Annotated in this window: 102 protein-coding genes and 1 pseudogene (1 of these 103 running past the window's edge); 53 read left to right on the top strand and 50 right to left on the bottom strand. The window is 63.4% G+C overall.

Annotated elements, in window-relative coordinates; translation table 11 throughout:
• On the top strand, window positions 1-322 hold the 3' portion of the coding sequence (locus ACO1XS_RS14130; protein WP_331570599.1) for a GlxA family transcriptional regulator. 755 nt of this gene lie to the left of the window's left edge; only the last 322 of its 1,077 coding nucleotides appear in the window; its start codon lies beyond the left edge, outside the window; its stop codon occupies window positions 320-322.
• Between the two features lie 98 nt (window positions 323-420).
• Here ACO1XS_RS14130 and ACO1XS_RS14125 read toward each other — a convergent pair whose 3' ends face one another.
• The 4 genes from ACO1XS_RS14125 to ACO1XS_RS14110 form a co-directional block, all read right to left on the bottom strand.
• The gene (locus ACO1XS_RS14125; protein ID WP_414720267.1) at window positions 421-1,353 is read right to left on the bottom strand and encodes a choline ABC transporter substrate-binding protein; all 933 of its coding nucleotides are present in this window, start codon (window positions 1,351-1,353) and stop codon (window positions 421-423) included.
• Window positions 1,354-1,482: 129 nt separating this feature from the next.
• Window positions 1,483-2,469, bottom strand: a complete 987-nt coding sequence (locus ACO1XS_RS14120; protein ID WP_331570597.1) for a GlxA family transcriptional regulator — start codon at window positions 2,467-2,469, stop codon at window positions 1,483-1,485.
• 12 nt (window positions 2,470-2,481) lie between these two features.
• Window positions 2,482-3,384 carry a choline ABC transporter permease subunit gene (choW, locus tag ACO1XS_RS14115; RefSeq protein ID WP_331570595.1) on the bottom strand — a complete coding sequence of 301 codons (903 nt, stop codon included), beginning with the start codon at window positions 3,382-3,384 and terminating at the stop codon, window positions 2,482-2,484.
• Window positions 3,377-4,546: a quaternary amine ABC transporter ATP-binding protein gene (locus tag ACO1XS_RS14110; protein ID WP_414720266.1), complete on the bottom strand. Its 1,170-nt coding sequence runs from the start codon at window positions 4,544-4,546 to the stop codon at window positions 3,377-3,379. The genes choW and ACO1XS_RS14110 overlap by 8 nt, the downstream gene beginning before the upstream one ends.
• Before the next feature lie 256 nt (window positions 4,547-4,802).
• On the opposite strand from ACO1XS_RS14110, the gene ACO1XS_RS14105 reads away from it, so the two are divergent.
• From ACO1XS_RS14105 to ACO1XS_RS14095, 3 genes are all read left to right on the top strand, one after another.
• Window positions 4,803-5,591, top strand: a complete 789-nt coding sequence (locus tag ACO1XS_RS14105) for a CDP-diacylglycerol diphosphatase (protein ID WP_331570593.1) — start codon at window positions 4,803-4,805, stop codon at window positions 5,589-5,591.
• A gap of 192 nt (window positions 5,592-5,783) precedes the next feature.
• The gene (locus ACO1XS_RS14100; protein ID WP_331570591.1) at window positions 5,784-6,929 is read left to right on the top strand and encodes a porin; all 1,146 of its coding nucleotides are present in this window, start codon (window positions 5,784-5,786) and stop codon (window positions 6,927-6,929) included.
• A gap of 160 nt (window positions 6,930-7,089) precedes the next feature.
• On the top strand, window positions 7,090-8,979 hold the full coding sequence (locus ACO1XS_RS14095; protein WP_486390956.1) for a methyl-accepting chemotaxis protein: 1,890 nt from the start codon (window positions 7,090-7,092) through the stop codon (window positions 8,977-8,979).
• 9 nt (window positions 8,980-8,988) lie between these two features.
• On the opposite strand, the gene ACO1XS_RS14090 is transcribed toward ACO1XS_RS14095, so the two are convergent.
• Window positions 8,989-9,963 carry a cysteine synthase A gene (locus ACO1XS_RS14090; protein ID WP_486390955.1) on the bottom strand — a complete coding sequence of 325 codons (975 nt, stop codon included), beginning with the start codon at window positions 9,961-9,963 and terminating at the stop codon, window positions 8,989-8,991.
• A gap of 141 nt (window positions 9,964-10,104) precedes the next feature.
• Between ACO1XS_RS14090 and ACO1XS_RS14085 the strand changes: the two genes are divergently transcribed.
• The 8 genes from ACO1XS_RS14085 to ACO1XS_RS14050 all read left to right on the top strand — a co-directional run bounded on the left by ACO1XS_RS14085 (window position 10,105) and on the right by ACO1XS_RS14050 (window position 17,043).
• Window positions 10,105-10,584: a response regulator transcription factor gene (locus ACO1XS_RS14085; RefSeq protein ID WP_486390954.1), complete on the top strand. Its 480-nt coding sequence runs from the start codon at window positions 10,105-10,107 to the stop codon at window positions 10,582-10,584.
• Window positions 10,581-10,808 carry a response regulator transcription factor gene (locus ACO1XS_RS14080; RefSeq protein ID WP_331570585.1) on the top strand — a complete coding sequence of 76 codons (228 nt, stop codon included), beginning with the start codon at window positions 10,581-10,583 and terminating at the stop codon, window positions 10,806-10,808. Before ACO1XS_RS14085 ends, ACO1XS_RS14080 begins: the two co-directional genes overlap by 4 nt.
• Before the next feature lie 196 nt (window positions 10,809-11,004).
• Window positions 11,005-11,919, top strand: a complete 915-nt coding sequence (locus tag ACO1XS_RS14075; protein ID WP_486390953.1) for a hypothetical protein — start codon at window positions 11,005-11,007, stop codon at window positions 11,917-11,919.
• A gap of 147 nt (window positions 11,920-12,066) precedes the next feature.
• Window positions 12,067-13,764 carry a S8 family serine peptidase gene (locus ACO1XS_RS14070; protein ID WP_486390952.1) on the top strand — a complete coding sequence of 566 codons (1,698 nt, stop codon included), beginning with the start codon at window positions 12,067-12,069 and terminating at the stop codon, window positions 13,762-13,764.
• A 90-nt stretch (window positions 13,765-13,854) separates the two neighbouring features.
• Entirely contained in the window at window positions 13,855-14,535 is a 681-nt protein-coding gene (locus ACO1XS_RS14065; protein ID WP_486390951.1) for a ribonuclease T2 family protein, read from the top strand.
• Between the two features lie 53 nt (window positions 14,536-14,588).
• Window positions 14,589-15,698 carry a hypothetical protein gene (locus ACO1XS_RS14060; protein WP_331570577.1) on the top strand — a complete coding sequence of 370 codons (1,110 nt, stop codon included), beginning with the start codon at window positions 14,589-14,591 and terminating at the stop codon, window positions 15,696-15,698.
• 3 nt (window positions 15,699-15,701) lie between these two features.
• Complete coding sequence (locus tag ACO1XS_RS14055) at window positions 15,702-16,514, top strand: bestrophin-like domain (RefSeq protein ID WP_331570575.1); 813 nt, start codon at window positions 15,702-15,704, stop codon at window positions 16,512-16,514.
• Window positions 16,501-17,043, top strand: a complete 543-nt coding sequence (locus ACO1XS_RS14050) for a glycoside hydrolase family 19 protein (RefSeq protein ID WP_486390950.1) — start codon at window positions 16,501-16,503, stop codon at window positions 17,041-17,043. Before ACO1XS_RS14055 ends, ACO1XS_RS14050 begins: the two co-directional genes overlap by 14 nt.
• A gap of 102 nt (window positions 17,044-17,145) precedes the next feature.
• Here the strand turns inward: ACO1XS_RS14050 and ACO1XS_RS14045 are convergent, their stop codons facing one another.
• Genes ACO1XS_RS14045 through ACO1XS_RS14030 form a run of 4 tightly spaced genes read right to left on the bottom strand, consistent with a single transcriptional unit; the run spans window position 17,146 to window position 22,878 of the window.
• The gene (locus ACO1XS_RS14045; protein WP_486390949.1) at window positions 17,146-19,155 is read right to left on the bottom strand and encodes an acetyl/propionyl/methylcrotonyl-CoA carboxylase subunit alpha; all 2,010 of its coding nucleotides are present in this window, start codon (window positions 19,153-19,155) and stop codon (window positions 17,146-17,148) included.
• 56 nt (window positions 19,156-19,211) lie between these two features.
• Window positions 19,212-19,997 carry an enoyl-CoA hydratase/isomerase family protein gene (locus ACO1XS_RS14040; RefSeq protein WP_331570569.1) on the bottom strand — a complete coding sequence of 262 codons (786 nt, stop codon included), beginning with the start codon at window positions 19,995-19,997 and terminating at the stop codon, window positions 19,212-19,214.
• A gap of 51 nt (window positions 19,998-20,048) precedes the next feature.
• On the bottom strand, window positions 20,049-21,656 hold the full coding sequence (locus ACO1XS_RS14035; RefSeq protein ID WP_486390948.1) for a carboxyl transferase domain-containing protein: 1,608 nt from the start codon (window positions 21,654-21,656) through the stop codon (window positions 20,049-20,051).
• Window positions 21,657-21,696: 40 nt separating this feature from the next.
• The gene (locus ACO1XS_RS14030) at window positions 21,697-22,878 is read right to left on the bottom strand and encodes an isovaleryl-CoA dehydrogenase (RefSeq protein WP_331570565.1); all 1,182 of its coding nucleotides are present in this window, start codon (window positions 22,876-22,878) and stop codon (window positions 21,697-21,699) included.
• A gap of 358 nt (window positions 22,879-23,236) precedes the next feature.
• Between ACO1XS_RS14030 and ACO1XS_RS14025 the strand changes: the two genes are divergently transcribed.
• A complete protein-coding gene (locus ACO1XS_RS14025; protein ID WP_486390947.1) occupies window positions 23,237-24,019 on the top strand; it encodes a TetR/AcrR family transcriptional regulator in 783 nt (260 codons plus the stop codon).
• 87 nt (window positions 24,020-24,106) lie between these two features.
• A complete protein-coding gene (locus tag ACO1XS_RS14020) occupies window positions 24,107-25,129 on the top strand; it encodes a DUF2891 domain-containing protein (protein ID WP_331570561.1) in 1,023 nt (340 codons plus the stop codon).
• Window positions 25,130-25,141: 12 nt separating this feature from the next.
• On the opposite strand, the gene ACO1XS_RS14015 is transcribed toward ACO1XS_RS14020, so the two are convergent.
• Both ACO1XS_RS14015 and ACO1XS_RS14010 read right to left on the bottom strand, forming a co-directional pair.
• Window positions 25,142-26,431 (bottom strand): type II toxin-antitoxin system HipA family toxin, encoded by a 1,290-nt coding sequence (locus tag ACO1XS_RS14015; RefSeq protein WP_486390946.1) that lies wholly within the window; start codon window positions 26,429-26,431, stop codon window positions 25,142-25,144.
• On the bottom strand, window positions 26,428-26,790 hold the full coding sequence (locus ACO1XS_RS14010) for a helix-turn-helix domain-containing protein (protein ID WP_331574179.1): 363 nt from the start codon (window positions 26,788-26,790) through the stop codon (window positions 26,428-26,430). Before ACO1XS_RS14010 ends, ACO1XS_RS14015 begins: the two co-directional genes overlap by 4 nt.
• 314 nt (window positions 26,791-27,104) lie before the next feature.
• On the opposite strand from ACO1XS_RS14010, the gene ACO1XS_RS14005 reads away from it, so the two are divergent.
• Window positions 27,105-27,296, top strand: a complete 192-nt coding sequence (locus tag ACO1XS_RS14005) for a hypothetical protein (protein WP_331574142.1) — start codon at window positions 27,105-27,107, stop codon at window positions 27,294-27,296.
• Between the two features lie 93 nt (window positions 27,297-27,389).
• On the opposite strand, the gene ACO1XS_RS14000 is transcribed toward ACO1XS_RS14005, so the two are convergent.
• The 12 genes from ACO1XS_RS14000 to mreB all read right to left on the bottom strand — a co-directional run bounded on the left by ACO1XS_RS14000 (window position 27,390) and on the right by mreB (window position 39,960).
• Window positions 27,390-28,022: a TetR/AcrR family transcriptional regulator gene (locus tag ACO1XS_RS14000; protein ID WP_486390945.1), complete on the bottom strand. Its 633-nt coding sequence runs from the start codon at window positions 28,020-28,022 to the stop codon at window positions 27,390-27,392.
• Window positions 28,023-28,097: 75 nt separating this feature from the next.
• Window positions 28,098-28,676, bottom strand: a complete 579-nt coding sequence (locus ACO1XS_RS13995; protein WP_486391004.1) for a carboxymuconolactone decarboxylase family protein — start codon at window positions 28,674-28,676, stop codon at window positions 28,098-28,100.
• On the bottom strand, window positions 28,667-30,028 hold the full coding sequence (locus tag ACO1XS_RS13990; RefSeq protein ID WP_486390944.1) for an aspartate aminotransferase family protein: 1,362 nt from the start codon (window positions 30,026-30,028) through the stop codon (window positions 28,667-28,669). Before ACO1XS_RS13990 ends, ACO1XS_RS13995 begins: the two co-directional genes overlap by 10 nt.
• A gap of 15 nt (window positions 30,029-30,043) precedes the next feature.
• The gene (locus ACO1XS_RS13985; RefSeq protein ID WP_486391003.1) at window positions 30,044-31,087 is read right to left on the bottom strand and encodes a C45 family autoproteolytic acyltransferase/hydrolase; all 1,044 of its coding nucleotides are present in this window, start codon (window positions 31,085-31,087) and stop codon (window positions 30,044-30,046) included.
• Window positions 31,088-31,117: 30 nt separating this feature from the next.
• Complete coding sequence (gene glnQ, locus ACO1XS_RS13980) at window positions 31,118-31,846, bottom strand: glutamine ABC transporter ATP-binding protein GlnQ (RefSeq protein WP_486390943.1); 729 nt, start codon at window positions 31,844-31,846, stop codon at window positions 31,118-31,120.
• Window positions 31,843-32,499, bottom strand: coding sequence for a glutamine ABC transporter permease GlnP (gene glnP / locus ACO1XS_RS13975; RefSeq protein WP_331574145.1), 657 nt, complete (start codon window positions 32,497-32,499; stop codon window positions 31,843-31,845). The genes glnQ and glnP overlap by 4 nt, the downstream gene beginning before the upstream one ends.
• 115 nt (window positions 32,500-32,614) lie before the next feature.
• Window positions 32,615-33,370: a glutamine ABC transporter substrate-binding protein GlnH gene (gene glnH, locus ACO1XS_RS13970; protein WP_331574132.1), complete on the bottom strand. Its 756-nt coding sequence runs from the start codon at window positions 33,368-33,370 to the stop codon at window positions 32,615-32,617.
• A gap of 322 nt (window positions 33,371-33,692) precedes the next feature.
• Entirely contained in the window at window positions 33,693-34,553 is an 861-nt protein-coding gene (locus ACO1XS_RS13965; RefSeq protein ID WP_331574130.1) for a MurR/RpiR family transcriptional regulator, read from the bottom strand.
• A gap of 74 nt (window positions 34,554-34,627) precedes the next feature.
• A complete protein-coding gene (locus ACO1XS_RS13960; RefSeq protein ID WP_486390942.1) occupies window positions 34,628-36,919 on the bottom strand; it encodes an amylo-alpha-1,6-glucosidase in 2,292 nt (763 codons plus the stop codon).
• A 115-nt stretch (window positions 36,920-37,034) separates the two neighbouring features.
• A complete protein-coding gene (locus ACO1XS_RS13955; RefSeq protein WP_440563364.1) occupies window positions 37,035-37,871 on the bottom strand; it encodes an alpha/beta fold hydrolase in 837 nt (278 codons plus the stop codon).
• Between the two features lie 35 nt (window positions 37,872-37,906).
• Complete coding sequence (locus ACO1XS_RS13950; RefSeq protein ID WP_486390941.1) at window positions 37,907-38,776, bottom strand: MOSC domain-containing protein; 870 nt, start codon at window positions 38,774-38,776, stop codon at window positions 37,907-37,909.
• 137 nt (window positions 38,777-38,913) lie between these two features.
• On the bottom strand, window positions 38,914-39,960 hold the full coding sequence (mreB, locus tag ACO1XS_RS13945; protein WP_414720347.1) for a rod shape-determining protein: 1,047 nt from the start codon (window positions 39,958-39,960) through the stop codon (window positions 38,914-38,916).
• 276 nt (window positions 39,961-40,236) lie between these two features.
• Here mreB and ACO1XS_RS13940 point away from each other — a divergent pair, with 276 nt between their 5' ends.
• The gene (locus tag ACO1XS_RS13940; protein WP_486390940.1) at window positions 40,237-41,817 is read left to right on the top strand and encodes an ABC1 kinase family protein; all 1,581 of its coding nucleotides are present in this window, start codon (window positions 40,237-40,239) and stop codon (window positions 41,815-41,817) included.
• Window positions 41,818-41,839: 22 nt separating this feature from the next.
• Here the strand turns inward: ACO1XS_RS13940 and ACO1XS_RS13935 are convergent, their stop codons facing one another.
• Together ACO1XS_RS13935 and ACO1XS_RS13930 are read right to left on the bottom strand one after the other, a co-directional pair.
• Window positions 41,840-43,513 carry a S10 family peptidase gene (locus ACO1XS_RS13935; protein WP_331574120.1) on the bottom strand — a complete coding sequence of 558 codons (1,674 nt, stop codon included), beginning with the start codon at window positions 43,511-43,513 and terminating at the stop codon, window positions 41,840-41,842.
• A gap of 160 nt (window positions 43,514-43,673) precedes the next feature.
• Window positions 43,674-45,284 (bottom strand): S53 family peptidase, encoded by a 1,611-nt coding sequence (locus ACO1XS_RS13930; RefSeq protein WP_486390939.1) that lies wholly within the window; start codon window positions 45,282-45,284, stop codon window positions 43,674-43,676.
• A 297-nt stretch (window positions 45,285-45,581) separates the two neighbouring features.
• Between ACO1XS_RS13930 and ACO1XS_RS13925 the strand changes: the two genes are divergently transcribed.
• The 6 genes from ACO1XS_RS13925 to ACO1XS_RS13900 all read left to right on the top strand — a co-directional run bounded on the left by ACO1XS_RS13925 (window position 45,582) and on the right by ACO1XS_RS13900 (window position 50,833).
• The gene (locus ACO1XS_RS13925; protein WP_331570729.1) at window positions 45,582-46,097 is read left to right on the top strand and encodes a DUF1993 domain-containing protein; all 516 of its coding nucleotides are present in this window, start codon (window positions 45,582-45,584) and stop codon (window positions 46,095-46,097) included.
• Window positions 46,098-46,222: 125 nt separating this feature from the next.
• Complete coding sequence (locus ACO1XS_RS13920) at window positions 46,223-46,525, top strand: ArsR/SmtB family transcription factor (protein ID WP_331570731.1); 303 nt, start codon at window positions 46,223-46,225, stop codon at window positions 46,523-46,525.
• A gap of 117 nt (window positions 46,526-46,642) precedes the next feature.
• Entirely contained in the window at window positions 46,643-47,701 is a 1,059-nt protein-coding gene (locus ACO1XS_RS13915) for an alkene reductase (protein WP_486390938.1), read from the top strand.
• Window positions 47,702-47,914: 213 nt separating this feature from the next.
• Window positions 47,915-48,673: an SDR family oxidoreductase gene (locus tag ACO1XS_RS13910; protein ID WP_486390937.1), complete on the top strand. Its 759-nt coding sequence runs from the start codon at window positions 47,915-47,917 to the stop codon at window positions 48,671-48,673.
• Window positions 48,674-48,762: 89 nt separating this feature from the next.
• Window positions 48,763-49,077, top strand: a complete 315-nt coding sequence (locus ACO1XS_RS13905) for a high-potential iron-sulfur protein (RefSeq protein ID WP_486390936.1) — start codon at window positions 48,763-48,765, stop codon at window positions 49,075-49,077.
• Between the two features lie 7 nt (window positions 49,078-49,084).
• Entirely contained in the window at window positions 49,085-50,833 is a 1,749-nt protein-coding gene (locus ACO1XS_RS13900; protein ID WP_486390935.1) for a tetratricopeptide repeat protein, read from the top strand.
• Between the two features lie 31 nt (window positions 50,834-50,864).
• On the opposite strand, the gene dapA is transcribed toward ACO1XS_RS13900, so the two are convergent.
• A complete protein-coding gene (gene dapA, locus ACO1XS_RS13895) occupies window positions 50,865-51,719 on the bottom strand; it encodes a 4-hydroxy-tetrahydrodipicolinate synthase (RefSeq protein ID WP_486390934.1) in 855 nt (284 codons plus the stop codon).
• Window positions 51,720-52,063: 344 nt separating this feature from the next.
• Between dapA and ACO1XS_RS13890 the strand changes: the two genes are divergently transcribed.
• Window positions 52,064-53,356 carry an aspartate carbamoyltransferase gene (locus ACO1XS_RS13890; RefSeq protein WP_440560975.1) on the top strand — a complete coding sequence of 431 codons (1,293 nt, stop codon included), beginning with the start codon at window positions 52,064-52,066 and terminating at the stop codon, window positions 53,354-53,356.
• A 38-nt stretch (window positions 53,357-53,394) separates the two neighbouring features.
• Here the strand turns inward: ACO1XS_RS13890 and ACO1XS_RS13885 are convergent, their stop codons facing one another.
• The gene (locus ACO1XS_RS13885; protein WP_486390933.1) at window positions 53,395-54,213 is read right to left on the bottom strand and encodes a hypothetical protein; all 819 of its coding nucleotides are present in this window, start codon (window positions 54,211-54,213) and stop codon (window positions 53,395-53,397) included.
• Between the two features lie 414 nt (window positions 54,214-54,627).
• Between ACO1XS_RS13885 and ACO1XS_RS13880 the strand changes: the two genes are divergently transcribed.
• The 4 genes from ACO1XS_RS13880 (at window position 54,628) to ACO1XS_RS13865 (ending at window position 59,377) form a co-directional block, all read left to right on the top strand.
• Window positions 54,628-55,332 (top strand): 2Fe-2S iron-sulfur cluster-binding protein, encoded by a 705-nt coding sequence (locus ACO1XS_RS13880; RefSeq protein ID WP_486390932.1) that lies wholly within the window; start codon window positions 54,628-54,630, stop codon window positions 55,330-55,332.
• Window positions 55,333-55,354: 22 nt separating this feature from the next.
• A complete protein-coding gene (locus ACO1XS_RS13875; protein ID WP_486390931.1) occupies window positions 55,355-56,374 on the top strand; it encodes an FAD binding domain-containing protein in 1,020 nt (339 codons plus the stop codon).
• On the top strand, window positions 56,371-58,593 hold the full coding sequence (locus tag ACO1XS_RS13870; protein ID WP_486390930.1) for a xanthine dehydrogenase family protein molybdopterin-binding subunit: 2,223 nt from the start codon (window positions 56,371-56,373) through the stop codon (window positions 58,591-58,593). Before ACO1XS_RS13875 ends, ACO1XS_RS13870 begins: the two co-directional genes overlap by 4 nt.
• A gap of 196 nt (window positions 58,594-58,789) precedes the next feature.
• Window positions 58,790-59,377: a nucleotidyltransferase family protein gene (locus ACO1XS_RS13865; protein ID WP_486390929.1), complete on the top strand. Its 588-nt coding sequence runs from the start codon at window positions 58,790-58,792 to the stop codon at window positions 59,375-59,377.
• A gap of 32 nt (window positions 59,378-59,409) precedes the next feature.
• On the opposite strand, the gene ACO1XS_RS13860 is transcribed toward ACO1XS_RS13865, so the two are convergent.
• Window positions 59,410-60,429, bottom strand: a complete 1,020-nt coding sequence (locus ACO1XS_RS13860) for a zinc-dependent alcohol dehydrogenase family protein (RefSeq protein WP_486390928.1) — start codon at window positions 60,427-60,429, stop codon at window positions 59,410-59,412.
• Window positions 60,430-60,554: 125 nt separating this feature from the next.
• Here ACO1XS_RS13860 and ACO1XS_RS13855 point away from each other — a divergent pair, with 125 nt between their 5' ends.
• From ACO1XS_RS13855 to ACO1XS_RS13830, 6 genes are all read left to right on the top strand, one after another.
• A complete protein-coding gene (locus ACO1XS_RS13855) occupies window positions 60,555-61,583 on the top strand; it encodes a LysR family transcriptional regulator (protein WP_486390927.1) in 1,029 nt (342 codons plus the stop codon).
• 69 nt (window positions 61,584-61,652) lie between these two features.
• Window positions 61,653-61,805, top strand: a complete 153-nt coding sequence (locus ACO1XS_RS13850) for a hypothetical protein (RefSeq protein ID WP_173255593.1) — start codon at window positions 61,653-61,655, stop codon at window positions 61,803-61,805.
• 229 nt (window positions 61,806-62,034) lie between these two features.
• On the top strand, window positions 62,035-63,576 hold the full coding sequence (locus ACO1XS_RS13845) for a methyl-accepting chemotaxis protein (RefSeq protein WP_486391002.1): 1,542 nt from the start codon (window positions 62,035-62,037) through the stop codon (window positions 63,574-63,576).
• Between the two features lie 293 nt (window positions 63,577-63,869).
• Window positions 63,870-65,576, top strand: coding sequence for a peptidoglycan D,D-transpeptidase FtsI family protein (locus tag ACO1XS_RS13840; protein WP_486390926.1), 1,707 nt, complete (start codon window positions 63,870-63,872; stop codon window positions 65,574-65,576).
• A 488-nt stretch (window positions 65,577-66,064) separates the two neighbouring features.
• Window positions 66,065-66,568, top strand: a complete 504-nt coding sequence (locus ACO1XS_RS13835) for a hypothetical protein (RefSeq protein ID WP_331570868.1) — start codon at window positions 66,065-66,067, stop codon at window positions 66,566-66,568.
• Window positions 66,569-67,023: 455 nt separating this feature from the next.
• Complete coding sequence (locus ACO1XS_RS13830) at window positions 67,024-67,209, top strand: hypothetical protein (protein WP_486390925.1); 186 nt, start codon at window positions 67,024-67,026, stop codon at window positions 67,207-67,209.
• A 29-nt stretch (window positions 67,210-67,238) separates the two neighbouring features.
• Here the strand turns inward: ACO1XS_RS13830 and ACO1XS_RS13825 are convergent, their stop codons facing one another.
• On the bottom strand, window positions 67,239-68,531 hold the full coding sequence (locus ACO1XS_RS13825; RefSeq protein ID WP_440558679.1) for an NRAMP family divalent metal transporter: 1,293 nt from the start codon (window positions 68,529-68,531) through the stop codon (window positions 67,239-67,241).
• A 111-nt stretch (window positions 68,532-68,642) separates the two neighbouring features.
• The gene (locus ACO1XS_RS13820; protein ID WP_331570883.1) at window positions 68,643-69,578 is read right to left on the bottom strand and encodes a LysR family transcriptional regulator; all 936 of its coding nucleotides are present in this window, start codon (window positions 69,576-69,578) and stop codon (window positions 68,643-68,645) included.
• Window positions 69,579-69,797: 219 nt separating this feature from the next.
• On the opposite strand from ACO1XS_RS13820, the gene ACO1XS_RS13815 reads away from it, so the two are divergent.
• The gene (locus ACO1XS_RS13815; protein ID WP_486390924.1) at window positions 69,798-70,664 is read left to right on the top strand and encodes an NmrA family NAD(P)-binding protein; all 867 of its coding nucleotides are present in this window, start codon (window positions 69,798-69,800) and stop codon (window positions 70,662-70,664) included.
• Window positions 70,665-70,701: 37 nt separating this feature from the next.
• Here ACO1XS_RS13815 and ACO1XS_RS13810 read toward each other — a convergent pair whose 3' ends face one another.
• Both ACO1XS_RS13810 and ACO1XS_RS13805 read right to left on the bottom strand, forming a co-directional pair.
• Entirely contained in the window at window positions 70,702-71,067 is a 366-nt protein-coding gene (locus ACO1XS_RS13810) for a YunG family protein (protein ID WP_486390923.1), read from the bottom strand.
• The gene (locus ACO1XS_RS13805; RefSeq protein WP_486390922.1) at window positions 71,068-71,658 is read right to left on the bottom strand and encodes a peroxiredoxin; all 591 of its coding nucleotides are present in this window, start codon (window positions 71,656-71,658) and stop codon (window positions 71,068-71,070) included.
• Between the two features lie 364 nt (window positions 71,659-72,022).
• On the opposite strand from ACO1XS_RS13805, the gene ACO1XS_RS13800 reads away from it, so the two are divergent.
• Complete coding sequence (locus tag ACO1XS_RS13800) at window positions 72,023-72,577, top strand: hypothetical protein (protein ID WP_486390921.1); 555 nt, start codon at window positions 72,023-72,025, stop codon at window positions 72,575-72,577.
• Window positions 72,578-73,795: 1,218 nt separating this feature from the next.
• The gene (locus tag ACO1XS_RS13795; RefSeq protein WP_486390920.1) at window positions 73,796-74,455 is read left to right on the top strand and encodes a hypothetical protein; all 660 of its coding nucleotides are present in this window, start codon (window positions 73,796-73,798) and stop codon (window positions 74,453-74,455) included.
• A gap of 83 nt (window positions 74,456-74,538) precedes the next feature.
• Here ACO1XS_RS13795 and ACO1XS_RS13790 read toward each other — a convergent pair whose 3' ends face one another.
• On the bottom strand, window positions 74,539-75,837 hold the full coding sequence (locus ACO1XS_RS13790; RefSeq protein ID WP_440563960.1) for an MFS transporter: 1,299 nt from the start codon (window positions 75,835-75,837) through the stop codon (window positions 74,539-74,541).
• Window positions 75,838-76,233: 396 nt separating this feature from the next.
• On the opposite strand from ACO1XS_RS13790, the gene ACO1XS_RS13785 reads away from it, so the two are divergent.
• From ACO1XS_RS13785 to ACO1XS_RS13775, 3 genes are all read left to right on the top strand, one after another.
• Window positions 76,234-77,004 carry a metallophosphoesterase family protein gene (locus ACO1XS_RS13785; RefSeq protein ID WP_486391001.1) on the top strand — a complete coding sequence of 257 codons (771 nt, stop codon included), beginning with the start codon at window positions 76,234-76,236 and terminating at the stop codon, window positions 77,002-77,004.
• A 127-nt stretch (window positions 77,005-77,131) separates the two neighbouring features.
• Window positions 77,132-77,473: a zinc ribbon domain-containing protein YjdM gene (locus tag ACO1XS_RS13780; RefSeq protein ID WP_331573296.1), complete on the top strand. Its 342-nt coding sequence runs from the start codon at window positions 77,132-77,134 to the stop codon at window positions 77,471-77,473.
• Between the two features lie 165 nt (window positions 77,474-77,638).
• Window positions 77,639-78,007 carry a LysR substrate-binding domain-containing protein gene (locus tag ACO1XS_RS13775; protein ID WP_486390919.1) on the top strand — a complete coding sequence of 123 codons (369 nt, stop codon included), beginning with the start codon at window positions 77,639-77,641 and terminating at the stop codon, window positions 78,005-78,007.
• Window positions 78,008-78,111: 104 nt separating this feature from the next.
• Here ACO1XS_RS13775 and ACO1XS_RS13770 read toward each other — a convergent pair whose 3' ends face one another.
• Window positions 78,112-79,488 carry an FAD-binding oxidoreductase gene (locus ACO1XS_RS13770; RefSeq protein WP_486390918.1) on the bottom strand — a complete coding sequence of 459 codons (1,377 nt, stop codon included), beginning with the start codon at window positions 79,486-79,488 and terminating at the stop codon, window positions 78,112-78,114.
• A gap of 104 nt (window positions 79,489-79,592) precedes the next feature.
• Between ACO1XS_RS13770 and ACO1XS_RS13765 the strand changes: the two genes are divergently transcribed.
• Window positions 79,593-80,501, top strand: a complete 909-nt coding sequence (locus tag ACO1XS_RS13765) for a LysR substrate-binding domain-containing protein (protein WP_486390917.1) — start codon at window positions 79,593-79,595, stop codon at window positions 80,499-80,501.
• Window positions 80,502-80,579: 78 nt separating this feature from the next.
• Here ACO1XS_RS13765 and ACO1XS_RS13760 read toward each other — a convergent pair whose 3' ends face one another.
• Window positions 80,580-80,900, bottom strand: coding sequence for a hypothetical protein (locus ACO1XS_RS13760; RefSeq protein WP_331569973.1), 321 nt, complete (start codon window positions 80,898-80,900; stop codon window positions 80,580-80,582).
• 358 nt (window positions 80,901-81,258) lie between these two features.
• On the opposite strand from ACO1XS_RS13760, the gene ACO1XS_RS13755 reads away from it, so the two are divergent.
• Window positions 81,259-82,113 (top strand): PA4780 family RIO1-like protein kinase, encoded by an 855-nt coding sequence (locus tag ACO1XS_RS13755; RefSeq protein ID WP_486390916.1) that lies wholly within the window; start codon window positions 81,259-81,261, stop codon window positions 82,111-82,113.
• A gap of 35 nt (window positions 82,114-82,148) precedes the next feature.
• Here the strand turns inward: ACO1XS_RS13755 and ACO1XS_RS13750 are convergent, their stop codons facing one another.
• The 8 genes from ACO1XS_RS13750 to ACO1XS_RS13715 form a co-directional block, all read right to left on the bottom strand.
• Complete coding sequence (locus ACO1XS_RS13750) at window positions 82,149-83,609, bottom strand: alkaline phosphatase family protein (RefSeq protein WP_331569969.1); 1,461 nt, start codon at window positions 83,607-83,609, stop codon at window positions 82,149-82,151.
• 167 nt (window positions 83,610-83,776) lie between these two features.
• On the bottom strand, window positions 83,777-86,614 hold the full coding sequence (locus tag ACO1XS_RS13745; RefSeq protein WP_486390915.1) for an ATP-binding protein: 2,838 nt from the start codon (window positions 86,612-86,614) through the stop codon (window positions 83,777-83,779).
• Window positions 86,611-87,744, bottom strand: coding sequence for a substrate-binding domain-containing protein (locus tag ACO1XS_RS13740; RefSeq protein WP_486390914.1), 1,134 nt, complete (start codon window positions 87,742-87,744; stop codon window positions 86,611-86,613). Before ACO1XS_RS13740 ends, ACO1XS_RS13745 begins: the two co-directional genes overlap by 4 nt.
• Window positions 87,745-87,991: 247 nt before the next feature.
• Window positions 87,992-89,092, bottom strand: a complete 1,101-nt coding sequence (locus ACO1XS_RS13735; protein ID WP_486391000.1) for an extracellular catalytic domain type 1 short-chain-length polyhydroxyalkanoate depolymerase — start codon at window positions 89,090-89,092, stop codon at window positions 87,992-87,994.
• Window positions 89,093-89,130: 38 nt separating this feature from the next.
• Window positions 89,131-89,568, bottom strand: coding sequence for a CopG family transcriptional regulator (locus ACO1XS_RS13730; protein ID WP_486390913.1), 438 nt, complete (start codon window positions 89,566-89,568; stop codon window positions 89,131-89,133).
• A gap of 447 nt (window positions 89,569-90,015) precedes the next feature.
• Window positions 90,016-90,828: an ATP-binding cassette domain-containing protein gene (locus ACO1XS_RS13725; RefSeq protein ID WP_440559665.1), complete on the bottom strand. Its 813-nt coding sequence runs from the start codon at window positions 90,826-90,828 to the stop codon at window positions 90,016-90,018.
• Window positions 90,828-91,838, bottom strand: coding sequence for an ABC transporter permease (locus ACO1XS_RS13720; RefSeq protein ID WP_486390912.1), 1,011 nt, complete (start codon window positions 91,836-91,838; stop codon window positions 90,828-90,830). Before ACO1XS_RS13720 ends, ACO1XS_RS13725 begins: the two co-directional genes overlap by 1 nt.
• Complete coding sequence (locus ACO1XS_RS13715; RefSeq protein WP_331567802.1) at window positions 91,838-92,947, bottom strand: sugar ABC transporter substrate-binding protein; 1,110 nt, start codon at window positions 92,945-92,947, stop codon at window positions 91,838-91,840. Before ACO1XS_RS13715 ends, ACO1XS_RS13720 begins: the two co-directional genes overlap by 1 nt.
• A 525-nt stretch (window positions 92,948-93,472) precedes the next feature.
• Between ACO1XS_RS13715 and pdhA the strand changes: the two genes are divergently transcribed.
• The 5 genes from pdhA (at window position 93,473) to ACO1XS_RS13690 (ending at window position 97,433) form a co-directional block, all read left to right on the top strand.
• On the top strand, window positions 93,473-94,567 hold the full coding sequence (gene pdhA / locus ACO1XS_RS13710) for a pyruvate dehydrogenase (acetyl-transferring) E1 component subunit alpha (RefSeq protein ID WP_331567800.1): 1,095 nt from the start codon (window positions 93,473-93,475) through the stop codon (window positions 94,565-94,567).
• Window positions 94,560-95,543, top strand: coding sequence for an alpha-ketoacid dehydrogenase subunit beta (locus ACO1XS_RS13705; protein WP_331567798.1), 984 nt, complete (start codon window positions 94,560-94,562; stop codon window positions 95,541-95,543). Before pdhA ends, ACO1XS_RS13705 begins: the two co-directional genes overlap by 8 nt.
• The gene (locus ACO1XS_RS13700) at window positions 95,540-96,700 is read left to right on the top strand and encodes a dihydrolipoamide acetyltransferase family protein (RefSeq protein ID WP_331567796.1); all 1,161 of its coding nucleotides are present in this window, start codon (window positions 95,540-95,542) and stop codon (window positions 96,698-96,700) included. Before ACO1XS_RS13705 ends, ACO1XS_RS13700 begins: the two co-directional genes overlap by 4 nt.
• A gap of 189 nt (window positions 96,701-96,889) precedes the next feature.
• Window positions 96,890-97,045, top strand: coding sequence for a DUF3309 family protein (locus ACO1XS_RS13695; protein ID WP_173257158.1), 156 nt, complete (start codon window positions 96,890-96,892; stop codon window positions 97,043-97,045).
• Window positions 97,046-97,160: 115 nt separating this feature from the next.
• Window positions 97,161-97,433: a hypothetical protein gene (locus tag ACO1XS_RS13690; protein WP_486390911.1), complete on the top strand. Its 273-nt coding sequence runs from the start codon at window positions 97,161-97,163 to the stop codon at window positions 97,431-97,433.
• Window positions 97,434-97,463: 30 nt separating this feature from the next.
• Here the strand turns inward: ACO1XS_RS13690 and ACO1XS_RS13685 are convergent, their stop codons facing one another.
• Complete coding sequence (locus tag ACO1XS_RS13685) at window positions 97,464-98,174, bottom strand: MgtC/SapB family protein (RefSeq protein ID WP_486390999.1); 711 nt, start codon at window positions 98,172-98,174, stop codon at window positions 97,464-97,466.
• Between the two features lie 285 nt (window positions 98,175-98,459).
• On the opposite strand from ACO1XS_RS13685, the gene ACO1XS_RS13680 reads away from it, so the two are divergent.
• Complete coding sequence (locus tag ACO1XS_RS13680; protein ID WP_331566726.1) at window positions 98,460-98,996, top strand: DUF4142 domain-containing protein; 537 nt, start codon at window positions 98,460-98,462, stop codon at window positions 98,994-98,996.
• A 64-nt stretch (window positions 98,997-99,060) separates the two neighbouring features.
• On the opposite strand, the gene ACO1XS_RS13675 is transcribed toward ACO1XS_RS13680, so the two are convergent.
• The gene (locus ACO1XS_RS13675; RefSeq protein ID WP_486390910.1) at window positions 99,061-100,362 is read right to left on the bottom strand and encodes a UDP-N-acetylglucosamine 1-carboxyvinyltransferase; all 1,302 of its coding nucleotides are present in this window, start codon (window positions 100,360-100,362) and stop codon (window positions 99,061-99,063) included.
• Between the two features lie 331 nt (window positions 100,363-100,693).
• On the opposite strand from ACO1XS_RS13675, the gene ACO1XS_RS13670 reads away from it, so the two are divergent.
• Both ACO1XS_RS13670 and ACO1XS_RS13665 read left to right on the top strand, forming a co-directional pair.
• Window positions 100,694-101,287 carry an IMPACT family protein gene (locus ACO1XS_RS13670; protein ID WP_331566722.1) on the top strand — a complete coding sequence of 198 codons (594 nt, stop codon included), beginning with the start codon at window positions 100,694-100,696 and terminating at the stop codon, window positions 101,285-101,287.
• Between the two features lie 169 nt (window positions 101,288-101,456).
• Window positions 101,457-101,744 carry a hypothetical protein gene (locus ACO1XS_RS13665; RefSeq protein WP_331566720.1) on the top strand — a complete coding sequence of 96 codons (288 nt, stop codon included), beginning with the start codon at window positions 101,457-101,459 and terminating at the stop codon, window positions 101,742-101,744.
• A gap of 3 nt (window positions 101,745-101,747) precedes the next feature.
• Here ACO1XS_RS13665 and egtD read toward each other — a convergent pair whose 3' ends face one another.
• From egtD to ACO1XS_RS13640, 5 genes are all read right to left on the bottom strand, one after another.
• Complete coding sequence (gene egtD, locus ACO1XS_RS13660; RefSeq protein WP_414720156.1) at window positions 101,748-102,785, bottom strand: L-histidine N(alpha)-methyltransferase; 1,038 nt, start codon at window positions 102,783-102,785, stop codon at window positions 101,748-101,750.
• Window positions 102,769-104,001 carry an ergothioneine biosynthesis protein EgtB gene (gene egtB / locus ACO1XS_RS13655; RefSeq protein WP_486390998.1) on the bottom strand — a complete coding sequence of 411 codons (1,233 nt, stop codon included), beginning with the start codon at window positions 103,999-104,001 and terminating at the stop codon, window positions 102,769-102,771. The genes egtD and egtB overlap by 17 nt, the downstream gene beginning before the upstream one ends.
• Before the next feature lie 99 nt (window positions 104,002-104,100).
• Window positions 104,101-105,069, bottom strand: a complete 969-nt coding sequence (locus tag ACO1XS_RS13650; protein WP_440559675.1) for a DUF72 domain-containing protein — start codon at window positions 105,067-105,069, stop codon at window positions 104,101-104,103.
• A 127-nt stretch (window positions 105,070-105,196) separates the two neighbouring features.
• Window positions 105,197-106,927: a gamma-glutamyltransferase gene (gene ggt, locus ACO1XS_RS13645; protein WP_486390909.1), complete on the bottom strand. Its 1,731-nt coding sequence runs from the start codon at window positions 106,925-106,927 to the stop codon at window positions 105,197-105,199.
• A 307-nt stretch (window positions 106,928-107,234) separates the two neighbouring features.
• A complete protein-coding gene (locus ACO1XS_RS13640; protein ID WP_331566714.1) occupies window positions 107,235-107,666 on the bottom strand; it encodes a DUF29 domain-containing protein in 432 nt (143 codons plus the stop codon).
• A 420-nt stretch (window positions 107,667-108,086) separates the two neighbouring features.
• Between ACO1XS_RS13640 and ACO1XS_RS13635 the strand changes: the two genes are divergently transcribed.
• From ACO1XS_RS13635 to ACO1XS_RS13620, 4 genes and pseudogenes are all read left to right on the top strand, one after another.
• Window positions 108,087-108,797 carry a BPSS1780 family membrane protein gene (locus ACO1XS_RS13635; RefSeq protein WP_440559676.1) on the top strand — a complete coding sequence of 237 codons (711 nt, stop codon included), beginning with the start codon at window positions 108,087-108,089 and terminating at the stop codon, window positions 108,795-108,797.
• Window positions 108,798-108,828: 31 nt separating this feature from the next.
• Window positions 108,829-109,842 (top strand): annotated as a pseudogene (locus ACO1XS_RS13630) (DEAD/DEAH box helicase); the annotation flags it as partial.
• 116 nt (window positions 109,843-109,958) lie between these two features.
• Window positions 109,959-113,222, top strand: coding sequence for an Lhr family helicase (locus ACO1XS_RS13625; protein WP_486390908.1), 3,264 nt, complete (start codon window positions 109,959-109,961; stop codon window positions 113,220-113,222).
• 194 nt (window positions 113,223-113,416) lie between these two features.
• Window positions 113,417-114,116: chemotaxis protein CheW (locus ACO1XS_RS13620; RefSeq protein WP_486390907.1), on the top strand; the 700-nt coding region annotated here is incomplete at its 3' end.

The following is a 114,116-nucleotide window of genomic DNA, read 5'->3' as shown; positions in this document are numbered from 1 at the left end:
GCTCGAAGAGCTGGCGTGCAAGCTCGATTTGTCGCCGCGTCAGCTCGAACGGCTCTTCAAGGCTGAAACGGGTAAGAGCCCTCAGACGTTCGCCAAGCATGTGCGGCTACGCACGGCCGCATGGCTGCTGACGAGTTCCGACCGAACGGTCGCCGATATCGCATCGAGCTGCGGGTTCTCCGATGCGTCGCATCTGGGGCGCGAGTTCCGCAAGCAATTCGGCGTGCCGCCCGTCACCTATCGCGAGCGGCAAGCGGGGCTGTCGAAGCAGGAAGAATTCGCGCTGATCGACGGTGAATCCCTGCCCGACGACGAGGATTGACGGGCAAGCCGCATTCGTCGGGCGTTTCGCACCAGCCGTGACTGACCCGCCTCGACGCGTCTATCAGCCACGGCACCCGATATCGACCCGATCGGACGTCAATGCGAGGCGATGTAAGACTTCACCGCCGCGAGCCCATCCTTCCCGTCGAACGTCGTCACGCCCGAGAGCCATTGATCGAGCACCTTCGGGTTCTGCTTCAACCAGGCCGTCGCAGCCTTCGTCGGATCTTCCTTGTTCATGATCGGCATCATCACGTGGTTTTCGACATCCGTCGTGAACTTCAGATTCGATACGAGCTTCGCCGCGTTGGGACAACGTGCCGCATAGTCGGGCGGCGTGGCGGTGAAAACCTTCGCCTCGCCGTAGTTCGGCCCGAACACATCGTCGCCGCCGCTCAGATAGTCGATCTTCATCTGCACGTTCATCGGGTGAGGCTCCCAACCGAGAAAAACGATCCACTGCTTGTTGCGGGCCGCCTTGTTCACCTCGACGAGCATGCCGGCCTCGCTCGATTCGACGAGCTTGAATTTGCCGAGGCCATACTGATTGCCCTTGATCATCTTTTCGATGAGGGCATTGCCGTCGTTGCCCGGCTCGATGCCGTATATCTTGCCATCGAGCTTGTCGGCATACTTTTGAATATCGGCAAACGTCTTGAGCCCGCCGTTATAGACGTATTCCGGGACGGCCAGCGTATATTTCGCACCGGTCAGATTGGGGCTCGCCAGTACCTTGACCTGCCCTGCCTTGACGAACGGCGCGACGATCGGATCCATCGTGGGCGACCAGTAGCCGAGAAACACGTCGATCTGCTTGCTTTTGATGCCGGTAAAGGTGATCGGCACCGAAGCGATCGTCTTCATCGGGTGATAGCCGAGCCCTTCGAAAACCGTCGAGGCCAAGCCCGTCGTTGCGGCGATGTCGGTCCAGCCCACATCCGCAAAACGCACGTTGCGACACGCCGCCGGGTCCGTCGCATAAGCGGACGTCGATAGCGCCGCGGCGGCCACTACATAACCGGCTTTCATCCACACCTGCTTCATCGCGATCATCCTCAGTTCCCTGCCTTGTTTTTTGCTGATTACAGGATCGACACTTCGCCGGGCAAGGCAAAGCATCGTACGGACTGCCAATCGATTCACAACGAACCTGCTTCGTTAATGCTCGCGCCTGCGCTCGCGGCTCGGCGCATACCCGAACTGCGAGCGATAAGCCTTGCTGAAGTGGCACGGAGACTGAAAACCGCATATCGACGTGACATGCGCGATCGATGCATCGGTCGTGCGCAGCAGCTCGCGAGCACGGCGAAGGCGAAGCGACAAGTAGTAGTGAGTCGGCGAAACGTCGAGATAGAGCTTGAACATGCGCTGCAGATGGCGCTGCGAGAGCCTGACGAGCCTTGCCAGTTCATCGAGGGAAAGCGGCTCTTCGATGTTCGCCTCCATGAGCCGCACGACTTCGACGAGCTCCGCCCGCGAAAAACCGATGCGCGCATCGACCGGAATCGGCTGATGGTCCGAAGCGCTGCGGATGCGCTCCAGGATGAACTGCGCCGACACCTGCCCAGCCAGGTTCTGCCCGTGCCGCCGCCCCACGAGATGGAGCATCAGATCGAGCGGTGCCGTACCGCCGGTGCAGGTGAGGCGATCGCGATCGATGACGAACAGCTCGTCGGTGAACTTCACGCGTGGGAACTCGCGATGCAGGGCGGACATATCCTCCCAGTGCACGGTGCACCGGTAATCGTCGAGCAGGCCCGCACTCATCAGAGCGTAAGCGCCCGTGCACAGCGCGCCGAGCGGCACATCGCGCGAGGCGAGATAAGCAAGCAGGCTGCGCACGCGCAGATCCACCCCCTCGCGAATCTGCGTGCCGCCGCAAACAATGAGTACATCGGGCACGCCCGCCGTTTCCAGCGTGCAGGTCGGCGTCACGGTGACCCCGTTGCTGGCGGGCACCGGAACACCGTCCGGCGAAATCACCGACCACCGGTAGTGGTCGGCCCGGCTGACGTAGTTCGTCATCCTGAGCACCTCGACGGCGCTCGTGAACGCAATCATCGAGAAGTTCGGCAAAGTCAGGAAGCCGAAATGTTCGGTCCTGGTCTTCGCCGCTTCGTCCGCAGCAACGACGGCCGACGCCATATGTGCCTCGCGTCAGCTTTGAGCGGCCGGCTGCGCCGAGCGCACGCGCATCACGTTGCGAAGCCCCTTGAAGCGCTGCGTCTGCACGACGCCGGGCATGCGTCCGAAGCTCTCTGTGATGCGGTCGAGGACGATCGCGAGCAGCACGACCGACAAACCGCTTTCGAACCCGAGCCCGATATCGAGCCGCTGAATGCTCGCCAGCACATCGTTGCCGAGTCCGCCGGCGCCCACCATCGAAGCGATGATCACCATCGAGAGCGCCATCATGATCGTCTGATTGACGCCTTGCATGATCGACGGCAACGCATTCGGAAACTGCACCTTGTAGAGCAGTTGCCACGGCGTGCAGCCGAACGCCTGCCCCGCCTCGACGATCTCGCGATTGACGTGCCGGATACCGAGGCTCGTCAGGCGCACGGCGGGCGGCATCGCGAAGATGACCGTCGAGAGAATCCCCGGGACGCGTCCGAGGCCGAACAGCATGGCCGCGGGAATCAGGTAGACGAACGCCGGCATCGTCTGCATGAGGTCGAGGATCGGCCGCACGACGAGCGCCACATGCTTGCTCTTGGCGGTCCAGATGCCGAGCGGAATCCCGATGACGAGGCTGATGATCGTCGATGAAAGCGTCAGGCCGAGCGTGACCACAGTCTGATCCCAGAACCCGGTGGCATAGATGAGCAACAGCGATAGCGTCGTGAACAGCGCGAAGCGCCAGCCCACGCGCCACAGCCCGACGCCGATGAAAATCGCCATCAGCGCCCACATGGGTATGGCCTGCAGCCCATGCTCGACGAGCGCCGCCAGCGATTCGATCGCCCGGCCGATCGCATCGAATGTGTTGCTGTCGTGATCGAGCAGATAGTGGACCGAGTGGTCCACCCAACTTCCGAGCGGAATGAGTTCAGACATGGGAACCTCGCATACGCGTGAGAGCTTGAAGAACGACGGCGCGATCGACCGAGCCGCAGTAGCAGCCGTCGTCGTCCACGACAGGCAGCGCGCGCGCATGCGCGACGACCCGCGAGACGACCTGCTCGAGCGTCGCCCCGCGTGAGATGCATTCGACCTGCCCGACGTCGGAGGAAGCCTTGCCGAGCGCATCGCGCGTGACGAAGCCACGGAACTTGCGCTCGCCGTCGAGCACGAACGCGTAGTCGGCGCTGCCGTTCAGCGATGCCGCGACGCCCGCCGCATCGAGGTGCCGCACGAGCGGCACGGCGTCCGTCTGCATGAGATCGCCCGCGGTCAGGTAGCGGCTCGTATCGACGCCGTCGAAAAACGCGCGCACGTACTCATCCGCCGGACTGCTGATGATTTCCTGCGGCGTGCCGAGCTGCACGAGCCGGCCACCTTCCATGATCGCAATCCGATTGCCGATCCTGAGCGCTTCCTCGAGATCGTGCGAAACGAACAGAATCGTGCGCCGCTGGTCCTTTTGCAGCTGCAGCAGGACGTTTTGCATCTCCTTGCGCTTGAGCGGATCGAGCGCCGAAAACGCCTCGTCCATGATCATCAGCGATGGATTGACGGCCAGCGCGCGTGCGAGCCCGACCCGTTGCTGCATCCCGCCCGACAGCTCGGAAGGCAGCTTGTGTGCAAACGTCGCGAGGCCCACCTGTTCGAGCACCGCCATCGCGCGCGCCTCGCGCACCTTGCGCTTTTCGCCGGCGACTTCGAGGCCGAAGGCCGCGTTGGCGAGCACCGTGCGCTGCGGCATCAGCGCGAACGACTGAAACACCATGCTCATGTCGCGCCGGCGCAGCGCCGTCAACTCCGAGCGCTTCACAGCCGCGATGTCGCGCCCGTCGACGAGCACCTTGCCCGCCGTCGGCTCGACAAGCCGATTGATCAGGCGAATCAGCGTGGATTTCCCGGAACCCGAGAGCCCCATCAGGACGAAGATCTCGCCCTCCGGAACCTCGAACGACACGTCGTGCACGCCGACGACCTGCCCTGTGCGCGCAAAGATCTCGTCTTTCGTCGCGCCCTGAGCCAGCATGTCGATCGCTTGCTTGGGGTTGCTGCCGAACACCTTGCAGAGCCCTTCGACGACCACCTTCGGTGAACTCATTTTCTCCGTCTCCTTGCGGCAGGCGCGTGCCTGCACAGTCTGCATACATAGTTGCCAGAAAAATCCCCGGGGAGCCGACGAATTCCGACGCACGCTTGCGAAAATGCGACACGGGCCGGCAAGCCGCCGATCTCGGCGCGGTTCCGCGTCGTTTCATGCCAAAATGGCCCCGTTTTTTGGCAAGTTCGTGTTCCAGGAAGACATTACGCAAGCTATGTCAGACAAGCCGCGCCATCGTGCCCCCGCGGGTCGTGCGATGTCTCACGGGAGCCGTATCCGTATCGGGCGCATGAGGCTCGAGCCGCGCCTCGCCGCCCTGCTTTGCGCATCGGTACTGGCAGCCGGCTGCGCGACGCTCGCCGCGACGGATCCGAACGCGCTATGGCAGATCGTTCACTTCGATTGCACCGCCGCCGCGCGTTCGAGCGGCCGCACCGGTCTGTGCGCCGCCGTCGACCTCGATCGGCATTTCGCCATCCTCAAGGATCGCAGCGGCATTGCCCAACACCTGCTGATCCCAACCGAGCGCGTTTCAGGCATCGAGAGCCCCGCAGTGTCGGCGCCGGACGCCCCCAACTACTGGGCCGACGCATGGCAGGCGCGCAGTTACGTGCAGGCTTCGCTCGTAAAAGCACATCGGCATGCGCTCGCCGACGATCAACTCGGACTCGAGATCAACTCCGCGTATCGCCGTTCGCAAGACCAGTTGCACATCCACATCGACTGCATGAGCGCCTCGGCGAGCGCCGCGCTCGCCAAGCATCGATACGACGTCGCGCAGCGCTGGACATGGGACACGATCGATGGCGCGCGTTATCGAGTGATGCACATCGACGGGCCCACACTCAGCGTGGATCCCTTCGACATCGTTGCGCGCGACCGACCGGGCGCGATGGCGATGCAAACGATCCTCGTCACTGGAGCCGGCCCGTGGGCACAGCGCGACGGGTGGCTGATCGTGAACAGCGCCACCGATGTCGACGGCGGAACAGGCTCCGCCGAAGTCCTGCTCGACCATCGCTGCGAGGCGGCAGGCCCGATATAACGCCGCGCAGACGCCCCTCGCGCTCGCGTGAATATCGCCCACGCCAGGTCGCAATGAGACCATTTCATGTCGCCTTTATTCACATGGCCTGGAATATGGACTTGTAAGTTGCGGTAATCGTCGCCTTTGCACTACTTGCCCGACTCGCGACGACTTGCTGCCGCATCTTCCCAACCTCCAGAGACAGAAGCGATGAAAAAACGACTGAATGCAGCGGCGTTCACGGGCGCCGCGCTCGCGATCGCATGCATGCCCGCTGCAAGCTATGCGCAAAGCAGCGTCACGCTCTACGGCATCATCGATGCCGGCATCACCTGGGTCAACAATACGGGCGGCTCTCATGTCGTCAAGTTCGATGACGGCATCTCCTATGGTAATCGCTGGGGCATCAAAGGCCAGGAAGATCTTGGCGGCGGGCTTTCGGCCGTTTTCGTACTCGAAAGCGGCTTTCATGTCGGCAACGGCCAGTTGGGATTCGGCGGCGCCGAATTCGGGCGCCAGGCTTATGTAGGACTGCAGAACAGCTGGGGCACCGTTTCGCTCGGCAATCAGCTCGACATGACGGGCGAAATGGTCGGGCTGTACAACGTCTCGGCATGGGCCAGCGGCTATGCGATCCACCAGGGCGACTTCGATCGTTTCAATATCGACCGTTTGCCGAACTCGATCAAATTCCTGTCGAACGAATTCAGCGGCTTCAAGTTCGGCGGCATGTATTCGTTCGGCAATGTGGCCGGCAACTTTCATCAGGACAGTGCATGGAGCGTCGGCGCGCACTATGCGAACGGCCCCTTCACGATCGGCACCGCCTATACGCAGCTCAACAATCCGCACGGCATCTATGCGTTCGATCCTTACGCGATGATCGGCACCCACACGTTCCTGGGACGGCCGACCGTCAGCGTCGATCCGGCAACCGGCGCGATCACGGACCTGTTTTCGAGCAGTGCTTTCCCGGTGGACAAACAGGCCACGTTCGGCATCGGCGCGAGCTACCTGATCGGCACCGTCACCCTGATGGGCAACTACAGCTACACGCAGATCAAGGGACTCGGTACCAAATCCCACATGCACGTGGGCGAAGGCGGTGCCAGCTGGCAGGTCACCCCCGCATTCAGTGCCGTGGGCGGTTATCAATACACGTCGTTCGAAGGCCACCACTGGAATCAGGTGTCGGCAGGCCTGCACTACCTGCTCTCGAAGCGGACCGATGTCTACATCTCGGGCGATTGGCTGAAAGCGTCGAGCGGCGTGGATGCCGTGATCGGCTACAGCTTCACACCCTCCACGACGACGACGCAAGCCGACGTCCGAATCGGCATGCGGCACTCGTTCTGAACTCCATCGCGGGGAGGCGCCGCGCCGCCTCTCCCTCCCGCTATCCGTCCCGCTTAATTATTCGACCGAAGTGCCGACATCCTGGATAGACGGCCATGTACGGTCTCGATCGCATCGGATGGGATGAGATCGAATCATTCAAACATCACAAGGGGACAAGGTGAAGTTCACACATTCGATCGCGTTCAAGATCAGCGTGGCCTCCGGCTTCGCGTTGGCGGTCACCGTCGCGTTATTGACCACGGTAGGCGCGCTGAACGTTCGTCATCAGGCTATCGATGCTTTCGAGCAATCGAGCAGTGCGCGAATCAAGCAAGCCGATGAATCGCTGGACGGGCTTTTCCGCGAAGTCGAGCAGAACCTGACGTACCTGGTGAATACGGTTCAATTGCAGTCCGCCGATAACACCATCGTCGATTACATGACGCACAGCGATACGATGACGCCGGAGTCGAACGGCCCCGTCGAACGATCGATCTACGCGTTGCTGAAGGCCTTCGGCGACAGCCACCCGAATATGCGCTACCTCGATATCGGGACGAAATGGGGCGGCTATGTACAGTGGCCGGTCGAAAGCTTCAACGGGGCACACTACGACCCACGCGTGAGACCCTGGTATCAGCTTGCGATGACCGCACCCGATCGCGTCGTCAGACCGGCTCCCTATCTGAATGCGGCGGCCTCGGGCGGCGCAATCATTTCGTTCGCGCGCGTCGTGAAGAATCCGCAAGGGGAAGTCATCGGCGCGCTCGAGGGCGACATTACGCTCGACGGCTTCGCCAAGCTCACGAACGTCATCCGTTTCGGCAAGACAGGCTACCTGATCGTCGTCGACAACAACGGCAAAATCCTCGTCGACCCACGTGACAAATCGCACGAGTTCAAGGATATGAAAGCGCTCGGCGAAGGGTACCGCCAACTCGCCGCCGCGAGCGATGGTCTCGCGACGATCGAAATGAACGGCACGTCGTATCGCGTGTACGTCTATACCTCGCCTCGAAACGGATGGAGGTATTTCGCGCTGGTTCCAAGCGCCGAAATGATGGCGGCCGCCAATCGGCTCACCGCGATGCTGATCGGCGTCGGTCTGCTGGTGCTCGCGGGAGCGCTCGCCGTAACGATTGCGCTCGGACGCCGGATGACGTCGCCTTTGCGCACGCTGGCGGGCTCGATGTACGAGATTGCATCGGGCGATGGCGACATGACGCGTCGCCTGCCGCTCGTCAGCAAGGACGAGGTGGGACACCTCGCGACCCAGTTCAACGCTTTCGTCGAGAAACTGCATGGCGTGCTCGTCAAGGTGATGGCAAGCAGCCGCCACTTCGAGCTCGCCGCCAACGAAGTGTCCGCCGGCAACGGCGACCTCTCGGCGCGCACCGAACAACAGGCCGCTTCGATTCAACAGACCGCCGCAACGATGGAAGAACTCGCGAACACGGTGCGCGGTACGGCCGAGCAGGCGAAAAACGTCAACGAAGTCGCAACGGGCGCGGTCCAGACCGCCCGCCGCGGCAATGAAGCCGTGTCGAGCGCCGCGCGGACGATGGACGTCGCCGTCGAGCAATCGGGGCGTATCGTCGGCATCGTCGCCATGATCGAAAGCATCGCTTTCCAGACCAACATCCTGGCGTTGAACGCGGCGGTCGAATCCGCGCGTGCGGGCGAAAGCGGCCGCGGATTTGCCGTCGTCGCATCGGAAGTGCGCAACCTCGCACAGCGATCGACGAGCGCGGCGAAGGAAATCAAGGACCTGCTGGAATCGTCGGTGGACCACGTGAGAACCGGTGCCGAGCAGGTCAACGTCGCCGGCCGGACGATCTCGGAGCTAACCGACGCCATAGCGAACGTCGCGACGATCACGACCGAGATTTCAGCATCGGCCCGCGAACAGAGCCGTTCGATCGACGAGGTGAACCAGGCCGTCTCGCTCATGGATCAATCGACGCAACAAAACGCCGCGCTGGTCGAGCAGATCGCGGCCGCCTCGGCGTCGCTGAGCGAGCAAGGCCGCGAGCTGCACACCACCGTCGGCTTTTTCAAGCTCGACTGAGGGGAGCCATCAGCCGGCCCGCAACCCGCGCTGCCGCAACCATTCGCTATTGAACAGGCGCGCGAAATAGAGGCTGCCGCGATCGCAAAGCAGTGTCACGATCGTATGGCCCGGCCCCATTTCGCGGGCGACCTGCACGGCGGCAGCCACATTGATTCCTGTCGATCCACCGACGAAGAGGCCTTCCTCGCGAAGCAGCCGATAGACCATCGTGACGCAGGTCTGATCGTCGATACGAACGGCATCGTCGATCGGCGTGCCTTCGAGGTTCGCTGTCACGCGGCTCGAACCGATACCCTCGGTGATCGAGTTCCCTTCGCTTTTGAGCTCGCCGCTTTTGACGAAGCTGTAAAGCCCGCTGCCGTGAGGGTCGGCCAATACCGTCTTCACCTCCGGTTTGCGCTCCTTCAGACAGCGCGCCACGCCTGCCAGTGTGCCGCCCGTGCCGGTCGCGCAGACGAATGCGTCGACCCGGCCGGCCGTATCGAGCCAGATCTCCGGGCCGGTCGTTTCATAGTGCGCCTGGCGATTGACGAGATTGTCGAACTGGTTCGCCCAGATGGCGTTCTCCGTTTCCTGCGCCAGACGGCCCGCGATTTTCTGGTAGTTATTGGCATCCTTGTAAGGCGCGGCCGGCACGGGCCGCACCTCGGCGCCCAGAACCCGCAAGAGATCCATCTTTTCCTGCGATTGCGTGTCGGGAATCACGATGACGCATCGATAACCGCGCGCCGCACAGATATGCGCGAGGCCGATGCCGGTGTTGCCCGCGGTACCCTCGATCACGGTGCCGCCGGGCCGCAGCGCCCCCCGCCGCTCGGCATCCTCGATGATGTAGCGGGCCGCCCGGTCTTTGACCGAACCGCCCGGATTCATGAATTCCGCTTTGCCGAGAATCTCGCATCCGGTCTCGGCACTGAGCTTGCCAAGGCGCAGCAGTGGCGTATTGCCGATTGCGCCGGTAAATCCATCGAGCGCGGGCATGATCCCTCCCTTTGCCGTTCACGTACGGAACGGTCTCAGTATAAGCCGGTTCAATATAAACAGATCGGTATGTCTCAATACAAATCGCCCCGGCAAAACACCCGATAAGTTTCAATTAGGCTATATTCGACGCATCAAAGATTGAAACGAATAAATCGGAGACCGCCCTACCGCCAGGACTTCGCGTCGCCATTGAAACGAGTTCGGCCATTTCGAGCCCGGTTCGATTTAAAACGTTTTCAGCTTATTCGGTTACAGAAGATTTGCCTTTGCAGCATTCTCTTTTGCCGGAAATATGCGCATACGGGGGATCGGCGAATAGTCGGTCGAAAACGTCAGCCTGTACCACCGCGGCCTTCACGACGAAAGGGATGCTCGTTCAACCCATCGTCGGGGGTCATTTTGAACATCAGCACTCGGGAAAACACCGTCTTCGAATTGATCGCGAAAGGCCTTACAGATCGCGAAGTTGCCAATCACCTTTCGATTTCGATCGCGACTGCCCGTAAACATCGTGAAAACCTGCTGGGCAAATTCCACTTCACGAAGTCGTCTCAACTCGCCACGCATTACTTCCGACTCAATCCGGACGCCCTCAAAAAAACGATGACTTGCGAGTGACCGTCGTTTGCACGCCTCGCGAACGAGAAATATTAAGGCTTCTCGCAGTCGGCCTCAGCGACAAACAGGCGGCACGAGCACTTTCGATCAGCGACATGACCGCGCGCAAGCATCGAGCCAATCTCCTGCGAAAAACCGGCGCCCCCAACGTCTGTGCATTGATTTTCATGGCGGCGGCGGCCGGATGGCTCGACGACCTTTTGCAGCCGCCGGAATCGGCCTGATTGCGATCTACCGCATTTGCCGTATGGAGCGGGCGAAGCCGCACTCGCACAATCGGTTCGTCGATTGTTCAGATGATTCGCCCAATAGGTGCCAACGGCATCGGGGTTGTTTCATCCCCGGTCGGCACGTGACCGGCGCACACACTCCATTCGACTTACGCGCCGGACCATTCCGCTCTCTATCGAGGATTCCGAAATGACTTACGTACATCCTGCTTTTGCCGGCGTAGTGCCGCATATGCCGTACGTGCACCTTCATCATCTCGCGGCGATGCCGCAGGCCGTTGCGCCGCAATCCGTGGCACCGCAAGCAGTCGCGCCCATGGCCTATGCGCCGCAAGGCATTTTCAGCGGCATCGTCGGCGCGCTCGCGCCGACCGTAGGTCAAGCCGTGGGCGGTCTTTTGGGCGATGCCGGCGCAGGCAGGGCCATCGGTAATGTGGCAGGGCATATCGCCAGCTTTCTGCCGTTCGCCGTCGAGCCGCAAACGGCCTTCGCACCGCAAGGCGTTTTCGGGAACATCGCGGGTGCGCTGGCCCCGACGGTCGGCAACGCGTTGGGCAGCGCACTCGGCAATGGCGCACTCGGTCAGCAAATCGGTAACGTCGCCGGGCATTTCGCGCAGTTCCTGCCGTTTTCGGTGCAGCCTCAACAGGCGTTCGCGCCGCAGGGCGTCTTCGGCAACATCGCAGGCGCGCTGGCCCCGACGGTCGGCAACGCACTGGGCAGCGCGCTCGGCAACGGCGCACTCGGTCAGCAGATCGGTGGCGTTGCCGGGCATCTCGCGCAGTTCCTGCCGTTTTCGGTGCAGCCCCAGCAAGCCACCCTCATGCCACAGGGTGCCTTCGGCAACATCGCAAGCGCGGTGGCTCCGACGGTCGGCAGCGCATTGGGCAACGCATTGGGCAACGCGGCGCTCGGCCAGCAGATCGGCGATCTCGCGGGACACTTCGCACGCTTTCTGCCCTTTTCGGCACAGCCTCAATCGGCCCCGCTCATGCCGCAAGGGTTGATCGGCAACATCGCCGGAGGCCTTGCATCGATGCTGCCGTTCGCGGCACAGCCGATGGCCGTGCCGATGCACGTGTCCCCTCTCGGAACCATGCACTGACACGCGACGGGAAGCCACTTGCTGTCGCGCCGGCCACATGCGCGGCAGCACGCCCCTCATGACGGACGGACGAACTTTACCGGCTTTGCCGCCGCGTTCGTCCGTCGATCGATGCGTCGTTCTCACGGCGACGCGAAGGAGACTGCGATGGACAAGGACAAAAAGCCGATCGCGCCGAAATCCGCGGCCGAAGGCGACGCCGATTCGACGCCGAAGACCTCGCCCGCCGCCGCGGCAGGAAATGCGGTCCCGGTAGCCGGCGGCAAGCGCCAGTACCTGATTGCGCCACGGCGCGGCGTGCTGGCGAGGCAAGCGGCCGTCACGCCGATGTCGGCTGGCGACATGAGCAATGCGATAGATCGCCTGCCCGGTGTCGAAGTCGTTCGGGTCCTGGCCGGCCACAAGAACGCGCGCATGATGTCGGCGCGCCCCGACGAAGCAACCGACACCTACGTGGTCAAGGTCGATCCGGCCCACGCGCAGATCCTGCAGGCAACCGCACCGCCCGAGATGATCGTCGAAGAGGACCATTCGCTCGGCTACGGCCGCAAGCCCGACGCCGACGCCGGCGCGCAACTGAACCCGCAATCGGCGTTCTCGTCGGCCACGCTCAGACAGGTGACCATTCGCGTGCTGGGCACGGACGACGCACCTGTTGCCAACGCCGTCGTCGAGGTCGCCGCCGACGGATTTCCGGCCAAAGGCACGACGAACGCAGGCGGGGAAGTCACGCTGACGCTCGTGCAAATGAGCAACGGGCCGGTGCAGTCGCTCTCGGTTCGTCCCGCGCATACGTACTGGAACAGCTATCTCGTCGGACCGTCGCTCGCGAGCGACCAGGTCAATATCGTGAAGCTCGCACCTTTATGGCTGCCGAATCGCAACGTGCCCCCGTTCGCACCGCTCGGCTGGGGACAGCGGCTCATGGGACTCGACGAATCGCCGAGCACGGCAAGCGGAGCCGGCGTGCGCGTGGCCATCATCGATTCCGGCGCGGACACCTCGCATCCGTTGCTCGGCCATATCCTGCGCGGCGCCGACATGACCAACGAGCAGGACCCGGCCACATGGAAGACCGATGTGATCGGCCATGGCTCGCATTGCGCCGGTGTGATCGCCGCACGCATGGGCGAGCAGGCGAAAACCGAGAGTATCGCCATGCGCGGCTTCGCCCCCGATGCCGAGATCCATGTGCTGAAGGTCTTTCCGAGCGGCCAATACAGCACGCTCATCGAAGCGCTCGACTACTGCATCAATCACGATATCGATGTCGTCAACATGAGTCTCGGCGCGCCGCAGCCTTCGCTTGCGGTCGAACAAAAGCTCATCGAAGCGGTACAAAGCGGCGTCGCTTGTGTCGTCGCTGCAGGCAACTCCGGCGGCCCCGTGCAATATCCCGCGGCCTCGCCCTACGTACTCGCGGTCTCGGCATTGGGGCTGCACCGGGAATTGCCGCCGAGCGCCTGGGAACAGACGCAAGTCGTCGCGCAAACGCTGACTGCCGACGGGCTCTTCTCGCCGACGTTCTCGTGTCATGGGCCGCAGATCGGCGTGTGCGGCCCGGGCGTCGGAATCGTGTCGACCGTGCCGGGTGCGGCCTTCAATCCCGAGTCCGGCACCTCGATGGCAGCGCCCCACATCACCGGTCTCGCGGCACTGCTGCTGAGCGATCCGCATCTTGCCGGCTATCTCGGTCCGAGGGGGCCGCAACGCGTCGCCGCGCTCTTTCAATTGATCCGGATGATCTGCACACCCGTTTCGGCGAACGATCCATCGAACCGCTTCGGCGCGGGTCTGCCGAGATTGCAAAACATTCGCCGGCTGCTGCCGCAGGTCTACCGGTAAGGACGCCACACACGCTCGATGCCCAAGCGCACGCCGCGAATATCGCGGCGGCGCCGCGCACCGGTATCAAAACGACAGGAGAACATCGACATGTCGACGCTATCGCACTGGAGAATCAGGCGGGCCGCATTGCTCGCGGCGATCGGCCTCGTTTCGGTCGGCGCCCACGCGCAAGGCTGGACGCTCGCACTTTCGTGGAAAGCAGGATCGTGCGACGAGAACAACGGAACGACCACCTGCATCGCCCAGGCGGCGCAGAGTGTCCCGGCCCGTGGCGCCGATACGGATGCGGGTGCCCCGCCCCCGATGCTGAAAGCGATCGCGCTGCGCACGGATCGCGTCGATTGCGATGCGACCGCGCTCGCCGACGAGAGCCTGCCCGCCGGCCTCGAACGCTATGTGTCGTCGACGAGCGGCAATTCGTTGCAACGGCGCTGGAACCGCTATGGCAGTTGCAGCGGATATACGCCGGCAGGTTACTTCACGGAAATCGCGGCCATGGCGCGTGCCGTCGGCCGTACGAACCTCGGACAGTACCTCGAGCAGCATGCCGGCAAACGGGTGCAGCTCGACGAGCTGAAAGATGCGCAACTGCATGACTTCTTCTTCGGCGCCGATAAAGCCATTCAGTTCTACTGCGCGCCGGACGGGCGCCTCGCCGAAGTGCGCTACACGTTGCGCGACTGGTCCGACATGTTCGTTTACCGCGACAGGGGCAGCCTGCTCGTGCCCACACCCGGCGGAAACTGCGGCGAAGAGGTCATTCTCTAGCAGCGCCCAATAGAAGACGCCCGCAACGTCCCCACGCAACAGGAGACCTCATCATGTGTGCTGTCCGAATCGGTGTGCAATATCCCTCGCCCAAGATCGGTTTCGACCAAGGCATTCGAGGCGCGCCGGCCGGCGCGGCGATTGCGCCGGCCGTGCCGAGGCACGCGCTGATCGCGCAATTGCAAACGGAGTGCGACGCGATGGCTCGCTATGCACTCCGGCACGGCATGGCAATCGCCCCGGAGCTCGTGGCGCAACTGTCGCCGCTTCTCGCCATCGATCCCGAGTCGGTGAGCGCTTCGACGAACGGTGCCGAAGGCATCGGCAACGGAGCGGCTTCGTCCGCGCAGACTCCGCTATGCCACGCGCTCGCCACGATTCACCGGCGCCTCGCAATCGCGATCTCACCGGCCACGCCGCAAGCCGTCGCACTGCTCGATAACGAGCGTCGGCGCCAACGCTTCTCCTGGCTGGGGCCCGTGCCGCTGATTCGCACGCTGACGGTCTGCGCGCTGTCATTCCTGTTCGCGGTGATCGCCATGTCGCTGCCGCCCGAGGTCTCGGCCGCGAACATCGACCGGGGATTCCTCGATTCGTCAGGCATACCGCTGTTGTTGAACGCGATCTTTCTGCTGTCGTGCGCCGGCCTCGGCGCGTCGTTCGCCACGCTCTTTCAGGCGCATCGATTTGTCGCGAATGCGACGTACGACCCTCAATACGACGCTTCGTACGGCGCACGCCTGATACTCGGCGTCATCGCCGGGCTGATTCTCGTGGAGATACTGCCTTCTCATCTCTACGACAGCGGCAGCATGCGCAGCTTCGGCAAGCCTGCACTCGCCATGCTGGGCGGATTCTCCGCGACCGCCGTGCATCGGCTGCTGCATCGGCTCGTCGAAACGCTCGAGACGCTCGTGCGCGGCGACCCGCGGCCGGCCGCGGAGGCGGCCTTCGAGACGCGACGCGCACAGGCGGCGACCGAGCGCGTCCAATGGAAAGGCGAGCTTGCCGCGGAATTGCTCGAACTTCAACAATCGATCGAGGGCGGCATGCCGGTGGACGCGGTCAAGCAGCGGCTGGCCAGCTTCACGCGCAACGTCCTGCATCCCGATGCACCGAAGCCCGCCGCAAGCGCCGCGGCCGAGCCCAGTCGGAAGGAGTAAGCCATGCTCTTCCTCTATAACTGGCCGTCATCGATCATGGGACTCTTCGTCGTCACGCTCACGCTGATCGTCGCGCTGGGCGGCTATGCCTTCTTTCGCCGCGTCGTGCGCGTGCGTCCCGCACCCGAAGAGCAATCGATGACGATTGCGATGGTCTCCGTCATCACCACGATCAACTCGCTGCTGATTGCGTTCGCCGCCATCAATGTATGGGGGGCGTACTCGGACGCAGCCCACAACGTCGACCTCGAAGCCACGACGGCCGGCGAACTCGCGCGCGACCTCGCTGCATTCGGCGAGCCGCTGGCGGGGCAGGCGGTCGATGCACTCCATGCCTATCTCGATGGCGTCGTGCGCTTCGAATGGCCGAAGATGCAGCAAGAAGCAGCCGGCGATCCCAAGTCGGAAGCGCGTTTCGACGCACTCTTCGACAAGGTCAACCAGATTCAGCCGCGCAACGAGCGGCAGCGCGCGCTGCTGGCCGAGGTGCTCAAGCGCGTCAACGAACTGGCCAAACTGCGCGATCAGCGCCTGCTGACGCTCAATGTCGCCATGCCGGCGACGCTGTGGACCGTCATGCTGATTGCGAGCGCCGTCTCGTTCCTGCTCCTCTATACGCTGCCGGGCACGATGTTCAACGTCGCGTTGATCGCCGCGTGGGCGCTAACGCTCGGGCTCGCATTCTTTTTCGTGCTGGCCGTCGACCGGCCCTTCGCGGGCCGGGTCAGCGTGGGGCCGGAGCCGCTGGCGCATCTGGTGCAAGCGCTGAATGCTCGCGCGCAACTAACGATCGGAGTCGATCATGACACGCGATGACTTCCTGGCTGCTGCACGGCTATCGGACGCGCTCGTCGAGCAATGGTACGCGCCCATCCGTGCCGCGTTCGACGAGTTCGATATCTCGACGCCGGCGCGCATGGCCGCCTTCATCGCCCAGGCAGGCCACGAAACACTCGGCTTCACGCTCACCCGCGAGCTGTGGGGGCCGACGACGGCTCAGCTCGCTTACGAGCCGCCCTCGCCAAAAGCAGCCGAACTCGGCAATGTGCGACCCGGCGATGGACGGAGGTTCCGCGGTCGTGGACTGCTTCAGATCACGGGGCGAGCGAACTACGCGGCCTGCGGTCACGCGCTCGGCATCGACCTCGAGACGCAGCCCGAGCAGCTCGAGCAAGCGCTCGCCGCAACCCGCGCTTCCGCATGGTGGTGGTATCGGCATGGTTGCAGCGCCTTCGCGGATAGCGGCGATTTCATCGCGCTGACCAAGCGGATCAACGGCGGCGTCAACGGACTCGTCGACCGGCAACGCCGGTGGGAGATCGCGAAAGCCGCGTTCGGTATCTGAGCATGCGCGTCGCGCATCGACGCGGGATCGATCACTTTAACGAGCACCCCCCGTGCGCCGGCGCGCCACTACACGCAATACTTGCCCAGGCTCCAGCCGCCGTCACCCGCCCGTCTCCATGACGAGCAGCTGCGCCCCGTCGGCCACCTGATCGCCGACGCCGTACAGCACCTCGGAGATTTTTCCGGCGGCGGGCGCGCCGATCGTATGTTCCATCTTCATGGCCTCCATGACGATCAGCGGCGTGCCCTTTTCCACAACGGCGCCTGCCTCGACGAGCACCGCGATCACTTTGCCCGGCATCGGGGCAGTCAAGCGCCCCTCTCCATGCTCGGCATCGGCCGCATGCGCGAGCAGGTTCGTCCACTCGAAAGCGAGCGATGTACCGGAGCAAAATACATGGAACGTATCGGCATCGATAAAAACCCGGCCCGTCGTTCGAACGTCGCCAAGGCGTACCCCGTAGCCATGAGGCTGCGCCTCGCGCCACCAGTCGAACGGCTCCGTCCATTGCTCGTGCTCGAGGGCGCGAACGGAATCGTCGCGGGTATAGACGACCCTGCATGGCGCGTCGTCCTCGATCGCGCGCCACTCGATTGTCTGGCGATAGCTGCCGTTCAAACGCCAATGCGATAGCGCATCCCACGGAGAGGCGCCATGCGCGGTGCCGCCTTCGCGCGTCAGCAGCGCTGCGCAGGCAAGCGCGAGCGCTTCCTTGAACGGTTTCTCGGTGCGAGCGAACAGCGCATCGTGATGACGCTCGATGAGGCCCGTATCGAGTTCGGCCGAGGCGAACGGCGGGCACGTCACGATGCGCCGCAGAAATTCGATATTCGTTTGCGGGCCCACCGCTTCGCAGGCTTGCAATGCGCGGTCCATACGGGCAAGCGCCTCGTCCCGGTCCGCGCCGTGTACGATCACTTTCGCGATCATCGGGTCGTAAAACGGCGTGATCGTATCGCCTTCGCGCACGCCGCTATCGATACGCACCGCCGCGCGCCGCGGCTCGCCGATCGTGAACTCGACGCTTGCGGGCATGCGCAGATACTTGAGCGTGCCCGTCGAAGGCAAAAAGCCGCGCGCCGGATTCTCGGCATAGACGCGCGCTTCGATCGCATGGCCATCGACCTTCAACTGGTCCTGCCGCAATGGCAGCGGCTCTCCGGCCGCTACGCGCAACTGCCACTCGACCAGATCGAGCCCCGTCACCATTTCGGTAACGGGATGCTCGACCTGCAGGCGCGTATTCATCTCCATGAAGTAGAACGCCGTGCCGGTCATGATGAACTCGACGGTGCCGGCGCCCACGTAGGACACCGCTCGCGCCGCCGCGACGGCAGCTTCGCCCATCGCTCGCCGAACGTCCGCCTCGAGCCCCGGTGCGGGCGCTTCCTCGAGCACTTTTTGGTGACGCCGCTGCACCGAACAATCGCGATCGAACAGGTAGACCGCACCGCCATGGCGATCGGCGAATACCTGCACCTCCACGTGCCGAGGCCGGAGCAGGTATTTCTCGATGAGAATGCGATCGTTGCCGAAGCTGCTCGCCGCCTCGCGCTTGCATGATGCGAGCGCGGCCGCGAAATCCTCGTGTTTGTCCACCACGCGCATGCCCTTGCCGCCACCGCCCGCGCTCGCCTTCAGCAGGACGGGATAGCCGATCGCATCGGCCTCGCGGTGCAATCGTTCGGGGTCCTGATCGTCGCCGTGATAGCCGGGCACGAGCGGAACCGCCGCCGCTTGCATCAGCGCTTTGGCCGCCGCCTTCGATCCCATGGCCGCGATAGCCGACACCGGCGGCCCGATGAAGACGATTCCGGCCGCTTCGCAGGCTTCGGCGAATGCTTCGTTTTCCGAAAGAAATCCATAGCCGGGATGAATGGCCTGCGCGCCCGTCTTCAGCGCCGCATCGATGATGCGCTCGATGCGCAGATAGCTTTCGGCCGCGGGCGAGGCACCGATATGCACCGCTTCGTCGCATGCGGCGACATGCTTCGCACCGGCATCGGCGTCCGAATATACGGCCACGCTCGCCACGCCGAGCCGGCGGCAAGTCGCCGCGACACGGCAGGCAATCTCGCCGCGGTTCGCAATCAGGATCTTGTTGAACATGTGAGGTCTCGCAATGGGAGTGCGCGTCGCGCTGCCGTGTCTCGCCGGATCGTGGATCAATCGCGCCAGGCCGGCGCCCGCTTGTCGAGGAACGCGGCCACCCCTTCGCGGCCTTCGTCGCTGGCCCGAATGGCGGCAATGCGCGCGGCCGTATCGTCGATGAGCGCTTCGTCGAGTGCGCGACCCGCGACATCCTGCACGAGCCGTTTGGATTCGCGTACGGCCTGCGGACCGTTCGCGCAGAGCGCGGCGGCGAGCTTTTGCACTGTGGCGTCGAGCGCATCGGCCGGCACGGCTTCATGAACGAGCCCGAACCGGCAGGCAACCGCGCACTCGAACGGCTCCGCCGTCGTGAAATAGCGGCGGCAGGCACGCTCGCCGAGCGCCCGGATAACGTACGGTGAAATAGTCGCGGCAATCAATCCCAAGCGCGCTTCGGACAGGCAAAACCGTGCCGTCTCGACCGCGACGACGATGTCGCACGCAGCGACGAGCCCCACACCGCCCGCATACGCATCGCCGGACACGCGCGCGATGACCGGCTTCGCCGAGCGATAGACGGCTGCCAGCATGTCGGCGAGCCGCCGCGCGTCGGCGCGGTTCTCCTCGTCGGAGAACGACGCCATCTTTTTCATCCAGTTCAGATCGGCGCCCGCGCAAAACGCCGGACCGTTGGCCGCGAGCACGACCGCGCGCACATCGTCGCGCGTCTGTAGACGCGAAACGACGTCGGTCAGCTCGGCGATCATCGTCTCGTTGAATGCGTTGCGCACCTCCGGGCGATTAAGCGTCACCGTCGCGACGTGCCCGGAAATCGCTAGCTCAAGCGTGCTGTATTGCATCGAGGGCTCCTCGTCCGTTCGTTTCGAAGGTCGCTTCTTTCCGATTGCGGATCACATCCGGAACACGCCGAAGCGCGTGTCGCCGATCGGCGCATTCATCGCCGCGGATAAGCCGAGACCCAGCACGTCGCGCGTTTGAGCCGGATCGATCACACCGTCGTCCCAAAGACGCGCGCTCGCGTAATAGGGATGGCCCTGGTGTTCGTACTGGTCGCGAATCGGCTTCTTGAACGCTTCCTCCTCGTCGGCGCTCCACCTGCCGCCCTTCGCTTCGATACCGTCGCGCTTGACCGTCGCCAGCACCGACGCGGCCTGCTCGCCGCCCATGACGGAGATGCGGGCGTTGGGCCACATCCAGAGAAAGCGCGGCGAGTAGGCTCGCCCGCACATGCCGTAGTTGCCCGCGCCGAACGAGCCGCCGATGATGACCGTGAACTTCGGCACGTTGGCCGTCGCAACCGCCGTGACCATCTTGGCGCCGTTGCGTGCAATTCCTTCGTTCTCGTATTTGCGCCCGACCATGAAGCCCGTGATGTTCTGCAGGAACACGAGCGGAATTTTGCGCTGACAGCAAAGCTCGATGAAATGCGTGCCCTTGAGCGCGGACTCCGAGAACAGAATGCCGTTGTTCGCCACGATGCCGACCGGATGACCCCAGATATGGGCGAAGCCCGTGACGAGCGTCGTGCCGTAGCGCGCCTTGAACTCGTCGAATTCGGAATCGTCGACGACGCGCGCGATGATCTCGCGAATGTCGAACGGCTTACGCGTATCGACCGGAATGACGCCGTAGATGCTCTTTGCGTCGTAGCGCGGCGGCTTCGGTTCGCGCAGTGCGATGGGCGGTACTTTCACGCGGTTGAGCTTGCCGACGATGCTCCGCGCGAGCGCGAGCGCATGCGCGTCGTTCTGCGCGAGGTGATCGACGACACCCGACAGACGCGTATGGACATCGCCGCCGCCCAGATCTTCCGCACTGACTTCCTCGCCCGTGGCCGCCTTCACGAGCGGCGGCCCGCCGAGGAAGATCGTGCCTTGATTCTTGACGATGATCGATTCGTCGCTCATTGCGGGCACATACGCGCCACCCGCGGTGCACGAGCCCATCACCACCGCGATCTGTGCGATACCCGCTGCCGACAGATTGGCCTGATTGTAGAAAATGCGCCCGAAATGATCCCGATCGGGGAATACTTCGTCCTGATTCGGCAGATTTGCGCCGCCCGAGTCGACGAGGTAGACACACGGCAAGTGGTTTTCGGCGGCGATCTCCTGCGCGCGGACATGCTTTTTGACCGTCATCGGGTAGTAAGTGCCGCCTTTAACCGTCGCATCGTTGCAGACGATCACGCATTCCTGCTGTGCGATGCGGCCGATGCCGGTAATGATGCCGGCTCCGGGTGCCGCATCGTGATACATGCCGAACGCCGCGAGCTGCGAAAACTCGAGAAACGGCGTACCGGGGTCGAGCAGTTGCGCGATGCGATCGCGCGGCAGCAGCTTGCCGCGCGAGACGTGCTTGTCGCGCGCCGCGGCCCCGCCGCCCAACGCGAGATGCGCCACTTTCTGCTGCAAATCGGCAACGACGGCTTCGAGCGCAGCGGCGTTGGCGCGGAATTCGTCGGAGCGCGGATTCAGCTTGCTTTCGATGATCGGCATGAGGGGAATACTCCGTTCGCGGCGCGGATGTCGGGATGCGTCAGGCGGTTTCGGCAAAAAGCTCGCGGCCGATCAACATGCGGCGGACCTCGCTCGTGCCCGCGCCGATTTCATAAAGCTTTGCGTCGCGCCAAAGCCGGCCGACCGGATATTCGTTGATATAGCCGTTGCCGCCGAGGATCTGGATCGCCTCGCCGGCCATCCATGTCGCTTTCTCCGCGGTATAGAGAATGACGCCCGCGCAATCCTTGCGAACTTGACGTACGTGTTCCTTGCCGAGCGTATCGAGCTGACGGCCCACGGCATACAGATACGCACGGCAGGCTTGCAGCGTCGTGTACATGTCCGCGACCTTGCCCTGGATCAGTTGGAATTCGCCGATCGCCTGACCGAATTGCTTGCGATCGTGAATATACGGAACGACGGCATCCATACAGGCAAGCATGATGCCCGTCGGGCCACCGGCCAGCACGGCGCGTTCGTAATCGAGGCCGCTCATCAGCACGTTCACGCCGCCGTTCAGCCGGCCGAGGATGTTTTCTTCGGGGACCTCGACATCGACGAAGACGAGCTCGCCCGTATGCGAGCCGCGCATGCCGAGCTTGTCGAGCTTTTGCGCCACCGAGAAGCCCTTCATCCCTTTTTCGACGATGAACGCCGTGATGCCGCGGGCACCGGCTTCGATATCGGTCTTGGCATAGACGACGAGCGTGTCGCAATCGGGACCGTTCGTGATCCACATCTTCGTGCCGTTCAGCACATAACGGTCACCGCGCTTGTCCGCGCGCAGCTTCATGCTGACGACGTCCGACCCGGCGTTGGGCTCACTCATCGCCAACGCGCCGACGTGCTCGCCGGAGACGAGCTTCGGCAGGTATTTGTGCTTTTGCGCTTCGGTGCCGTTGCGGTGAATCTGATTGACGCACAGATTCGAATGAGCGCCATACGAGAGTCCCACCGACGCAGAGGCGCGCGAGATCTCTTCCATCGCGACCATATGCGCCACGTAGCCCATGTTCGCGCCGCCGTATTCCTCGGAGACCGTCATGCCGAGCACGCCGAGTTCGCCGAACTTGCGCCAGAGGTCCATTGGAAATTGATCGGTGCGATCGACCTCGGCCGCACGCGGGGCGATCTCCTTTGCGGCGAAGTTGGCCAGCGTATCGCGCAGCATGTCGATTTCCTCGCCGAGCGCGAACTGCAATCCAGGCACGTTGCTCATGATGCCTCCCGCTGGGCCGCCCCAAGGGAAGCATCCGCCCCCTCGGTGGGCACTGCTTTGCATGGGACCGGAGTAAGCGCTGAAGCGCCAACTCCGCTCGACAGCGAACGAAAGAGAGCGTGGGGGTCGTTCATTCAGTTTCTCCAGTCGGGGCGGCGTCGTACGCCACCGTGGTGGGGCAAGAGGCGCGGATCGCGCGCTCGATCAACGCGCATTTCACGCCACATTTACGTAAGCGTCAATAGGTTTTTCTGAGTATCACTCACTTTTTGAAGGCGCTATATGGAGCACGCCGCTCGGTGCTACCATCGCGATCACCGAGCCTCCGAACGGAGGCAGACTTGAACCTGACTCAAACATGGATGATTCGAAGCCCGAAGCGGGCGGTGCGCGGCGTCAGCCGGCCGGTCGCAAATCACAGCAACGTGTGAAGGACATCCTTCAGGCGGGCCGCGAGGTATTCTCCGAAAAGGGGTACGAGCGCGCGACGACGGCTGAAATCGCTCAGCGCGTCGGCGTTTCCGAGGCGACGGTCTTCAGTTACTTTCGCGGCAAACGAGAGTTGTGCGTGCGAGTCATTTCGGATTGGTACGATGAAATCATCGCGGCCATTGAAACGGGGCTTCCGCGCGACGGCAGCACGCGTCAGCAGTTCGCCTTTATCGTGCGCATGCACGTGCGGCTCATGCTCGTGCACGGCACCGGCCTTTGCTCGCTGGTGCTTTCGGAGGGGCGCACGAAGTACCATGCGCTCGGCGACGAATTGACCGTCCTGCAGCGGCGCTACACGGCGCCGCTCATGCGCGTTCTCGCGCAGGGGCAGCAAGCGGGACATATTCGCACCGACATGCCGCTTCGGCTCATGCGCTCGCTCGTATTCGGCCCGATGGAGCATGTGTTGTGGGATGCGACGCTTGCGCATCGTGGCGCGGATATCGATGCAACGGCCGAACAACTCGTGGATGTCTTATGGACCGCGCTGCACCCGCCGCACCCGGACGTGGCCGCGCTGACCCGGCTAAAGGAAGACGTCGACGACGCGATGCGTCGTTTCGACCATGCGACGCGCACGGCAGAACGGATGTCGAAGCCGGTCGCCAACGGCAAACGTACGAGCAAGAAGGCAACGGCCGAAACGTGAGGGATGCGCCGCCGCTCGGCGTACGCTTGCCGGTTATCGGCCGCGCGCGTATCGTTGGCCCATCGTTCGCTTTGGCTCGACAAGCCGATGATCTCCGTTCTCACCCCCGCCCTGGCCTCGAAACTCGCCAAGCTTGCTCTCGCCCATTTGACGCGCGAGTACCCCAATAAGCTGACGCATGCTCTGGCGGGTCCCGAAGACGTGCGCTCGCCGCGCGAACTGCACCCGATCTTCTATGGCAGCTACGATTGGCATTCGTGCGTGCACGGTTATTGGATGCTGCTGCGTTTGGTGACGCATTATCCCGACATGCCCGAAGCGCCAGCCGTCAAGGCCGTCGTGGATGCGCACTTCACCGATGCTAACGTTGCCGGGGAGTTGGCTTATTTGAGGCTCCCTCACAACGGAAGTTTCGAACGCCCATACGGTTGGGCCTGGCTGCTCGCGCTCGCCGCTCAGCTTCATTCGATGCCCGGGACCGACGCCGCGCGTTGGTCGCGTACGATTGCGCCACTGACTGATACCTTTGTCGCGCGCTTCGAAGCGTTTTTACCGAAGGCCACCTATCCGCTGCGCGTAGGCACGCATTTCAATACGGCATTTGCGCTTGCTCTTGCGCTCGACTTTGCACGTATCGCCGAGCGCGCAAGCTTCGCTGAGTTGATCGTCGATACGGCGAAACGCTGGTATTTGAACGATGCGGCTTGCCAAGCGTGGGAGCCGAGCGGCGATGAATTTCTTTCTCCGTCGCTGATGGAAGCGGAATTGATGCGACGTGCCCTGCCTCCACCTGAGTTTTTGAACTGGTTCGACCGGTTCTTGCCGGGCCTCGCGCAGGGGAAACCGGCCACGCTGTTCACGCCCGCAACGGTGACGGATCGCAGCGATGGCAAGATCGCGCATCTGGATGGACTGAATTTGAGTAGAGCATGGTGCCAGCGCTCGATTGCGCAAGCGCTGCCACCAGACGATGCACGCCGGCCGCTGCTCGAGGATGCTGCCGAGCGGCATTTGCAGGCTGCGCTTACCCATGTGGCGGGCGATTACATGGGTGAGCATTGGCTGGGGACGTTTGCGGTGCTGGCGCTAGCGCTCCCTGACGGCAGTTGATCGTTGCCTGCGTCAAGCACCCGGTGGCGGCGAAGCAGATCGTCGCGAACGACGAGCCGGCTTCTCGCAGAGTTTCTCGAATTCGTTTGCCATCTCGCCGACGCGAACGTACCGTGCACAGGCTTCGATATCGTCTTCGCGCACACCTGCCGCTGCAAAATGCTCCTGCCATCTTTCGAGCACGACCATCATCTCGCCGATCTCGCTGCGCGCCTCGGCTTCCGTGAGCATAAACCGGCCGCAATCCGATAGCACGTTGCGCATCGAGGGCTCGTAGTCAAAACGGCCGACCTTCAGTTGCTGATAGTGGATGCCCTGCAGCTGCGGCTGGACGTCGTAGGCCGGTGCGAGGTTCCAGCGGCCGTCCCGCCACAGAAATGCGTGATTCTTCTCGTGATCGTCCGTATTTTCCATCGCGACGTTGAACACCATCCGCTTGAAGATCTCCCGCGCCTCCTCCTTCGGAGCCCGCGAGAAGCGACGCGCCGTGTCCGCAATATCTGAATAGGCGGCATTCGCGATATCCACGCCTTGCGCGATCAGCAGCGTCCGCGCGCTCGCGAAATGAATCCGGCCACCGGCCTCATCGCGGTCGAATCGCTCGACTAGCAGGACATTGCGGCCGCCAACATCCACGAGGCGCGAGTCGGCCACCGTTATACCGCACGCGGCCGCGAGACGAAGCGAGGCCTGTTCGATCGCGCAAACGTCGACCGAGTCCCCTTCCGCTGGAAACTTGGCGAGCCAGTGGCACCCGTCGTCTCGAATGATTGCCTTCGGACGCGCCCCCCCAGCGCTGGCGCCCGGTCGCAGCAGCCGGCGCATATCGTCATCGATCGGCATATGTCGCTCGATTGCCTGAGCGGCGCTGAGCAACGCCGCAAGATCAGCCGTGTGCAGCGCCTGTTCGACAACGACGTTGTAACGGCCGGATTCGAGCGAGAAGGCCAGTGCACCGATGCGATCCTCGCCCGCAACCGCGAGGTAGTCGATCTCTGAGCTCCGTCGCAAACGGAACACCCGATCGATGATCTGCCGTCCCCAACGATCCGGGCCCGCGTCCGCAAAAATGGGGTGAATGTTGAGCCCGGCATCCGGCTCGAACTTGCCAGCATGCAACGGAAGATCGGGGGACAACTCGAACGCGTCAGCACGCGCGAGCCATGCTGGCGCATACTCGAAGCGACACAGCCGGCCGCGAATGAGCTCCAGTACACCGCAATGCACCGGGTCGGCGGAGGACTCCGGATAGATCCAGACGGACAGTTCGTTGTTCGTCCCGATCTCGATACTTCCATTCATCGCTGGACTCCTTTACCGCCTGATTTCAGGTTCTGCAATTCAAGTGCGAGCGCCGTTTGGTCGGCGGCTGGATCGGCAATTCGGGGGAGAAACTGTACCCGGCCGACCAGCCACAGCGCCATCGCATAGACCGAAATGGAAACGGTAGGGTCGCCCGCCTCCATCTTGCGCAGCGTCGGGACAGACACCTGCATGCGCTCGGCGAACGACTGCATGGTCTCGCGGCGGCGCTTGCGCGCGACCCGCAGGTTCTCCCCGAAATCCGCAAGGGCACGCTCCACGGGGGAAGGGAGCATATCGGCGGCGTTTGATCGTCTCGGCATGGAAATAATAATTCCATTTTTTCCGTAAAATGGCAACTATTTTTTCCTTTTTGACGTTCCGAATTGTTGCGACGACCGCGCCGGCCGTCGTAGCCAGCAGATGAGCGCGACCCATGCCTTAAGCTGTTTTTAAGATTGACCTCCTAGCCTCATTTCGCGCCCCACCGGCGAACCCATGAAAGCGCACAAAGCGCTTCGCGTAAGTCACACGGGCGCTACGGCAAACTTCGTTTTCTTTCAGACAATGAGGTGCAGCCATGTCCTCAAGCCCCATTCGCTCACTCGGCGCGACCTGCCTGTTGTGCGCGCTGCCGCTCCTGGCACAGGCCACCGAACCCGAGCCGTTTTCAATGCCGACCCCGCTCGGCGCGCAAATTCGTCACGATGGCTTCTCGATGCAGCGCATCAAGGCTGGCGGCATAGGCAACGGCAAAGCCGGCGCGTCAACGCTGTTCGGTCCGGAGATTTTGCCAAATTGGCAGCCGAAAACCGGAGATACCCCCGCGCGGCGCCTCGAGGGAAACCGTTTCGAATTTCGGTGAGCGGAATAATGGCTCGGCCCTGCGCTGCATGACCCCGCGCGCCCATCGATCCATCGGACGCGCACAGATTTTCTGACTATACGGTCAACATCTTCAGGTCAGCGAGCGCAACGCCAGATTGATGACGTCGGCCAGCTGGCTCTCGTCGTCGACCACTTTGCTCATGACGCGCAACCCCTGCGTCACACAGAGTAGATATCGGCCGACCTCGCCTTCATCGAGCGACGCATCGAACTCGCCCGCCGCCTGGCCCCGGATGACTGCGGCGGTCAGCAGCGTTGTCGTGCGCCGGTGGAATGATTCGATCTTCTCGCGCAGCGCAGTGTCGTCGGCCTGCATCTCGAGCGTCGTATTCGTAATGAAGCAGCTGCGCTGCCCCGAGAGCGCATTGGTGATTTTGGCGTAATGCAGCAGCGCCTCGCGCAGCGACTCGGTTGGCGAGCCCTCAGCACTCAAGCGCTCGGCCAACCGCGCAATGACCCCATCCGAGTAATGCTCGACAGCGGCCAGCAACAGGCCATGCTTGTCGCCGAATACTCCATACAGGCTACCTCTGAGCACGCCCGTTGCCTCGCAAAGGTCGTCGATCGAAGTCGCGTGATAACCGTGGTTCCAGAAGGTCCGACTCGCGCGGTCCAGTACTTCGTCGACGTCGAACTCGCGTGGGCGGCCGCGCGCTGCTCGTGGCTCGGCGCGAGATTTGCGGGATGGGATAGCGGTGGTCATGCGGCGATAATATGACTCCTCAGTCAATAATTCAAGTCGCACTGCATCGCCGCAGGACAAAAATGACGCCATCCATTATTCGCTGAAAGGCGGTGAACCGCGGTCGGGCATCGTCACTTCAAACACATTCAATGTCATGGCAACGAGTGTGTAATAGCCCAGCAAGCCCACCAAATTGACTGTCGTTGTACGTCCAAACCGCGAAAGCGCGGCCTCGAACGTATGATCGGAAACGCGTCGGTTTTCGTAAAGTTCGGTCGCGAAAGCGAAGATCAGTTCGTCGTCCTCATCGTCGAAACGCGGGGGTTCGCCTGTCCGCAACGCCTCAGCTATCGCTGGCGACACGCCCGCATCGATGGCTATCGGATAATGAATCTGCCACTCGGCCTGGGCATGCCAGCGCGCCGCCGTCACAAGAATGGCCAACTCCGAAAGACGTTTCGAGAGCCCCGTTTCGTAGCGACAGAACGCGCCCAGCCGCTGGGCGTGTTGTGCGAACGCAGGACTGGCCATCCACGCCAGAAACGGCCCGTCGAGATTGCCGCGCGGACCGGAAAGGATCTCGCCAAGTACGGCTTGCTGCTCGGCACTCGCTGTCGCGGGATCGAATGCCGGCAATCTGGGGGCACGGACGGTCGGATCGTTCAACGTGATTCCCCCGTGATCGGAAGCGCGGCACCGCTCGATACCAGCGCTGCATCGATGGCATCCGCGAGTCGCTCGCCGATACGCTGAATGTCGTCGGATGTGCAAATGAACGGCGGGGCAAGCAGAACATGGTCGCCAAACTTGCCATCGACGGTGCCGCCCATCGGGTAGACCATCAGTCCGCGCGCCATCGCCTCACGCCGGATGGCCGTATGAACCTTGAGCGCGGGATCGAACGGCGCCTTTGTCTCGCGGTCCTGAACGAGTTCGATACCGACGAACAGGCCGCGCCCACGAATATCGCCGATGAACGGGTGCTGCTTCCAGCGTTCGCCCAACAGCGAACGCAGCTGCTTGCCGCGAACGCGGACATTGTCGAGCAGGCACTCGTCGGCAATCACACGCTGCACCTCGAGTGCCGCGGCACACGCCGTTGCGTGCCCCATGTAGGTATGCCCGTGTTGAAAAAACCCCGAGCCGCTGACGATCGCATCGTAAATTCGATCGTGCACCAGTACACCGCCAATCGGCTGATACCCAGCACCGAGCCCCTTCGCGATGACGAGCAGATCCGGCACCACCTCCTCCTCGTCGCAGGCGAACATTTGGCCCGTGCGTCCCATCCCACACATGACCTCGTCGAGAATCAGCAGTACGCCGTACTTGTCGCACACCGCGCGGATTTTCTTGAAGTACTCACGCACTGGCGGGACGGCGCCGGCCGTGGCGCCAACGACGGTTTCCGCAACGAATGCGGCCACCGTCCCGGGACCCAGTGTCAGGATTTCTCGCTCCAGCTCGTCTGCCAGACGTTGCGCATAGACGGTCTCGGACTCCTCCGGCCGCATCTCGCGGTAGGCGTAGCAGGGACTGACATGCTGCGTTTCGGCCAACAGCGGCAGAAACGGCTCGCGCCTCCACGCGTTACCGCCTATCGCGAGCGCGCCGAGGGTATTGCCGTGATAGCTTTGCCGGCGCGCAATGAAATGACGGCGCCGCGGCTCACCGAGCTCGACGAAGTATTGCCGCGCCAGCTTCAGCGCCGCTTCGATACCTTCCGATCCGCCCGAGACGAAGTAGACATGACCCAGCCCCGCGGGCGCCGATTCGACCAGCGTTTGCGCGAGCGCTTCGGCCGGCTCGCTCGTAAAGAAGGACGTATGCGCATAGGCGAGCGAGCGCGCCTGGCGTGCCACGGCCTCGGTCACGCGGCGATGACTGTGGCCAAGGCACGAAACGGCCGCACCGCCGCTTGCATCGATGTAGCGTTGCCCTTTCGAATCGACGATCTCGATGCCGTCGCCCGTCACCGCGACGGGCAGCGTTTGCTTAGGCATCCTATGAAAGACGTAAGACATGGAGTAAGCCTCGTGTCATGAAATGTATGAGCGCTCGACGAACCGTCCGAACACGACATGACCGCTTCGATGAACGCGCATCGCGACGCCGCTGTTTTCGATACGCAGCAGGGTCGTAGCCAACGTGTTTTCTCCATCGGGGTCGCGCGGATCGTCGCGATAGATCGGTAACCCCTCGGGAGCGCGATCGCGAAGCGTCCTTAGCAACGCTTCATCGTTCACATCGCTTTGCTCTCGGGGCAACAGCTGCGCCAGCCGCGCCTGCCTGTCGCGTGACGAGGCGGTCACGATCTGTGCCTCGCCGGCATGTGCGGGATGGATCAGATGGTTCGCGTGACCGTACACGCCATGAACCTGCAGCACCGAGCTGCGGCGCGCCGTCGCTTCGACGCTGACGATTCGCAAATCGCCTGCGCACCCAACGGTATGGTGAAAGCCGCTCGCGGACGGCGTCGTCCGCAACAGCGAAAGCGCTGCATCGAGCGAATCGACGTCCAGCACGGCGCGTGCAAGGATCATCCTGGGCACACCGGGCGCGGACTCGACGATGCGAACATTATTGATCGTCTGAGCCAAGCCCGCGCGCGTCACCGCAAAGGTATGCCCTGGCAGCGAGCCTGGATAGCAAAGGCTGATAAAGCCCGGCCGGCCCGACGGCTTCACATCGACTAAAAAGCATCGTCCCGGCCCCAGTAAGTACGGATCGCCATCCTCGTTGTGGGCGATCGCCCGGTGCGATGCTGTGGCAACCGCCAGCGTCGTACAGCCGTCAGCCGTCCGGTGGATCAACTCGCCGCGGCAGTTCCAGATGAACAGATCGTCAGCGGACCACCCCAGCCCGCGCGCCATGCCGTCGAGTTCTGCGACGTATTCGGGAAACGCGGTTACCGCCGCGGCTCGCAACGCGGCCACGAACGGATGGCCGCGCCAACGGCGCAACTGCTGCCACGTTGGACTTTGCGCCATATAGGCGTCGAAATGAGGCCGGGCGAATTCGCCCAGACGACGTCCAATCCGGTGCGAATCGCCCTCGATCGAAAAGCATTCCAACTGCGACATAGCGGACATAGGCGAGAACAGGTTGCCGCGTTACGCGACGTGTTTGAGAAAGTTCTGCAAGCGCAGCGTCGGCGGGCGATCGAGCAGCGCGGCGGGCAGGCCATCCTCGATGATCCGCCCTTCGTCCATGAACACCAACCGCGTGCCGACACGCCGCGCAAAGCCAATCTCGTGCGTGACGACGATCATCGTCATGCCTTCGGTTGCGAGATCCTGCATAACCTTCAGCACCTCGTGTCGCAACTCGGGATCGAGTGCCGAGGTCGGCTCGTCGAACAGCATCAGTTTCGGCCGAATTGCAAGCGCACGCGCAATAGCGACACGCTGTTGCTGCCCACCGGAAAGCTCCGAGGGGTAGTGCCCGGCGCGCTCGGCCAGTCCCACCTTGCGCAGCAAGGCTAGCCCTTGTTCGCGGGCCGCCGTCCGCGTCGCACCGCGAACCTGTATCGGCCCGAACATGAGGTTTTCGAGCGCTGTCATCTGTGGGAACAAATTGAATTGCTGAAACACCATGCCGGCTTCGAGCCGAATACGATGGATATCCGCGCCCCGCCCTTTCACGCTGAGACCGTCGACGAGAAGATCGCCGCCCGAAATTTTCTCGAGCGCGTTGATGCAGCGAAGCAGCGTGGATTTGCCCGACCCCGACGGTCCGAGCACGACAACGACTTCCCCCGCATCGATTGTCAGATCGATACCGTTCAGCACCTGTACCGCGCCGAAGTGCTTTGTCACGGATTTGAATTCGACCATGCTCATAGCATCCGCATCCTTTTTTCGACGATTCGCAGAACGAACGTCATCGCGCCCGTCAGAACGAGATAGATGCAGGCCACTGCCGTCCATATCTCGACCGCGCGAAAATTGCCCGCGATAATTTCCTGGCCCTTGCGCGTGAGCTCGCCCACACCAATGACAATGAAAAGCGACGTGTCCTTCAGGCTCACGATGCACTGATTGCCGAGCGGCGGAATCAGGCGCCGGAATGCAAGCGGCCCCACAATTTTCATCAGCACGCGCGGCATCGACAAACCCATCGCCAGCCCTGCCTCGGTCAGCCCGCGCGGAATCGAAAGGAACGCGCCGCGCACCACCTCGCCCAGATAGGCGCCAGAATTGACGGCGATCGCCACGATCGCCGCTGTCATCCCGTCGATCCGCACATGCGCCAAAAGCGGCAATGCAAAATAGAGAAACATCACCTGTACGACGATGGGCGTACCGCGAATCAACTCGATATAGGCTTGAGCAAGCACATTTAACGCGAGCGGCCCGTAAGCGCGCGCAAGACCCGCCAGCAGGCCGATCGCGAAACCACCCACGAGGCCCGCCACCGCGATCCATATCGTCAGCTTCACGCCTTCGAGCAGATCGGGAAGCGCTCCCCAGATCACCGACCAATCGAACTCCACGTTCATGCTCCCGTTGTTCGTGGACACAATTGCGCGCCCACATACATGACATAGCGCGAGAGAGACTTCGCCCGCCGCGGCTTCGTCGCGTTTTTGCAGATGCCGCGCGCCTCGCTCAGGACTTCGGCGGCTCGGCGCCGAACCACTTGCGATAGAGCGTTGCGTACCGGCCATCGGCTTTGATGCGCTTGAGCTCTTCGTTTACCTGCGAAACGAGCGGGCTGCCTTTCGGAAATCCGATGCCGTATTTGTCACCGCTGACCGGTGTACCCGCCACCTTGACCTTGCCCTTGCCCGCGGTATTCACGAAGAACTGAACGTTCGGCGTGTCATGCATCGCGGCATCCACGCGTCCGGCCTCGAGCGCCATATAGGCCTCGTCCGTATTCGGGAACTGGCGGATTTCCTTGGGCTTGAGGTGCGCCTTGATCCAGTCGATCGTCGCCGTTCCCGTTTTCGCGGCGATGACCTTGCCGTTGAGATCGTCGATCGAGCGCACGGCTGTGTCGTCTACGCGCACCATGGCGGCCAGACCGCTGTCGTAATACGGATCCGAGAAATCGATCACCTTCCTGCGCTCCTCCTTGATCGTCATGCCGGAGAGCGCGACATCGATGTTATGTGTCTGCAAGGCTGGGATGAGCCCCGCAAAGTCCATCGGTTGCAGCTTATAGGTCAAATGCAGGTCTTTCGCAATTTCGGCCCACAGGTCGATGTCGAAACCGACGTATTTGTCGCCCTGCTTGAATTCGAACGGCATGAACGACGTATCGGTGCCCACCGTCAGCGCTTCACCCGACCAGGCGGGGACCGCAGCCGATCCCAACGCGAGCACCGCAATCAATGACATCAAGAACGAACGACCTTTCATGTTGGCCTCCACTGCCGGTTGAATAGCTGCGATCAAGGCGGCAAGGCAGCCTCGCGCATTTCGAACGACACATGCTGCAAGCGAAGTCGGCATCGCCGCATCCTCAACGCTTGATGTGCGATTCGCCCCTCTCAACAACATATGTTGTCAACGCGAATGCTATAACAACAAAAAGAATCGTCAAGGGGGATTTACCTCATAACCGCTGAAGCGAGGCGGTTGGTGTGACGATTTAGCTGTTTACAACAAACGTTGCAAACCGGCCGCCGATAGCTTGGGAGGGTCCGAGAGGTGTGAAACGAAGCTGAGCAGGCCGGGCCGATCAGGCGACGTATGCGCCTTTGGCATGCAGCGCACGCTCGGCTGCTTCGAGTTCCTCGACGGCGTGTGCGCCCTCGAGCGCCAACAATTGCGCGACGAGCGATTCGGCAAGGGCGGTGGCCGCGAGCAGGGAGGGGAAAAACGATGGACTTTCGTGGGAAAAGATCAGCACCTGGGCCGCGTTGAGCGCGATCGGCGAAACGGCGCTGTCGGTAATCGCGACGAGGTGGCTGCCGTTTTCGAGCGCCGCTTCGGCTACACGCGCCGCTTCTGCCGAATACGGTGCGAAACTGATCACTATCGTCGCACTGTCGTGCCCGATGCTTCGTAACTGCATCTCGAGCGTGCCGCCTTCGCCGGACAACAATGAAACGGTTGGTCTGAAAAGGCGATAACCATAGACGAGACCGAACGCGACCGCATAGCAGGACCGGAAACCGGCGACATGGACGTGCTTGGCGCGCCGCAAAAGCCGCGCCGCCTGTGCGAGGCCGCGTTCGTTGTGTGCGGCAGTGGATACCAGGTTATTCTGCTGCGCAACCAGCAGATCGTGAGCGAAGGTGTCTCTTTTCGCCCCCGCGACGAGCGATCTCGCCCGGGTGGTCATCGGCTCCGGCCGCCTGCGCAGGCGCGCAACGAACAGCTCGCGCAACTCGTTCCAGCCGGGAAAGCCGAGCAACTGCGACAAACGCACGAGGGAAGCGGGCTGGACCTGCGCACGCTCGGCCACCTTGCGCATCGACAAGACGGCGACCTCGTCCGCGTGATCGAGCAGGAACGCGGCACCGGTTTGAAACTGAGGGCTCAGCTCGGTGAAACGCGCGCGAACGAGCGCGGCGAGTTCGTCGAAAGTTTGCGGCATGCGGTGGTGTCCGAACGACTGGCGGCGGCAACAAATGTTACCACCGTCCGCCGCTCATGCGGGCGCGCCCCCGATCACAACACCGCCGCTACGCGCACGTCCGACTTATCCGCCGACGCGACGATCTTGCCGCCCACCCGGCTGAACGTGATCGTGACGGTCTTGCGGCCCACACGCAGGTTGCTCACTTCGAGCCAGTCGATCCCCTCGGGCAATGCCGGCTGCTCGATCAGAACCTGCTCGCGCTCGGCATCGATGGTCAGTCCAAGGCAGGCCTCGAGCATCATGAACGGCGCGCCGGCCGCCCAGGCCTGCGGCAGGCAGGCCACGGGATAGGCCGTGGGCGGCTCGCCGTGCTGACGCATGAAGCCGCAAAAGAGCTCGGGCAAACGCATATCGAAGTTCACTGCGGCCTCGAACAGCGCCTCCAGCAAGCGCACTGCCGCCGGTTTGTCGCCATAGCACGCGAGCCCGCGCGCGCACAACGCGTTGTCGTGCGGCCAGACGGAGCCGTTGTGATACGACATCGGGTTGAAACGCGGCTGATTCGCGGCCAGCGTACGCACGCCCCAGCCGGTATGAAACTGCGTCGATTCCAGCTTGCTTGCCACTGCCTCGCCACGCTCGCGCGACGGCAGCCCGAATGCAAGCAGGTGACCCGCATTGGAAGCCAGCACGCGACACAGCTCGCCATGACCGTCGAGCGCTATGCCGTAAAAGTTCGCCTCGGGCATCCAGAACAGCGCTTCGACGCGCTCCCGCAAGGTTTCCGAGCGTGCGGCATAACGCGCCGCCGCATCGACGAGCCCGCGCCGTGAGGCAAGCTTCGCCATCGTGTCGAAAGCGGCGCAGGCGTAGGCCTGAACTTCGACGAGTGCAATCGGCCCGTCCGGCATCCGTCCATCGGCGTGGAACACCGAATCGTGGCTGTCCTTCCATCCTTGATTCGCCAACCCGCGATCGGAAGTGGAGTGGTAATCGACGAGTCCGTGCGGATTTTTATCGCAGACGCCGGCCACCCACTGCGCGGCTCGCTCGAGCGCGGGCCACAGTTCGTCGATGAACGCCTCGTCGGCCGTACGCGCGAAATAGGCGCCGGCCAGCACGACGAAAAGCGGTGTGGTGTCGACACCCCCGTAATAAAGCGCGAACGGCACCTCCCCCGTTCCGGCCATTTCGCTCTTGCGCATCTCGTGCATGATCTTGCCCGTCGACGCGTCGCGAAAGGCGGAATCCTCGCGCGCCTGATATTCGGCCAGAAAGCTCAGTACACCGCGCGCCAGCCACGGCTGCAGCCAAAGCATCTGCAGCGAGGTCACGACCGCATCGCGGCCGAACGGCGTCGAAAACCACGGGATACCGGCGTACGGATAGGGGCCGGTCGGCAAATCGGTCGTCAGCAGGCCGAGATCCGCGAACGACCGCTCGAGCCATCCGTTGAAAAGCGGGTTGCTCGTCCGGATGCGGGCCGTCGCCCGGCGCCGCTCACGCATCGACAAGTGCGCGCTCGCCAGTGCGGCACGCACGGCGGCACGGCCCACGCGCGGGCGCACGGCATCGATTTGCGTCAGATGCGCCGGATGGCTGCTGTGCGGCGGCTGTGCGACCTGCGCACCCGGTGGCTCGGAACAGGTGGCCGCCGCGAGCTTGTGCGCATCGACGGCGACCGACAAATAAATCGACACGCAGGCCTGCGCCGGGAGCGTGATCGAGTAATCGGCCCGATCCTGCGCAAGCTGATCGGGCTGCGGTGCGAACGCAATCCGAACGGAGCGCTCGACACAATCGAGACCGGTATAGCTGTGCCGCACTTCGTCGCGACTCACGAGAGGCGCCGCGATGGTGCCCCGCTTCGGCCGCGAGAGCCCACGCACCTCGAACATATCCTTGAAGTCGCAGCCGAACGAGATCGACAACGGCACGACCGCCTCGGTCGAGCCGTAGTTGGTAAGCGTAATCGCTTCGTAAAGTACCGTACCGGCAAGCACACGCATGCGGTCGACGTGGATGACGCCCTCAGGCGTGAACCCGCCGCCCACCGGCGGCAGCGGCCGGTTCGTCAGATGTGCCGTGAACGAAGTGTTGTCGCTGCTGACATTGCCTGACAGCAGCGAAGGCGCCCGCCCGCCGAAGGTCAGGCGAAGCTGCGAAAGGGTGCGGGTGTCGTTGACGAAAAGCCCGTCGTCGAAACCGTTGATGTCGCCCAATGGGTCGTTGACGACGAACGTGTCGCCCGATTTCAGTACGTACTGGCTCGTGCGTGCGACGTAGGGGTGCTCGGGGGCAATGAACGCGCCGTCGTCGGGCTGATGTTCGGTCGGACCGCCCGCTCGTGTCACTAAATCCGGAACTTCGGTATCCAGCATCGTATGGCTCCTGACGTTGGCTCTTCTCGATTGTAGAAAGCGATACGCGAAGGCAAAGAACAAATGTGGGATGGCGTGCCGGCGCCGCCGTGCCGCAAGAGCGGTGCCCGCTCGACTATGCCTGCTCGCGGATGAACGCCTCGACGTGTCGATTGAACGCGGCGGGGTGCGCGAGGTTCATGCCATGGGAGGCCCCGCGGATCGTATGACGCCGCGTATCGGGCAGCCAGTCGACGAGCGCAGTGACGTTGCGGCGAAACAGCTCGGGACTCTTCTCTCCGTCGATCAGCAACGTCGGGCATGCGATCTGCGCGGCGGCATCACGAGTGTACGCCGGCAACGGGTCGGCGAACTGGCGCGGCAACGTATCGGCATTGTCCATCGCCATCGTCCTGAAGGCCGGGGTGCTCTTCGCCCACGAGCCGACGCGGCTGACCGAATCGACGAACAGTTCCAGGCCGGCCTCGGCTTCGCCGGCCTCGATCAGCATCGCCGCGTGAGCGCGCAGCGCGTTGACGGTCTCGGGCAGAATCGCGAGCGCCTGTCCGGGCGTCTGCAGCGGGCCGCCGGGATCGGCGAGCGTCAGCGTACGCAGGCGCTCGGGGTACCGCAATGCGAAATGAAACGCGACGCAACCGCCGCGCGAATGCGCGACCATGTGGGCCGGGCCCGCGCCGAGCTTGTCGATGAACTCGGCGAGCTCGTCCGCGTGACGGCTCCAGCTGAAAGGCACCGTGCCGGGCAGCCCGCCCAGCGGCCAGTAATGCGTGAGGCTCACCGCCACGCATCGAAAGTGCGCGGACAATCCGGCGAGCTGCGGCTGCCAATAACGGTAATCGCACAGCGAACCATGCACGAAGAGAAGCAGTTCGCCGGCGCCGCGTTCGACGTAAGGCATGCGCAAGCCATTGCCAAGTTCGATGAAATGCAGATCGGAAGCCGGTGCGAGCATGGAGGGACGGGAGGACATCGGGGCTGGCATCCGCATCAGTTGTCGAAGCGCAGTTCGGGCGACGCATCGCAGCCTGCGGGGAGCACGGTGCCGGCGCCCTCGACGACAACGGCGTTCTGTCCGAACGTCATTTGCCCGTCGACGCGACTGTCGGCGCGGTAGGCGCTCAACGTATCGGTCGGCTCGTGAGGCCAGCGCGGATCGGGAGCGCCACTGAGTTGATCTATCGTCGGAATCGGGCAGCGCGTGCACGGCTTGACGAACCGCAATCCGATCGGACCGGCACCGGTCTCGAGCCGCAGCGTATCGATATAGTCCTCCTCATACGCCTCGATGCCGCTCAGCACGAGATTGGGTCGAAACCGATTCATCGGGATGGCATCGACGCCTTTTTTCGCGAGCCGCGCGTTGAGATCGTCGAGCGACGCCTGGCCGATCACGAGCAGCGGGTAGCCGTCCGCAAAACGAAGCGGTGCGATCGTGTCTCCGGTCCGGTCGCGGTTCGCGATGCGTTGCGCGGCGGGATCGAAGCGTACGAGCCGCAACGGCGCACCGAGGAACGCCGAGAACCACTGCGCTGCCTCGCCGCCCACGTCGAGCGCGTTCAACGTGCTGCGCCAGACGGTGACTTCGATGCGCTCGGCATCGGACAGTACCGCTGCGTCCAACGGCGTACGAAACGGCGCTTGACCCGGCGCCCGAACGACGAGCTCGCCGCCCGCGAACTCCGGCTCGATCAGCGCCATGCGCGGCATCGTCCGCTGCGTCACGAACCGGCCGCTGGTATCGACGAGCATCCAATGCCGGTCGTATTCGAGCCCGTGCGCGAACATGCGCGCCTCGTCGAGCGCAATGCCCGCGCAGGATTTGATGGGATAAACGTTGATCTGGCTGATCGTTGCCATGGATGGATGTTTGCCTGGCCGCAATGCCGGTGAAAGCGGCGATGGTAACACCGCCGCGAGGCACTAGACCAAGCTGGCCGCCTTCGCATGCTGCACGCCAAGCACCCGTGCGCGGGCTCCGGCAAGCCGTTGCGGGATCAGCCGAACGCGGCGGCGTCGACGCAACTCGCGGCCGCGCTTGCTCCGCGTACGGCGCAGGTGAGCGGCTCGTGGGCGACGCGCACGGCGAGCCCGGTTTCCTCGGCGAGCCGCTTATCGAGGTTGGCGAGCAGTGCGCCGCCGCCCGTGAGGACCATTCCGCTATCGGCGATATCGGTGACGAGCTCGGGCGGCGCGTTTTCGAGCGCGAGCTTGATCGCAGCGACAACCGTACGAAGCGGTGCGGCCAGGGCTTCCGCCACATCGTGGTTCGACAGCTCGATCGTGCGCGGCAGACCGTCGACGAGGCTGCGACCGATCGCGCGCGCCCGTTCGGTCGGCACGTCGAGCGTCGCGGAGCCGATCGTCTTTTTGACATGCTCGGCCGTTTGATCGCCCAGCACGACGCCGTAGAGGCTGCGGACGTAGGACACGATCGCGGCATCGAATTGATCGCCCCCGACACGCACGAAGCCTTGATATGCGACACCGCCGAGCGACACCACAGCGACTTCGGTGGTTCCCCCGCCCATATCCACGACCATCGATCCGCGCGCCTCTCCGACGGGCAAGCCGGCTCCGACCGCGGCAGCGAGCGATTCGTCGATGAGGCTGACCTTGGCGGCTCCGGCGGCGAGCGCCGCCTCGCGAATCGCGCGCCGCTCGACCTGCGTCGCCGAGCACGGCACACAGATCGTGAACTCGGCGCGAAGGCCGAAAAGGGAGCGCAACCGGGCCATCTCGACGAACTCGCGGAACATTTGTTCGGCCGCGGCAAAGTCCGCGATCACGCCATGCCGCATCGGTCGGACGGCCTCGAGGTTCGTGGGCGAACGTCCGAGCAGTTGCCTGGCCTCCTCGCCCACGGCCGCCACCCGCCCCGCGCCCGGGCTCGGCGTCTTCTGAAAACACACCACCGATGGCTGATTCAGTACGATGCCCTTGCCGTGCATATAGATCAACGTGTTGGCGGTTCCCAGATCCACGGCAACGGGCCTGGGCAGCAGACGGCGGAAAATGTGATGCGACATCGTTGACTCTCTCATAGAGTGACAACAACGGCAGGCGAGTCTTCCAGCGGCAAAATTCGAGTCGCGCACGTTGTGCCGGGTAGGGTTCACCCGACAATCGCTTTACGGCAGCGGTAGGTGACACCTTTAGGGTCGGTAGCACTTTTTCTTGTTGTGCGACGCAGCAGCCTCTTTACAGGTAGCCATTCCCCAATATGCTCGTGCCTTACTGCGCGCGCCGCGGGCACAGGCCCGCCGCGCATGGCATCCTTGTCGACTCGTCTTGTCCTGCATTTGTCTGACGCATATCTCATGCGCACTCTGTTTCGCCGCCTGCTCGTCCTTTTTTGCGTGCTCCGCTACGGCACGCGGCTAGTGCTCGCCGCCGCGCCGCGCGACCACAAGCTGCGCTGGATCGTCACGCTCGCCGCCCGTGTGCACGAGCGGCCCAGCGGGCGAGCCGCACTGCATCGCGCCATGCCTCAGCTCGGGCCGCTCGTGAGCGCCTATGCGGCAGGCGTGGCCGCCCAACCCGGGCAGGCGTTACAGACCGTCCATGACATGCTCGATGCCGTGGGCCGCACGCAGACGGAACTGAGCACCCCCCTCACTGGGCAAGAAGCGCAAACCGCGTTGCGAGCGGCAATCGGCCGGCCGCTCGAGGAGGTGTTCGCCGCTTTCGATGCAACGCCGCTCGAGAGTGGGCTCGCCGTTCAGGTTCATGCCGCCCGCTTGCGGACAACCGATAGCGCGCGAGCAGAAGCGGATGTCGTCGTCAAGTTGTTGCGCGTGCGTCAGGTCCGGCAGATCGGGGACGACCTGGCCGTACTGCAATGGCTCGCGCGTTTCGCGGAACGCTTTTTCCCCGCGGCGCGCGAGTTGGGTCTGCGCACGCTGGCCGCGTCTTTTGCGGCGGACATCGCGCGCCGCTTCGATTTGCCCACGGAAGCGGCGAATCTTTCGCAGACGGGCCGTCATTTCAGCGACGATACGCGCGTGGCCGTTCCCAACGTCGTCTGGCCGCTCAGTAATGAGCGCGCGCTCGTGATCGAACGCATTGCCACCCTGCCTCTCCTCGATCTGGACGATTTGCGCCGGCATGGCGTGAATCTCGAACAGCTCGCCGAGAACACCGTCGCCATTGCAGTCGAACAAGCATTCGAGCGCGGCTTCTTCCATGCGGCACTTACCGCCGAGCGCGCGCGTGTCAGCATCGAACCGGCGACACGCGGGCGGCTCGTCCTCGCGGACTGCGCGATCATGTCGAGTCTGACGGAACCGGAGCGGGAGTTCTTCGTGCATGGCGCGACGGCGCTCTTCAAACGCGATTACGGCCGCGCTGCGGAGTTGCATCAGCATGCGGGACACATCGAGCCGCATGCACGGACAGAGCAGCTCGAAGGCGAATTGCGCACGCGCAGCGAAGCGCAATTCGCCTTGCCCGGCGGCAAACGGATGGCGGCGGGGTTGCTTCGCCATCTGCTCGAAGCGGTCGAACCGCTCGGCGGCGGCACGCCTTCGTCGCTGAAACTCGCAAGCGATTCTCTCGCGCGCGCCGAGACGCTCGCGCGCGCGCTCGCTCCCGCGCTCGACACCTGGAGCATCGCCGAACATGCCCTCGCCGCGCTCGCGCGCAAAGACTCCGATCATCGGGGATGGATCAAACGGCTTTCGCGCGAATTCCCGCACTTCGCGGCGATCGTGCCGCGACTGCCGCTCATGTTTGCGCACCGCCTCGAGCATATCCAGCAGCGAGGCGAAACAACGGCCTCGCCTGCGTGGCTCGAACGCATGCGGCGCGAGCAACAGCGCACGCGCCGTCTGCTGTGGGCGTGTGCGATGCTGGGAGTCGTGCTGGGCGCAGTGCTGACCTGGCTGCCGCATTGGCCCTGACGGCTCCCACGCACGGGTGCCGCTACGCTTTGCGACGCGCCTGAAGCGAGCGGATGCGCTCCATCGCGGGTTTGTCGGCTGTGGTCCTGTCGTAGAGTTTGCCGAGATCGGCCTTGAGCGCCGTCCGGGAACCGCCGTCGAGATAGACCATGTGACCCGACGGGTAAAACGTAGCCGACAAGTTCTCGCGGACCTTCTTGTCGAGCAGCGGCATGACCTGCAAATCGATGACGGTCTGATAGAACGGCGTAACGAAATCGTAGACGCCGTTGGCCGACAGTACCTTCAAGTCGACGTTCAATGCCATGACCGCCGCAAGGTCGCCGGCCGTATAGAGAATGACGTTGCCTTTGCCGTCGATGCCCTTTTGCGCGCCGGTCGGATCGGTATGCTTGAAATCCCAGTGCTTGAACGTCTGGTCGTTGAGATCGGTGAAGGCGGAAGTCGACGTGTACTTCAGCTGCTCGTTCAGATAGGTGTTCCACATCGTGGTGTAGACACCCGAGACGGCCGTCATGGTCGGATCGTTGCCGCCCGAGTTCGGATCGACCTGGCCGGCAATGCCGGTGTCGATGCCGGTGACGCGACCGTCGTATGCGCCCAATGCCTGGCCCTTGGCCTTGAGCAGCGACGTCAGAAACAGCGAATTACCGCGGCTGTCGTAGCCCGCGATATCGAGTCCCCATGCAATCAGCGTCGCCTTGTCGATGCCCGTGTACTGCGAGAGTTTCTCGACGACGGCATCGTCGGTCTGCGGGAATTTACGCAATGCCGCGAGATAATCGGTGCGCGCGAACTGGGCGACTTCCTCGAGAAAATCGACGAGCTTCGTCGGCGTCGGCGTCACGCCTAGTCGTTTGTGATACCAGGCATCGGCCGCTGCCGTCGGCAATGCGCCAACGGGGTTGCCGGCCTGCGCGTAATCGAGAATCGACGATTGCAAGGTAATGCCGTTCAGGTCGACGCCGTCTTCGTGCAGCAAATAAGCCAGCACGCAACTGCGCGCGGTGCCGTACGATTCGCCGAACAGATATTTCGGCGAATTCCATCGCTGGTTCTTCGTCAGATACCGCTTGATGAATTGCTTGATGGACCGCGCGTCCTGATCGACGCCCCAGAACTCCTTGTTCGTATGCGGAGCGACGGCTGCCGAATAACCGGTACCAACAGGATTGATGAAAACCAGATCGCTTTTGTCGAGCAGACTGTCGGCATTGTCCTCCAGTTGATAGGGCGCCGGCGGCGTGAAGTTCGGCATCGACGTCTTGATACGTTTGGGCGCAAACGATCCCAACAAGACGAAGACCGACGAGGAGCCCGGACCGCCGTTATAGAAGAACGTCACCGGGCGCGATTCCTCCGACTGGCCGTCTTCGGTGAAAGCCACGTAGAACATCTTGGCGTTCGGCCGCGACGTGCTCTCGTCGACGGTGACGAGGTGGCCCGCCGTCGCCGTGTAGGCGATCGAGCGAGCGCCGAGCATGATCGTGTGGTGGGTGACGGCAGCGGCTTCCGTGGTATCGGAGACGGAGTCGTCAGGGCCATTGCCGTAGGCGACGGAATCGAAAAACGGCTCGTCCTCGCCCGCTGAACCGCCGAGGTGCAACGGACGCCCCAGCGACGCTCGGCCGGACGAAGGCGTCTGGGCATTGTGGTGCGACGTTTGCGGACTTGCGGAACCGGTATCGGGGTTCATCGTGATCGCTCCATATCGAGTGAGCCGGCGCATCGCCTCGCGCGGCCGGCCGTGTTGGCCAACTGTTGTCTGTCCTTGCCTTCTGATCGACTCCACGCTTCTCGCACCGCGATGAAAAACCGTCCATTCATCGCAGCGAAACTTGATGAATCCCGCGCCGTCACGTGCCGCCGGTACCGCCCAACGCCGTCGCGATTTTTTGGCCGTCCGGGCTGCCGAGCCCCGTGCAGGCATCCCAGCCACGCGCGGCCGCGAACGTACCGTTGTTGCCCTGCGTGATGTCGTGAAACGCGTCCGGATGGCTATAGAGCTTCGGCTGAACCCAGCCGACCGGTGTTGCGCGGGACGCGTTGATGCGGGCAATGAGTCCCGCGAAGAGCGGCGCGACGGCGCTCGTGCCGCCCACCACCGCCGATTGACCAGCGACGAGCACGCGGTAGCCCGTGCTCGGCGAAGCGTCGCCGGCCACGTCGGGCACCCCGCGCCCGGTCAGGGAGCTCTGAGGCGAGCCGTCCGTGCGAACGACCTTCAGCCCGCTCTGCCACGTCGGCATCGGGAACCTGGCGCTGACGCCACCGCCCGTCGCGCCGCCCGCCGCTCCGTCGTTCCAGACGACTTCTTCCGCGATCGAAGCGCCGGTGCTGCCCGCGCCGCCTGCCACGAGGTGCGTTCCCCCGCAGGCCAGCGCGTATTGGCTGGACGCGGGGAAATCGACGACGTCCCCACTGCCCGCTTCGTCGCTCGATCCGCTGTCCCCCGAAGCCGCGCAAACGGTGACACCCAGCGCCGCGGCGTCCTTGAGCGTCTGATCGAATTGCGACAACGCCTGGGCCGTCCAGCTCGATTCGGGCGCCCCCCAGCTGATCGAGATGACGGAGGGTTTGTTTTTCGTATCGTGGATGGCCTGCTTGAGCGCGGCGACGAACCCGGCGTCGCTGTTGGGCGCGAAATACACGGCGACCTTCGCGCCGGGCGCGATCGCGCCGGCAATTTCGATATCGAGCGTCACCTCTCCATCGGGCCCGGAAGGATCGCCCGTGGGCGCGTTCGCGCCCGTGCCCACGGCCACGGAAATCACTTGCGGGTTCGGCCGCAGTCCCAATTCGTTGAAGTACTGCTCGAGATCGGACTTCTGGTAGCCGCCGCCCAGTTCGATGAGGCCGATACATTGACCGCGACCGTCGCTGCCGGACGGGAAATCGTAAATCTGCGCAAGTTGCAGCGGCGTGAAGCCCGTGGTATGCGGCGCTGCGCGGCGCGGCCCGATGGGGGGCACCGACATCCGGAAATGAGGGCGGGCCTGCGGACGATCGTCGAGACCGAGCACGGCCGTGACCACCCCGCTGAGTTCCCGCGGAATGCTCACGCTGCCGGTACGGCCGCGAAAGCCGCCCAGCTCCGGATGCTCGTAATGCGCGAGCTCCACACCGAACGCTTGCTGAAAGCGCTCGACGGTGCCCTCGAGCGTGACGGCAGCCGCCGCGGCGTCGCGCTTTGCCACGCGCAGGCCGTATTCTTTTGCGAACGCCTCGACCTTCGCGAGATCGTCGTCCGCCGCGCCGAACCGGGTGGCGAACGCTTCCCGCGTCAACGGCTCCTGCGTTTCGCCGCGCGCAATCTTTTGTACCGTCTGCTCCAGCGCGTGCTCGTCGCGCCGGCGCAATGTGACCACCACCTGCAGCGTCTGGCCCGGATCGCATGGACCCAGACGCGTGGAACCCTCAACCGGCTCGCGATGACTACCGACGAGCTGCTCTCTTGCTGTTGTCATGAATTGACGCTCCTCAGGAAGGATTACGTCGAAGCTCCGACCGAACCGCCCCGGCGCAGTTCCTCTCCGTTTCGGTAGGTAAGACGCCGGTGGCCTGCGTTCGTCGCCATCCGGCGCCCAATCGTCGGACGAGTGCTCAAAGTGTAGTGCATGCCGTGCGGATGAGGCATCGCATATGCTCGCGCCAGGCCGAACGGGAGAGGGAATCGGGCGGTGCGCCGCGCCGGGCGCGCTCCGAGCAAAGATCATGCGGGCGGCATATGATGCGAAGCACCCATTTACACGAGGAACCGGGACATGTCTCTTTCCATGTATCAAGCGTCCGTGCCTGTATTCGTCCGGGGGCTGACGAACCTGCGCGCCATCCTGACCAAGGCGCGCGCCCATGCCGAATCGAAGAAGATCGACCCTGCCGTTTTGCTGGCGAGCCGCCTTTATCCCGACATGCATCCGCTCACCCGCCAAATCCAGATTGCGTCGGATGCCGCGAAGTTCTGCATCGCGCGTTTGGCGGCTGTCGAGCCGCCGAGTTTTCCCGATTCGGAAACGACGTTCGAGGAACTCGACGAGCGCATCGCCAAGACGATCGCCTATCTGGAGGATTTCGACGCCGCCAAGCTCGAAGGCAGCGATGAACGCATCGTCAAGTTGAACATGCGCGACGGCGTGCTCGAGTTCCCGGGGTTGAACTACCTGCTGCACTTCGCGCTGCCGAATTTCTTCTTTCACGTCACGACGGCGTACGACATTTTGCGGCACAACGGCGTGGAGATCGGCAAGTTCGATTACCTCGGCAAGCCCGGCCGCGTCTGAAGACCGCCGAGACAGCAAGACCCCTTGGAGCGAGGGGTTAAAGCATATCGTCTAATTCCGATATATGATTCGCCTCATGGTGATCCGGCTCTATTGCCGGATCGCGATGGGGTGACCCGCTCGACATGAACATAGACATCGATGCCATTCACAAGGCGCTCGCCAATCCCGTGCGCCGCGAGATCCTGACCTGGCTCAAGGAACCGGAAGCGAATTTTCCGGACCAGGAGCTGTCGTTCGACCACGGCGTGTGCGCCGGACAGATCAACGTTCGTTGCGGCTTGTCGCAATCGAGCTGCTCGGCGCATCTCGCGACGCTACAAGGTGCGGGGCTCGTTACTGTGAAGCGCATTGGCCAGTGGTGCTTTTTCAAGCGCAACGAGCCAGTCATTCGAGCGTTTCTCGATGCGCTCGGCACGGATTTGTGAATCGGCGAAACCGAAGCCGATGCGTCGAGCCGCCCCCGACCTGCACGAAAGTATCCGACTCAACCAACTTGACAGGCACGCGGCCACAAGCCCCGCCAAAGAAGAGGACTCCAAGTCATGCCAACACTTTTCGATCCGCTCGTCGTCGGCGATCTGACACTGCCCAACCGCATCATCATGGCGCCGCTCACGCGTCAACGCGCGGGCGCCGCCCGCCTGCCGAACGCACTGATGGCTCAGTACTATGCAGAGCGCGCATCGGCCGGACTCATCCTCAGCGAAGCCACCTCCGTCACGCCGCAAGGTGTGGGCTATGCGGCCACGCCGGGCATCTGGTCCGACGAGCAGGTGGCCGGATGGAAACAGGTGACCGAAGCCGTGCACGAGGCCGGCGGGCGCATCTTCTTGCAGCTCTGGCATGTCGGGCGGGTCTCGCACCCCCTGTTCCTGAACGGCGAGTTGCCCGTCGCGCCGAGCGCGATCGCCCCCAATGGCCATGTCAGCCTCGTGCGGCCACAGCAACCCTATGTCACGCCGCGCGCGCTCGAGCTCGATGAAATCCGCGAAGTCGTTGCAGCGTTTCGCAAAGGCGCCGAAAACGCGAAAGCAGCGGGCTTCGACGGCGTCGAAGTCCATGGTGCGAACGGCTACTTGCTCGATCAGTTCCTGCAAGACGGCACGAACCACCGCACCGACGCTTACGGCGGCTCGCTCGAGAACCGCGCGCGTCTGCTGCTCGAAGTCGTCGACGAATGCATCGCCGTCTGGGGCGCCGGCCGCGTCGGCGTCCATCTCGCGCCGCGCGGTGACTCGCACTCGATGAGCGACGCGAACCCTGCCGCGACGTTCGGCAACGTTGCGGACGAGCTGGGCAAGCGCGGCATCGCGTTCATCTGCGCGCGCGAATCGCTCGGCGAGAACCGGATCGGCCCGATGCTGAAGGAGGCATTCGGCGGCGTGTACATTGCGAACGAGAAGTTCACGCAGGAATCGGCCCAGCACACGCTCGACGCGGGCGAAGCCGACGCCGTAGCCTGGGGACAGCTCTTCATCGCCAATCCGGATTTGCCCGAGCGCTTCAGGCTCGGCGCATCGCTGAACCAGCCGAACCCATCGACCTTCTACAGTGAAGGCTCTGCCGGCTACATCGACTACCCGTCGCTCGAAACGGCCTGATCGCGACGGTTGCCGCCGCGGTGTGTGGCGGGGTGCGGTCAGCCCCGCGACACACCGGGCGAACGCGTCGTTCGCCTCTCCAGCTCCCCCCCGCACCGACGCCTTGGCGCGCGCACCGCTTGCGATTGCCAAGCGGTTTGAGCATCATCGAGGTCTCGCCCTTTCGCCGCCCAATTCCAGTTAGCCGCCCCAACTGACGCAAAGGAATTGCCCATGACCTCCTCGACCCCAATCGTTTCGAAAGCCATCGTCACCGGCCACACGCGCGGCCTCGGCGCCGCGTTGTCCGAGACGCTGCTCGCACGCGGCTTTGTCGTCCTCGGCGTTTCGCGAACGCGCCATACGTCCCTCGCGGCACGTTTTCCCGATGCCGTCGAGGAAGCCGAAGTCGACCTGGCCGATACGGAAAACATCGAAGCATGGCTCGGCACGGGCGCGCTGCAACGCTTTTTGCGCGGCGCTGACCGGGTACTCCTCATCAACAACGCGGGCACGGCAGAACCGATCGGCCCGCTCGACGCTCCCCATGCACGGGAAGTCGGGCGCTCGGTCGTGCTGAACGTCGCAGCACCGCTGATGCTGTCATGCGCATTCGCCGAGGCAAGCAAAGACGCCTCGGACCGGCGCATCGTGCATGTTTCGAGCGGCGCGGCGCGCAATGCCTATGCGGGCTGGAGCATCTACTGCGCGACGAAAGCGGCGCTCGATCACCATGCGCGAGCCGTGGCGCTCGGCAACGAGCGCGCGCTGCGCATCGCCACGATCGCGCCCGGTGTCGTCGATACGGAGATGCAGGCCGCACTGCGCGAAACGGATCAGGCCGCGTTTCCCTCGCGCGACAAATTCGTGGAACTCGAGCGCTCGGGTAAGTTGACCCCGCCGCAGCAAGCTGCCGAAAAATTCGTTGATTATCTGCTGAGCAACGGATTCGGCGATGCGGCAACCGTCGATCTGCGCGATTTGCCGTCGTAGTGCATTCTTCGCTTTATATTTCCCTTTTGGACGCGAGCCGTGCGAGCGCGGCTCGCCGTTGTGCCCGCCAACAACGGAGTCTTTGTCCCATGAACCCATCCCGCCGCACGTTCGTGATCGCCTGCATCGGTGCAGCATCCTCGCTCGGCCTGCAAGGCCGCGTGCTTGCCGCCGGATCGGCGCCGAAGCTCGAAGAAAGCGATCCGCAAGCGAAGCAATACGCTTATATGCACGACGCCTCGAAAGTCGATGTCCGCCGCAACCCAAATTACAAGGTCGGCCAAACCTGCGCGAATTGTTCTCTGTTCAGCGGCGAATCGGGTCAGGAATGGGGAGGCTGCATGATTTTCGGCGACAAGCAGGTTGCCGCGAAAGGATGGTGCAACCAGTACACGAACACGTGATCGCTAAATGAGACAACAGGGCAATCCTCGACAACTCGCCACTTGGCTTCAGCAAGCCATCGCCCTGCAGCAAAACGGAGCGCTCTCCGACGCCGAAGAGATCTACCGCGAAATCCTCGCGCAGCGCCCTCGCCATTTCGATGCCCTCCAACTACTCGGCGCGCTCGCGCTGCAAACCGGCCGCATCGAGGAAGGCGCACAACTGCTGCAGCGGGCCATCGATATCGACGGCGCTCAAGCACCGCTTCATTCGAATCTCGCTTTTGCGCTCAACGCTTTGGGTCGGCCGCGCGAGGCGCTCGCCAGCGCGAGTCGCGCGCTGGCGCTCAAACCCGGCTTTCCCGATGCCCTGAATAATCGGGGTATGGCGCTCGCGGCACTCGATCGTCCGGACGAGGCGCTCGCGAGTTTCGACCAGGCGCTGGCCGCGAAACCGGACTTTGCGGCAGCCTGGAACAACCGCAGTTGCGCGCTGCGCGACCTGGGACTCGCCGCCGAGGCCCTCGCAAGCTGCGATGCAGCGCTCAAACTGCGACCGAACTACGCGCAAGCCTGGAGCAATCGCGGCAACGCGCTGAGCGATCTCAATCGCCCGCTCGAAGCGCAGGAAAGTTACGCGCGCGCGCTCGAACTCGCACCTGATTTTGTCGATGCCTGGAACAATCTCGGGCTGACGTTCGTCGATCTGAACCGGCATGCCGACGCGCTCGAAAGCTATGAGCGCGCACTCGCGCTCGCGCCGCAGGCCGTCGAGACACGCTGGAACCGTGCGCTGTGCCTGCTCCAACTCGGCCGACTCGACGACGGATGGGCCGAATACGAATGGCGCTGGCAACGCAAACGTATCGCGGCGGGATCGCGTGCGTTCGACGCGCCGCAGTGGCGCGGCGATGCGCCGCTCGATGGCAAAACCATCCTGCTTCACGCCGAACAAGGTCTCGGCGACACCTTGCAGTTTTGCCGCTACGCGTCGCTCGTCGCGCAACGCGGCGCACGTGTGATCCTCGAAGTGCAGCCGGAACTGATGCGGCTTTTGCGTGATCTCGATGGCGTGACCGAACTGATCGAGCACGGCGCGCCGCTGCCGCGTTTCGATTACCACTGCCCGCTGCTGAGTTTGCCGCTTGCACTGCATACGACGCTCGACACCATTCCAGCGACCGTCCCTTATCTGCACGCCGACCATGAAGACGCGGAGCGTTTTCGCATTCGGATCGACGAGGCAATGAATGGGGCGGATGCGGGCGCATTGAAAGTCGGACTGGTCTGGGCGGGCGGCGCTCGTGCTCATGTGCCGGAGCTGCGCAAGAACGATGCGCGTCGATCGCTCGCCTTCGAACAGCTTGCGCCGATTCTCGACGTGCCTCAAGTGCGGTTTTTCAGCTTGCAAAAGGGTGCCGCCGCCACGCAGCTTCGAGAAGCCCAGGCCGGACACGGAGCGCTGCATGCAGCGGCCCGACGCATCGTCGATTGGACCGACGATCTGCAAGATTTCGCCGATACGGCGGCGCTCGTGGCCAACCTCGATCTCGTCATCTCGGTGGATACATCGACCGCACATCTGGCAGGCGCGATGAACCGGCCCGTCTGGATTCTGAACCGCCTCGATACCTGTTGGCGATGGATGCTCGAGCGCGAGGACAGCCCGTGGTATCCGAGCGCACGGCTCTTTCGCCAGCCCTCGCTCGGCGATTGGACCACCGTGCTCGCAGCCGTGGCACGTACACTGCGCGAGCGCGCCACGGCTGCCCGGTGACAGGCGACGTCAGAGGATCAAAACGCGGCGGCTAAGCCGCCCATTGGACAAGACGGCGACCGAGTTCGCTGCTGGCCGTCGTCATCGGTGCGCGCAATTCATTGGCCAGCAGTCCGAGTCCTGCCAGCGCGGCCTTCACAGGCGCGGGATTGGGCTCGGAACCGAGCGCCTGCACGAGCGGCGCGAGCTCGTGGAAGATGCGGCGGGCTTCGATGAGCTCGCCGCGCTCGCACGCGCGATACATCGCAACGAAACGATCGGTCCGAACATGCGCCGCTGCCGAGATCGCACCGCTGCCACCCATGCAAAGCGTGCTGAAAATGGCATCGTCGTTACCGGCCAGCACGTTCAGGCGCCCATCGGCAATCAGCGCGCGCGTCGTCTCGACCGAGCCCGCGCAATCCTTGATGGCTGTGATGCGAGGATGGGCGGCTAGCGCCAGCACGGTATCGAGTTCGATGCGCACACCGGTGCGGTGCGGAATGTCGTAGAGAACCAGCGGCTTTTCGCTTCGATCCGCCAGCGAGGAGAAATGCTCGATGAGGGCCGCTTGCGACGGACGGATGTAATAAGGCGCCGAGATCAGTACGCCCGCCAGCGGCAGTTCGTTGAGCCGCCTCACCGCCTCATGCAGTTGCGCCGTCTGATTGCCCGCGACGCCGGCGACAACGGGTGTATCCCCCGCCGCCCGAAGGACCGTATCGAGTACGGCTTCGCGCTCGTCCTGGGCGAGTGACGCCGGCTCACCCGTGGTGCCAAGCGCAGCGAAGCCCGCCACACCTTGCCGGCGATACCGTTCGACGAGCGACGCGAGCACGCCATGATCGACCGCACCCGCTGAAAAAGGCGTAACGAGCGCGATCCAGATACCAGAGAAATTCGACATGTTTTCTTCACCTCGATGAACTGACCGAAGAGAATCCGTCGAACGGCGAAGGGGTGGCGTAAGAAGTGAGGCGGCTAGTCGCTGTCCCGTCGATCGCCCGACGGCAACAGCGCGCCGGTCAGACGAGCAGCTGTTTTTTGGCTTTGGAAACCGCGCACGCCACCGCGTTCGCCGGCGCAAGGCGCGCAGCGAAGTCGTCAAAAGCGGCAAGGAGGGGGCGGCGGTCGAAATCCATTCGACGCAGTGTACAGGGGACTGCGCCATCGAATCAATCGAAAGCTTGACTTCTTATCGCGGCAACGTAATATACGCAACGCGTATAAATCGATCGAGGAGCCCACGGCATGAGCGTTCCCCAGCAAGCCTTCCTGCGCGACGCCATGCGCCGCCTCAACATGACGCGCGACGCGTTCGCCAGCCGCATCGGCGTCAGTCGCCGCGCGCTCGACACCTGGCTCCTGCCCGACGATTCGCAGGAATCGCGCAGCATGCCCGAGATCGTCGAGCGCTTCGTCTCGGAAATCGTCGAGCGTCGGGAGCAGTCGCCCGAATATACGCAAAGTGTAGATTCCCAATCGATCGCCAGCCAGATGCTGTTCGAGGGCAAGCCGCAGCTCCTCTCGGTCGATCAATTCTCGCGCGATGCCGTGGAGGCACTGTTTCGCGTTGCCGACATCATGCAGCCCATCGCGCAGCGCAAGAAGATTTCGCGCGTGCTGGAGGGCGCCGTGCTCGGCAATCTGTTCTTCGAAGCCAGTACCCGCACGCGCGTTTCGTTCGGCGCGGCCTTTTGCCGGCTCGGGGGCACGGTGTGCGACACGACGGGTTTCACGTTCTCGTCGATGGCCAAGGGCGAATCGATCTACGATACGAGCCGCGTCATGAGCGGCTATGTCGATGCGCTCGTGGTGCGTCATCCGGAGCAAGGCTCCGTGGCCGAATTCGCGCGCGCGACCAACCTGCCCGTGATCAACGGCGGCGACGGTCCGGGCGAACATCCGAGCCAGGCCTTGCTCGATCTTTATACGATCCAGCGCGAGTTCTCCCGCCTCGGCAAGATCGTGGACGGGGCGCACATCGCGCTCGTCGGAGACCTCAAATATGGCCGCACCGTGCATTCGCTCGTCAAGCTGCTCGCGCTTTATCGCGGCATCAAATTCACGCTGATTTCACCGCCGACACTCGAACTGCCCTCGCATATCGTCGAGCAGATTTCACGCAACGGCCACGTCATCGAACAAACGCACGATCTGACCGCGGGGCTCGCAGGCGCCGATGTCGTCTACGCGACGCGTATTCAGAAGGAGCGCTTCAAGGACGAGTCGTTCGAAGGCTATACGCCCGACTTTCAGATCAACAAGGCCCTCGTGGATGCCGTCTGCGGGCGGGATACATTGATCATGCATCCGCTGCCGCGCGACAGTCGGCCGGGCGCGAACGATCTCGCGACGGACCTCAATCATGATTCGCGGCTGGCGATCTTCCGCCAGACCGACAACGGCATTCCCGTACGCATGGCGATTTTTGCGGTGCTGCTCGGGGTGGAGAATCAGGTGCGTCATTCGATGCGCGACGCCGCGTGGCGCCCGCCGGCCTATCTCGGCCCGGACGATGCGATCTTTCATGGCATCGATTGAGACGCCACGGATGCGCGAGGCAACTTGGCCTCTGTCCGTTAATTCCGGAGCAACCCGCAAAAGGGGCCTCGCCTCGGCCCTGCGGCCTGAGAGATCGCATTCAACGCGTCCGGTCGATCCGCCACTCGAAGCATGAGAACGATATTGCGCCTCATGTACTTCGCGAGTCGATGCCGATCGCGCTCCGGTAAGCGCTCGAGAACCGGCAACGCATGTTGCAGCGCCTCGCCGCTATTGAGGTGAACCCAGTCGTCCCCGGTGCGGTATGTTTCCGCAAGCGCGTTCGTCACCAATTGGGAGGCAAGTGTCGCGAAACGGGGATGGTCGTGCAGCGCGACTACGTGCTCACATAGCAATGCGAACCGGGCTCGCACGGGTTCGATTGCCTCTGTCAGGTCTGTGTCCGGAAGCTTATATTCGGCAACCGCTCGACCGACGATTTCCGCTCGCAGCGCCTTCGGCAACTCAGTGACACGGCCAAGCGCCGGCGATGCGGCGTCGAGCACTGTGCCCTGGGGGTTCGCAAACGCCTGAATCTCGTTTTCGGCGGCGGCTTTGATCGCTGCGACGCGCTCTCTTATGTGCGGTAGAAGTCCGAGCGTCGCGCGACTCGTCATGGCCAACCTCGCCTGCGCGCCGAGATTCAAGTGATCCACGACGGCAACGGCCACCTCATAGGGCGACCGGCTCTCCGGCCGCGCCGCAGCGCGCGACGACAACGGCGACAGCACCGCCGATCTCGACGCCGCGAAGCGGCTGCCGCGCTGCCCTGGCGTATCGGCCGAACGTTGCCCGGTGGGCGACGAAATATCGTCGCCGGCAATACCGGAGCGGCATCTCGATAGAGAGAGTCCCATGCTGAGTTCCGACGGTGTTCCATCGCGTTCAAAGATCCAATACATTGAACGGTCCGGACGACCTGCGCGCAAAGCGCGGCGAAAACGATCGCCTGCGCGCGAACGCCTGCGGCGCTCGCGCGCGGCATAGGCGCGCTCCGGACCACGCGCGTCGCAAACGACGCTGCCCTTCGCCGGCAGGCTGACCGACGCATAGCCGCTCAGCAATTTTTCGAGCACTTGCTATAACAGTGGAAATCAGTCGCGCGCCGCACTTACGCCCTTCGCTATCGGGCATTGGCTTTGCTGCACACCCGCTGGCCGACACCGTGCGGGCGCGATACGCGCACACCTCTTACACGCGCGTTTCAGCCTGCTTACCGGAGCCCATTGACTGCTATGTCGAAGCCCACCGCTGCTCCACCATCGTCCACCATGACGGATCCATCCGCCACGGCGGCGACGCATGCGGCGCTCCCCAATACGGCGCGCCGCCGCTTTCTACAAACAGCCGCCGCCGCGGCAGCGGCTGGTGCCGCGCCGCGACTGCACGCGGAGGATGCCGTCATGGCGCAACCCCCTACTCCCGCATCGGACACGACACCGCAACGCAGCGCGCTCACACAGCCCGTCAAATTGACGATCAACGGCCACCCCTATCTGCTGCAACTCGAACCGCGCGTCACACTGCTCGATGCACTGCGCGAATATGTGGGACTCACCGGCACGAAAAAGGGCTGCGACCGCGGACAGTGCGGCGCCTGCACGGTACTGGCCGGCGGCAGGCGTATCAATGCGTGTCTGGCGCTTGCCGTCATGCACGACGGCGAAGCGATCACGACAGTCGAGGGGCTTGCATCGGGCGAGACGTTGAGCCCGCTCCAACAAGCGTTCATCGAACACGACGCGTTTCAGTGCGGATATTGCACGCCGGGTCAACTGTGCTCGGCAACGGCGTTGCTCGATGAATTCAAAGCGGGCAATGCGAGCGCGGCAACGCGCGACGTCCGCACGCGCCCCGCGGAACTCACCGCGCCGGAAATTCGCGAACGCATGAGCGGCAATATTTGTCGCTGCGGCGCCTATCCGAACATCGTGGCGGCAATCGCCGCTGTGCACACCGGCCGACGCACCGGTTGAGTGCGTCTGCGAGGGAGATTCGATGGAAGCCATTTCCTACGAACGGGCATCCGACGTTGCAACCGCGCTGCGCGCAATCCGCGAACCCGGCGCGGTATTCATCGGCGGCGGCACCAATCTCGTCGACCTCATGAAGGGCGGCGTGCAAAGGCCCCTGAAGCTTGTCGATATCACCCACATCGGCGCCGGGCTCGACACCATCGGCACGCTGCCCGATGGCGGCCTGCGCATCGGCGCGCTGGTGCGCAATAGCGATGCGGCCAATCACGCGCTCGTGCGCGAGGGCTATCCGCTGTTGACTGAAGCGTTGTTGGCCGGCGCTTCGGCGCAGTTGCGCAATATGGCCACAGTCGGCGGCAATCTAATGCAGCGAACGCGTTGTCCCTACTTCTACGACACCGCGTTTCCCTCATGCAACAAGCGTCTGCCGGGCAGTGGCTGCAGCGCGATCGATGGCCGTAACCGGGGTCACGCGATTCTTGGCGCGAGCCCACAATGCATCGCCGTCAATCCGTCGGACATGAGCGTGGCGCTGGCCGCGCTCGATGCCACCGTGCGCGTCGCGGGGCAAGACGGGGAGCGCTTGATACCGATCTCCGAATTTCATCGGCTGCCGGGGGACCGGCCCGACATCGACACGACGCTGCGCCCGGACGAGCTGATCACCGCGGTCGAACTGCCACCGCCCGCATTCACGCAACATGCGTACTACCTGAAGGTGCGCGACCGCGCCAGTTACGCATTCGCGCTCGTCTCGGTGGCCGCCGGCTTACGACTCGATGGCAAGACGGTATCCACCGCGCACATCGCGCTGGGCGGCGTGGCGCACAAGCCTTGGCGTGCGACGATCGCCGAACGGATGCTGACGGGCCGGCCATTGTCCGATGCGACGTTGCGCGAAGCGGCGGCGGCCGAGTTACGCGCAGCCCATCCGCAGCGCGAGAACCGCTTCAAGGTCGCACTTGCCGAACGCTCGATCGTGCGCGCGGTCGAGCTCGCAGCGCGCGGCGGCGACACCGCCCGCACGGGAGCCACGACATGAACATCATCGGTCAACCGCTCGATCGCACCGACGGCGTGCTCAAGGTCACGGGCCAAGCTCAGTACGCCGCGGAATTTCCGGCCGGCCGGCTCGCGCACGCGGTGCTCGTCACGAGCACGGTCGCGTGCGGCTCGGTCGCATCGATCGATTCGAGCTACGCCCGTACCCTGCCCGGCGTCCTCCACGTGATGACATCGCAAAACGCGCCGCGTCTACCCGGCAACGGACAGCCGAAGGTTTCGCCGCCTGCGCTGCGGCGACTTTCGTTGTTGCAGGACAACGAAGTCCACTATGACAACGAGCCCATCGCCGTAGTCGTTGCCGATACGCTCGAACATGCCGTGCATGCGGCAGATCAACTACGCGTCACGTACCGGACATCGCCTGCCTCGCTCGACTTCACGCAGGGCAAATCGACGGGACACCCGCCCGCCTCGATGATCGGCGGCCCGGCGGACACGCAAATCGGCGATTTCGACGCCGGGCTCAAGGCCGGCAGGGTGCATGTCGACGCCGTCTATACGACGCCGATGGAGCATCACAATCCAATGGAACCGCATGCCGTGCTGGCCTCGTGGGATGGGCCGCGACTCACGCTCTACGACACGACGCAAGGCGTCGCCAATGCGCAGCATGCCGTCGCCACGACGCTCGGCATACCGCCCGATCAGGTGCACATCATTTCGCCGTTCGTCGGCGGCGGTTTCGGTTGCAAGGGCTCGGTCTGGTCGCACGTGGTGCTCTGCGCGATGGCGGCACGCGAGGTGGGGCGCCCCGTGCGTCTCGCGCTCACGCGCCCTCAGATGTTCGGGCCCGTAGGCGGCAGGCCGCGCACCGAGCAGCACATCGTTGCGGCGGCGCGCGCCGACGGCACGCTGACCGCGCTGCGCCACGATACGTTCGCGAATACCTCGAAGATCGAGGATTGGACCGAGACCAGCGGCGTCGTGACACGCATGCTCTACAACGTGCCGAATCTCGCCACGACGCACCGCCTCGTGCCGCTGAACGTCGGCACGCCGACCTTCATGCGCGCGCCTGGCGAGGCAACCGGTTCGTTCGCGCTCGAGTGTGCGATGGACGAGCTCGCCTATGCGCTCGACATGGACCCCATCGAGCTGCGACTCAAGAACTATGCGGAAGTCTCCGCGCACGAGCACAAGCCCTGGTCCAGCAAGCAGTTGCGCGAATGCTACCGGCTCGGGGCCGAGCGCTTCGCTTGGGCTCGACGGCCCCGCAGGCCTCGCACGATGCACGCGGGCGATACGCTGATCGGCATGGGCATGGCGACGGCGACGTATCCGGCGCGACGCAGCGAAGCCTCGGCCACGGCGCAAATCCTGCCGGACGGTACCGCGAACGTCGTATCCGGCACGCAGGACATCGGCACCGGTACCTATACGGTCATGACCCAGGTGGCGGCGGACGCACTCGGCTTTCCGGTTGACCGCGTGCGTTTCGGCCTCGGCGATTCGACGCTGCCGCGCGCACCCGTGTCGGGCGGCTCGCAATCGGTCGCGAGCGTCGCACCGGCCGTGCACGAAGCCGCAAGTGCGGCACGCGCGCGATTGATCGAGCTCGCGCGCGCAGACCGCGATTCGCCGCTTTACGGCGTTGCGGCGGAGGAACTGACGGTCGTCGACGGCTGGGTGGTCAATCGCGCGCGGCCCACGCAGCGCGACCCCGCCGCCGCACTGATTGCTCGCGCCGGATCGCGGCCGATCGAAGCCACCGCGACGGCCCGCAGCGGCGATGAGCGCGAGCACTTCGCTTTCGATTCGTTCGGCGCCGTATTCGTCGAAGCGCATGTCGATGCATCGCTCGGCACCATTCGCGTGCCCAGAGTCGTCGCCGTGTACGACGTAGGCCGGCTGCTCAACGCTAAAACCGGCCGCTCGCAACTGATCGGCGGCATCGTCTGGGGCATCGGCGCCGCGCTCAAAGAAGAGAGCGTGCTCGATGCGCGTTATGGCCGTTTCGTCAACGCCAACCTCGCCGAGTATCACGTGCCGGTCAATGCCGATATCGGCACGATCGATGTGACGGTGCTCGATGTGCCCGATACGCGGTTCAATGCGCTCGGCGCACGCGGCATCGGCGAGATCGGCATCACCGGTGTCGCAGCGGCCGTCGCCAACGCCGTCTATAACGCGACGGGCGTGCGAGTACGCGACTTGCCGATCACGCTGGACAAAGTCCTCGCACCGGTGACGGCCTGAGTCCGACCGCGGCCCGGGCTCGGCGCGTTCGAGTTCGCGGCCGCACGAGTCGCTCGAGCGGGCGTCGCCAGACCGCGGCCTCGCGCTTGCCACGGTCGGTTGTCCCGGGTTTTGCCTCTGCCGCCCCTGCTACCACGGTTGCCGCGAGGTCTGCAGCCGCGCACAATCCAAGGTCACTTTGCCACCGGACCTGCCGATGACCTATGCCTCACTTGCCACCGGATTGCTGCTTGCGGCCGGGCGCGGCACGCGCTTCGATCCGCTGGGCCAGCAAAACAAGCTCCTCGCGCCGCTCGCCGATGGCACACCTGTCGCGCGCGCGGCCGCGCACACGCTGCTGACGGTATTGCCGCGCGTCATCGCTGTCGTGAGGCCCGGTGCGGAAGCGCTCGCGCATCTGCTCAACGAGGCCGGCTGCGAAGTCGTCTTTGCGATCGACGCCGAGCGCGGCATGGGCGCGAGCCTGGCCGCGGGCGTGCACGCGAGTGCCGATGCGGACGGATGGGTCGTCGCTTTGGCCGATATGCCCTGGATCTTGCCGGCGACCGTCGAGGCCGTGGCTCGCAAGCTCGGCGCAGGTGCGCCGATCGTCGCGCCGGTCTACGAGGGGCGCCGCGGACACCCGGTCGGGTTCGGCGCGGTCCACGGCAAAGCACTTGCCGCGCTCGACGGCGACACCGGCGCCCGCGCTTTGCTTGCATCGCCAGGGCTGACGACGATGGCGGTGGATGATCCCGGGGTGCTTGCCGATATCGATACCCCCGAGGACTTGCGCCGCCGATGACGCGCAAGGGCAAGCATCGCTTCGACGCTTGCTCAGCCGACCATTTTCACGACGACCTTGCCGAATGCGCCGCGTTCGAGATGTTGGAGCGCCTCGGGCAACTTATCGAACGAATAGACGGTATCGACGACGGGTTCGATCTTCGTCGCGTCGACCGCCCGCACGAGGGCTTCGAGCGCGCGCCGATGACCGACACCGATGCCTTGAATGACAGGCCGCGTCAGAAACGAAGGTACGCTCGGCAGCGTCATGCTGAGTTCGCCGAGCACGCCGATCAGCGAAATCCGTCCGCCTTGCCGTAGCGCGCGCAGCGACGCGCCGAGGTTGTCCCCTCCCGCGAGCTCGAAGACATGATCGGCTCCGCGCCCGCCGGTCAGCTCGCGTACGAGTTCGTCCCAACGGGGATGCTCCAACCGGTCGATGGCGTGCGTCGCGCCGAGCGCGAGGGCGCGCGCCAGTTTGTCGCGGCTGCTCGAGGTCACGATGACCTCGGCGCCGTGCGCTCGCGCGAGTTGCAGTCCGAACAGCGCGACACCGCCCGTCCCCTGCACCACCACCGTCTGGCCGGCGTGCAATGCGCCTTTTTCGACGAGCGCGAACCACGCCGTCAGGCCGGCGCACGGGAGCGTACTTGCCCGGACCGCATCGAGCGAGCGCGGCGCGTGCACCGCCCAATCTTCGTGTAGTACGACGTACTCCGCCAAGACGCCCGGCAGTTTGCCGCCGATGACACGCGCGTGCTCGGGCCAATCTCCATCGATCCAGCCCGCCCAGAACGTTCCGATCACCTCGTCGCCCTCGCGAAAACGCGTGACGTTCTCGCCGGCCGCGACGACCACGCCAGCCATATCGGAACCGGGCGTAAGCGGAAACGGCATCGAAGGCGCGCCATCTTCGCCCGCGATTACGCCAAGGTCGCGATAGTTGAGCGATACGGCACTCACTCGGACCAGAATTTCGTTCGCGGCCGGCGTAGGGACCGGACTTTCTTCGATGTTTAGGTGTTGCACACCCGGTTGCGCGACCACCCATTTCTGCATCGTGCGACTCATACCGACTCCTCGTTACGTTGATGGAATGCGACCAGCTTAGCGGCGAATAGCAGGAACTAGTGGTGGCATTTTTTCCGCTTGTTGTAGACTTTATGTAACCAATAGGACATGTAACGAGGCTCACCATGACCGATCGTTTGGCGGGCATCACCCCATTCGTGCATGCCGTCGAGGCAGGCAGCTTCGCGCTCGCCGCCGAGCGGCTGAATCTGACGCGCTCAGCGGTCGGCAAGAGCATCGCGCGGCTCGAGGAACGGCTCGGCACGCGGCTCTTTCAGCGCACCACACGCTCGCAGAGCCTCACTGAAGATGGCGCGGCGTTTTACTCGCACTGCGCGCGTGCGCTTGCCGAACTCGAAGCCGGCGAAACTTCGCTCGCGGCTGCTCGGCACGAACCGCAGGGGCGCCTGCACGTAGGCGTGCCGGTGTTGTTCGGGCGACGATGTGTCGCCCCGCTGCTGCTCGAGATGGCAGCGCGCTATCCGCGCCTGGAACTGCAAATAAGCTTTACCGATCGCATCGTCGATCTCGTCGACGAAGGTGTCGATCTCGTCGTGCGCAGCGGACGGCTTTCCGATGCGCCGGCCGACCTCGTCGCGCGCAAGCTGGGCGAGCAGACCATGGTGCTCGTTGCCGCCCCCGAATACCTGGCGCGGCATGGTACGCCGCGATGCGTCGCCGATCTGGCGCATCACCATGCAGTCGTCTATGCGAGCGGGCGCCGTGAAGCGCCGTGGCCTCTTTCCGACCAGGGCGGGACGATGCGTGAGATCACGATGAAGCAACGGCTGCGCTTCGACGATCTGGAGACCATCGCCGAGGCCGCGAAGGCGGCCGCCGGCATTGCGCGGCTGCCGTGCTGGTTGATCGCGGACGCATTGCGTTCCGGCGAACTCGTCAAACTGCTGACCGATACGCCCGGACCGCGCGTCGAAATGCATCTTGGGTGGCGCCGCACCCGCCACCTGCCCACGCGCATGCGCGTCGCCATCGATCTGCTGATGATGCGCGTGCCGCCGATGTTGACGATCGGAACCGAAGCGGAGCGAGACCGGGACCGGGACCGGGGCCGCATCGTCTCGAAGGCCGGTCGGCGTAGCGAGGCGCGCCAAGCCGGCAATGTGGGACGCAGGCTTCGCGCGAATAGCCTATAAAAGAGGAGGCGACGCCGCCGTTCATGCCTTCGGTTTTTCGTTCGACTTCCTCCTTTCTCGGGACCGCCCATGAGCTACTGGATGCACACCACACCGAATCCCGATCCGCTCGCCGATCCGACGCGCGACCCGGAGGGCGAACCGCTGGTTCCGCCACCCCCCGGCCATCACAACGACGAACCACAACGCCCGGAAGGTCCGCCCGACAAAGATCCGGTCTGAGGCATTGCCGTTCCCATTCTCTCGGAACGCGACGAGGGCGCGAACATGAATGAGTGTCGAGACACTCTCGCGCGCCCCTATCCGTCATACCTATTGCGCTTTTCGCATCAGGGTTTCCCCGTCTGAATTGCACCAAAAAAGTGCCGATAAGACGGTCAGGCACGGCGTGCGCGGCCCAGGCACGTCACCGTGAACGACTCGACTGACCGGTGGGAGCACAATGCGCAAGATGTCTTTGAATCAGAAGCTCGGCTCGATGGTGGCCGTGCTGTGGGTTGGACTGATCCTGATCGCCATCGCGGGGGTATGGCGCTACCACGAATCGCTGCTGCAGGACCGACGCGACCAGCTAAAATCGCTCGTCCAGCAAGGCGAGAGTGTCGCCAAGCATTACTACGCGTTGTCGCAGCAACACGTGATGACGGAAGAGGAGGCCAAGAAGCAAACGCTGGAGACGCTGAAAGTCATGCGCTACGGCGAGGACGGCTACTTCTCGATCAACGACTCGAAGTCCGTGATGCTGATGCATCCGATCAAGCCGCAACTGATCGGCAAGGACTTGTCGAACTTCACCGACCCGGCCGGCAATCACCTGTTCCTCGATATCGTGAAAGTCGGAAGCCAGGAAGGCGGCGGCTTTACGAACTATCTCTGGTCGAAGCCGGGCAGCGAAGAGCCCGTGCCGAAAACGTCGTATTCGCTGCGCTTCGCGCCGTGGGACATGTTCATCGTGACGGGGATGTACATGGACGACGTCAACGCCGCCTTCAAAGGCGCCATCATCCGATGGGCGCTGATCACGGGCGTGCTCGGCGCGCTGGCAACCATCGCCATGGTGGTCGTCTTGCGCAGCGTGCGCCGCGAACTCGGCGGCGAGCTCGAAATCGCGATCGCTACGGCACGGCGCATGGCGCAAGGCGATCTGACGGTTCGCGTGCCCGTCAGCGGCAACGACGACGAAAGCCTCATGGCCGCACTCGCGCAAATGCAGAAGGGTCTGGCCGATGCCGTCTCGCGCGTGCGTAGCGGCGCAGAGAACATCAATGTCGGCGCTAGCGAGATCGCGGCGGGCAACACCGATCTGTCGCAGCGCACCGAACAACAGGCCGCCGCACTCGTCCAGACCGCGTCGAGCATGGACCACATGACGGCCAACGTGAAACATAACGCGGATAGCGCGGCGCAGGCCGCGAACCTTGCGGAGCAGGCCGCCGATGTCGCGACGCGCGGCAGCAGCGTCGTCGACGATGTCGTCCGGACGATGAGCGAAATCACCTCGAGCTCGCAAAAGATCGGCGACATCATCGGCGTCATCGACGGCATTGCGTTCCAGACCAACATCCTCGCCCTCAATGCGGCGGTCGAAGCCGCGCGAGCGGGCGAGCAAGGCCGCGGCTTCGCCGTCGTCGCCTCGGAAGTACGCAGTCTCGCGCAGCGCTCGGCAACGGCCGCGAAAGAGATCAAGGCGCTCATCGAATCGTCGACGAATACGGTCGATCAAGGCGCGGCGCTCGTCGCGAATGCCGGCTCGACCATGAGCGAGATCGTGCAGTCCGTGCGGCGCGTCAACGAAATTCTCGAGGAAATCAGCCACGCGTCGCGCGAGCAGAGCGCGGGCATCGAGCAGGTCAATCGCGCGGTGGGCGAAATGGATAAGGTGACCCAGCAAAACGCGGCGCTCGTCGAAGAGGCAGCCGCTGCCGCGCAGTCGCTGAGGGATCAGGCCGCGGTGTTGCGCGAAGCCATCTCCGGATTTGCGCTGCCGGCCTGAGGCAACACTCGCTTCTTGCCTGGCTGGTTTTAGCTGTGGCCGCCGCATTCGCGGCGGCCTTTTCATTGGCAGGCTCGGCTCCTTCGTTCCCCGTTTCCCTTCCCGTTCCCGTTCTCGCTAGGCGTCATCTTCGCCGTCCGCGCCTGCGCGGCTGCATGCCCCGTTGCCCCAATGCCTTACATTTAGCCTACAATGCCTGGGCGTCGCGGAGCTGGCAATGCCTTGGTGCTGCCTCGCTCCGTATTTGTCTGTGACGGTTTCCCCCGTCTCGCTCATCGCATGCCATTTCCCCGATGCCCCTGCTCCGCAAACGTCATGTGCCTTATGTATCGATGGAGAGAAACGCCGTACTCGTCCCGCGTCTGCCGGCATGGCGCTCGTCGGTGGTCGTCGCGCTGCTGACGGTAGGCTTCGCCACGCTCGCGGGGCGGGCGCTGTGGGTACAGATCGTCGAGCATGAATTCCACGTCGCTCAGGGCGAGAAGCGTCATCGCATCACGGTCGAGTCGCCGGGCATGCGCGGACCGATCGTCGATCGTCATGGCGCCCTGCTCGCCGTGAGCCTGACGACCTACGAGATCTGGGCCGAGCCGCGGCGCATGGGCAGCCCTGATCGCGCAAAGCTGGCTCGGGCACTCGGCATTGCTGCCGCTGAACTCGAGCGCCGGCTTTCGACGGAGCGCGCTTACATGCTGCTCAAGCGTCACGTCGACGCGACGACCGCCCAGGAAATCGACGAACTCGCCATCCCCGGCATTACACGTGTCAGCGCATCGAAACGGTTCTACCCCGAGGGCGAATCCGTCGCGCACGTCGTCGGGTTCACGGATATCGACGATGCAGGGCAGGAAGGCATCGAATTAGCGGCCGATGCCATGCTTGCCGGCGAAACCGGCTCGCGCGACGTCATCCGCGACCGTCTCGGGCGCATCGTTTCAGAACTCGGTACACCCGTGCAACCGCGCAACGGCGGTACGGTTCGCCTGACTATCGATCGCCGCATTCAGCAGCTCGCCTACACCCAACTGAAAGCCGCACTGACCAAGCACAATGCGCAAGCCGGCAGCGCCGTGGTGCTCGATGCGCAAAGCGGCGAGATTCTCGCACTGGCCAACGCGCCGAGCTTCGATCCGAACCGCCAGATGCACCGCGCGGGTTCAGCGCTGCGCAATCGCGCGTTGACCGATACGTTCGAGCCCGGCTCGACTGTGAAGCCGCTCGTCGTCGCGCTCGCGATGGATACGGGGCTCGCGCAGCCGGATACGCTCGTTCATACCGGGCCCGGTTATTACACGATTGGCCCGAACACGATTCACGATACGTCGAATCATGGAACCATCACCGTCGCGCAAGCGGTTTCCAAGTCGAGCAACATCGCGTTGGCGAAGCTCGCGCTGAACCTGCCGGCCGAGCGGATATGGACCATGTACCGCGACTATGGCATCGGCTACCAACCGCCGCTGCCTTTTCCCGGGGTGGCCGCGGGCAAGCTGCGGCCGTGGCAGCGCTGGCGGCCTGTCGAGCAGGCGACGATGGGCTACGGGTATGGTCTATCCACTTCCCTATTGCAGATCGCCCAAGCCTATACGGCATTTGCCGGCGATGGCATGTTGCAGCCGGCGCGGCTGGTCGTCGCGGAGGACGACGGCACGGGAGCCACATCCGGCGCCGCGGAAAAACGCCGCGTGACGACATCGGCCAGCGCGGCGGCCATTCGCGAGATGCTCGAAGCTGCCGCACGCACCGCACGGGTCGAGGGCTATCGGGTGGGCGGCAAGACGGGCACCGCATGGAAGCATATGGGGACTTCGTATGCGAAGGGCAAGTATCGTTCGCTCTTCGTGGGGCTGGCGCCCATTCACGCACCGCGTGTTATCGTCGCGGTCATGATCGACGAACCGTCGCGCGGCGCCTATTACGGCGGAGCGGTGGCTGCGCCGGTGTTTGCGTCGATTGCGGGTGGGGTGTTGCAGTTGTTGGGGGTGCCGCCTGACGCGTAGCGGGTCGACCAACAACGCCTTTCGGACGAACCGAACGGACGACGGGAAGAACCATTGATTCTAGATAAACAAAGACAGCAATGCTCGCCACAACATCGCCGTTATCGGAAAAATCAAAAGCGATTAAAAAAGTAAGTTTCTGTAACGCAACTGACCTATATTAACACCGAGCGACTGAAAATCGCTCGACAATCCTAATTAGGAGACCATCACCTCAGAACATTTCACTGCGCCGCGCGTCAACGCTCACGCCCAGCAGTACTTCACTCGTGCCCCGCTACCTAGAAGCCGGCAATGTACGATATTAATCTGCGCGTTCGAATTTAAATATTCCAATAATATTTTCGCCAGTTCGCCGCGCCGCATCTCCGGTCACATCGCTTATAAATCGCCGACCGGTTTTTATTAATATTAAAAAACTGGACCACCATTCTCCACGCTTCTCGGCCATTTCTCGAGAGACGACGATGATTGTCTTGGAGACAAATATGAAGAATCTAGCTTTGATTACGTTGGCTGCCCTGCTGGTCGCTCCTGCGGCTTGGGCCGAAACGAATCCCGCCAACGGGCCCAGCGGAGCGCATTTTGCAACTGCCGAACCGGTATGCACCGTGGACCAGGCGACCCAGGACGTCAGCTGTACCGGCGCCACCATCGGGGGAGTCGGCCACACTAATGCGACAGCGACTCTGTCGGCGACCTACTCGGGCACCGTGCAGTGCACTAACCATGGCGGCCAGGTCGTCGACGTGAAGACGCAAACCACGGATGCCACTTCATCGGGAAAACTGACAGCTTCCAGGAACGGGCAACTGGTAGTGCCGCCGCTCGGTGCGACGGCACCGACCACCCAGGACTTACAAGCCTCTGCCACCTGCCCCAACGGGAACTGGACCAAGCAGGTGATAGCCGGCCCAACCCTGGCGAATTTCGTGTATACGATCACCTTCGCGGGCTTCAGCGGGCCTTATTTCAGTCTCACCGGGCCCTGATCGACTTGGCATTCAGGCTTCAGCACTTGGACTGATGCATGGCAACGCGACGCTCGCGAGAGCGTCCTAGATCATCGGGGATGGACGGGCGTGCCGGCATCCGCTGGCACGTCTGCAATCGGTGGCGGCACCGTCATTTCGTACGGTGTCGCGCCTGCTTTTTCTGGATCGTCGGATGCGTGGCCATGCGACAAGACGTTCACCTCGATTGCGGCGTGTTGTATGTCCCACATGTACCGCGCCATTTTTTGCGTACAGGTCGAATGCTGTTGTTCAGTCTGCTGCTTACGGGATGTGGCGGAGGGGGTGCGGATTCCACCCCGACACCGAGCACCCTCGCCGCGCAAAGCACGTCGCCAGGGGAAGAGAAATCGGCACCTTCGGCCGTGAAGGACGAAGCTGCCGTACCGTCGGTAGGCTCTCCCAGTTTCGTGCAACTTAGCGCGCTACCGCACATGTCATCGCTGTCCGACCGTGAGAAAGCGGGGTTGCTCATGCTGTTGCCCTCCAAGTCGCCTGCGCAACGGCTGGCATTGATCAACATGTATCCGAGTCTGGTCAAGCTGCCGGAGCAGCAAAAGGAGCTGTTGCTGGAACAACTGGAAAAAATCGTCCCGGTCACGGTCAGTCAGCGTCAATGACCGCTTTCCGGTGAGCGGGCGTTGTGTCTCTACCGGCCCATGAACCAAAACATGGCGAGCGCTGCCGCTGCCATGGCGATCGTTGCAATCCAGCCTGTAACGCGCAGACGCAACGGAATCACGAAGTTCCCCATGACCTTCGGATTCACCGCCATGAACATGATCAGTGCCATGATCGGCACGGACACCACGCCATTGATTACAGCGCTCCAATAAAGCGCCTTGACTGGATCGATCCGTGTAAAGCCCATTGCGAGACCGATGAGGGTCGACAGTACGATGATGGCGTAAAAGCGTTTCGCCAACCGGGGTTTCAGGGCCAGGCTATTGCGCCACTTGAACGTACCCGCCATCGCATAAGCGGCCGATCCGGCGAGTACCGGAAGGGCCAACAGGCCGGTACCGACGATTCCCAGGCTGAACAGGGTGAACGCGAACCGGCCTGCGATGGGCTTGAGGGCGACAGCGGCCTGCGCCGACGTCTGGATGTCAGTCACGCCGTGCGCGTGCAGGGTGGCAGCGGTCGTCAGGATGATGAAAAAGGCGACGATATTCGAAACCCCCATCCCGATCCAGGTGTCCATCCGGATGCGACGCAAGCTGGCCGGGCCCTGCCTCGGCGCATGCTTGAGCGCACGCTGGCCCGCTTGGCTCCGCATCTCTTCGACCTCCTGCGAAGCCTGCCAGAAGAACAGGTACGGGCTGATAGTCGTACCGAGCACCGCGACTATCGTAGTGAGGTAATCGCGCTTCCATGACAGTTGGGGAGCCAGAGTCCGAATCACCACCGTCTGCCATGGGATTTGAACGACGAATACCGTGGCTACGTAAGCGAATAAGGCGAGCGTGAGCCACTTCAGGACGCGAACATAGCTGCGATAGGGAACGAAGACCTGCAGGACGACGGACAACACGCCCAGCGCAACGGTGTACACGTGGGTTGGACCGCCGACCACGAGATTCAATGCCGCCCCCATCGCGCCAAGGTCGGCGGCAATGTTGATCGTATTGGCGACCAGGAGCAGCAGGACCGAGCCATAGAGCAGCCATGCGGAATAGTGACGCCTGATGTTGGTTGCGAGGCCATGACCACTTACCCGTCCCAGGCGAGCGCTAATGACTTGGATCGCCACCATCAGCGGATAGGTGATGATGGCGATCCACAGCATGTTGAAGCCGAACTGCGCTCCCGCCTGCGAGTATGTCGCAATGCCGCTCGGGTCGTCGTCCGCGGCGCCGGTCACGAGCCCGGGGCCCAGCTTTTCCAGCCACGACGTCACTTCGGGATCCGGCTTGTCCGACTGGTCGATGTCGATGTCCATGTTCGCCTCTGTAGGCAACAGTGATCCGGCAGCGAGCGATGCGTGGCGCTGGTGCTCCGATGGATGAGCTTTCCATCGGGAATCGGGAATGACTCACTAGGTCCAAGCAATCTACAAACCAGGCCCCGGCGCGACGCGATCGCCCATCAGTTCGACAATGAAGTCAACAAAAGCTCGGGTCTTTGCCGGTACGTGATGTCGCGATGGGTAGTAGACGTACAAGGGAAACCGCTCGTCTGCCCATTCGGGAAAGAGATTGATCAGTCGGCCGTCGGCAAGCAGGGGCTCCGCACCGAGCAGCAACATCTGCGCAATTCCGGACCCGGCGAGGCATGCGTTGAGCAGCGCGCCAGGATCGTTGACCGTGAGGCGCCCCCGGGTGTCGACCACGATGCGTTTTCGCCGACGATGGAATTCCCACGGGAACGGCTTGCCTGTCTCCGGGTTGCGAAATTCAAGGCATCTGTGGCTGCGGCTTTCAAGGTCCTCGGGTTTTGCCGGCCGTCCCCGGCGAGCGACGTACGAAGGCGCCGCGACCGTAACAACGCCGGTATCGAGCAGTTTTCTGGCGATCAGGGTAGACGGTCGGGGTTCGCCGAATCGCACGGCGAGATCGAAGCCATCCATGACCAAGTCGCCAAGATTGTCTCGCGCGATGAGCTCGATTTCGAGTTCGGGGTGAGCGTCCATCAACGCATCCAGTCGTTGCCCAAGAATGGTCCGGTAAACGACGGGATCCAGATTGATTCTCAACTTCCCACGCACAGCGGAGGTGCCACCCGCCGCGGCAGCGGCTGCTTCCTCCAGCCCGGCGAGATGGGGCATGACCTGCTCGTAAAAACGGCGGCCCTCTTCGGTCAGCGAAATGGAGCGCGTCGTTCGGTTGAAAAGGCGGATATTCAGCCTTTTTTCCAGCCGCGCAATCGCCCGGCTGACGCCCGGTGGCGTCATTCCTATTGCTTCCGAAGCGGCCGCAAACGTCCCCGCATCCACCACGGCGGCGAACACGCTGATGCTGCCGGAGAGCTTCTCGCTAATGGATCTCATGGGTGCTCGAGTAAAGGCCGGTGGCAGATCGCGACCGACCAACCGAAGGGCAATGCGCCAACGCTGCACCGTAGAGCGGCGCTGGGCATCTATGTCGAGCATGCCTCATTGATGACTTGTTGTCACTTATCTGATGCCATCCATGTCATTTTGTTTCGTTCGGAGTTTGACCAGAATGCGTCTCACCGAGACATCGGGTCCCCTCATGGAGAAGAGCAAATGTATGCAATAACAGGAATCACCGGCAAGGTCGGCGGCGCACTGGCCCGTGAGCTGCTGGCCGTCGGTCAGCCCGTGCGTGCCGTCGTGCGCGACGTGACGCGGGCAGCGTCGTGGGCGCAGCGCGGTTGCGAGATTGCGACGGCCTCCATGGAAGACGCTTCATCGCTCGCCGCCGCGTTCGACGGCGCGACGGGCGTTTTCATTCTGCCGCCTCCGGAGTTCGATCCGGAGCCTGGGTTCCCTGAAGCGCGGAAGGTGATCGAGGCTGTGGCTGCCGCCCTTCTGACGGCTCGACCTGGAAAGGTCGTTTGCCTGTCGACGATCGGCGCGCATGCTGATGAGCTCAATCTGCTCACTCAACGCACGCTGATGGAGCAGGCACTGCGCGAGATGCCGATGCCGGTGACGTTTCTGCGGCCAGCTTGGTTCATGGAGAACGCCGCATGGGATGTTGCATCCGCACGTGACCATGGCGTCATCGCCAGTTACCTGCAGCCGCTCGACAAGCCCGTGCCGATGGTCGCCACGGCGGACGTGGGCCGCGTTGCGGCCGAACTGCTTCGGCAGACGTGGCGCGGTGTGCGCGTCGTCGAGATCGAAGGCCCGCGTCGGGCGAGTCCCAACGATCTGGCCTTGGCATTCGCCCGCGTGCTGGGCCGCGAGGTACGCGCGGAAGTCGTCGAAAGGCCGACGTGGGAAACGCTGTTCCTCGCGCAGGGCATGAAGCATCCCCTATCACGCATGCGCATGCTGGACGGATTCAATGAAGGCTGGATCGATTTCGAAGGCCGTCCCGACGAAATCATGCGCGGCCATGTCGAGCTGGAGACGGTCCTGAGGGAGCTTGTAGAACGTCCGGTCTGAATGCTTGCCAGCGTCACGCCCGAACGCAATAGACGTTCTATCTGTTGTCCTTCAGCCTCGACGTTAGCAACGCATATTTTTCCGGCGAGGTATCCCCCAGCGCCGCTTCGCGAGTGCAAGGAGTGTCGTCGTACGGCACCGGTTCGGCGAACTGGCTCACCGTGAGATCCCACTTTTTCCCGTCGATCAGATTGTAGAAGTGAGTACCGCCCGAGGTACGCGTCGTGAGAATTTCCCCACCGAAATGGTCCTGCACGACGAGCGCGGTGACGCTGCAATGATTCTGCGCGGGATTCGATGGTGACCACGCATTGGCCGGGCTTGACGTGTCCGCCGACCACACGCGTGAGATGACTCGATACAGATCGAGGGGCGTCGCAAACGTCTTCGATGCGTCGGGCATTTAATTGTCCTCTTTCATTGCGGAAAATTTGTTGTTCAGCTCCAGCCACGCGAGCACTTCAGCCGCGTTCCGATGAGGCGGAAACACCGGATAAAAAACATGTTCGATCACGCCGTCGTTAATGACCATCGTCAAACGCTTCAACAGTGTCATGCCCATGGCGGTGAAGGTCGGCAGCGAAAGGGCCCTCGTCAACAAGAGACGGTCGTCCGACAGTAGTGGGTAGCTCAGATGCAGACGCTCGACAGCCCCTCTTTGATCGGGCGTATGTTGCGTCGAGAGACCAAAGATATAGGTTGCGCCGGCTGCCTTCATTTCCGCCGCGTGATCGCGAAAGGCACACGACTGCGGCGTACATCCCGGGGCGCCGGGGATCGACAACCATCCATCGGGCACCGGCTCGTCCGGACGTTTTTTCCGGGGGTAGGCGTAAATAACGGCGCGGCCGGCGAGTCGACTCAGGTCGACCGCGTCTCCATCCGTCGAGTTCAACTCGATGCTGGGCATGCGCAGCCCCTTCAGGTGACTTGCTCCACCGTCGTCTATAGGTGCCGGCATCGTTGACCAATCGATGTTCATCGGATCTTTCACGTTTATCTCACTAGTTGAGCCGATGCTTGACGGGGCGATAACGAAAAAGCCCCGTCGTTGCCGGCGGGGCTTTTTCGCGCATATTGCTGAAAATTGCTAGCCTATGCACTTCCCCGACGGCAGTCCCATGTGGGCATGCGCATGATGGGGAGTCGCAATTGCAAAGGATGTGATGGCTTGCATGGGTAACGAGTGTGCCTTCAGTCTCGGAACGCGTCAACGAATGCATTATGTGGCGTTCGTGCTTAAAATCAGGTCCGCTCGCGACCACCGCTGAGCGCCATAGCTCCATCTAACCATTCGAACAGCGCAGAGCGCGCATGCTGACATCCTTCAGTTGCTGCGTCGCCGGTTATCTCCCCCTATGAAACGCTTTCTGCTGCCAGCCGCCCTCTTCGCTGTTTCCGCCACGCTGCACGCCGCCGGCCTGCCGGCAAGCATCGCTGCCCAGTTGCCAACGGGCTACGAGCCGATGGTTTTCCGTGCAGGGCCGCTGATCGAAGGCGGCCGGCGAAGCTTGCTCGTTGTTGCTCACCGGCGCGACGACTCTGTGAGCAGCCCATCGCCTCGTCCACTGCTGATCTTCGAGGAACAGGCAAGCAATCGGTACCGGCTCTCCGCGCGCAACGATACGGTTGTGCTGCGCGCCAACGAGGGCGGCCAATGCGATCCGTTCGACAGCGACGACGGGCTCGCAGTCAAGGGCCGCTACTTTACGGTGCAAAACGGCGTCGCGTGCGGCGCACACTGGACCGACTTCATCACATTCCGCTACGACGCCCAGCACCGCGCATGGCTCTTCGATAGCGAGATCGTCACATCGTCCGATCCGCTCAACGGCACGCCGGACAAAACCGACGTGATGCACGCGGATCACGCGAAGCCGGTTGCGTTCGACACTTGGCGCCCAGCACGTTGAAGCGACGCGATGCATGAGCAGCGCTGCAGGATCGTGCATGCGAGTGCCCTGTCCGCGCTCTCACAATTCGATTCGGGTTCGGTCTGGCAGGCACAGCCAATGCTCGCTTGCATCGTGTCGTCGCCCACTGTGGAGCATCGCTAAGGGCACGCCGGTCGGCGACTCGAGGCACCCGTCCAGATCGGCCACCAAAATGGCGAGCGTTTCCGCACCTCAAGGGCCTAGGATGGAAACCTCGTACACCGCTTCCATCGCTGCGGCGGAGCCAGGGGTTACGCAGATGCGGTCCCGCGGCTCATTCCGATGAGCACTCCGCAAGGAGACGGCATATGAACGTAGTAAATGCAAGGATCAGACCAAGCGATCCGAAACCCGTTGTACTGTTCCGCCAAGCCGAGCGTTCGCATTCGGGTGCAGATTCCCCCGATGCAGCGAGCAAGGCCGCACCGCCTGCGCGGGTCAAACGCCTTGCGCTTTACGTTGCGTCGGCGAGCGCATTGGCTGTCGGGCTCATGGGTCTCGTCGTGTACGGCGGTGACCAAGTGCTCGGGATCATCCGAGCCGCGTCGCGAGCGCAACATACGGCTTGGTCGGGTCAAATCGCACTACGATCATCGCCTCCCGCTCGCGCAGCCGCGGTTGCCAATCCTGAGGCCGCGCTCCCTGCGCCTTCCGCTCCGTCCGCTCCGTCCGCTCAACGCACCGAACCTACTTCCGATTCCGCTGAGCCGCCGTCGGTTACACGAGGGCGTAGTCAAGCAAGCGATGCCGCGACACAGAATCGCCATCATTCGGCGCCGCATGTGAGAGCAATCGCGCCGCATGCACCCGTGGTCACTCAATCCATACCGCCAACAAAACGAGCGTCTTCGTCCGATCGTGTCGCGAGATCATCGTCACCTCCTCGCCCCGGAACTGCAATTGACAGTGCGGAGTTCGACCCACCTGTGCCTGCCGCTTCGTTCGATCAACCCAGCGCACCTTCTCCGAATCCTCCTTTACTGAAGCTGGATCACGAACAGCTCGCAGGCGGTGACGACGCGGGCGGTTCGGGCACAGGCGGCTCGGATGCTGGCGCAGGCGGTCCGGGCGCTGGCGCAGTTGGTTTGGGTGCAGGCATGGGAGGTTCGGGCGCAGGTGGTCGAGGCGGAGTCGGTGCAGGCGTAGGCGGTACGGCTGCAGGTTCAGGCGGTACGGGCGCAGGTGCTGGCGGTACGGGTGCAGGTGCTGGCGGTATGGGCGCGGGTGCCGGCGGTACGGGTGCAGGTGCTGGCGGTACGGGTGCAGGTGCAGGCGGTACGGGCGCAGGCGCTGGCGGTACGGGTGCAGGTGCAGGCGGTACGGGCGCAGGCGCTGCAGGTGCTGGCGGTACAGGGGCTGGCGGTACAGGGGCTGGCGGTACAGGGGCTGGCGGTGCAGGTGCCGGCGGTGCCGGCGGTGCCGGTGCGGGCGGTGCCGGTGCGGGCGGTGCAGGTGCAGGCGGTGCCGGTGCAGGCGGTGCCGGTGCAGGCGGTGCCGGTGCAGGCGGTGCCGGTGCAGGCGGTGCCGGTGCAGGCGGTGCCGGTGCCGGTGCAGGCGGTGCCGGTGCAGGTGCAGGCGGTGCAGGTGCAGGTGCAGGCGGTGCAGGTGCAGGCGGTGCAGGTGCTGGGGCAGGTGCTGGCGGTGCCGGTGCCGGTGCTGGTGCTGGTGCTGGTGCTGGTGCTGGTGCTGGTGCTGGTGCAGGTGCAGGCGGCCACGGCGGCGGTCACGGTGGCGGCGGTCACGGTGGCGGCTCAAGGTAATCGGCTGCATTGTTTTGAGCCGCCCTTTGTGTGCGAGACGCAGATCAGGGCGGCTACCAGAGGGGATTGTCGGTGCCCATCCCTTTTGATTCGATGAGCACCACTGTGACAGAGTTGGGAGCCAATCCGGGCATCGGCAAGGCACGCCCGAATCGAGCGTTGCCGGGACCTCCCGCGGCGCTAGTGCGAGAACCCCGACGCAGTTTCGCTGAGACTCTTCCCTTTAGTCTCAGGGGCAAGCCATTGGGACACCCCGGCCCCGACTGCTGCGATGCCGGCCGCGATCAGGATGGTCACCGAAGGCCCGAGATTGTTCATCGACCAGGGCATCAGGAACGTGCCGAGCCCCGCCCCGATCCGGCTGAAGGCGGCGGCAAAGCCCGTCCCGATCCCGCGGATTTCAGTCGGGAATACCTCGCCAGGATAGATGCAAGTCAGCGTCCCGCAGCCCGCGTTGAAGAACGAGAACGCGAGGAACAGGCCGAGCACGACCGCCCCGGGCGCGTTCGCCCATATGCCGAGAATCGCGAGGATCACAGTGATGATCCACTGCGGCGGTACCGTCAGAACACGGCGACCCGCCTTGTCGATCATCAGAACCGTGGCAACACTGCCGGCCAACGCAACTGCGGATAGCCCGACCCCTCCGGCGAGCCCCCCGCCGAGGCCGAACTTCTGCAGCACGCTGTCGGCGAATGTGGCGATCGCGAAGTACGGCGTGACGACGCAAAAAAAGAACATCGACACGAACAGCGTGACTCGCCAATACCGGCGGGAGAAGAGCATCCCGAAACCTCCTCCCGAGTGAACGATCTCGTGTTCGACGTCGGCCATGTCGGACGCGCTGTTCATATATCGGCGTGCGACGGAACGGGCCTGCTCGATACGGCTCTTACTCCACAGCCAGCGCGGCGATTCGGGCATGCCGATCCGGCCAAGGAACAAAGCTATCGCAATATACGTGCTGGTGCCGAGGATGTTCCGCCATCCGAGGTGCGTATATCGATCGAGCAGATAACCCACGACGAAGGCGAACATGAAGCCGGCGTACCAGGCGATGAGGGTCAAGCCCATCAGCCGCCCTCGGATACGGGACGGGGAGAATTCCGACAGCAGCGGCCAACCGACGGAATATTCCGCACCGATCGCGATACCCATCAGCAGTCGCACCATCAACAGTTGCAGCGGTGACGTGATGAAGAACTGCATGGAGCCGACGAAGAACTGCATGAACGAGGCGATCACGAACAAGCCCATGTCGAGCAGGAACAGTGGTTTGCGGCCGAACTTGTCTCCAGCCCATCCGCCCAGCGGCGAACCGATGAGAATCCCGAACAACGCGCCGGCTGCGATCAGCCCCTCCCAGACCGGCGATATGGCGAGCTCCGCGGTCATCTTGCCGGACACCGGGCCGACGATCCCGAGAATATAGCCGTCCAGAAACGTACCGCCGGTCAGAACAATGATCATCCTGATCATGAAGCGTCGTTTGAACGCTGAGGATGTCTCCTCCCCAGGCGCTTCGGCCAGAACAGCAACTCCCTTCTCTAAAGAAGTCATACGTATCTCCTTTTATTGCGACATGTACATACCAATTGGGCGGCGCTGCGTCGAGTCTATGGACGGGGCGAGAGTCGAGCTTTCACGCTTACGTCCGCAAATCGGCCGTAAACGACACTTGGCGCGTACGTTCAATGTCGTGTCGGGAGAGGACAAGTGAGCGCTCGCAGCCCATGGAACCGTCCCTTTCACCGGCTCGAATGGTTTCGCGATGGCTGTTCAAGCGTGCGTGGCCTGGCGTTATTCGCAAGCTCACTGGACCGCCGGGTCTCGATTGGCGAGAATCCGCAATCGCCGCCCTCCTTCGGAGTCGCCATGAAAATCGCTGCGCTATCCGACATCCACGGCAACCTCGCCGCGCTCGACGCCGTGCTGGCGGATATTCGTTCGGCCGGTGCGGACCTGATCGTCAATCTCGGCGACATTCTCTCCGGCGCGCTTTATCCAAGAGAAACGGCAGACCGGTTGATGCCTCTTGGCCTGCCCACTATCCGGGGCAATCATGAAAGACAGGTACTTGCCCGCGATCGCGCGCGTATGGGTCAATCCGACCAATGGGCGCTCGATTGCCTGCGTCCGGATCAACTGGATTGGATCGACGGCTTGCCCAGCACACTGCCTGTCGGGGAAGACGTGCTCCTGGTCCACGGCACGCCCGAAGACGACTTGACCTATTTCCTGGAAACCGTGACGCCCTCCGGATGCCGGGAAGCGACGCCGGAGGAGATTGAATTGCGAGCGGGGAAGGTGGCTTCGAAGCTGATCCTTTGCGGGCATACCCATTTGCAGCGCGCGCGGACGCTTGACGACGGGCGCTTGATCGTGAATCCGGGCAGTGTCGGCCTTCAGGCTTATGAAGACGATCGACCCTTTCCTCATCGTATGGAAATGGGCTCGCCCCACGCGCGATGTGCGTTCGTGAGGCGGATCCGATCAGAGTGGACTGTCGAGTTTCGTGCCATTGAATACGACTGGGACGCTGCGTCGGCGACAGCGAAGGCGAACGGTCGCCACGACTGGGCCATCGCTCTTCGCAGCGGTCGGTGCCGAGAAAAACTACTCACGTCGGAACCGGCCAGATACTAGACAATCCGCCTCTTCGACAACTCGGACGCTGAGAATTGAGGTCATGAGCGCGCCGTGGCTGGCAAGCCATCCAACAGCGCTATACTTTCGCGCTTTCGTTGCCTTCCTCAGGCACCAAGGATTACACATGAGCGCATTGCCCCCCTGTCCGAAATGCAATTCCGGGTTCACGTACGAAGATGGTGGCGTCTACATCTGCCCTGAATGCGCGCATGAATGGTCGGCGCAAGCCGCAGCGCCGACCGAAACGGTTGACAGAGTTCATCGCGATTCGACTGGAAATTGCTTGCAAGACGGGGATACCGTCACCGTCATCAAGGACCTGAAACTCAAGGGTTCCGCCGGCGTGATCAAGATGGGAACCAAGGTGAAAAATATCCGTCTGGTAGACAGCGATCATGATATCGACTGCAAGATCGATGGCTTTGGTGCAATGAGCCTCAAATCGGAATTCGTCAAGAAGGTGTGACTGACGCTCATCAAAGCAGTCGCAAGCCGCCGTCGCATTCGATGATGGCTCCCGTCATGAAGGTGTTCTCCATCAGAAACTGGAGCGCGTGCGCGACATCTTCCGCGCGGCCGACGCGTCTCACCGGCAACGTTTCGGCTCAAAACACGCAGCAAACGTCTGTCGATGCAGGAATTCCTGCGACATCGGCATGTGCTGACCTCGTTCAGCGCTGGTCTGCACGGCTTTATCGACGAGCGGCTGGAATTAGCCGGACTCAAGCGCGACGTGGTGTTCTCGAGCGCAAATTTCGCCACGAGTCCGTTCATCGTACGGCGCACGCCCGCGATCGCCACGGTGCCGGACTTCATTGGCCGCGTCTGGCGCGACGCCCTGGACCTGGCGATGAGTCCGCTGCCATTCGATGTGCCGGGCTATGAGGTCTCGCTGATGTGGTCCGCGGCGCGCGACCAGGATCCGGGGCTCGCATGGCTAGCCGAGGTGTTTGCGCACGCGTTCGAAGAGAACGGGAAAAGACGGACCCGTCGCCGATAAATGTCTTTTGAGCGCTCACAACACGGCGCTGTCGCCGCTTCGCCAGCGATGGCCGACGACATCTCTCGATCGATATCGTTGCACCATGCAGGCTCGATGACCAGTCAGGCCAGCGGCACGATGTTCTGGTTCATGCGGAAGAAGTTCGTCGGGTCATACCGGGCTTTGACCTGCTGAAGCCGTCGGTAATTGGGACCGTACGCAGCCGCGATCGGTTCGCCCGTCTCATCGTCGTCCAAATAGTTGACGTAGCGACCATCGGCAAAAAAAGGTCGCATCGCCTCGTAGGTTTCGCGAGCCCAGGCGATGCAGGCACCGGTATCCGCCGGCTGCATCCATTGAGCTAGCACGAGGAAGTTGTAGCCTTCGCCCCGGTGCGGGAAGGCCGTCTCGGTAGCACTGACCCGGGTGAGCGCGCCGTGGAAATGTTCGAGGAGCAGCTGGCCCATTGTCGTCGGGCATCGCGCAAAGCAGCTGATCATGGTATCGATCGCAGCGTCGCTCAGCTCTCTGAGAAAGCTGGACTTCCAGTAGTTGAGCGCGCCTTTAGGGTAGCTGGCGTCGAGCATGCCGTTGAGCTGTGAGTAGGGGATCGGCCCAACGGCATCCAGGATGGGAACCCCGAACTGCTTCAAGGGCCGCATGGCCCTTTCGCCGTCTTCCAACGGCCCGCAATGGCAGGTGACCAGCCCGGCCACCTTCGTGCCCGACCCGTCGGGCGCATGCGTCAACGTTGCGAACAGAGTGTGCTCATCAGGCAACGACCGTGTGCTGTCGCGGAAAAACTCGAGCAAGGCTCGCGAGCACTCGATCGGATGGACGATCGGGCCGCCCGTAATGGTCGGCCCAACCGGGTGGAGTTCATACTCGAAGCTCGTGGCGACCCCGAAGTTTCCGCCGCCGCCGCGGAGCGCCCAAAAAAGCTCGGGCTCCTGGTGCTTGCTCGCCCGCAGAACCTTGCCGCCCGCCGTGACGAGATTCACCGCCCGCAGATTATCGAGCGCCAGTCCGTATTTGCCCATCAGCCAGCCCACGCCGCCCCCGAGGGTCAGCCCGGCAATGCCCGTGCTCGAGATCACGCCCCCGGTGACGGCCAGGCCGTGCAACTGCGTCTCGCGATTGAGCTCGCCCCAGGTGACCCCGCCTTGCGCCCAAGCCGTTCTGCCCTCCGCATCGACGTGAATGCCTTTCATCGGCGAAAGATCGATCATTACCCCACCGTCGATCGTCGCCCGTCCCGCCACGTTGTGGCCGCCGCCGCGAATGGCACCCTCGAGGCCGAGCCTGCGGGTGAGATCGAGGGCCTCGACAACGTCGGCTACGCCGCGGCACCTCGCGATCAAGGCGGGCCGCTTATCGACCAGACCGTTGTGGACCCTCCTCGCATCCTCATAGCCGGCGTCCATGGGTTGCAGGAGCTCCCCGCGGAAGGTGCCGGCAAGCTCGGCCGCAGCGTCGGCCAACGATCTGATCGGCAGCATGGTGTCGTCTCCTCGAACTCATTCCAAGTCTCCACTCGAATCGGCCCAAGAACAAACTCGAAGAATTCAGCTAAGGGTGAACTGGTTTCACCTACACTGCTTGCATGCATAAGCTGCCGCCCCTCGTAGAACTCCGCGCGTTCGACGCGGTCGCTCGGCACATGAGCTTCAAGAAGGCCGCGCTGGAGCTATGTGTCACGCCTACAGCAATCAGTCATCAGATCCGATTGCTCGAGCGCTATTGTGGTTGCGCCCTGTTCCGTCGCAGGCCGCGGCCCTTGACGCTGACCGACGCGGGAGCGCGGCTGTTCCCGGCCATTCGTGGAGGGCTCGAAATATTTGCCACCGCGATCGCGGCCGTCAAGCACGATAGCGACCAGCAGCCCCTTCGCGTGACGACAACGAACGCTTTTGCCAGCCGTTGGCTCGTGCCCCGCCTGTCCGCGTGGCGGAAGTTGCATCCCGATGTCCCGCTGGAGGTGATCGGCACGGATACCGTGCTCGATCTGAAGACCGACGAGGGTGACGTCGCCATTCGTTATGCGACCAGCCGAGTAGTGCCGACGGAGGGGATCGTCGATGATCTCTTGAGAGATACATTCTGGCCCGTCTGCAATCCGCGCTTGCTTTCAACCGGGCAATTGAAGAGACCCGCCGATCTCGCACAGCATGTGCTGATCCACTCCTATTGGTCGCCGGTCGACCGCGAGCCGCCCACCTGGCAGAGATGGCTGGCCGCGGCCAAGCGCAGGTGGCGTGAAGTGCCCGATTTCAAGGACATGCAGCACCTGAGCTTCCGGGAAGAGTTGCATGCCATCGAGGCGGTAATCGCCGGCCAGGGAATCGGGGTTTTCAGCGATGCACTCGTCGCACCCGAACTCGCCGTCGGTACCCTCGTAAAAGCATTCAAGCTGAGCTTGCCGGGGTATGGCTTCTATGTGATTCGCCGGCCAGGCCATCCGCGCGAAACGACCATCCGAGCCTTCTCGGAGTGGTTGCGGTCAACTACCTGATCCGGTCGTCTTGTTCGTCCAAATGAGCCTGTGTACAAGGGGCCGCCCCTGGCGGACGGCCGCTCGGGTCTGGCCGCGCTAGCTGCCCTTGCCGTGCTCGGAGTCTTCGCGCGGCTGGTGCGCCTCATCTCCGTGGCCGGGGAAGAAAACATTCATCACGGCCCGGACCCCTTCGGCGAGCATCGCCTCGGCGCCGATGCTTTCGGTTTCGCCAGACTTGGCCGGGTCGGCGCTCAAGCCGCGCCAATGCGTAAAAACGAGCAAAGGCTTTTCGGTCCATTCACCGTCGCCATACTTTGCGAAGGCGGTATCGCCACTTACAAGTTGAACCTCGTACCATCCATCGCGGACCGGAGCGTACTTGTCCAGCGCAAACCAGTCGGTTGGTTGGATTTCCATGAGTTCCTCACTGAGCTATCGCTGTCTGTCGATCGAAGGGCCGCGCCGGCCAGACTGGCCACTGCCGATGTCATCGCTCTGCGCCGCCGTTGGGCAGGCCATCGGGACGTGGCAAACGGTTAATTATAGAACTCGCCAACTTTGGGGCCACATGTGGCGAACCCCAAGTTCTCGATGCTGTGGGTCGGCTCCCCCTCGCCCGCTTATAATCCGGCATGACTCTCTCCATTCCCGATGTAAACCCTAAGAGTGCCACCGGCTGCGCGACTCATCGTCTGCTGATCGCGTACGCCTTCCCGAGCCATTCGCCCTCCACGCATTTCGAACGTACACGCCATGAGCGGCACGGGACGACCGGATGAAAATACCCAAAAGGCTCGCGCCGCTTCTCGACGAAGGACTCATCGACGAGGTTATAGGCCAGTTGATGAGCGGCAAGGAAGCCACAGTCTACGTCGTGCGCAGCGGCGACTCGACACGTTGCGCAAAGGTCTACAAGGACGCGAAGCAGCGCAGTTTCCGGCAAGCCGCGTCGTATCGGGACGGCCGCAAGGTCCAGAACAGCCGGCAGGCGCGTGCAATGGAAAAAGGTACGCGGTATGGCCGTCAGATGCAGGAAGAGTTGTGGCAGAACGCTGAAGTCGACGCGCTGTTCCGGCTCGCCAATGCAGGCGTACGAGTCCCGCAGCCCTATATCTGTACCGATGGCGTTTTACTGATGGAACTGGTGGTCGACGCAACGGGCGGCGTCGCGCCTCGCCTCAACGACGTCGATCTGACTGAAGCGCGTGCAATCGAACTCCACGCGCTGCTGCTCAACCAGGTCGTCCGCATGCTCTGCGCGGGTGTGGTTCACGGCGACCTGTCCGAATACAACATCCTGCTGGCGGCGGATGGGCCAGTGATCATCGATCTGCCTCAGGCTGTCGACGCCGCTGCCAATAATGAAGCCGCCTCGATGCTCAAGCGCGATGTCGACAATCTGGCCGCGTACTTCGGACGCTTCGCACCGCAAATTCTCGCCACCGGTTACGGGACGGAAATTTGGGCACTGTTCGAAGCAGGCCAGTTACACGCGGATATCGAATTGAGCGGCCGCATCGAAGTCGATACGCGACCGGTGGACCTCGATAGCGTGCTGCAGGAACTCGAAGACACACGTCTCGAGGAAGACGCGCGCATGCGACGACAGCAAGAACTGAGCGCCGGGTGATAATCCCGGCGTCCCGTACAAGCGCTGCGTAGAATTTACCCGCCACCAGGAAAACCTAGCGCGGTCGCCTTCGCCCGCAACTCGGCGAAGCGTCCCCCGGATGGCGCGGCCCCTGTATCCGATGCCGATGTGGGAGCGCTCTGCTGGCTATGATCGACTCCGCCGAGCCCCGGTACGATGCCTGCCGTCGAGCACGCAACGCCGAACGTTCCCTGCGTGACCGCAATGGCAGGCGAGTCCGTTCGCGCAGCGTCGGTGAAGTCGAGCGCAAAAGCCATGTTGAAGGTGTTCGGGTCGGTTGCGCGCACACCCAACGGGTCGAGACCGAAACGCCATGCAAGCAGTTGATGAATCGAGCTGGGATCGAACGGGTAGCGCGATACGAGGTTCGCGCGCACGCGCGGCCCCAACAGCATGCACGGCACGCGAAATCCTAGCCGACCATCGTTGCCGAGGCTCCTTTCCGCCGTCGACACCGGCTTGACGGGCGGCACCGCATGCTCCATGAAGCCGCCCCATTCGTCATACACGAGAATCATCAGGGTCGTGCTCCATTGCGGTCCGGTGCGCAGCGCCTCGTAGATCTGGCCGAGCAGCACCTGCCCATTGCGCACGTCGGCATGGGGGTGATCGTCGTTGGATGTACCCTGCGGTTCCCCCGAGAAGCTCGGATCCACCATGCAGAACGACGGCAGGTTGCCGGACGCCGCGTCCGACAGGAAATCCGAGAACAACTTCGAGCGGCCGACATAGCGCGTGCCGTACAGCGCAGTGAACGGGACATCGTGGAAGTAGTATGTCGATGAGACGTTCTTTGCGTCGAGCCGATCCCAGATGGTCGCCAGCGACGACGTATCACTGCTGTCGTCGAGACGATCGGTCTCGCCGCTATGCAGATAGAGACGATTCGGAAACGTGGCCGACAAGACCCCGCTCATGAAGTAGTCGCACACTGTGTATTGCGTCACGGCTCCTCGATAAAAATCGAGATCGGCCTCGCCGAAGTAGCCAATGGGCAGCAGGTCGCCGCGCATGAGACTCGTGCCGGGCGTGAGCAGGAAGCCGTTCATCGCGCCGTTGGCCAATTGGACGCGCCCGCCTTCGTACGTATGGTTCGGGTCGGAGAACGAGCATGCCTGGAATCCGTACGCCGGGTTCGACGTCAATGCGAACGACGATTGCACCTGACCGAACGCGTCGGTGAACTGACGAATCTGCAGATGCTCGGCGTTCGGTACCCAGCCGAACATGTGATCGAACGAGCGGTTCTCCATCGTGACCAGAACGATGTGATCGACGCCCGACGTCGCCGGGTTAGGCAATGCAGGCCGCGGAAGATTCGCGCGATCGGGCGGAATGCCGCTCGTCGCACCGGTGCTGCCGGACGACCCGCCGCCCCCTCCGCCGCAAGCCGACAACGCGACGGTACCCGCGAGCGCGGCGACTATCTTGCGGCGCACGGGATCGGGTGTATTCGAAGGTTGATGATCGTCCATGGCCTTATCTCCGTTGTTGTCAAGACCGACCGGGTCGCCGACGCTTGCTGGGTAGCACTTCACGTACCCGCATCCAACCCAAGCGCTCGTGCTGCAGCGCAACGCGCGCGCCGGACAATGGCTGCTGTCGTTGACTGTGATGGACGGCCGTATGAGTTAACGCAAGATCAAGGGACTTCCCTTCTTGCCACATAGTGCTCGACGAAGCGGAGGATCGCCTTGGACCGGTAATCCCTCGCCAACCGGCAAAGGTGGTCGGCGAAAGGACGATAGCGCTCATCGAGCTCGCTCAGGTGCATGGCGTGTTGCACGATGGCACGCATGTCGCCCATTCGCGCCAAGTGGTGCAGCGCTTCCATTTGCTCCCGCGGCGGTACGACCAAAGTCCCCATGGAGAGATCGGTTGCGCGTACAGCCGTTCGGCCCGCGTCGGCCGGTTGCGTCTCCGGCATCTCGTCGTTCCACTCGATGTTCAGCAGAGCCGCGATCTGTGACAACAGCTCACTGAAATCGATCGGTTTCGATAGAAACGCGTTTGCACCGGCCGCCAGGCTGTTTTTCGCATTACTCCCCGACGCGCCGGCGGAGACCGCAACGATGGGCAGATCCCCGAACGCCGGCATTTCGCGCAGCCGCCGCGTGGCTTCGAGCCCATCCATCCCCGGCATGACGACGTCCATCAGGATGAGTTCCGGCCGCTGCGCTTTGGCCTTCTCGAGCGCTTCCAGTCCATCGCCGGCCTCGATGGTGTCGAATCCGAGCTGACCGAGCAGATCGACCACCAAAGAACGGTTTGCCGCCACGTCATCCACTACGAGAATGGTCCTGCGTGGTCCCTGATAGCCAGTCACCGTCCATTCGGGCGCGGCGACAGGTGGCTGAGGCGCCACCACCGGGACGCTCAGCTCGAACGAAAATGTGCTCCCAACGCCGAGGCGGCTGTCGACGTGGATCTCGCCCCCCATCAAGCGCACCAGCTGCCGGCTGATCGCCAGGCCTAGCCCTGTGCCTCCAAACCGGTGCTGAGCATCGCTCACCTGTTCGAACGGCCGGAAGAGCGCCTCCAGACGCGCTTCGTCTATGCCAATGCCGGTGTCCTCGACTTCGAACCGCAGCCGCTCCGGCGCCAGGCAACTGACGCGTAGGCGCACGGTCCCCTCTTCGGTGAATTTGATTGCGTTGGAGAGCAGGTTGAGCAGCACCTGGCGCAGCCGCTTTTCGTCGACCCGCACGCCCGCGGGCAGATCGGGGGCCATCTCGCACGCGAAGCCCAGGCCCTTTTCCGTTGCCTTCACCTGAATCGTCTCGGCGATGAAGTCGATGAAGCCGTCGAGCCGAATGTCGGACGGAATGAGTTCCGCCCTTCCGGCTTCGATTTTGGCCATATCCAGGAGGTCGTTGATGATCGCAAGCAGGTGTTCGCCGCTGTGCTGGATCACCGCGACCCGCTCGATCTGGCGTTGACCGAGGCTCTTATCGCGCTTGAGGATCTGCGCGTAGCCTAAAATTCCGTTCAACGGCGTGCGCAACTCGTGGCTCATGTGCGCGAGAAAGCCGCTCTTGGCCTGGTTGGCCGCGTCGGCGCGTTCCTTGGCGATGGCCAGTTCGGCCGTTCGCTCGCGGATCATATCTTCGAGGTGCTCTCGATAGCGCCGCAGTTCCTCTTCGGCACGCCTTTGCTCTGTGATGTCACGTGAGATGCCGAGCAGAAACTGCGGCTCGCCGCGCGCGTCGAGAATCGGGATCTTCATCGTATGCACGAGGCGCAGCCCGTAACGCGTGTGGGCCGGCTCCTCGGGCACGTCGACCATCTGCTGTGACTCCAGTACCTCACGATCCTTCAGCGCGAAGAAAGCTGCCTCCTCCGCCGGAAACAGATCGTGGACGGACTTGCCGATCAGTTCCTCTCGCCGATACCCGAGCAGTCGCTCTCCAGCCTTGTTGAATCGCACGAAGCGCAGCGTCGCCGCATCCTTGACGAAGATCACGTCGGGAATGTTCTCGATGATGCTGTCGAGGAAATGTTCGCTTGCTCGTGCAGCCGCTTCGGCGTGCTGTCGTTCGACGATCTCGGCCGTCTGGCCCGCAAGCGCCTTGCTGAGTTCAGCAGTGCGCTGTGCGACGCGCGCTTCGAGCTCGGCATTGAGATTCTTCAGCGCATTCTCGGCCTGCCTGCGCTGTCGCCGGTCTTCGAGGAACTGCTCGACAGCGCGCGCCATATCGGCAATCTCATCGCCGCCGTAAACGGGGACACCGGCTGACGCACCGTCGACCTCGCCGTGGCGCAGAAAGTGGCTGACCCGGCGCAGCCGTTCCACGACGTGGCGACCGAGGAACGTCCGGGCAATCAGCCACGCAAGCAGCAGGCTCACCGCAACTTCGCCGCCCACCCACCTGCGCGTGCGGTCCAGGTCTGCAGCCAGATCTTGAACCGCTTTCCGGTAATCGCGCGTGAAGTACTCGGACTGCTCGTGCGCCGCCGCGGCCAGAGCGTCGGCCTGGCGGCGCAGATCGTCATCGAGGCTGGCCAATGACGCCCCGGGCCGCGGCGCAGCGGCCGGCGCGACTGCGGCGACCAGCGCGGTCTCCCGGACCTGCGCCTCGATGTTGACCGTATTGCGGAAGCGCTGACTCGATCGATGTAGCGCCAACGCGTCGATACCGACGTTCTCACCCGTGGGAGTGATCGCGGAAGCGAGGCGGTCCACCAGGCGGTCGAAGGATGCCAACTGCTCCATGATATGCCGATGTGTCTCGCGCACCGAGTCCACGGCATCGTCATTCGACAACTCCAATGCGAGGCGTTCGATCATCAGAGTGCGCTGTGCCAGGTCCTGTGCATCTTCCTGGCGAGCCAGCCGCTGTTCTGCCAACTGGCGGATGGCGTAAACCGAACCGGCCAACGAGTAGATGGTCGTGGCACCGACCGCCACCACCAGGGTGGCGAGGCAAGAAACCACGAGCGTGAACTGCGCGGTGAGGGACCGTGGGAGCTGAAGTTTCACGGGCGTTGCCAGATGCGGCGATAGACGTCGCGATAGCCGTTGTTCGGGTCGTAGAGCAGACGATCGCCGCCGTCCGCTGCGACGTTGTCCGCCGTCACGAGATGCACCGGAAACACGTATCCGGTGACGCGCTGCCCGGCGAAGAGACGGTTCAACTCGTCGATCAACTGCCAGCCGTGCAAATTCACGGGTTCCGCCACGGTGCCCGTCTGGAAGCTGCCCGTTCGGATGCGCAGGAAGGCGGACTCGCTACCGTCGCCGGCCGACAGCATGGCCATGGCAGTGCTCGGCATTTCAGCCTGGGTCAGCACCGGGGCGGCGTAGTCGAAGTAGATGTCGTTGACGGCGAGCGCATATGTCCAGCGCTTGCCATATCGCTCGAGCAAGGCGCGTGTCGTAGCCGCCATCAATTCCTGGCTGCGCGCAATCGCCACGTCGCGCACTTCGAGCAAGGTGCAACCGCTGCACGCGCGCACGACGGCGGCCATTTCATTCGCCTTGCTTTGCGCGATTTGGAAATTGGAGTCCGTGAAGATGACGACTCCCGCATGCCCGCCGGACTGAACGATGGCCGCCAGCGCGGTCACGCGCGCGACCTCGAGCGGGTCCGTCGTCACGTTCATCGCCACGGGCGTGCCGGACACCGGTCCCGCCTGGGCCGCGACATGCCAGCCGACGATTGGAATCTTCCGCTCGCCAAACGGCTGCAACCCGGGCAGCAGGGCGCGTGCGTCGCCACCGACAATGATAAGCCCGTCCGGACGACTTGCCAGCGCGCTTGCAAGCGTCTTCAGCCGCTGATCCGGCATGCCGGCGGAGTCGAATATCTGCACACTCCAGCCGATGACCTTGGCCGCCTCCAGCACACCGTCGATCACGCCGACGATGCCGCCGTTGCGCAAATCCTCGGCGACGATGGCGATCCGTTTCCCAGGTTGCGCCCGCGGCCCGGTGCGCGGCCCGCTCCAGGGTGCGGCCGGTTGCGCCGCGGCATCGACGACGCGTTTCGCCGCGGCCAGGTAGTTCTCCCCGGCGACCGACGTCCCCGGTACGGAGGCAGCCGGCGTACCTTGCGCCGCAGCAACCGAAAGCATGCATGCGCATACCCACGCAACGAGCCAGCCCCTCATCGTTTTCCCCAAGGCCCCGACGCGATTCGCCGACCGCGTTCTCAATGTACCGAAATGCCGCGCAGGGTCACCCTGCGAATCAGATACTACACCGCGCCCGCCGCGTGCCATTGGAGATGCGTGCGCCGCCTCGCATGAGAGTCACGACGGTTGGCCGGTTTCGATTTATGAAGAGAACTATTGCGATGAACCGAAACGCCGCAACAGCGTCTTCGCTTCGCGGGCGTCAGCATGCAATCGCGATGCGTCATTCAAGGTGCCGTGGATGCGCGAGAAAGAATCGCATCATCTCGGCGCTGGCATCGGGGCCAGCGGCATCCGTGTACGTCCCGCGGACACTGCCACCGGCCCACGCATGCGGGGCACCATGGATGATCCAATACTCCGCATCGATGCCGTTGACAGCCGTCAGGCGACGCCGCGTGCATGCGCGCCCCGGGCGGTCCAGCGGCTCGGTGACGGGGGACGTGCTGGCGCTGAATGCCCGCACGAGCTCGCTGCCGTTGGAGGGATGAACCGTCGTGTCCGCGTCGCCATGAAAGACGATCAACGGTCGCTTCGGCATTGTCGACCCATCGTGACCGTCGGCGCCTTGCGCACGCCGCGCCCCTACGGCCCCTTTCATCGCGGCAAGCGCCGACGGCACGTCGTGAGCGCAGCGATATGGCAGACCCGAGTGGATTCCCGCTGCGGCATACAGTTCCGGATAGGTGTGAATCATCACCGCGGCCATCGCGCCGCCCGCCGACAGACCGGCAACATACACGCGAGCCGGATCGACGCTGTGATTGGCTATCACCTCGCGCGTGATTCCCGCGATCAACGAAGGTTCGCCCCGCTCCCGCTGCTGGTGGCCCGGCTTGAACCAGCTCCAGCAGCCGGACGGATTTGCCCGCTTCGATTGAATCGGATAGGCAACGAGGCAGTGGTGACGTTCGGCGAACGTGTTCATCCTGGTGCCAGCCGCGAAATCGTCCGCGTCTTGCGTGCAGCCGTGCAACATCACGATCAGCGGCAATGGCGCCCCTCGGTACCCGCTTGGCACGTAGAGCTTATAGTTCCGCTGCCCGGCGTCGTTGACATACGTGAGCGAACTGAAATGCCCACGGTCCTCCACCTCGGCCTGCCTGGCGACATGCGGGCGGACGAACGCCTCCGTTGCTCCCGCGCGTGCGGATGGGTTCGCGTCGAGCGCGTCGACAGGTGGCTCAGGCACCGCGCGCTCGGCGCTGCCATCGCCCCCGCGCAGCGCTCGTTGAATCGCCGCGGTAGCTTCCAGCGGCCCGGCGGTACGCAATAGGTGCATCGCCTCTTGCATCGACGAAAGGAAATCTTCATTCATCTTCATCATCGTTGTCCGTATGGTGGTTCGAGCAGCGGGCCGGGCTAGCTGATCCTTCCTGCCAACGCTGCTTTGACCGAGGGTGAAGCGTGGAATGCGCCGAGCACCACGACCGACGCGATCGTTGCAAGCGCGAGTTCAGGCGTAACATCGGATGCAATGCTGGCCAGCCCCAGCACATGAATGTTGAGGCGCTGCTTGGCCGCCCGCGCCGACTCCAGGTCCTGCCTGGAAAAGTGCTGTAGACCCAGTACCAGCGCCCGGCGCGTCACCGTTTCATTGACGGTCTGGGCGTGGACCGCCAACTGGTTGCGGATCGCCGTTCGAATCAGATCCGTGCGATTCGAGTAAAAGCCTTCTTCGACCAGCAGGTCGATCTGACCCAGGTCGACCGGGCCAAGATTGATGGTGATCTTTTCCGTCTCGCCACCCTTCGGACGGGGCGCCTCCGCGAGTGCTGAGGGGGATTTGCTCGGTTTCATTTCTCCATCCGGTTACCATCCAATGGGATGGTTATAAGATGGAGGAGCCGCCGTGTCAACGTGCGAATACGGGGCCAATAGATTTTTACGGAGACGTAGGATGAAACGCGTACTCGTGATTGCCTTCATCGCTACCTTTAGCGCGGCTGCGATGGCCGCCACGTCCATGGGATCCTATTCGAGGAACGGCAGCGACCAGCAGGACGCTTGCCGTTCCGCAATCGCTGCTTCGGAGCAGGACAGGGTCAATTGGCTATCCCAGGGATGGACCTTCGCAGGGACGTCGAGCTGCACCTGCTCCGGAAGTGGAACAAGCTGGACTTGCTCAGTCAACGCGACCTATTTCCGCCGATAAACGCAGAGCGAAGGAATGTCAGACGAGGCTCTGTCATGAAGCGATGCGGAGGGTTCCCGTCAGCGGCGGAATGGATGATGACATTGGCCCGATCACTGCACATCGGCGGCGCGCATTGCGCGGTATTCCCTCCGCACGATATCCATGAGCTCCGCCACCGAAGTCAACGCGCTCTTTTGCTCGTACGTCACGCGGCCTCGCTGCATCAACATGATGCGATCCGCAATATCGAGCGTCTGCGCATAGTTGTGCATGATCATGATGATCGACAGCCCGCCTTTTTCCTTCAACCGCATCAGGAGGTCGATGATGAGCCCCGCTTCACGCGCACCCATCGCGGCGAGCGGCTCGTCGAGCAACAGAATCTTCGCATTGGAATAGACGGCGCGCGCCACGGCAATGGCCTGCCGCTGGCCGCCTGAAAGGCGCTCCACGGGCAAATCCACCGAAGGCACGTGCACGCCGACATCGTCGAGACACTGCGCCGCGCGCTCGCGCATCTGCTTGTGATCGACCAGCCTGAACGGTCCGCGCCTGACGATTTCGCGGTTCAGAAACATGTTGTGATAAATGCTCAGCGAATTCGCGAGCGCGAGGTCCTGATACACGCATTCGATGCCGAGCGAACGCGCATGATCGACGGAACGCAGCAGCGTCTCCTGACCGTCGATGTAAAGCGTGCCGCTCGTTTGTTGATGAAAGCCCGTCAGTATTTTGACGAGCGTCGACTTGCCCGCGCCATTGTCGCCGAGTATGCCGAGAATTTCGCCGCTGCCGAGCGTAAGCGAAACGCCGTCGAGCGCAGTCACCGCACCGAAACGTTTGACGAGGCTCTCGCCGTGCAGCGCGAGCGGCGCATCGGCGGCCGCGTTCGCGCCAGGCGAGGCGGTTTGCGATTCGTCCATCAACTCCCTCCCTTGCGGCGAATGCGTCCAACATGAATGTTGAAAATCATCGCCGCGAGAATCGCGGCGCCAAGAATGATGTTGAACGTAAAGGCGTTGATGCCGATCAGCGTGAACCCGTCGTTGAGAATGCCGAGCACAGCAGCGCCGATGAGTCCGCCCACGATCGTGCCCGAGCCGCCCGTGAGCGGCGTGCCACCGATCACGGCGGCAGCCACGGCAAGGAACATGATCTGGTTGCCGCCCGCCTGCGGGTCGATCGAGGTAATGCGAAAAGCCTCGAGCATGCCGGTGAAGCCGGCCAGCACCGCCGCGAGAACAAAGTTGCCCAGGCGCAGCCGGTTCACGTGAATGCCCGCCTCGCTCGCGCCGAGTGCATTCGCACCCGCCGCCTGGGTATGCAGACCCCAACGCGTATGCCGCAGCAGCACGTGCATCGCGAAAGCGATCGCCACCGTCCAGATGATCTCGCTGTAGCCCCACGCACCCATGAACTCGGAGAACATGGGCGATCCAGGTGTGGCGGCGGGCGTGCCGTGCGAAACGGTGAGCGTGATGCCGTTGATCAGAAACAGCGTGCCGAGCGTGGTGACGAACGACGGCAGCCGCAGCCAGACCGTGACCGCGCCGTTGACGAAGCCGACGGCCGCCGAGGCCACGAGCCCCGCGATCACCGCCAGCCACATCGGCGCACCGGCTTCGTTCGCAAACACCATCATGAACGGCGCGAACGCGAACACCATGCCCGCCGAGAGATCGATATCCCCACCGATCATCAACATGATTTCGCCGAACGCGATGATCGCCACCGGCGCAATGAACTGCGAAAGGTTGACGAGGCTCGCGTTGGTGAGCAGGAAATCGTGGTTCGCGAATTCGAAATAGGCGGCCAGGAGCACGGCCACGAGCAAAATGCGCAGCTCGGCCGCCCATCGCGATACGAACGGAACGCCCGCGCGCCGTGCCGCGCGGTCCGCTTCGATCTTGCTGGTTTCGTTCACTGTATTCATTACGACCTGATGGCACCCTTCATCGGAACGATTTGCGGCTTGGTGGTCTTGCCTTCATAGCGTGTCGAGGTATTCAGATACGGCTCGACCGTATCCTTCGTCACGAATTTGAGGCCGGTGTTGATGTCGGCCGGTCCCACCAGTCCGCCCGAAGCGAGGAATACGAACGCCTCCATCACAGTATAGAAACCCTGCACGTAAGGTTGCTGATCGATGGTGAAGTCGAGGAAGCCTTCATGGATATGCTGGATCGTGGCCGGAAGCAAATCGAAGCCGCCGCCGTGCACGCCCTTCGATGGAAGATTCGACTCCTTCATTACCTGGGCAACGCCCTGCGTACTGCCCGCGTCCACGGCGAACATGCCCTTGAGGTCCTGGTGGCCTAGATAAAACGCCTTGATCTTCGAGAGCTCCTCGTTGACGGTCGCACCGGTAGCCACGGTCTGGATATCGATCTTCTTGCCGGACTTCTTGATGGCGTCCTGCGCACCGTCCAGACGCGGCTGGATATTGAGCTGCCCCGGCGTCGCGATGAAAAGCGCAACCATCCCGCTGTCGATGAGACTCACGATGCGTTCGCCCATCTGATAGCCGGATAGATAGAGGTCCTGGCCGATATAGGCGAGGCGGGGATTCTTCTTGCCGCGCGGCGCATCGGCGTTATAGGCGAACACCGGAATCCCGGCATCGAGCGCGGCCTGGATGGGCTTGTCGAACGCGCCCGGATCGACGATTGGCACGGCGATGGCGTCGGCCTTGGCGGCAATCGCCGAATTCACGGCGCGAACCATTTCGCCCGCGTCCGAATTGGCCGAGCCCGTCCACTGGTAATCCATGTTGAGCAACGCGCAGGCGTCCTGAATGCCGTACTGCGTCGGCACGAAGAACGGGTTCGTGGTGACGTGATTGACGAACACGATCTTCCATCTTTTGTGCGACGGGAAAGCCGCCTCGGCAGCCTGCGCGGTGCCGATCAGCCCGCCCGCCCCGCCCAGTGCGCCCATCAGCGAAAGCGCGGCGCCCAACCCCGCCCCTTGCATCAGTCCGCGCCGCGCCGCGCTGAAACCCTCACCGCCGTGTTCCTGGTCGTCATCCCGTTCGTGTGCCATCTCTTCCTCCAGTTCTTTACTTCGTGGGTCGATATGATCGGCGTCGAGCCGATCGCATGCAGATGCCGGATGGCACCGGGAGCGCCGTTGGATTGAGCTGGACCGGGGCATGCACAACTGCAACCTCGGTCGGAGGCGTTCGATGATGCGCCGCTTGGTACCGGCAAAATGTTAGTGCAGTGCGGCTGTGCCTCCTAATCCATGTAAACCCGTAACTAGTCGGACTATTTTGAAGCTGACGTCGAAATCGATTTGACTGTTCGATCGTGCGTCGCGCGGCGTTACCGAAAGGCTTCTGTAGTCTCGCCGCACCCGCTGACTACTAAAATCGCCAACTAGTCCGACTACTGGGCGGTCAGCCGAGGGACCTTGCGTTCGGCCGCATCGGCAGGTCACCTGTCCTTGTTTTCATCGGAAAACGTACTAACGTTCAAATGGCGGCCAAGAGCCGTCCATACCTAAAAGGGAGACATACGCCCCCGGGTGCTGCCGAACCACGGCCGGCACGGGCGAGGGGTGCCGATCATGAGTACTGCCGCCCGCTTTCAGGTCGAATACACCCGCTATCTCGACCCCGACGGTAACGCGACGCAACCGCTGCCTGCGTTTGCAAACGAAACGTCACTGCTCGTCGAACTATATCGCGCAATGACACTGACGCGAACGTTCGACAACAAAGCAGTTGCGCTGCAACGCACCGGCAAGCTGGGCACGTTTGCCTCATCGCTCGGGCAAGAGGCCATCGGTGTCGGTGTGGCCGCCGCCATGCAGCACGACGATGCGCTTTTTCCTTCCTATCGGGATCACGCCGCCCAATTGGTGCGCGGCGTCACCATGACTGAAAGCCTGTTGTATTGGGGCGGCGACGAGCGCGGGAGCGATTTTGCCGCTGCGCGTTACGATTTTCCGAATTGCGTACCGATCGCGACGCAGGTCTGTCATGCCGCAGGCGCGGCTTACGCGTTCAAGTTGCAAAAGACGCAGCGCGCGGCGGTCGCGATCGTCGGCGACGGCGGTACATCCAAAGGCGATTTTTACGAAGCGATGAACATGGCCGGCATCTGGCAGGCGCCGCTGGTCATCGTCGTCAATAACAATCGTTGGGCCATTTCCATGCCGTGCGAACGTCAGACGGCAGCCGGCACGCTCGCGCAAAAGGCCATTGCGGCAGGCATCGAGGGCCAACAGGTGGACGGCAACGATCTCATTGCCGTGCACGACGCGATGCGCCGCGCACTCGACAAAGCGCGGCGCGGCGACGGCCCGACGCTCATCGAAGCGCTCAGCTACCGGCTCGGCGATCACACGACGGCCGACGATGCGACGCGCTATCGCGATCCGGAAACAGTCGCCCAACAATGGGCGAGCGAGCCCATTGCACGTCTTCGCAAGTACCTCGTGCAAGCCGGTGTCTGGGACAAGACGCAGGAAGAAGCGCTTTCGCGGGCCTGCCGTGAGCAGGTCGAGAGCGCGGTCGAAGCTTATCTCGCCGTGGCGCCGCCGGACGTCTCGGCCATGTTCGAGCATTTATATGCAACGCTGCCGCGTGCGCTCGACGAACAATTGGACACGGCACTGCGATTCGCGAACGGCGAGAGCGCGGAGGACGACCATGTCTGAGTTGAATCTCGTCGAAGCCGTCAATCGCGCCCTCGCCTACGAGCTGGAGCACGATCCGTCGGTTGTGTTGCTCGGCGAGGATATCGGCGCGAACGGCGGCGTATTTCGCGCCACGCTCGGATTGCAGGAGCGTTTCGGCACCGAACGCATCGTCGATACACCGCTGGCCGAAACGGCGCTTGCCGGCACCGCGATCGGCATGGCCTCGATGGGCTTGCGTCCTGTCGTCGAGATTCAATTCAGCGGGTTCATTTATCCGGCGATCGACCACATACTCAATCATGCCGCGCGATTGCGTCATCGCACACGCGCGAGGCTCACGTGTCCGCTCGTGATCCGCTCGCCCTGCGGCGCGGGCATCCATGCACCCGAGCACCATTCCGAGAGTCCCGAGGCGCTGTTCGCGCACATGCCGGGGCTACGGGTCGTCATGCCCTCCTCGCCCGAACGCGCCTACGGTTTGCTGCTGGCCGCCATACGCGATCCGGACCCCGTCGTCTTTCTCGAACCGACCCGGCTCTATCGGCTCTACAAGCAACCGGTCGAAGACGACGGTACCGCTGCGCCACTCGACACATGCTTCACATTGCGCGAAGGTACCGACGTGACGCTCGTCAGTTGGGGCGCCATGATCCATGAAGTGCAAATGTCCGCCGACGTCCTCGCGGCCGAGGGCGTCGAAGCGGAGATCATCGATGTCGCGACACTGAAGCCGCTCGACATGGAAACCATCGTGGCCTCCGTGGCGAAGACCGGACGCTGCGTCATCGTTCATGAGGCGCCCCGCACATGCGGGCTCGGCGCCGAAATTGCCGCGAATCTCGCGGAGCGCGGGCTCTATTCGCTGCTCGCGCCGATCGAGCGTGTCACCGGCTACGACGTGGTCGTTCCGCTCTTTCGGCTCGAGGCCCAATACATGCCGAGCGTCGCGCGCATCGTGAGCGCGGTCCGAAAAACGCTCGAGGCATCCACATGAAAGTCTTCAAGCTCCCCGACCTCGGAGAAGGCCTGCAAGAAGCCGAGATCATCGAATGGCGTGTCCATGAAGGCGACGACGTGAAGGCCGATCAACCGCTTCTCGCGGTCGAAACGGCCAAGGCGATCGTCGATATTCCTTCGCCGCAAGCGGGCCGCGTCGCCAAGCTGTTCGGCAAGAAAGGCGACATCATGCACCTGGGTGCGCCGCTCGTCGCGTTCGAGGGAGCGAACGACGATACGGGCACGGTCGTCGGCGAGATGCCGCAGATGCAACCGACGCAGCCTTCGACATCTTCCACGCGTCCCGCACCCGCGGGACACATCGCGCGCGACGTATCGATGCGCGGTCTCGTCGGCGCCGGCGCGGGCGCCCGGGCTCCCGCGATCAAGGCGACGCCGGCCGTACGCGCGTTGGCCCGCACGCTCGACATCGATTTGGCGATGGTCACGCCGTCGGGCCCCGATGGCGTCGTGACGTCAGCGGACGTGCAACGCACGGCAAAACTGCTCGTCGAACTGGGCCCGCCCGAGGAGTTGCGCGGGGTGCGGCGCGCGATGGCGCAAAACATGGCGCGCGCCCAAAGCGAGGTGGCCGCGGCTACCGTCATCGACGATGCCGATATCGATGCCTGGCCGCCCGGTACCGATGTCACGATCCGGCTCATTCGCGCGCTCGTGGCCGGATGCCGCGCAGAGCCGGGACTCAACGCGTGGTTCGACGGCCGCGCGGCGCGCCGCCATGTGCTTGCGCATATCGATGTCGGCATTGCGGTCGATCTTCCCGACGGCCTCTTCGTGCCCGTGCTGCGCGACGTGGCACATCGCGATGCGGCCGACTTGCGCACAGGCCTCGATCGCGTGCGCGCCGACGTTCAAGCGCGCAAAATCCCGCCCGAGGAATTGCGCGGTGCGACCATCACGCTGTCCAATTTCGGCATGATCGCCGGCAAATACGCCGCGCCGATCGTCGTGCCGCCAACCGTGGCAATCCTCGGTGCGGGTCGCATTCACGAGGGCATCGTGGCGGAAAACCGCCAGGCTGTCGTGCATCGGATCTTGCCGCTCAGCCTGACGTTCGATCACCGCGTGGTGACCGGCGGCGAAGCGGCACGGTTTCTCGCGGCGGCAATCGCCGATTTACGGGCGCTCGACTGACGACTGACGTAGCGCCCATTCGGGACGCCGTTTAGGCCGAATTTGCCGCCTCCATCGCAAAAAGCGGCAGGGTTCGCTCCCCGCCGCCTTATGGGGATTGGGCGCCCGGCCGGCACGGCTCTTGCAGAGATCGATCTATGCGGCCTGCATTTCCCCGCATCCTTTTCAATTCGCTCGTGCGAGGTCGATATGTTAGGAACCATTTTGCTCGTCGTGCTGATTCTCCTTCTGATCGGCGCTTTTCCTGCCTGGCCGTATAGCCGCGGCTGGGGCTATGCACCTACCGGTGGTCTGGGCCTGTTGCTCGTCATCGTGATCCTGCTCGTGGTGTTCGGCCAGATATAGCGCTCCCAGCCTGGTTTTTTATTCGCTGAATTGCGTGCCGCGGCATCCGATCCGCCCGCGGCACGCGCAATGCAATGAGGTGCGCGAAAGACCATTGCGTCTCGAGGAGAACGAAATGCACTTCGTTGCGCTCGCAACCGACTACGACAACACGCTCGCCACGGACGGCAGGGTAGTCGAACGCACCTGGTCGGTGCTGGAGAAACAGCGGCAATCGGGCCGGCAATTGCTGCTCGTGAGCGGACGCGAGCTCGCGCAGGATGCCAAGACGGTCGAACGAGAAATATCGCTCTCGCCCGACGAGAGCCGTGGGCGCATCCGGGCCGCCGTCGAAAAGTGGTATACGCAGCCGGCCAATCCGTCGTTGCCGCCGCTGCGGGCAGCGTGACGTGGGTTGCGGCGCTATCCGACGACGCGACTATTCGACCATCTGCCAATGGGTCGCATCCGCGCCCGAGCGCCGGGCCAGTTCGGCGAAGGCCGAGACTTTCGCATCCTGGTCGAACGGTTCGCGCCATCGCACGAGCAAGCGCTCTTCGAACTGCTCGTCACCGCGCCGCCAGGCCGCGCCGCGCCGCGTGACCGAGCAACCGTGAGCGGCCAACTCGTGAACGAGCCGGGACGGACATTCGCTGCCCGCCCCGTACTCGACGGTGAGCCACGCGCTCTTGCGGCGGTGCATGCGCTGTTCGACGTAGTGCAGTCCCCATAGAACGGCCACGCCCAGTACGATCGCGCTGACCGCCAGCCGATATTGCCCGCCGCCGATACATAAGCCGACGATCGTCACGAACCACAACGTGGCCGCGGTCGTCACTCCGGTGACGAGTCCGTCTTTGCGCATCACCGCGCCCGCGCCGATGAAACCCATGCCAGTCAGTACACCGAGCGGCAAACGCATCAAGTCGAGCGTCGGAAACGAGTCCGGATGCTTTCCGGCCTGCGGCAGCAAAGCGTTGACTTGCAGCATCGCGATGCAGGAAGCAAGGCATACGAGAATCGTCGTGCGCAGGCCGGCTGTCTTTCCCGATTCGCTGCGATTGAAGCCAAAGATAAACCCGGTTCCGAGCGCAAAGACGAGCCGGATCGCAACAGCTTCCCAACCGAGCACGAGCGGCATCGTATCCATGGCGAGCGCAAGCGCCTCCTTGTGTCGATTCCACCGACCGTCGAGCAAGCGGCGGGCCCGTTCGACCGCGCCGAGGCGCGCGCTGCCTTGCTCGATTGCCAGGCTCCGGCAACATCGGCTCATCGCATTGCAAGTCTTACGCAAGCATGCTGCGCAGCCGCAACCCACCGCGCGGACGTGCTTTCGGTGAGAAGCGGTACGTTGTTTGCGGTGCCTTATCCGTACCGCAGCCCAGCGCCTCGTCGGCATCGGGCTGGTTTATTCCCAATCATTCGAGGAGCCGTTATGAAGCGTTCGTTCTTGGCTTTGGCCTGCTGCGCGTTGTTGATCCCCGGGCTCGGCAATGCGCAAACCGAGGCCGCGTCGACAACGTCGGCCAATCCGCTACCCGAACCCGATCGCAACTTCGTACAGGCGGCAACGAAGTCGTCGTCGACCGAAATCGACGCGGGCAAGCTCGCGCAATCGCATTCGAACGACAAGGATGTGAAATCGTTCGCACGTCACATGATGTACGACCACACGAAGATGACGGTGCAGCTCAAGGCAGCGGCGCCTCACGATGTGACGGCCCCGAAGGACAACTCGGACACCGAGCTGCTCGATTCCCTACGCGGGCTCAAGGGTAAGGAGTTCGATCGAGCCTACATCAGCAAGCTCGGAGTGAAGGGCCACGAAGAAGCAGTGGCCGCCTTCAAGAAGGAAATCGAGAGCGGCCAGAACGCGGATCTCAAGAAATTCGCGCAAAAAGAGCTTCCCGTAATCGAAAAGCATTATCAGATGGCCGAATCCCTCGCCAAGAAAAAAGGCGTGAGCGAATAAGCGATCGACTGCCCGCACTGGGCACAGCGGCCGGCACGCGATACGCGTGCCGGTGCGCATCGCTTTACTCCGTACTCGTCCATTCGACGTTGGCACCGACAGAGCGCAGGTTCTCGACGAAATGCGGATGCGCGCGCCGGATCGGCAGCGCGTTCTTGATGACCGATTGCCCTTCGATGCTGGCCGCCACCATGAAAAGCGCGATGGCCACGCGGATGATATAGGGGCTCTCCACCTTGGCCGGCGTGAGCGGGATACCGCCGAACGTGATGAGCCGATGCGGGTCCGAAAGAAACACGTGCGCGCCGAACTTCGATAGCTCGACGGACCAGCCCATTGCACCGTCATACACCTTGTTCCAGAACATCGCGCTGCCTTGCGCGCGCACACCGAGCGCAATGAAAATCGGCAGAAGGTCTACGGGCAGATACGGCCAAGGCGCCGCCTCGATCTTGGTCAGGATGTTGGGCGTAAACGGCGTGCGCACGCGTAGTGGCCCATCGCGCCGGGCGCGCGACCAGCCATCGCGATGGACGACATCGATGCCGAACTTGGCGAACGTCCTGTCGATCAACGGGAACTGCTCGGGCGCACTGTTTTTGACCGCGATATCGCCGCCCGTGATCGCGCCCAGCGCGAGAAACGTGGCGATCTCGTGGAAATCCTCGTCGAATCGGAACTCTCCGCCGCCGAGCTTGCAGCCACCGGAAATGGCGAGCCGCGATGTGCCGATACCGTCGATCGGTACGCCCAGCATCGCGATGAACCGGCAAAACTCCTGCACGTGCGGCTCCGATGCGGCATTGACCAGCGTCGACGTCCCCGATGCGGCCGCGGCGCAGAGCACGAAGTTCTCGGTCGTCGTCACGGAGGCGTAATCGAGCCAGTGATCGTTCGCGCGCATGGCGGCGTCACTGCGTACGATCAGCGAGCCGTTCGTGCGCTCGATGCGCGCGCCGAAACGTTCGAACACCTCGACGTGCGGATCTATCTCCCGTACACCGAGCGTGCAACCCTTGACGTCGTTTTCGAGGCGCGCCACGCGAAAGCGTGCAAGCAGCGGCGGCACGAGCATGATCGACGAGCGCATCTCCTCGGGCAGGTGATGGCAACTCGGGTCGAACACGGTCGCGCGATGATGGAGCTCGAGCACCCCGGTCGCGAAGTCCATCGAGACCTCGCTGCCTAGCGTGCGAAAAATATCGAGAATTTTCCTGACATCGGTGATGTCGGGCACGCCGATGAGCCGCAACGGCGCATCGGTCAGCAAGGTGGCGCAAAGAATCGGCAGAACGGCGTTCTTGTTGGCCGAAGGCGTGATTTCGCCGCGCAGCGGAAGGCCGCCGTGAACGATAAGGTCAGACATATTGGGGATGAGCGGTGAGCGAACGAAAAAGGCCAAGGCGCATATCATGCCATCGTCGGGCGGCGGCCGGTCCGAAATCGGGCATCTCGGCTCGATCGCCGCGAGTCCGCGCGAATCGTTCGAGCCTGCTCAGGTTCGTATCGCTGCGATCCACATGCTTTCGCATCAAGCACTTACATGGACTCCCGGCGGGTTATACACAGGTTTGCCCCCAATATCTGGGGATAAGTCGCGTGGGTCCGCGCGAAGCCCGTTCAGCCAGCCGGCGGCAGGCGAGCGCCTCCCGGCCCGTGCGTTAAACTGGCGCATCCCGCTCTCTTCGTCCACCGATTTGCCCGTCTTCACACTTGCCGCGCCGGTCACGGCCGAACTCGAAATCCGCAAAAGCCGCTTCATCGCGCATGCGCTGCCCGTCGCCGATCGGGACGCGGCAATGGGGGCGCTGCGGCAGTTGCGCGATGCGCATCCCGGTGCCACACACGTTTGCTGGGCACTGCTCGCCGGAGGGCAGTCCGGCATGTCGGACGATGGAGAGCCGTCCGGCACGGCCGGCCGCCCGATTCTCGAAGTCCTGCGCCATCACGATCTCGATAGCGTGCTCGGCGCCGTCGTTCGCTACTACGGCGGCGTCAAGCTCGGCGCGGGCGGCCTCGTGCGTGCCTATACCGATGCCATTGCCACCGCGCTGGGTGAGGCGCAACGTGTCGAGCGCATCGCTCAGGCACGGTTGGCCGTCGAGCTCAGCTATGCGGACGAGGCACGCGCGCGACGGTGGATGGAGCAGCACGACGTCGTGCTCCTCGAGAGCCGCCATGGTGCGCAGGTATGGCTCGCCATGCAGATGCCGGCGAGCGAAATCGAGGCCGCGCGCACTACGTTGCGCGATCTCACGCAGGGCCGCGCCGCGTTCCCCGAAGACTCCTGATTGCGCTGCGCTCGTCGGGCTGTGCGGCCCGAACTCCGCTCTGGGCAAGGCTTGCGGCCCGTAATGCAGCGTTACCGATCTCGCAAGCCGCTTTCACCTGTGTCAGCGCGCGGCCCCTACACTGGCTCCGTGGTCAAAACAACGCACATGGAGTGCAAGGAGTAGCGCGATGAACAAGAAGCTCGTGGGAGCATTGATCGGCCTGACGGTATTGGGTGTCTCGAGCGCGGCATCCGCGCACGTCGATCTGGCCATCGGCGTCGGCATCCCCGCGCCGGTATATGTGGCTCCGCAACCCGTCTACGTGGCGCCCCCGGCACCGGCCTACGCGGCACCCGTGGCGGTAGGCTATTACCGCGGCGACGACTGGCGCGCGCGCGAGTGGCGCCGCCGCGAATGGCGCGAGCATGAATGGCGCGAACACCAGTGGCGCGAACGCCGTTGGGGCGGTTATTGACGATCAACGGCTCGCTCGTGCTGGCGGACTGGCGAGCCAATGCACGCTGAAAAGCCGGGCCTCGTCTGTCCAGACGGGACCCGGCTCGAATCCCGTCGATACCGCAAGCGCGCGGAAGCCCTCGATCGTGAACTTGTGCGAGTTCTCCGTGTGAATGCTCTCGCCCTGATCGAACGCAAAGGCGTGTCGACCGAGCCTGACCGTCTGCGCGCAACGGCTCACGAGATGCATTTCGATACGCTGTCGGCGCGGCTCGTAAAACGCGTAATGCGCGAAACGGCTCAACTCGAAATCGGCTCCCAGCTCTTCGTTGGCACGCCGAAGCAAATTCAAATTGAACGCGGCGGTGACGCCTTGCCGATCGTTATAAGCGCGGTGCAAGACGTCCGGGTCCTTCACGAGATCGACACCGATCAAGAGGCCGCCGCCTTGGAGCAGGTGCGCCGCCCGACGTAGAAAGCCGCGCGCCTCGTCCGGGTCGAGGTTGCCGATCGTCGAGCCCGGAAAGAACCCGACACGGCGCTCCGATGCGGCCTCCAGGTCACCGAGCGCGCCCTCCTGCATATAGTCGGCTCCCACCGGGTGTACGTGCAGCCATGGATAGTCGGCATGAAGTCTGCGCGCCGCACCCTCGAGATGGTCCGCTGAAATATCGATCGGAAAGAAACGGCGCGGGGCATGCGCGGGCTCGAATGCATCGAGCAAGCGCCGGATCTTCGAGAGCGATCCTGCGCCGAACTCGACGATATCCGCGCGCGGGCCGATACATTCCGCGATCGCACGAGCATTGCGCTCGAGGATGGCGAACTCCGTCCGAGTCGGGTAGTACTCCGGCAATTCGCATATCCGATCGAAAAGCGCAGATCCGGCCGCATCGTAGAAATACTTCGGTGCCACACGCCGCGGCTTCACGGACAAGCCGGCCACGAGGTCGCGTTCGAAGGCGTTGCTCGCACCGCGTGGTTGCCGAATGTCGCCGACGAATGCCGCGGCGCCCGAGCCGGCGCCGGTCAGCCCCGACGTGTCAGATGTCTCGAACAAGGCGTACTCCAGAGAATTGCCAGCGCGCCGCCGGCGGAAAGAAGTTTCGGTAACTGCGACGGGCATGACCCGGCGGTGTCGCGATACTGCTGCCGCGCAAGACGAGTTGCCCCACCATGAATTTGCCGTTGTATTCCGCTGCAAGCCCCGGCACGGGGCGAAAGCCCGGATAAGGATCGTACGACGAGCGCGTCCATTGCCAGACGTGGCCCATCATCTGGTCGATGCCCGGTGCCTCGAAGGCTGCCTCCCATTCGAACTCCGTCGGCAGTCGCGCGCCGGCCCACTCGGCGAACGCCGCGGCTTCATAAAAGCTCAGCTGCGACACCGGTGTTTCGGCCTTCATCGGCTCGAGACCGCCCACCCCGAATACGAGCCATTCGTCCACGCTCGCCGCATCCGATGCGGCGCCCTGCCCGCGCTGCCGCCAATAGGCCGGCGCGTGCATCCCTTCGCGCTGCACCATCGCCCATCCGTCCGAGAGCCAGAGTTCAGGCCGCTCGTAACCTCCGTCCGCGATAAAGGCAGTGTAGTCGCCGCATGTGACGAGTCGATGCGCGATTTCGTAGGGACGTAGCAAAACTTCATGCCTGGGTGCCTCGTTATCGAAGCAAAAATCCCCGCCCTCATGACCGATCCTGACAACGCCGCCGGGCCGGGACAGCCATTCGATCGGCCCGGCATGCGTCGTCGGCCAAAGCGGCTTGCCCACGTCGGGGTTCCGAAAAGCCGGCATGAGAGGGTTGCACGAGAACGCGTGCAGGGCATCCGTCACGATCAGTTCCTGGTGTTGCTGTTCGTGATGAAGTCCAAGCGTCACGATCGGCTCGATCGTCTCGAGCAAATCGGGCCCGGCGCGGTCGAGCACCGCCAGCACTGCTTCATCGACATGCCGGCGATAGGCATGCACCTCGTCGAGCGACGGGCGAGTAAGCATCCCACGCTGTGCCCGCTCGTGGCGAGGCCCGAGCGCTTCGTAATACGAGTTGAAGAGAAACGGATAGCGTTCATCGAAAAACCGGTAACGCGGGACGTGCTGCGCGAGCAGCACCGTTTCGAAGAACCAGCTCGTGTGGGCCAGATGCCATTTGGTGGGGCTCGCGTCCGTCATGGACTGAACCTGTTGATCCTCCGCCGACAGCGGGCGGGTCAGTTCGAGGCTGTATCGGCGGACTTCTTCGAAGGCCTGCCGCAGCTGGGATACATCGCAGCCCATCGGCTTTCGCTCCTTCATCAAGGCAAACACGGCCCGATCCGCGCTACCGGCGCGGCCGATCGTATCGGTGGCGGCCACCGCTTTTGCATGCACTGTACTTTACTCGTGCGAAGCTTGCACGGCATGGGAGCGCGGCTTGCGCCGCGCCGAGCCGGCCGGGGCCAGCGGCGGCGGCGCGTCGCGCTTTCGGAGCGCAACGCCTTCGCGTCCGAGCCACTGCTTCAGGCGCTGCGCGTCGAAAGGCGCCTGCACTTTCTGGTCGTTGTCGAAGTAGCAATAGATATCCCTCGGCGTACGTGTCAGGGGTGTCTTCGCAATACGTATTGCGTCGCGCGGCTCGCTTCCGCGTGCCCATGTGGCGATACGTCTGGCCCAGCGTTCGAGCGCGGCGTCCGAATAAGCGCCGCTGTATAGCGTTTCGGTGCCATGCAGACGCAAATAGAGAAAATCGGCCGTCACGTCTTCCGTATAGGGCCAGTCGGCCACGGCGTCGGAGACGACGAGCGCAACGCCATGCCGTCGCAGTATTTCCGGAAACTCGGGCGTGCAAAAACTGCGGTGCCGGATTTCGACCGCATGGCGTAATTGCCCCGTCCGTCGCGTTTCGCACCATGGTTTCTTCACGCGCGCATCGTGTCGTTTCGCAAGCGTTACGGCATCTTCCACCGTTGGAGGGAGCAGCGCGAGAAACCGCTCGAGCCGTGTCGCCTCGAATGGGAAATTCGGCGGAAACTGCCAGAGAAACGGGCCGAGCTTGTCTTCGAGGGCGAGCACGCCGGAGGCGAAGAAATTCGCGATCGCGGGCAGGGCCGACTCGTCGCGAAAACGCAGCATATGCGTGAGATAGCGTGGCCCTTTCACGCTGAAGACGAAACTCTCGGGCACGGCATCATGCCAGCTCCGATAGCTGTCTATCGTCTGTAAGGAGTAGTGCGAGCCGTTGATTTCGATCGTATCGACGGCTCGCGATGCGTACGCGAGTTCGCTCGCCTGGCGCAATCCTTTCGGATAGAAGACGCCGCGCCAACCCTCGTAGCGCCAGCCGGAAATGCCGATATGAATTGCCATCGCTCGTTCATCAGACCTTTGCTTCATATGGTCGAACGAGCAAGCACCGTTCCTATTCCAGTCGCGATGCCGATAATGTTCGATTGGCCGCGCGCCCTCGGGGGGCGCGCGGCCTACGATAGCGCCTCTATTGAACGATCCTCGTGACGCCGCGTCCGCGCGGATCGGCCGCCGGCTCCGGCGTATCGCCGTTGATCTCGATGGCCTGGATGTCGCCGTTGAAGCCCTGCTTCTGCAAGACATAGCCCATGTCCTGCAATTGCTTCGCGAGTTCGCCCTCGATCGGCTTGTACGGCTCCCAGAAGATCGTGTTGGGCGGCAGCAACTGGTGGTGAAAGCGCATCGCCGCAACGGCATCGGGCAACGGCATCTTGAAGTCGTAGACGTTGCTGACGACCTGGAAGATGGACGTGAAGATGCGCGAGCCGCCCGGTGTGCCAATGACGAGCGCCACTTTGCCGTCCTTCGTCAGGATCGTCGGCGACATCGACGATAACGGACGCTTTTTCGGCTCGATCGAATTCGCATCGCTGCCGACCACGCCGAACATATTCGCCACGCCGGGCTTGGCGGAGAAGTCGTCCATCTCGTCGTTCAACAGAATGCCCGTGCCGTCCGCCACGACGCCCGATCCGAAGTAACCGTTGATCGTGTAAGTGTTCGATACGGCGTTGCCCCATTTGTCGATCACGGAGAAGTGAGTCGTCTCCGCTTTCTCCGGCATCGAGGTGCCGAGGCCCGGCTGCACGCTCTTCGTGTCCGATGGCTTGTCCGGATCGACCTCGGCCGCGCGCTTGGCGATGTAATCGTCGGAGATCAACTGCGCAACGGGCACCTTGAAGAAATCGGGATCGCCGAGATATTGCGCGCGATCGGCGAAGACACGCTTTTCGATTTCCGCGACGAGGTGAATGTACTTCGCCGAATTGAGCGGCACGCCCTCGAACTTGTCCTTCAAATCGGCCTTCATCTTCAGCAACTGCACGAGCCCGATCCCGCCCGAGCTCGGCGGCGGCGCCGTAATCACGTGATAGCCGTTCCAGTCGGCTTGCACCGGCTGGCGCCATACTGCCTTGTATTGCTGCAGGTCGCGTTTCGTGATGAGGCCGCCGTCCGCTTTCATCGAGGCCGCGATCAGATCGGCCGTCTTGCCGTCGTAGAACTCTTTCGCGCCTTTCTCGGCGATGCGCGTGAGCGTCGCAGCGAGTTCCGGCTGCTTGAACGTGACGCCGGTATTCAGCCCGCCGAAATATTTGCCGAAGTTCGTTTTATCGCCGAAGTCCTTCGCCGCATTATCCCGACGCTCCTGCAATTGATCGCTGACCTCGAAGCCGTCGCGCGCGTAGTGGATGGCCGGAGCGAGGACCTGCTTCCATTTCAGTCGGCCAAAGCGCCTTTGCGCCTCCCACATTCCCTCCACCGTGCCAGGCACGCCGACGGCGCGCGGGCCGACGAGACTCATGCCCTTGATGACGTTGCCGTCCTTGTCGAGGTACATGTTCTTCGTCGCCGCCAGCGGGGCCCGCTCGCGGTAATCGAGGAAGTACGGCTTGCCGTTGACGAAGAGCGTCATGAACCCGCCACCGCCGATGTTGCCTGCCTCGGGATAAGTCACGGCCAGGGTGAAGGCGATCGCCACCGCCGCATCGACGGCGTTGCCGCCTTCCTTGAAGATCTGCTCGGCCGCATCGGCGCTGAACTCATCCGCGACCGCCATGGCCGATGCCGTCAATACGGGTTTCGCCGTACCGGTCTTGGCGACGGCCGGTACGCTTTCCATCAGGCCGAGCGATGCCGTTGCCAGCGCAACGACACTCCACCCTGCTGCGGTGGCCTTGATGCGGCTGATTGAGCTCATGAAGTCCCCTCCTTGTAAATCATCGTATGCACGCGCTTATATCACGCGGAAATGGTTTGCGAAACGACGAAGTTTCGTAGTCGCATTCCGTGGCGGCAGTTGACGGCTTGGAGCAGGCTCAAAAATGAGAAGTGATGCGAAAGCGCCGCACGCCGATTGTATCGGCCGGGCAACGACAGAAGAAGAAAAGAGAGGAGTGCCGAACAGCGGCTAAGGAGGCAGCCGGCTTACCGCGCCCCGCAACGGCCGTAAAAAAGCCAGCCCGAAGGCTGGCGTGCTGGTTCAAATCCAACCGATTGCTTCCATATCACTCGGGCAGGAATCGCTCATCGAGCACCTGCTCGACTGACCAAGGGCACGCCCCTGGAAACACATCGATGTTGGTTTCGTTGACAGCTTGAGCGAGAGCCTTTTTCCACACGACTCGCATGAACGCCTCGTCCTCGAGGCGAGGCTTCAGGCTCGGCGCGTCCGAGAGAGCGTATGCAATGTCCGCCCGTTGCGCGTCGATGGTCCGCGTCCAGCTTGCCCCTCTGCGATCGGGCTGGAACTGCCACTTGAGGAGGTGGGCCAGCAGTACCGCCATGCGGCTCGCCAATTCACGTTGTTCGCTTTTACCCACGTCCTCGATTTCCTCCGCGATATGTTCCGCGTCGATGGCCGAGAGCTTGCCCGCGCGCAACAACGCCGCCTGTTCGCTGGCCCATGCCACCACGTCCTTCTCGTAGCTCGTTCCCATTTTTCGGCCCCTAAGCTCAGTCACGCACGGCGCCATTTTAACCACTCCCGTAAATTCACTCTATTCATATGCCTCGTCATAACACTGGCGCGTCGGCATCCAGTGCATCCAGTCGGTCGGCCGTCGTCGCCGGCGGCCCATCCTACGGTTTCAGTGTCGCACGCGTAAGCCGCGCCGAATATGTAGCCGAACGGATACCCTTCCACGCATCGCCTGGGCAAACCGAGCGCGCGCAGCGAACGAGGCGGGGAAACCGGGGCTCGCCGTCGCAAAAAAGTACTATTTGAACCAGACATTTACGCAAACGGTCTCCGGCTAAGAGCCGCGAGCACTGCAAGTGACTGGCGGCCTGCTGGTGGATAATTCGCGGCATCGGCACTCGTCAGTCATCTGGGCGTTGTCCTTTCGGAGCCATCATCCATGTACACGCACACCGTTTCCGCTCACCACGGCTCGCAATGGATCGTGGAGGGATGGGCGCTGTTCCGCGTGCGGCCCGCAGTATGGGTCGCGCTTGGCGCAATCGACCTCGTCGTCACGGTTTTGCTCAGCATGATTCCGGTGATCAGCGATCTCACGCCCGTATTCACCGTTTTATGGGCCGGCGGCATGTGCGCCGCGGCCGAAAACTGCCGCACGCTCGGAACCGTACGCGTGGCCGATGCGTTCAACGGCATTCGCCGTCACGCTCAGCCGCTCTTTGCCGCCAGCCTCGTCGCACTGGCAGCCGCGCTCGTCTGCGATTTCGCCGCAAGCCGCATGGCAGCATCGTTCAATGCGCTCGCACTCGCCACGCCCGGTGCCGCAAGTGCAAGCGCGCCGTGGCTCGCCGCGCTACTCTATGCGGTAGCCGTCATCGGCGCCGCGCTCACGCTTTGGCTCGCGCCGGCGCTGATCGTGCTCGAGCGCATGCCGCCGCTGGATGCGCTCAAAGCCAGCGCGGTCGCGACCTGGCGCAATCCGCTGGCGGCGCTCGTGTATGGGGTATTCATCGCGGGCCTGGCCGGCGCCGCGCTGGTCACACTCGGCATCGGCCTCATCGTGCTTGCGCCGCTCGCGTATCTGTCGACGTTTGCGGCTTACCGCGATCTGTTCGCGAACCGGCGAACCGGAGCGGATACGCCGGCTTGAAAGTTCAGCGCAAGCCCCACATATCGACGTCATGACGCCCTCTCTCGCTCACGAGGCGCTCGCCGAATTCCACCCCGCGGTCGCCGCGTGGTTCGAGCGCACGTTCGATGCGCCCACCGAGGCACAGTGCCGTGCATGGCCGCCTATCCGGCGCGGCCGCTCGACGCTTGTCGCCGCACCGACCGGCTCGGGCAAAACGCTGACGGCTTTTCTATGGGCACTCGATGAACTCGTGCGCGACGGGCTCGCCGCGGGCGGCGCGCTGCCGGACGCAACGCTCGTCGTCTACGTCTCGCCGCTCAAGGCGCTGTCGAACGACATCCATGCCAATCTCGAGCGGCCCCTGGCCGGTATCGCGGAAGAACTGGCCCGGCTCGGGCTGCCGCCCGTCGATATCCGCACGGCGGTCCGCACGGGCGACACGACGCAACGCGAACGCTCGGCGCAACGGCAGCGGGCCCCGCACATCCTCGTCACGACGCCCGAATCGCTCTACGTGCTGCTCTCGTCCGACTCGGGCCGCCGAATGCTCGCCACGACGCGCACGGTCATCGTCGATGAAATCCACGCTGTCGCCGCCACCAAGCGCGGCAGCCATCTGGCGCTCTCGCTGGAACGGCTCGACGCGCTCTGCAAGCGTCGTCTGCCGCGCATCGGGCTGTCCGCCACGCAAAAGCCGATCGAGACCGTCGCGCAGTTTCTGGTCGGGCAGGGCCCGCATGCGCAGTGCGCGATCGTCGACGTGGGCCACAACCGCCCGCGCGATCTCGCGCTCGAGTTGCCACCCGTCCCGCTCGAAGCCGTCATGGCCAACGAGGTCTGGGAACGTGTCTATGACAGACTCGCCGAGCTCGCGGCGGCGCACGCCACGACGCTCGTCTTCGTCAATACCCGCCGCATGGCCGAGCGCGCCGCGCGTCATCTGACGGAGCGGCTCGGCAAGGATGCAGTCGCGGCGCATCACGGCAGCATGGCCAAGGAACACCGGCTCGATGCCGAATCGCGGCTGAAGCGGGGTGCCCTGCGTGTGCTGGTCGCCACCGCCTCACTCGAGCTCGGCATCGATATCGGCGACGTCGATCTCGTGTGTCAGCTCGGCTCGCCCGTGCCATCGCGCCTTTCCTGCAACGCGTGGGCCGCTCGGGACACCATGTCGGCGGCATGCCGAAAGGCCGCCTTTTTCCGACTTCGCGCGACGATCTGGTCGAGTGCGCCGCCCTCGTCGATTGCACGCGGCGCGGCGAACTCGATGCGCTGGTCATTCCGCGTGCGCCGCTCGACGTGCTCGCCCAGCAGATCGTGGCGGAGGTGGCCTGCGAGGAATGGAGCGAGGATGCGCTTTTCGAGTGCTATCGCCATGCCGCGCCGTATGCAACGCTCACGCGCGAACGCTTCGACGCCGTGCTGCGCATGCTGGCCGAAGGCTACACGAGCCGTCATGGGCCGCGCGGTGCGTACGTGCATCGCGACATCGTGAGCGGCACGCTGCGTGCGCGCCGCGGCGGCAAGCTCACTGCCGTCACTTCGGGCGGCACCATTCCCGATAACGCCGACTATGCGGTGCTGCTCGAGCCGCAAGGCATCAATATCGGCACAGTCAACGAAGACTTCGCCGTCGAAAGCCTCGCCGGCGATATCTTTCAGCTCGGCAACACCGCTTATCGCATCCTTCGTGTCGAAGCCGGACGCGTGCGCGTCGTCGATGCGGCGGGGCAAGCTCCGAACATTCCGTTCTGGCTCGGCGAGGCCCCCGGGCGCAGCGACGAACTGTCCGCCGCCGTTTCGCGCCTACGCGCGCGCATCGACGCGTTACTGAGGGCTCCTGACGATACGGCGCAATCGTCCGTGGCACCCACGCTCGTGGATGAAGCAGTGAAAACGCTCATGCGCGAGCTGAACGTGAGCGAGAGCGCCGCGCGCCAGATCGTCGAGTATCTGGCCCGCGCCCGCGCCGCACTGACCACATTGCCCACGCAGGACACCGTCGTGATGGAGCGATTCTTCGACGAATCGGGGGGCGCGCAGCTCGTCATCCATTCGCCGTTCGGCAGCCGGATCAATCGCGCGTGGGGGCTCGCCTTGCGCAAGCGCTTTTGCCGCACGTTCAACTTCGAGCTGCAAGCCGCGGCAACCGAGGACGCCATCGTCCTCTCGCTCACGAGCGCCCATAGTTTTCCGCTCGACGAAGTCTGGCGCTATGTGCATTCGAATACGGCCGAGCATGTTCTGACTCAGGCTCTGCTCGATGCACCGCTATTCAACGTACGCTGGCGCTGGAACGCGACGACTTCGCTGGCGTTGCCGCGCTTCACGGGCGGGCGCAAGACGGCACCTCAATTGCAGCGCATGAAAAGCGAGGATTTGCTGGCGGCCGTCTTCCCCGATCAAGTGGCGTGCCTCGAGAACATCGCCGGCGAGCGCGAACTGCCGAATCATCCGCTTGTCGATCAGACGATCGACGACTGCCTGCATGAAGCGATGGATTGCGACGGCTGGGTTGCGTTGCTGCGTCGAATCGAAAGCGGCAGCGTCTCGCTCGTGACGCGCGAGCTCGCGGCGCCCTCTCCGCTCGCCGCCGAAATTCTCAATGCACGGCCCTACGCATTCCTCGACGACGCTCCGCTCGAAGAGCGCCGTACGCAAGCGGTACTCTCGCGCCGTTTCAGCGAGCCCGACAGCGCCAACGATCTCGGCGCGCTCGATGCGCAAGCGATCGATACGGTGCGCCAGGAAGCATGGCCCAGCGTGCGAAACGCCGACGAGATGCACGAGGCGTTGATGACGCTCGCGTGCGCGAGCGAAAGCGAAGTTCGGTCGAACGACGGGTGGGCCGCGTGGCTCGCGGAGTTGGCGCGCTCGGGGCGCGCAACCCGCATGCAGATCGCGCAAGACGACGCACTATGGATGCCGCTCGAGCGGCTTGCCGCTTTTCGCGCGGTCTATCCCGACGCTGTGTATGAGCCGCGCCTCGTCGTTCCGGCGCAGTTCGATGTGGGCGGGTCGGCTGCCGACGCGCTCGTCGAGATCGTCCGGTCGCGTCTGAGCGCCCTGCCGCCCTCCACCGTTGCTCAACTGGCGCGCCCGCTTGCACTGCCCGCCTCGACCGTTGCCGGGGCGCTCGTCGCGCTCGAAGCACAAGGCTACGTCATGCGCGGCCGCTTTTCAGCGGGCGCGAACACAGACGAATGGTGCGAGCGACATCTACTCGCACGGATTCATCGCTATACGATTCGGCGTTTGCGTCGCGAGATCGAGCCTGTCGAGCGTGCCGATTTCATGCGGTTTCTGTTCGAATGGCAGCGCGTCGCGCCCGACGCCCGCGGTATGGGGTCCGACGCGCTCGCGGCAACGCTCGAGCAACTCGAAGGCTTCGAGGCGCCCGCCGCCGCGTGGGAAGAAGACATCCTGCCCGGCCGGATTCGCGACTACACGGGTACGTCGCTCGACGCGCTATGCCGCTCGGGCCGGCTCGTATGGGCCCGGCTCGCGCAAGCGTCCGCCCGCGTATCGAGTACACCTGTGCGCTCGACGCCGATCGTGCTGCTCGCTCGCCGCCACCTGCCGCTCTGGCAGGCGCTGAGCGAGCCGCCTCCCGCCGATGCGTTGTCTGCCCGCGCCCGCGCCGTCTTCGAAGCACTCGCGCGACACGGAGCGATGTTTTTCGACGAGCAGCTTCACGAGACGCGCTCGCTGCCCATCGAACTCGAAGCGGCCCTCGGCGAACTGGTCGCAGCCGGCCTCGTCAATGCCGACAGCTTCGCGGGACTGCGCGCGCTGCTGCAGCCGGCCGCGGCACGCCAGCGCACCGCGCGCCATGGGCCTCGGCGCGGCGCGCGACACGGGGCGTTCATCGGCGGCATGGCGGATGCCGGGCGCTGGGCGTTGATCAGGCGGCCACCCGTCGGAGAGACCGCGGCCGCGGATGCGCCCGCCGGTATCGGCGATGCACGGCACTCGAGCGCCGCATCGGCGGACGTACTCGAACATGTCGCCATGACATTGCTGCGACGTTATGGCGTCGTCTGCTGGCAGCTGCTCGAGCGCGAGCCGTCGTGGCTGCCGCGCTGGCGCGAGCTGCTGCGTACCTTCCACCGTCTGGAGGGGCGCGGCGAAGTACGCGGCGGCAGGTTCGTCAACGGGCTGTCGGGCGAACAATTCGCCTTGCCCGAAGCGATTCCGGTCTTGCGCGAAACCCGAAAGCGTCCGGGCGACGGCACGTTGGTCTGCGTGAGCGGCGCGGACCCGCTCAACCTCGTCGGTACCATCTTGCCGGGCGACAAGATCCCTGCGCTCGCGGGGAACCGCATCGTCTTTCGCGATGGCGTGCCGATTGCGACGCTGATCTCCGGTCATTTCGATTTCCTTGCGGCGCTCAGCCCCGACGAACGCGAACGGGCACGCGGGCAATTGACGCGCCGCGTTTGAAGCGCCCGGGCCATCGACGCGTTGCGGTGCCTACCCCGACGAACACGTGTTTGCCCTAGGGCAAACGCGGGGGTCTATCAATTTTCGGCGCTCACGGCCGTTATCAAGCTGGTAAGCCCCCGGCACGCCCACGCGTGCGCGGAATCGGGGCCGCAACCCTTGTACCGGCAGGTCCAACCTCGAGGAATGCCTCAATGGCCGCAGATCATCACTCGATCGACGAACGCACCAATCTGACCAGCTCGAACAAGTTCGAACTCCTGCTATTCCGGCTCGGCGCGGCCTCCGGCGACGAAGGCGATCCGCACGAGCTCTACGGCATCAACGTATTCAAGGTGCGCGAGATCATGACGATGCCGGCCGTGACGCCGATCGCCGGTTCGTCCGTTCACGTACTCGGTGCGGTGGATATCCGCGGCCAGATCATTCCTGTGATCGATCTGCCGCGGCTCATGGGATGCAACCCGACACGGGGCCTCAACATCCTGCTCGTCACCGAATTCGCCCGCTCGACGCAGGCGTTCGCGGTCGAGGAAGTGGACGACATCGTCCGCCTCGAATGGAATCAGGTCCTTTCGGCCGAAGCGTCGGCAGGCGGCAGCTCGGTCACGAGCATCGCCCGCATCGACGGCAATACCGGCGACTCCCGGCTCGCACAGGTGGTCGACGTCGAGCAGGTGCTGCGCGACGTGTTTCCGGCGCAGCATCCGAGCGTCGACCCGCAGGAAGTCGGCGCAGCCGTGACGGTCAAAGCCGGAGCGAAGATTCTGGCGGCCGACGATTCCGGTTTCGCCCGCAAGCTGATCGAGCAAAGCCTGGCCGCGCTCGGCGCCGAATACATCATCGCCAAGACGGGTCAGGAGGCGTGGGACATTCTCAGCAAGATCTCCCGCG

The organism is Trinickia sp. (assembly GCF_057351765.1).
Note: the sequence above shows the minus strand (reverse complement) of the source record. Positions and strands in the feature narration are given on the sequence as shown.

Excerpts from the sequence above, each read along its gene's own strand:
- ACO1XS_RS14125 (WP_414720267.1), bottom strand. The coding sequence starts at position 1,353 with ATGAAAGCCGGTTATGTAGTGGCCGCCGCGGCGCTATCGACGTCCGCT.
- ACO1XS_RS14120 (WP_331570597.1), bottom strand. The coding sequence starts at position 2,469 with ATGGCGTCGGCCGTCGTTGCTGCGGACGAAGCGGCGAAGACCAGGACC.
- choW (WP_331570595.1), bottom strand. The coding sequence starts at position 3,384 with ATGTCTGAACTCATTCCGCTCGGAAGTTGGGTGGACCACTCGGTCCAC.
- ACO1XS_RS14110 (WP_414720266.1), bottom strand. The coding sequence starts at position 4,546 with ATGAGTTCACCGAAGGTGGTCGTCGAAGGGCTCTGCAAGGTGTTCGGC.
- ACO1XS_RS14105 (WP_331570593.1), top strand. The coding sequence starts at position 4,803 with ATGTCTCACGGGAGCCGTATCCGTATCGGGCGCATGAGGCTCGAGCCG.
- ACO1XS_RS14100 (WP_331570591.1), top strand. The coding sequence starts at position 5,784 with ATGAAAAAACGACTGAATGCAGCGGCGTTCACGGGCGCCGCGCTCGCG.
- ACO1XS_RS14090 (WP_486390955.1), bottom strand. The coding sequence starts at position 9,963 with ATGCCCGCGCTCGATGGATTTACCGGCGCAATCGGCAATACGCCACTG.
- ACO1XS_RS14075 (WP_486390953.1), top strand. The coding sequence starts at position 11,005 with ATGACTTACGTACATCCTGCTTTTGCCGGCGTAGTGCCGCATATGCCG.
- ACO1XS_RS14070 (WP_486390952.1), top strand. The coding sequence starts at position 12,067 with ATGGACAAGGACAAAAAGCCGATCGCGCCGAAATCCGCGGCCGAAGGC.
- ACO1XS_RS14065 (WP_486390951.1), top strand. The coding sequence starts at position 13,855 with ATGTCGACGCTATCGCACTGGAGAATCAGGCGGGCCGCATTGCTCGCG.
- ACO1XS_RS14060 (WP_331570577.1), top strand. The coding sequence starts at position 14,589 with ATGTGTGCTGTCCGAATCGGTGTGCAATATCCCTCGCCCAAGATCGGT.
- ACO1XS_RS14055 (WP_331570575.1), top strand. The coding sequence starts at position 15,702 with ATGCTCTTCCTCTATAACTGGCCGTCATCGATCATGGGACTCTTCGTC.
- ACO1XS_RS14050 (WP_486390950.1), top strand. The coding sequence starts at position 16,501 with ATGACACGCGATGACTTCCTGGCTGCTGCACGGCTATCGGACGCGCTC.
- ACO1XS_RS14045 (WP_486390949.1), bottom strand. The coding sequence starts at position 19,155 with ATGTTCAACAAGATCCTGATTGCGAACCGCGGCGAGATTGCCTGCCGT.
- ACO1XS_RS14040 (WP_331570569.1), bottom strand. The coding sequence starts at position 19,997 with ATGCAATACAGCACGCTTGAGCTAGCGATTTCCGGGCACGTCGCGACG.
- ACO1XS_RS14035 (WP_486390948.1), bottom strand. The coding sequence starts at position 21,656 with ATGCCGATCATCGAAAGCAAGCTGAATCCGCGCTCCGACGAATTCCGC.
- ACO1XS_RS14030 (WP_331570565.1), bottom strand. The coding sequence starts at position 22,878 with ATGAGCAACGTGCCTGGATTGCAGTTCGCGCTCGGCGAGGAAATCGAC.
- ACO1XS_RS14025 (WP_486390947.1), top strand. The coding sequence starts at position 23,237 with ATGGATGATTCGAAGCCCGAAGCGGGCGGTGCGCGGCGTCAGCCGGCC.
- ACO1XS_RS14020 (WP_331570561.1), top strand. The coding sequence starts at position 24,107 with ATGATCTCCGTTCTCACCCCCGCCCTGGCCTCGAAACTCGCCAAGCTT.
- ACO1XS_RS14015 (WP_486390946.1), bottom strand. The coding sequence starts at position 26,431 with ATGAATGGAAGTATCGAGATCGGGACGAACAACGAACTGTCCGTCTGG.
- ACO1XS_RS14005 (WP_331574142.1), top strand. The coding sequence starts at position 27,105 with ATGCCGACCCCGCTCGGCGCGCAAATTCGTCACGATGGCTTCTCGATG.
- ACO1XS_RS14000 (WP_486390945.1), bottom strand. The coding sequence starts at position 28,022 with ATGACCACCGCTATCCCATCCCGCAAATCTCGCGCCGAGCCACGAGCA.
- ACO1XS_RS13990 (WP_486390944.1), bottom strand. The coding sequence starts at position 30,028 with ATGTCTTACGTCTTTCATAGGATGCCTAAGCAAACGCTGCCCGTCGCG.
- ACO1XS_RS13985 (WP_486391003.1), bottom strand. The coding sequence starts at position 31,087 with ATGTCGCAGTTGGAATGCTTTTCGATCGAGGGCGATTCGCACCGGATT.
- glnQ (WP_486390943.1), bottom strand. The coding sequence starts at position 31,846 with ATGAGCATGGTCGAATTCAAATCCGTGACAAAGCACTTCGGCGCGGTA.
- glnH (WP_331574132.1), bottom strand. The coding sequence starts at position 33,370 with ATGAAAGGTCGTTCGTTCTTGATGTCATTGATTGCGGTGCTCGCGTTG.
- ACO1XS_RS13965 (WP_331574130.1), bottom strand. The coding sequence starts at position 34,553 with ATGCCGCAAACTTTCGACGAACTCGCCGCGCTCGTTCGCGCGCGTTTC.
- ACO1XS_RS13960 (WP_486390942.1), bottom strand. The coding sequence starts at position 36,919 with ATGCTGGATACCGAAGTTCCGGATTTAGTGACACGAGCGGGCGGTCCG.
- ACO1XS_RS13955 (WP_440563364.1), bottom strand. The coding sequence starts at position 37,871 with ATGCTCGCACCGGCTTCCGATCTGCATTTCATCGAACTTGGCAATGGC.
- ACO1XS_RS13950 (WP_486390941.1), bottom strand. The coding sequence starts at position 38,776 with ATGGCAACGATCAGCCAGATCAACGTTTATCCCATCAAATCCTGCGCG.
- mreB (WP_414720347.1), bottom strand. The coding sequence starts at position 39,960 with ATGAGAGAGTCAACGATGTCGCATCACATTTTCCGCCGTCTGCTGCCC.
- ACO1XS_RS13940 (WP_486390940.1), top strand. The coding sequence starts at position 40,237 with ATGCGCACTCTGTTTCGCCGCCTGCTCGTCCTTTTTTGCGTGCTCCGC.
- ACO1XS_RS13935 (WP_331574120.1), bottom strand. The coding sequence starts at position 43,513 with ATGAACCCCGATACCGGTTCCGCAAGTCCGCAAACGTCGCACCACAAT.
- ACO1XS_RS13930 (WP_486390939.1), bottom strand. The coding sequence starts at position 45,284 with ATGACAACAGCAAGAGAGCAGCTCGTCGGTAGTCATCGCGAGCCGGTT.
- ACO1XS_RS13925 (WP_331570729.1), top strand. The coding sequence starts at position 45,582 with ATGTCTCTTTCCATGTATCAAGCGTCCGTGCCTGTATTCGTCCGGGGG.
- ACO1XS_RS13920 (WP_331570731.1), top strand. The coding sequence starts at position 46,223 with ATGAACATAGACATCGATGCCATTCACAAGGCGCTCGCCAATCCCGTG.
- ACO1XS_RS13915 (WP_486390938.1), top strand. The coding sequence starts at position 46,643 with ATGCCAACACTTTTCGATCCGCTCGTCGTCGGCGATCTGACACTGCCC.
- ACO1XS_RS13910 (WP_486390937.1), top strand. The coding sequence starts at position 47,915 with ATGACCTCCTCGACCCCAATCGTTTCGAAAGCCATCGTCACCGGCCAC.
- ACO1XS_RS13905 (WP_486390936.1), top strand. The coding sequence starts at position 48,763 with ATGAACCCATCCCGCCGCACGTTCGTGATCGCCTGCATCGGTGCAGCA.
- ACO1XS_RS13900 (WP_486390935.1), top strand. The coding sequence starts at position 49,085 with ATGAGACAACAGGGCAATCCTCGACAACTCGCCACTTGGCTTCAGCAA.
- dapA (WP_486390934.1), bottom strand. The coding sequence starts at position 51,719 with ATGTCGAATTTCTCTGGTATCTGGATCGCGCTCGTTACGCCTTTTTCA.
- ACO1XS_RS13890 (WP_440560975.1), top strand. The coding sequence starts at position 52,064 with ATGAGCGTTCCCCAGCAAGCCTTCCTGCGCGACGCCATGCGCCGCCTC.
- ACO1XS_RS13885 (WP_486390933.1), bottom strand. The coding sequence starts at position 54,213 with ATGGGACTCTCTCTATCGAGATGCCGCTCCGGTATTGCCGGCGACGAT.
- ACO1XS_RS13880 (WP_486390932.1), top strand. The coding sequence starts at position 54,628 with ATGACGGATCCATCCGCCACGGCGGCGACGCATGCGGCGCTCCCCAAT.
- ACO1XS_RS13875 (WP_486390931.1), top strand. The coding sequence starts at position 55,355 with ATGGAAGCCATTTCCTACGAACGGGCATCCGACGTTGCAACCGCGCTG.
- ACO1XS_RS13870 (WP_486390930.1), top strand. The coding sequence starts at position 56,371 with ATGAACATCATCGGTCAACCGCTCGATCGCACCGACGGCGTGCTCAAG.
- ACO1XS_RS13865 (WP_486390929.1), top strand. The coding sequence starts at position 58,790 with ATGACCTATGCCTCACTTGCCACCGGATTGCTGCTTGCGGCCGGGCGC.
- ACO1XS_RS13860 (WP_486390928.1), bottom strand. The coding sequence starts at position 60,429 with ATGAGTCGCACGATGCAGAAATGGGTGGTCGCGCAACCGGGTGTGCAA.
- ACO1XS_RS13855 (WP_486390927.1), top strand. The coding sequence starts at position 60,555 with ATGACCGATCGTTTGGCGGGCATCACCCCATTCGTGCATGCCGTCGAG.
- ACO1XS_RS13850 (WP_173255593.1), top strand. The coding sequence starts at position 61,653 with ATGAGCTACTGGATGCACACCACACCGAATCCCGATCCGCTCGCCGAT.
- ACO1XS_RS13845 (WP_486391002.1), top strand. The coding sequence starts at position 62,035 with ATGTCTTTGAATCAGAAGCTCGGCTCGATGGTGGCCGTGCTGTGGGTT.
- ACO1XS_RS13840 (WP_486390926.1), top strand. The coding sequence starts at position 63,870 with ATGCCCCTGCTCCGCAAACGTCATGTGCCTTATGTATCGATGGAGAGA.
- ACO1XS_RS13835 (WP_331570868.1), top strand. The coding sequence starts at position 66,065 with ATGAAGAATCTAGCTTTGATTACGTTGGCTGCCCTGCTGGTCGCTCCT.
- ACO1XS_RS13830 (WP_486390925.1), top strand. The coding sequence starts at position 67,024 with ATGTCATCGCTGTCCGACCGTGAGAAAGCGGGGTTGCTCATGCTGTTG.
- ACO1XS_RS13825 (WP_440558679.1), bottom strand. The coding sequence starts at position 68,531 with ATGGACATCGACATCGACCAGTCGGACAAGCCGGATCCCGAAGTGACG.
- ACO1XS_RS13820 (WP_331570883.1), bottom strand. The coding sequence starts at position 69,578 with ATGAGATCCATTAGCGAGAAGCTCTCCGGCAGCATCAGCGTGTTCGCC.
- ACO1XS_RS13815 (WP_486390924.1), top strand. The coding sequence starts at position 69,798 with ATGTATGCAATAACAGGAATCACCGGCAAGGTCGGCGGCGCACTGGCC.
- ACO1XS_RS13810 (WP_486390923.1), bottom strand. The coding sequence starts at position 71,067 with ATGCCCGACGCATCGAAGACGTTTGCGACGCCCCTCGATCTGTATCGA.
- ACO1XS_RS13800 (WP_486390921.1), top strand. The coding sequence starts at position 72,023 with ATGAAACGCTTTCTGCTGCCAGCCGCCCTCTTCGCTGTTTCCGCCACG.
- ACO1XS_RS13790 (WP_440563960.1), bottom strand. The coding sequence starts at position 75,837 with ATGATCAGGATGATCATTGTTCTGACCGGCGGTACGTTTCTGGACGGC.
- ACO1XS_RS13785 (WP_486391001.1), top strand. The coding sequence starts at position 76,234 with ATGAAAATCGCTGCGCTATCCGACATCCACGGCAACCTCGCCGCGCTC.
- ACO1XS_RS13780 (WP_331573296.1), top strand. The coding sequence starts at position 77,132 with ATGAGCGCATTGCCCCCCTGTCCGAAATGCAATTCCGGGTTCACGTAC.
- ACO1XS_RS13775 (WP_486390919.1), top strand. The coding sequence starts at position 77,639 with ATGCAGGAATTCCTGCGACATCGGCATGTGCTGACCTCGTTCAGCGCT.
- ACO1XS_RS13770 (WP_486390918.1), bottom strand. The coding sequence starts at position 79,488 with ATGCTGCCGATCAGATCGTTGGCCGACGCTGCGGCCGAGCTTGCCGGC.
- ACO1XS_RS13765 (WP_486390917.1), top strand. The coding sequence starts at position 79,593 with ATGCATAAGCTGCCGCCCCTCGTAGAACTCCGCGCGTTCGACGCGGTC.
- ACO1XS_RS13760 (WP_331569973.1), bottom strand. The coding sequence starts at position 80,900 with ATGGAAATCCAACCAACCGACTGGTTTGCGCTGGACAAGTACGCTCCG.
- ACO1XS_RS13755 (WP_486390916.1), top strand. The coding sequence starts at position 81,259 with ATGAAAATACCCAAAAGGCTCGCGCCGCTTCTCGACGAAGGACTCATC.
- ACO1XS_RS13750 (WP_331569969.1), bottom strand. The coding sequence starts at position 83,609 with ATGGACGATCATCAACCTTCGAATACACCCGATCCCGTGCGCCGCAAG.
- ACO1XS_RS13740 (WP_486390914.1), bottom strand. The coding sequence starts at position 87,744 with ATGAGGGGCTGGCTCGTTGCGTGGGTATGCGCATGCATGCTTTCGGTT.
- ACO1XS_RS13735 (WP_486391000.1), bottom strand. The coding sequence starts at position 89,092 with ATGAAGATGAATGAAGATTTCCTTTCGTCGATGCAAGAGGCGATGCAC.
- ACO1XS_RS13730 (WP_486390913.1), bottom strand. The coding sequence starts at position 89,568 with ATGAAACCGAGCAAATCCCCCTCAGCACTCGCGGAGGCGCCCCGTCCG.
- ACO1XS_RS13725 (WP_440559665.1), bottom strand. The coding sequence starts at position 90,828 with ATGGACGAATCGCAAACCGCCTCGCCTGGCGCGAACGCGGCCGCCGAT.
- ACO1XS_RS13720 (WP_486390912.1), bottom strand. The coding sequence starts at position 91,838 with ATGAATACAGTGAACGAAACCAGCAAGATCGAAGCGGACCGCGCGGCA.
- ACO1XS_RS13715 (WP_331567802.1), bottom strand. The coding sequence starts at position 92,947 with ATGGCACACGAACGGGATGACGACCAGGAACACGGCGGTGAGGGTTTC.
- pdhA (WP_331567800.1), top strand. The coding sequence starts at position 93,473 with ATGAGTACTGCCGCCCGCTTTCAGGTCGAATACACCCGCTATCTCGAC.
- ACO1XS_RS13705 (WP_331567798.1), top strand. The coding sequence starts at position 94,560 with ATGTCTGAGTTGAATCTCGTCGAAGCCGTCAATCGCGCCCTCGCCTAC.
- ACO1XS_RS13700 (WP_331567796.1), top strand. The coding sequence starts at position 95,540 with ATGAAAGTCTTCAAGCTCCCCGACCTCGGAGAAGGCCTGCAAGAAGCC.
- ACO1XS_RS13695 (WP_173257158.1), top strand. The coding sequence starts at position 96,890 with ATGTTAGGAACCATTTTGCTCGTCGTGCTGATTCTCCTTCTGATCGGC.
- ACO1XS_RS13690 (WP_486390911.1), top strand. The coding sequence starts at position 97,161 with ATGCACTTCGTTGCGCTCGCAACCGACTACGACAACACGCTCGCCACG.
- ACO1XS_RS13685 (WP_486390999.1), bottom strand. The coding sequence starts at position 98,174 with ATGGATACGATGCCGCTCGTGCTCGGTTGGGAAGCTGTTGCGATCCGG.
- ACO1XS_RS13680 (WP_331566726.1), top strand. The coding sequence starts at position 98,460 with ATGAAGCGTTCGTTCTTGGCTTTGGCCTGCTGCGCGTTGTTGATCCCC.
- ACO1XS_RS13675 (WP_486390910.1), bottom strand. The coding sequence starts at position 100,362 with ATGTCTGACCTTATCGTTCACGGCGGCCTTCCGCTGCGCGGCGAAATC.
- ACO1XS_RS13665 (WP_331566720.1), top strand. The coding sequence starts at position 101,457 with ATGAACAAGAAGCTCGTGGGAGCATTGATCGGCCTGACGGTATTGGGT.
- egtB (WP_486390998.1), bottom strand. The coding sequence starts at position 104,001 with ATGGGCTGCGATGTATCCCAGCTGCGGCAGGCCTTCGAAGAAGTCCGC.
- ACO1XS_RS13650 (WP_440559675.1), bottom strand. The coding sequence starts at position 105,069 with ATGGCAATTCATATCGGCATTTCCGGCTGGCGCTACGAGGGTTGGCGC.
- ggt (WP_486390909.1), bottom strand. The coding sequence starts at position 106,927 with ATGAGCTCAATCAGCCGCATCAAGGCCACCGCAGCAGGGTGGAGTGTC.
- ACO1XS_RS13640 (WP_331566714.1), bottom strand. The coding sequence starts at position 107,666 with ATGGGAACGAGCTACGAGAAGGACGTGGTGGCATGGGCCAGCGAACAG.
- ACO1XS_RS13635 (WP_440559676.1), top strand. The coding sequence starts at position 108,087 with ATGTACACGCACACCGTTTCCGCTCACCACGGCTCGCAATGGATCGTG.
- ACO1XS_RS13625 (WP_486390908.1), top strand. The coding sequence starts at position 109,959 with ATGCCGAAAGGCCGCCTTTTTCCGACTTCGCGCGACGATCTGGTCGAG.